This window comes from Mucilaginibacter psychrotolerans (assembly GCF_004519315.1).
GTDB classification, from domain to species: Bacteria; Bacteroidota; Bacteroidia; order Sphingobacteriales; family Sphingobacteriaceae; genus Mucilaginibacter; species Mucilaginibacter psychrotolerans.
The window spans coordinates 57,672-153,939 of record NZ_SOZE01000013.1 but is presented as its reverse complement, the minus strand read 5'-3'; the positions used below and the strand labels follow the sequence as shown (position 1 = coordinate 153,939).

The following is a 96,268-nucleotide window of genomic DNA, read 5'->3' as shown; positions in this document are numbered from 1 at the left end:
CCTTAATAGGCCCTCATTAAAAACCTCATTACTAATAGATTGTAGTAAATTTCCCAACTTTTGTGTCTCGATTCTTGCGCTAAAATCATTTTTTTACCCTTAAGTTGACGGCTATGCCTCTCAAGAGGGGGCGTGCGGGCCAGTGCGGTGGCGGGGGGGGGGGTGCCGTAAAGCAAATCGCACAAACACACCCCTGCACCCCTCTCAAGAGGGGAATCGCACATTCCCACCGCTTTTCTTTGCGCCCCATCGCTATAACATAAATTTAAAATACCCCCGCAGCTTTCAACCTTGCTGCGGCTTCTATCATCGTCAACCCGCTTATTTGGGTAGTAAGATCGATAGTGCCGGATGGTGCCGATTTCCAATCGGGGCTCACCGTCATGGCTGGTCTGCCAATGCCTTTGGTAAACAGCGTTTGCGCGTTGTATTTCAAAAACTTTACGTAAGCATCTTTATTAGCTGGCGTAATATCCGGACTTTGAATCAGCAGGGTTAAGTATCGTACCAATATGCCCTTGAACAAACCTCCATCGCCCTGCCCTTCAGAACGCAGCAGGCCGCCCGGTGAGATATCCGTATCCACGATGGTTGCACTGGCGTTGCGGGTTGCATCGGCCAGATAGCTTGCATCTTTGGTAACGTTATACAGCTCCAAAGCAGCGCCAATGTAAACACCCTGGTTATAAGTGAATTTATTCTTGCTAATCTGCCCATCATGATTGCCGTTTATGCCATCCCAAATGATGCCGGTGGCGGGGTCTACCAGGGTGGCTTTCATCCAGGTGTACAAGTCCTTGGCCAGGGTCAGGTCGGCCGCATTGTTTTTCAAGCGGTACAGGCGACAAGCAAATATAATGGCAGGCGCGTTTGCCGGGGTGTTCTTATAATCGAGCTGACTTTTGCGCCAGGCTATACCGCCACCCTGGTTGGTATTTACGCCTGTTTTTATATCCGTCCACAATATGTTGGCGGCATCCAGGTAATCGTTATCATTGGTTACCTCATAGGCGCGCAGGCTTGCCAGTGCCAGCCATTCCATATCATCGTAATACTCGTTCTGATACTTGTTACCGTTGGTAATACGTGTACCGTTCAACAACGATTTCATGCGTTGCTTATAGATATCGTTACCTGTGCGTTGAAAGGCATCGGTAAAGGCATCAAGCGTGTGGGCCTGCGGCCAGTAGTTATAATTGGTGTTGCCTCCGTTATCCTGCTTAAAATAGTTTCCGTTAGCCGAAATATAGTTGTTATATGTAGCCGTTTGCAGCGAATCGGCCGTTTCGGCCCAGGTGTAATTGATAACCACCGTTGCTTTGTTGCCATATAGCGGGAAAGGCTTATCCTTTAAGCAGGAAGTTAGCATCAGCGGGATAAGGCCCACTATTGTCACTTTGCCTATATATTGGGTAATGTTCTTCATTTGTGTGATGTTTAAGGCAACAACTATTAAATTACCCTCTGTAAACTCTGCGCCTCCTTTGTGTACTCTGTGTTAAAAATTAAACACAGAGATATCAGAGCAGACACAGAGCGCAGGGAGTTTTTTTTGTTACCGGGTTTAAATCCTATCTCTAATTAACCTTAACCGAGTGGGTGTAATTAGCCACGTTGCCGCTAAAATCCACCTTGATATCTGCCGTTTTATTGTCGGCAGCACCGGTAAACTTAAAGCAGTAATCGTACTGCGAATTATTTACAGGCACCATGTAGTAGAACGATGGTGCGGTACCCGTATCCGGGCGGCTGTTATCAGAATTGGTGCTACCATAGTACTGCGTGCTGGTGGCACCTGCGGCATCCTTAAAGGTAAACCTGAATTTGTAACGCTCATCCCTACCCCACGATTCCTGGTGGAATACGATAGACGCGCCATCTATTTCCCAAACGCCCGCAGCCTTGTAAGGCAAATCGAACCAGATCTTGTTGTCAGCAGCAAACCAAAGGCCTACCGAAACCACCTCTGTTGTTTTAAATGAGGCCACGTTAAAATCCACCTCTATGCGTTGCACTTTGGCATCGCCGGTTACTGTGGTGTTGCCTGCTTCGGTAAGTTTTGTACCATCGTATGAATAGGTAGATGGCGTACCGGTGTTACGATCTGCAAAGTGGTAAGTACCCGCTTTAAGCGATGTAAAGGCCTCGAATTTGCCTGGTGCTGTCAATTTAAATTTGATAGCTTTAGTCAGGTCGTCGCCACCTTCGGTTGCCGTACCGGTTAGATAAAGCTCGGTAGGGATATCGGTAAAGCCTGCGGGGCGTTGTATCTCTACTGTACGTATCTCTGTAGATTTTTGCACGTTGATGCCTTTTGACGACATTACCGTCCAAATTACTTTGCCCGATTCCTGCGGCTTTACGCCCGCTGCGGTGGCAATTTTGTTCAGGTCGCTAAAAGTAAGGCTCAATTTATTATAAAGGCCATTACCATCAGAAGGCACCGAGTAAAGGGGTTTTGAAAAATCGCCGCCCTCTTTATCGAATGCCACCTCATATAAAACCAAACCATTATCTTCTGCACGTGCCTGCGCCCACTCGAAGGAAACCGAGCCGGAAGCACCCGAGGCAATCTTTACGAATTTGTTGTTCTCGGGAGCAAAAAGCGTGCTCACTGCCGATACGTTGGTGTGGTTAAGCGTTTTGTCTTTTTTGCAGCCCGATACCACCAACACAATAACTATAAAAGCCAGGAGGCTATAAAATATCTTCTTCATGTTTTTAAGCTTAAAGTTTTATTAATAAATAAATTACCAACCCGGGTTTTGCGTAAGGTTGGGGTTAACATTACGCTCATCGCGCGGGATGGGCCATAAGTAGGCTTTGCTTTTATCAAAGCTGCGCAGGTTAGCGCGGATGTAGCCATTATCGATAGAAGCTGTACCGTATTTGGCACCATGCGCCCAACCATTCAGCACGGTCTCAGCGGTTTGCCATCTGCGTATATCGAATATCCTCAGGCCTTCCATCGCCAGCTCGGTGCGGCGTTCGTTGCGCACTATGTCGCGCAGCGTAGTTTGTGCACCGCCCGGGAAATTCAATGCGGCAGCATCGGTAAAGCCTGCGCGGCTGCGGATTGGTTTGATGGTTCTATCCCAAACACCTGCATCCATCTGACCCAGCTCGTTTTTGGCTTCGGCATACATCAGCAACACATCGGCATAACGTATCATAATCAAATTCAACCCCGATTGGAAATTGGTTGCCGATGTAGGATCGTAATACTTGCGGATGTAATAACCAGTTGGCGAGCTTACCGCGCCCGAGGCGTATTCATCAGTACCGCGGCCGGTGTTGGCATCAGGCGCCGGGTCTGAGCCTGGTTTGGTATAGATGGTTTTGGTGGTGCCGTCGGGCTTTTTCCATTGGTACAGGTTGTAAACAACGGTGTTAGTTAAGCGCGGGTCACGGTTTACATACGGGTTATTCTCATCGTAGCCACTGCCCGCATCGCTTATCTTTTTGCCATTAGCCATCAGGTAACTATCCACCAGTTCCTGCGTTGGGGCAAGTGCATTTAGCCTTGCGCCTACCGATAGCGGTGCAAAATCAAAAAAGCTGTTGTAGGTGCGGTTGGTTACGTTGGGTACGTACTCCAGATCCAGTATCACCTCGTTGTTATACTCGTTCTGCGGTAAAAATAAGCCTTCGTAAGAACTGAACAGCCCGTATGTCCCATTACTGTTATTACCAATGAGTTGTTCGCAGGTAGTAACCACATCAGCCCAGCGGCTATCGTAAAGTTGTACCCTTGCTTTTAATGCAAAGGCAGCGCCTTTGGTAATGCGGCCACGGTCGGCAGCGGGGTATGCGGTATTTACCGGCAACACAGCGGCTACCTCATCCAGTTCTTTCAGTATAAAATCAATCACCTGCGCTTTTGGGGTGCGGGCAATGGTTTTAGATTCATCAATGGTGATATCCTTATCTACCAAGGGCACATCGCCAAACCAGGTTTCTAACTGAAAAAAGTGGAACGCGCGGATAAACCTTGCCTCGCCTTTCATACGGGCCTTCAGATTAGCATCCAGGGTGGTTACCCTGTCCACGTTCTCTAAAAAGATATTGCAGGTTTTTATGCCCGAATAATGGTAGTTCCACTCATCTTTTACGCGGCCTAATGATGCATCATAGGTACCTGCCGCGAGCGATGCTACGCCGCTGTTATCACCCCTACCGTTGTAGGCATTATCAGAAGCGCCTTCGTTGTAAAAGAACCAGTCGTTACGGTACATTTGCGAGTAAGCAGTGTTGAGCACACTGTTGGCTTTCTCGGTAGTGGTCCAGTAATTTATATCGGTAAACTTGTTTGCCGGTGCAAGGTCGAGTTTCTTACAGGCCGACGTAAAAACAATCAGCATAATGAAGAACGCAGCCTTATTATAGTTTTTAATCTTTTTCATGATAGCAATATTTATAAGGTTACATCAATGCCAAACCCGTAATAAATTGGCGTAGGGTATGCCCTGCCGCTGTTAGCGCCACCCGCCTGTACATTACTGTTAAACTCGGTGCTTTCAGGGTCGAGGAATTTCATACCTGAGATAGTAAGGATGTTTTGGCCGGTAAGATATGCCCTAACCTTACGCATGCCTATTTTTTTGGCGATGCCACCAGGAAGCGTATAGCCAAACTGTACGTTCTTTACCCGCAGATACGAGCCATCGAAGAGGTACATATCCGAGCCGCGGCGGAAGTTATTCTCGTTACTTTGGCTGCCATTTGCGGCCAGCCGCGGGAAACGTGCATCAGGGTTTTGCGGGGTCCAGTAATCCAACTGATGCTGGTATATCACCTGCGAGTAACCAAAGTGGAAAGGCTCTACCTGTTCGCCGCGCACAAACATGCTACGCTTGCCTACGCCCTGCGCAAACACATTCAAATCGAAACCTTTGTAGGTAACGTTATAGGTAAAGCCAAACGTTAAGCGCGGGAAACCGTTGCCTAAAACGAATTTGTCGTTATCATCTATAATGCCGTCGCCGTTTACGTCTACATAGCGGTTATCGCCCGGCACTACGTTCACACCGGCAAATTTAGGCCCATTGTTTACATCGTCCAGGTTTTGGAAATAACCATCGCGTTTGTAGCCAACGTACGAGCCTATGGGCAGGCCAACTTTGTTGATGATTTGCATCTCGTCGTAGCTGCGCAACTGGTCGCCGCCTTCCAGGTAAAGCACCTTGTTTTTAGAGTCGGCAACGTTAAAGGAGAACGAGTGATTGAAACCACCTGTTTTCAGTCGGTAGCTGGCATTCACTTCCCAGCCGTGGTTTTGCACCTTGCCGGCGTTATAATCGGGCAGGCCCGCGCCGAAAGTGCCAGGCACTATTGGCGGCAATAAAATATCGCGGGTTATTTTGTTGAAATAATCTACCGACAGGCTAAGCGCGTTGTTCAAAAACGTTGCATCCACACCTACGTTAAAGGTAGCCGCCCGCTCCCAGCGGATATCCGGGTTGGCAAAGGTGATGGAGGTGCCGCTTACGCTGGAATTGTTGAAACCATATGCATCCTGGAAGGGCCCGTAGGTACGCTGATATTGGTAATCGCTTACGTTTTGGTTACCCAAAATACCGTAGGATGCGCGGAGTTTCAAGTCGCCCACCTTACTGCGGTAGTTTTCCATAAAATCCTCCTCGGTTAAACGGTAACCGCCCGAAATGGAGGGGAAAAACGCGTTGCGGTTTTTCTTGGCGAATTTAGAGGATGCATCCACCCTGAAATCAACCTCGCCGTAGTATTTGTTTTTGAATGAATACCCTGCGCGGCCAAATAAAGAGTTGAGGCTGGTTTCTACCGTGTTGTTGTTCGTCCCTGTAGATGATGGGTCGATAATAGTGCCTGTTACCGGTGTACCCAGCTCCGGGTCGGTATATTTTAGGTGCAGGAAATTGCTGGTGTTGTTGGTGCTTTCGTTGGCTACACCTACCAGCACATCTACATTATGGTTTTTAGCAATGGTTTTGGTGTACTGCGCCAAAAACTGCGTGTTGATGAACAGGTTTTTGTTGTTGTCATCATCGGTATTCCTGTCTGCTCCATAAGTGCCTTTAGGCAGGTAGTTCACCTGTATTACCCGGCCAAACATGTGGTTAGATAGCAGCGTACCGCCAAAAACGCCTTTCAGTTTCAGGTCTTTGGTAACGGTAAGCTCTGCGTTAAGGTTACCAAAGATGTTGTCGTTATCGCGCTTGCGGTAGCCGCCTTTCTCCAAAATACCCAGCGGGTTAAATTCCTGCAAAACATCGTTGGTAAGGAAGTTGCCATCCGCATCCTGTATCTTGTAATAGGTAGGCGTACGTCCTGCATCAACAATCAGGGTTGAGGTATTGTAGGAATGCTCCTTAATTTCGGTACGCGCGTAAGCCAGAATACTCGTCAGCTTTAACCTGCCGAACTCGGTAGTGAGGTTCATGCGGTAATTGTAGCGCCTGAGGCCGTAATCGGGGCCAACCAAATTGCTGCGCTGGTCGGTTACGCCGGCTGAAACCATGTAGGTTGTATTGGCTGCGCCGCCACTCAGGGCCAGGTTGTGGCTTTGCTGCTCACCGTTTTTCAGGATAGCATCTAAAAACCACTCGTTATCGCCATTTTGCTGTAAAGCCCGTATTTGCGCCGGACTATAAATGGGCTGCAAACCGGCGTTTACTACCGTTTCGTTGCGCAGGATAGCATTCTCGAAACCCTGCACCGGTTTATAGCCTACATGCGGCATCTGCACGCCTGCCTGCCCGTTGTAGGTTAGGGTTGCGCCGGCATTCTTTTTACCTTTTTTTGTGGTTACTAAAATTACGCCATTGGCCGAACGAGAACCATAGATGGCCGCGCTGCCCGCATCTTTCAGTATCGATACGCTTTCTATATCCTGCGGATTCAGCAGGTTGATATCGCCGCCGGTAATACCGTCTATCACTACCAAGGGACTGTTGTTACCCAGCGTACTTACGCCGCGGATATTGATATTGGCATACGCGCCCGGCTCAGCGCTGGTTTGCTGTATGGTTAAGTTGGGCAACGTACCCTGCAAAGCCTGGGTTAGGTTTACCGATGGCTTGCCCTCTATGGCTGCCGACGATACCTGGTCTACCGCGCCTATTACGTTCAAACGTTTTTGCGTACCGTAACCAATCACGATGACTTCGTTGAGCGAAGTACGCTCTGGCAGTAACCGGGTGTTTACCGTAGTTTGCCCGTTAAGCGGCACTTCTTTGGCGGTAAAGCCAATAAAGCTGAACACCAACGTACCGGTTGCATCGGGCGCATCTAAGATAAAGTTGCCGTTGATATCCGTTACCGTGGCAATGGTAGTTCCTTTAATCCTAACGCTTACGCCCGGCAAGGGCAGGTTGGCATCATCAGTTACCTTACCGGTAATCTTGGCGAATTGCTTTGCAGGCCTGGCCGCTACGGCATTTGCATCGCTGCGCTCGCTGATAACCACTACATCGTCGATGATCTTGTATAAGAGGTTAAACGGAGTTAAAACCTCATTCAGTACCTGTTTGATACTTTTGTTGCTTGCATTAACGCTTACTCTGTAGCCTGGCTTCAGCACATTATCGGCATAGGCAAACTTCAACTGCTTATCGGCAGAAATTTTGTCCAGCACATCGGTAAGCTTTTCGTCTTTCAACTTAAGCGTTACCGGCTGCTCCAGAAATTTCTGGCCGAAAGAGTCGTTTGCGATGGCCGAGAGGCACATGAGGCAAACCACAAAACAGGCGAGCGAGGTAAATTTCATTAATATAAAAACATAACGAACTACTCCATTTGAAAATAGAGATATATTCATAAATTTGAAAAAATTAAAGTGTTTGAAATTCAAGTGTTTCGTTCTGAATTGGACCTCTAAACGCTACACTTAATAATAACCCGGCATTTTAATCAACCCTGCTCAAATCCCTTTGGCCAGGGTTTTTTTATTTTTTATGTCATTGCTGTCTTCCTTGTTTTTGGGGTGAACTGATAATTGGTTGTATCTCTTGTTATTAATGATTTGATTTTAGCAGCCCTTGCCTTTAAAATGGTATACCTGCCCCTCCTGCACCACTTTACCCTTTACCAATTTGGATATGATCACCATAATGTTCTGCAAGGACACGTTGGTAAAATTGGCCGATATAGTACATTTCAGCAGGTTGGCATCTGCAATCATTTTTACATTATAGCGATGCTGCAAAGCGTTCAAAACTTCGCGCAAGGCCATGTTTTTAAACACAAGCCCGCCATCTTTCCAATTGCTTAAGGTGGCTGCATCAACGCCGGTTAATTTGAGAGCGGTATTGTTTTTTTTGTTGATATAAACTTCTTCTGTTGGCGTAAGGAACACGGTTTGCGCAGGCTTGTTACCCTCAGCTGCCGGAATAACGCCCACCTTGCCGCTGGTTACATCTACCTTCACAAAAGTATCTTCCGGGTAGGCCTTCACGTTGAAACTGGTACCCAACACCTGCGTGCGGATAGCCCCCGTATGCACAATAAACGATTTGGATGCATCGTGCACAACCTCCAAATAGGCCTCACCTTCGAGGGTAATCTCCCGTAAATTACCGCGAAATTCGCTGGGATAGCTTAGCTTGCTGCCACCGTTTAGCCAAACTTTGGTGCCGTCGGCCAGGGTGTAATTCAGTACCTGCCCGTTGGCGGCGATAAGCTGTTTGGTTTGTATAGGATAAAAATAATTGCGAAAACTATTGTGATACAGGGCCAGAACCGCCGATGACATTACTACAAGGGCAACAGACGCCGCAACAATCCACCTGCGCGATGCAACCCGCCGCTGCGGCAGTGGCTGATCTATAACCGAGATGATGCGGTTGTAAACCCCCTCGCCGTCGAACTCCGAATCGTAATCCGCAGCTTTTTGCCCGTTAAGCCGCAAATCGTCAAAGTACTTTTCTACAAGTTTTTCCTGCTGCGAGCTATCGCCAGCCTGGTTACGTTTTTTCAAGAAGGTATGCGTTATTGGTGGTTTATATAGGTAAGATGCAATTGCAGGGGCTACCCCCTAAACAATGTGAAAATATTTTGCAGGATGGATATCCAACACAAACGGGTGACTATATTTTGTAACTATATGACAGACTCCATGAGCGAAGTTGATCCACAATCTGGGGCTCAAAACGCCCTTTTTTTGCCGCGATTACCCTCACCATTGTGCATGCCGTTTTATATTTTTGATTTTAATCCTCGCGAACCAATCAAAAACTAATACCTAAGCAAATGAGAAAAGTAATCTACGCCACCAACATTACCATAGATGGCTGCTGCGACCACACCAAAGGCATTGCCGATGACGAACTGCACGAATACTTTACAGAATTATTGCGGGGTATGGGCCTGCTGGCTTACGGGCGTAAAACGTACGAATTGATGGTACCTTTTTGGCCCGAGGTTGCCAAAAACCAGTCGATGGGTAAAGCCACCAATGAGTTTGCCAGGGTATTCGATTCGCTGGAAAAGCTTGTTTTCTCTCAAACCCTAACCAGTGTCTACGACCACAACACCACCATTAGCCGGGCAGATCCGGCGGAAGAGATATTGAAATTAAAGCAAGGCGAAGGAAAGCCGATAAGCCTGGGCGGCGTATCGTTTTCATCGCACCTGATAGCATTGGGTTTGGTTGATGAATACCATTTTGTAGTACAACCTTTTATTGCCGGAGAAGGTACACGGCTATTAAAAGGCATCACACTGCCGGAAACATTAGGCTTAAAATTGGTAGAAACGAAGATCTTTAAATCGGGGTGCGTAGCACTTCACTATGTAAAACAGTGATGATAGGGCTGATGGCAAGAGCGGTCTGAACTGATCGTGATTAGGGTACTGTTGTGTATTGTGCTTGTTCCCTTTTTACGATACTCTTTCCTATTTTTGGATTAAAAGTTATACGACCTGGAAATTATGGCGGAGTTGGTAAATCAAAGTGAATATCAAAATCTTATTGGGAGCATCTCAACCATTTATGAGGAGGGACGATCTAAAGCGATACAAGCTGTAAATGCCGGATTATTGGATACCTATTGGCAAATAGGGCGTCATATCGTGGAATTTGAGCAAGAAGGTGTAGAGCGTGCAAGGTATGGTTCCGATTTATTACCCAAACTATCTAAAGATCTCTCCATGTTAAATGGCAAGGGATTTAGCTTAAGCAATATAAAGCGCATGAGACAGTTTTATATCGCTTACCCAAAAGGTGCGACGGTGTCGCACCTTTTGGGCTGGTCGCACTATGTTGAATTGCTAAAACTAGAAAACCATTTAGAGCGATCTTTCTATCAACAACAGGGCATCAACGAACGCTGGAGTGTAAGAGAATTGAAACGCCAAATAAATACCTCATTGTTTTTACGCCTTGCCTCATCTAAAAACAAAGAAGCTATAATAGCTCTCGCCGGGCAGGGGCAAAAGATTTTGCATCCAAATGATATTATTCGCGATCCGTATATCCTGGATTTTCTGAAAATACCCGAACCGTACCACTATACAGAATCTGAACTTGAAAAACGGATAATTGAAAATTTACAGCACTTTTTGTTGGAGTTAGGAAAAGGATTTGCATTTGTGGGCCGACAATATAGAATAACCCTGGGAAACCGGCATCATTATGTGGATTTGGTTTTTTATCACCGCATACTTAAATGTTTTGTGCTGATAGACCTTAAAAGAGAAGAAGCGGGCTACGAAGATGTAGGCCAAATGAATATGTACCTCGGTTATTTCGAAAATGAGGAGAATACAGAAGGCGACAATCCCCCGATAGGAATTGTGCTGGCAAAGCAAAAAGATGACCTGCTTATTCAGTATGCTATGCATAATGTTTCGTCGCAATTATTCGTTAGTAAATATCAATTGTATCTGCCAAACAAGGAAGAGTTAAGAGCATTGATTGAAGAGCAACTGAACGACAATTGAGTATTTTCATTGTTTGCAAACAACAATCTCATTCATGAAAATTTTAAGCACAACCCCGGTAAGCCATGTTTCTGATATCAAAAAAACTACAGCCTATTATACCAATATACTGGGCTTTAGTGTAGATTTTGAGCATGGCGATTATGTAGGCTTAACCTATGGTGATGCCTGGATCCATTTAAGCGAACCTAAACACAATGGCATTAAAAAACCTGCGGGTAAGGCCTTGTTCTGCTTCTATTGCGACGATTTGAATGCTTATTACCATGAAGTTACTGCCAAAGGTGCCATACTTGAGTTCGATATTGGCGACCGGAGTTACGGGCTGCGCGATTTTAGCGTAAACGATGAAGACGGCAACACCTTGATTTTCGGTATGCATTTGGTGTAGGTGCCAACCTCGGTAAGCGGCTTTACCGCAACATCTCCATCAACAGCATAACGGCTATAGTTGGCAAATAATCCGTTAGCCCGTTACGGAGGTAGCGCAAGGCAATGGTCATTTGGTTTTCTACAGTTTTTACAGATATACCCAGGCGGATGGCAATTTCTTTATTGCTTAAATATTCTTTGCGACTGAGGGTGAATATCTGGCGGCATTTCTCGGGTAGCCGGGCAACATTATCTTCCAGCACGCGGCTAATATCGTTCTGTAGCAAACGGCTATCGGCACTGTACTTTTCGGCGAGGGCCTCAATGGCCGATACATCTAACGTAGCCCTTTGCGTGCGGATGTAAACCAGCACCCTGTTTTTTATGGCCACCTTTAAGTACCACTCCAATGAAGTAATCTTCAATTCGCTGCGTTTAGCCCACAAATCAATAAACAGCTCCTGCACCAGGTCCTCGCATACATCCCTATCACGGAACAGATTGTAGGCAGCGTAGTAAAGCTTGGGCGAATATTTTTTATACAGTATCTCAAATGCCTTACGGTCATCCAGCCTCAGCAGTGCTAACAGGTCTGCATCGGGCCACATTTGAAATTCCTGTTCTGGAAGCATAAATGGGTAAAAAACGGTTGATGAATTGGTAAGGCATAATTACAAGTTTATTTTTAAAAAGGAAAATTTTTGTTCTTAACGAGAATAATGCATCTGTGGTAAGCAATAAAAATAGCCTGAGAACACAAAATGGCCTCCGAACAACCGAAGGCCATTTTGGAATTATAAAACCTTTCCGCTATCTAAACAATATCAACGCTATGCCAAGTGTGATAAATATATTGAAGGTTTGTGCTATCAAAAAAGCATATAATGGCTTCTTGCTGTTCTCATTAAAAAGATCCTTAAAGTTGGTTTCTAATCCGATGCTGGTAAAGGCTAAGGCAAACCAAAGGCCCTGCAGGTTTTTCAGGCTATCTTTCACCAAAAGGTTAGTTGCCGGAGGCACCAGGAAAGAAAACAGCAACGATGCACCAATAAAACCCAGTACGAATTTGGGGAAACGCTCCCAAATAACGCGTAGGGTTGGCTTGGTATCTTTATCTTTTGCCGAGGGATGTTTGGTGTAGGTCCAGTAAATAGAGATGGCGAAGGCGGCCAAGCCCAACAAAACATTTTGAGAGAATTTAACGATGGTGCTCACCTTTAAAGCCACCTCGCCAACCAAACTGCCTGATGCTACTACAGCTCCGGTGGTATCTATACTGCCACCCAGCCATGCCCCCGTAACGGGCTGCGAAAAGTTAAAATAATGCGCAATGATGGGCATAAATATCATCATGGGTATAGCAGTAATCAGCACCATAGAGATCACATAGCTTAGCTTTTTCGAGTCGCCTTTGATGGCACCTGCTGTTGCAATTGCTGCCGAAACACCGCAGATGGATACCGCGCTGGAGATCATCATGGCAATCTCGTCATCTACCTTCAGTTTTTTACAAACCCAAAAAGCAAAGTACCAAACTGAGGTAACTACCAGCAAAGCCTGGATCAATCCTAGTGAGCCTGCCTTCAAAATGTCGCCAAAAATTACGCTGGTACCTAGTATCACTAAACCAATTTTCACAAAAAGTTCGGTTGATAAGGAAGACTTGAGCCACTCCGGCAGTTTAATAAAGTTGCTGATGGCGAGGCCTATCACCAGGCTAAAAATAACCGCCTCCAAATTCAGTGCTTTGGCCTTACTGCTGCCGGCCAGTACTAAGGCGATAATAGTAAGCGCATAAACCAGCGGGAAACCGAGCGCATAATTGCGGATGGGCTTACCGGTGATCAGCGCGCCTATGCCGCCAATGATGAGCGTAAAAACAAACTGCTCCAGTATTTTTACGAGGTTACCGGTGCTTAGCACTTTACCAGATAGATCAGCGCCATCTTTCCAGGCGAAGGTGGGTACGGGCAGCAGGAAACCTGCTATGGCCAGTATAATAATTAATGAACCTAAAATAACCACGGCCCAATCTTCGTGCAGGGTTAGTTTAGCTGGGGATGTTGACATGTTGTTATGATAATTAATTGTTTGATAATTAAAAGGCTTTTATACTGGTTTGCCTGCCTTCTACAAGCGGGTACTTCTTCGGGTCCTTGTCTAAAACTACGTAAATAGAATCTTTAAACTCGTTTCTCCCACTTAAAATAATTCGGTTTGGCGTTGGCCTGCTATAGTGCAAAACCTGCTTTTCGTTTTTGTAGTGTATGTTTTTATTTTGCAGGTAAAGGATATGCTTAACCGTGTCGGCTTTGTAATAAAAATACCGCCTTTCGCCTGCCATTCCGCCCACTTCCCAGCGGGTTACACCCAAATCGCGTGGTTTGTTCTGCTTAGCCAATCTATCGGCGTTTTGCGAACTCGCTTCGTTCAATTTCCGATTTTTGCTTTGGGTTACCCTTAGTGGCGAGTAGCCTATCATCCTGTCGGCAATGGCTCCGCGATTGGTTTTATAACTTAATGACGACCAGCCCTCGAAGGTCGCATCCTGCCAGCGGATAGAATCTTTTGGCGAATAGGGGATCACTTTATTATTGAGCCTAAACTCACTTACCTGGTAATAGCTCTTCGCATCGGGCAGTCCCGGTGTGCTGGGGATATTATAGTTATTGCCATAAAAAAAGCCATAACCCCATAAAGCAACGGTTACCGGCACAAAGGCGATATTGAAAACGGCTTTTGTTGCTGCTTTGAGGCGGCGCTGCGAGGTTTGGTTTAATACGGGGTAGTAATGATAGGGCTGCAAATTGTCTCGCTCCTTTACAATGAGGTTCCATATTTTGGGCAGATCGTACCAGGTGATAAACAAACCGATAATAGCAAAGTAAGCCGCCGGTACTGCCACGCCTGCATCATAAGCGTGGTTGGCAATACAAATATTGAAGGTAACAACGGCTGCCAGCGCTGCGCCTAAAACCGCCGTTTTACGGTGCAGTAATAAAATGCCCGGAATAAATTCCGCGAAGCCTAAAAAAACCGTGTATCCAAAGGATACCCCCACGTGCGACCAATACAGCTTCTTCTCCGCCATATCAATAAAGGGCGTATTCAGCATACCCACTGTTGGGTAAACCATTTGCATAGGGAAGATCTTTTTGCAACCCCAGCCTATCATGCCGTAAGCAAGGCGGTAGCGGGCAAGCACACGTATCCAATAGTACAGCTTATCATAAGAAAGCGTTTTCCGGTCAATAGCTGTCCAGATACCTGCACCTGCTACCGAACCGGCAAAAACCAATATCAGGTTGATATAGTTGAGAATACCGAACACCCCTTCTTCCGATTCGATGGTGATGATCTGCGGCGGCCAAAAGGCTACAATGGTTTGAAAATCGTTGTAGGTGATCTTGCCCCATTTTAAGCTGAACAAATGCTGGTAAAATGCGGAGTACAGCGGGATGCACAAAAACAGCATATACAGGAAACCTATCCTAAAGGCTACTTTTTGGTTAGTTGTCCACGCTTTGGAACTGCCCGGCGCTGTGGGCTTTTCCGGCTGATAATCTACAGGTATTTCCTGTACATCATCGGGGTGCGTAATTAATTCTGACATATCTTTTAATTTTATTTGATGATTGAACAGCTTAAATTTTTACGGCCCGGCGGCGGCCTTCCAACATCATGTATTTTTTGTTGATTCTGCCCAGTACCACGTGGATAGAGTCGCGGTTCTCGTTGATACCGTTTAGCACAATGGTGGAGTCGTTGGGGCGGCTGTAGGTGAGGAACAGCTTTTCGCTGCGCTCGTTAATGTTCTTATTTTGCAGGGCAAGCGTGTGTTTAAAGGTATCTGCTTCATAATAAAAATAATGACGACCACCATGCCCGGCCAGTTCGTAATTGCGGTCGATGTCTTTTTCGTGATACCCCTCCCCGCTCGAAAAATCAATTTTCACCGGGCGATTAACTTTTATGGTAAGGGTTGACCATTTTTCGAAAACCACATCCTGCCAGCGGTTACGGTCGGTTTTAGAATAGGGGATAGTATCCTTATTCAACACAAACTGTTTCACATCATAATAACCGTATGCCTTACTTAAACCCGGTGTGCGGGGAATTTTATACGGATCGTTGTGGAAACTGTCAAAAGTTTTCCAGCCAAAAAGCAACACAAAAAGCAGGAAGGCGGTGCGCAACACCCTGCGTGTATCGCGTAGCTTTTTATCGGCATAAACCGGTACCAGTTTATTGGCATAAGCAGGGATTTGCAGCACCAGCAAATCGTAAAGCCTTGGAATATCATACACAAACAGGAAAGCCGCTATCAACACAATGTAAGTGCTCAACACCTGCTCACCCACATCATAAAAACCGTTAACCACGGCCACATTGCCTATAAAGCCGAATATCAGCCCAACGCCAAAGGTCACGGTTTTGCGGTTAAACAGCAGGAAGGCAGCCAGTATCTCGATAAAACCCAAGAACGATTCGTAATTAGGTGATATGCCCAGCGTTTGGAAATAGATCTTCCAGGCAAAGAAATCGCCGTAGTTGGTAAGCAGGTCGCTTAGCGATGGATAAGGCATTTGCAGCGGGAATAGCTTGATAAACCCGTAGGTGATAAGCACCGCCGCCAACCTGTACCGCACAATTACCCGCAGCCAGTAGTATAAAATACTGTACTCTCTGCGCTTGCTATCCAGCCTTGCCCAAACAATAGCGCCCACCAACGATATAACCAGGCTTATCCCCCAGTTACCAAATCCGCCCCAGCCAAATTTAGCGAGGCTTTCCTGCGAAATAAATTGCGGCTGGTACTTGGTCAGCTTTAGCAGATCGTAAAAATGCAGGTGCAGCCAGTTAATGCTGAATAGCTCGCGGTAAAATTTCCAGTCGAGGGGTACACTTAGCAGTACCAGGAAGATGAAAAAGAAACGGAACAAATTTAACTGCCAGCCTTTCCATTCCTTAAAAACCTGCGTGGGTTTGGCAATACTACTTAAATGCCCGCCAAGCCGGTGCAGCCAATCCCCTGCTGGGGATTGTGCTTTGTTGGTTAATGCTTCGCTCATAATTTGTGATTTATATTGTGATGATTAATAACCCGGGTTTTGTACCAATGCCGGGTTAGCCAAAATTTCGGCACCGGGAATTGGGAAGATATATTTATTGGCATCGCTAAGGCTTAGCACTGCTGGTGCGCGCCCTGTGCGCACCAAATCAAACCAGCGCTGCGGCTCCAGGGCAAACTCTACCCTGCGCTCGTTTTCAACCGCCAGCAAAATATCGTCGGCAGTGGCTGCAGTACTGGCTGCAATCCCCGAGCGAAGCCTTACGGCGTTGAGGTCAGCTAAAGCATCGGCAAGATTGGGTGTTGCTTTTTTGGCCCTTGCTTCTGCACGGATCAGGAACAATTCTGCTGTGCGGATCACATAACCGGCAGACACGTTTGTTGGCGAAATGCCCCCGAAAATTGCCGTGCCTGTTTTTGTGGCCAGTATTTTACGCCCGCCGCCAACGGCTGGGTCGTTTAGCAGGTTGTAAAGGGTTGCTTTAGGTTCCAGCGCGCGGTTATTACCATTCCATAAAGAAAATGCGGGGTTAAGATCTGTGGTGTTATAGGATAGTTCCAAAACCGATTCGGTTGTTCCGGCAGCTAAGGCAAACGGGGTATTAAGCTTGTAGCCGGCATTTGCCAGTACTAAACTCGCATCACTTTCGGCTTCCTGGTATTTCTGCAGGTAAAGGTTAAGGCGTGCCCTCAAGGCATAAACCGTAAATTTAGTGGCCCGGTTACGTACAACGGTAGCAGGCAACAACGCTTCGGCTTTGTTCAAATCATCAAGCACCTGGGCGTAAACCTGTGCTTGCGTGCTTTTTGGCGTACCAACCTTATCGGCCACTACATTGGTTGGCGTTAAAAAAATGGGCACGTTGCCAAACAAACGGGCAAGGTCAAAATACGATATCGCCCTGATGAAGTAACCTTCGCCCAAAAGCTGATCTTTAAGCGCCGCCGTTAGGTTAATATCCGTTACACCCGGTACTTTTTGAATAATGTGATTTGCCCGGTTAATGGTATTATAATCATTGGCCCATAGGGTTAGCAGCAACGGAATATCCGAGCGCAGGCTGTAGTTTATGACGTTAAGGTCGGTTTGCGCGTTATTAATTGAGCGCACATCGCCGCCCGATTGCAGCACGATGTTTTGAAAAGTTGAGCTATTGTTTAAGCTGGCAAGGCCACGATAAGCACCACGTACGGCAGTTTGTGCCGATGAGGCATCAAATATGGTGTTTTCATCAGATACCTGGTTGTATGATGGTACCTCCAGGTATTTTTTGCAGGATTGCAGCGATAACCCGGCTATTACAGTTATCAGTATTATTATCTTTTTCATGTGCTGTAGTGTTAAAAAGTGAGGTTTACGCCAAATTGAACACCTACCGGTTGTGGTGGCGTGGCGGTGTCTATACCCTGCAGGTTGGCTACACCGCTACCCGATGATTCGGGATCGGGACCGGTATAGTGGGTAAACAATAACAGGTTAGTGCCCTGTACATAAACCCGTAAGCGCTGTATATTGAATTTATTGGTTAAGGCCTTTGGCAGCGTATAACCTACCACCAGGTTTTTTAGGCGGATAAAAGACCCATCTTCCAGGTAGCGGCTATTTTGCTCTATATTGTAGTTGTTGCCTACACTGGTTACGCGCGGCGTATTGGTGATTTGCCCGGGCGTTGTCCACCGGTTAAGCTGGCTGGCCAAAATAGAGCGTGATGCATCGCGGGTACCGCCACCTTCTAAAATATATTTGTTAAAGTTGAACACGCTGTTGCCATACTGGAAGGAGAAGAACGCGCTCAGGTCAAAATCGCGATAGGTGAATGTGTTGGTAATACCGCCATAAAATTTAGGGTACAGGGTACCCAGCAACATCCTGTCGGCAGAGGTTACGGTGGTGCCCGTTGTACCATCAGCATGCTGGAAAACAGCGTTACCGGTTTGCGGGTCTACATACAATTGCTTGTACAGCCAAAAGCTTAGCAGCGGTGCGCCCTGCACATCGCGCAGGTATTCGCGGGCCTCAAACGTGATGGGGCTGGCCAGTTTTTCGGCCTTGTTAATATTGCGCGAGAAGTTAAAGTTGGTTGTCCATTCAAACTTGTCAACCTTAATGTTGGTTGTATTAATGCCTATCTCAATACCTTTATTACTAATCTCGCCTGCATTGGCCAGGGTGCTTGAATAGCCGGTTGATGTTGGTACCGGTAAATTAAGTAATGCATTTTTAGTGTATTTGTAATAGGCTGTAAGATCTATCGATACACGGTTGTTAAACAAGCCCAGATCGATACCGGCGTTGTAAGTAGTGGTGGTTTCCCATTTCAGATCGGGGTTGGCCAATTGCGCGGGTGCGGTACCCGCTTTAGAGCCGCTTGTCAGGTTATCCGGGTATTGCGCCGCACCAGACCATAAGCCCTGCGCCGCGTAATCGTTTAAACCATTTTGATTACCTGCCTGCCCAACGCTTGCACGGAACTTCAGATCGGAGATGGTTTTGTTATCTTTAAGAAAAGACTCTTCTTTTATCCGCCAGGCAGCACCTACGGCCGGAAAATAACCCCAGCGATTATTAGCACCAAACTTGGACGAGCCATCGGCCCTGATAGAACCTTCGAAGTAATACTTCTCGCTGATGTTATAGTTTATCCTGCCGAAAAATGACGCTATAGTTGATTTTGATTTGTTTTCTGATGAGGTGCGCACGGCTGCCGATGATATCTCCTTGTAGGAATTATTTGGAAAACCGTAACCGGTAGCGCCTGTGGCATCAAGCGTAGTGGTTTGGATGCTGTTACCAATTAATACATTCAGGCTCTGGTGCCCGCCAAGATCCTTGGTGTATGATAACGTTTGCTCATTTTGAAAAATGGTATAGTTGGTAATAACCGAGTTTTTATAGCCGCCGGGGTAAGTAACACCGCCGGTAATGGTTTGGTCATTGAAGTACTCTCCCTCTTTGTAGAGGTCATAATCAAGGCCTACCGATGTTTTAAATTTCAAGCCCGTCAACAATTTCACCTCTAAAAACTGGTTACCAACGTAACGGGTGCTGTTGGTAGAAATATCAGTAATATCGGTATTGATGAGGTTTTCTACGTTCTCGTAAAGTGAGCCGCGGGCAAGGGTGCCATCCGGGTTATAAATAGGCAGGTAAGTTGGCGAGTGTAATGCGGCCAATAAATGCCCGGCAGCCTGGCCCGCACCATCGCGCACCTGCTGGCGAATAGAGTGATACACGCCATTACTTGAGCCAAAAGTGAGGTACTTGCTAAGTTTTATATCGAAATTAAGCTTAACACTGGCCCGTTTAAAATCTGCCGGGATCAGGATAGATTGCTGATCGGTGTACCCGGTGCCTATGTAATACCTGATCTTGGCACTGCCACCTGTAACATTAAAATCATAGTTCTGCACTTTTGCCGTGCGAAACTCTTCGCTCAATTTATCATAGGTCTGCTGCTCTTCCGGTAAACCACGGCCGGCAACGCCGTTGATCACCTCGCTTGCCGGGCGGAAGGGCCTGTTGGCAAAATTTTGGTTTAGCGCAGGATTATCAATGCCCGAGTTTATCCACTGCTCGTTCACCAGCATGGCATGCTCGGGGCCGGTGGTGAGTTTCCATAAACGGCTTTTATCGGCCCACTGGAAACCATTGTAGGTATTTAAATTAAACCTGGGTTTATCTGAACCATACTCGCCGCGTTTAGTGGTAACCAAAACCACCCCGTTTGATGCACGCGAACCATATATGGCAATGGCGCTGGCATCCTTTAATACTTCTATGCTTTCAATATCGGCAGGGTTTATATCTGCAAGCGGCGAAGTTTTCTTGCCGCCCAAATCGATGGTGGCAAGTGAATTGTTATTGGCTATGATACCGTCTATAACAAATAGCGGGTCGTTACTGGCGTTAATAGATGCCGTACCACGTACCACTATGCGCACACCCTCGCCAGGCATGCCCGATAGGGTGTTCACCTGCACACCTGCGGCCTTACCCTGCAGCTGTGCATCAAAACTGGCAACCGGGGTATTTTTGGTTTCCTGCGCGCTTATTTTACTTACCGAACCAATAAGGCTTTTACGGGTTTGCGTGCCATAACCTACTACAACCACATCGTTTAACTGGTTAAGGCTGGCTTTCAATTTTATTTCTACCGGGCTGCCATCAACCACCAATTCCTGCTTGTCAAAACCGGTAAAGGTTACGATGAGTGTGTAAGGGAATTTTTGGCCGGTTACAAAACTGAAACGACCATCTGCGTCAGCAGCAACTGCATGGGTAGTACCTTTTATAGTTACCACAGCACCTGGCAGCGGCTCTGTGGTAACCGCATCTGTTACCCGCCCGGTTAGTTTTGAATTGATAATGGGTGTTGTTGGCGTTTGTGCCGATGCTATAAATGAACTAAGATTTAATAGCGCAAAAAGAGAAAAGAAGAGTGTTATCCGCGAAGATTTGGCATGGATAAATATTTCCATATATTTAACATGGTTAAGTGAATGATGAATTTTATTTGCTTGGCTGACAATGAAGGCTGGCGTGTGATTGCCGTTACGTGGCCGGCCTTTCATTTTGTTTAACCGGCAAGGCTTCCTTGCCGGTTTGTTTTTTTATGTTGTGATTAACACATTGCTTTTGGAGGTTGAACTTTGGGGGATTATTTGTTTGGTGATTTAGCAAGCGTTATCGGCCTGCTTTAGGGTAGCCACTTTTAATTTGGCTATTGATCAGCAACAACATATCAAACAAATACCTGCAAGAGCAGGCATCGCTTGATTTAAAGCAGCTACACCGGGAAGCGTAGCATTTGTATTTGTTATATTATTTTTCATGTTGCGGGGCAAACATAAATAATAATATTTATTCTACCAAATCCATAGACTAACTATTTTAAAACAGAAAGCGACAACTTATTAAAGAGCGTATCGGTAGAGGGCAACAATAGCGTAAACCCACGTTATTTGTCAAACCAATGACTATTAATCTGCCGCATTTTCTGAAAGGAAGAAACTTTTGCAACCTTTATTGCAGGTAAAACCGCGCTGTTAAATAGACATAAATGCCAAAGGCCTCCGAAATATCGAAGGCCTTTGGCGTTTACTATATATAGTGGTTTATTTATTTAGTGGTTTATTTATTGTTTCGCGGACGCCTTGGCCTTAAGCCTGTGCCTGATGCGGCAGCGGCAGGTTGGCGTTCAACCCTGCTGTAATTTGAAGTAGTTGCAGGTCTCCTGCCAAAAGACGACGGAGCGGGCTTCTTTTTAACGTCTTCTTCGCGGGTAATTTTTACGGTCAGGAAACGGTCGGCTATCGGGCTGCCATCCAACTCGTTTACGGCATTTTGGGCATCCTCTTCAGTTGCTACTTCTAAAAAAGCGTAGCCCTTACATACCCTTGTTTTTTTATCTCTAACAATTTTGATGGTCACCACGGGGCAATACGGGTCGAACATCTGAACAAGTTCCATTTCGGTTATATCCAAGGAAAAACCACTAACGAATATTTTAATCATGTCTGTTGCAATGTGTACTATATCAGGCAAATAAAAGATAATTTACCGGGGGCATTAGGCAATTATCAAATTCTGTAGATTTATTTGTCTGCAAAGTTAAACATTACAATTTATATTATATTGTGTAAGGAGTCACTAAATACGCCCACTATTTAAGGGAATTACCGTAGCCTACTATCAATACTGAGACGATGATGGTAGCAATGCCTGCGATAACCGTGTACCGGGCTTTTTTCCCCACGCCTTTCCACTCGTTAAGCAGCAGTCCCCAGGCATTGGCAATAAGGATGATGAAGGCCATGTGCAGTATCCATGAGCTGGCACCGTTGCCCATTTTACTTTCGCCCATGCCGTAGAAGAAGAATTGCAGAAACCAGGTAGTACCGGCCAGGGCCGAGAAAAGGTAGTTCTTCAGCAGCGGTTTCTGCTTATCGGTATAATTGCCGAAGGTTTTGTTGCGTGCGTTCAATATCATGCACCATACAAAATTGGTGCTCAGCCCACCCCAGAGTATAACCACATAGGTAACATTGTTTTGGTACAGGAAGTTGCCGCCACCGGGGTGCGCCGCTTTCCACACCTCGTTGGCAGTATCGGCCATGGATTTACCGGCCTCTATACCAAAGTTGAAGCAGGCGCTCAACACGCCCGATACGATAGCCACAAATATGCCCAGCCCGAAACGGTAATCTTTATTGTCGGCCACATCGGCACGGCCTTTTGCCAGGTCGGCTTCTTTCAAAGTACCTGCCCTGCCGCAAATGATGATGCCGATAACGCATACCACTATACCAGCAAGCACCCATTGCCCCCAGGGGTTGTGCAGCATCATGCTAAAAGTATCTTTACCCACTTTTGGGTAAAAATTATAATATACCGAGGGGATAATAGAACCGAACACCGCGCAAAGGCCCAATATAATGGTACTGCCCAACGACACGCCGAGGTACCGAACGCCCAACCCGTAGGTAAGTCCGCCAATCCCCCACAGCAAGCCGAAGAAATAGGTAAGTAGTAGTATTTGCCCGTCGGTAGCTTTAATGATATCGGCAAAATGCGGAATGGTAATCCAGGCTGCAATAGGCGGTACAATGAGCCATGAGAAAATACCGCCTACTATCCAGAAGCTTTCCCAGGCCCAGCCTTTCACCTTCTTATAAGGGATATAAAAACTGCCCGAAGCGAAGCCACCTATGAAGTGGAACACTACACCTAAAATTACCTGCATGATTTAAAACTTGGTTGGGTTTATAATATACCGGCAAAATAGGGTTAAGCATTCGCACAACCGTCCTCAACTATCCCCCTCGCGTCAGACTAAGATTCCACGGTAACTTTCACGGAAAAACACAGAAAAGCACAGAAATTTAAAGGGAGTTTCGGTTGATTACCCGGAACGGAATAACGATATGCCCTGTAGAATTATTGAGTACCAACTCGGCGGCTTTCTCGCCCATTAGCTTAAAATCGGTAGAGATGGTGGTGATGCCGTTGAGGATAACCCGTTTTATGGGCGTTTCGTTGTAGGATATCACGCCAACATCGGTACCCACAGTAAATTTGGAAAGTATGAGCTGTTCGATCAGTTCCACCAAATCGGCCTCGGTTAGGTTGATGTAGGCGGTACCTTTTTTGATTACCTCACCCTCCAGCGAGGGAATAACCTGATAATCAAAGGCATATTCCCGACAAAAACCGAGGAAGCCGGAGAGGATATCTTTGGAAAAGTACGAATGCTCGGGGAAGATGATTTTGAGGGTGTGGTATTTGGCCAGCTTATCCAGCAGTAAATGTAGTGCCTGGTATATATCGCGCGCAAAATCCTCATATACAGCACCAAACTCGCCCGTTACGCCCGGTTCCAGTTTATCCATCAGTATCAGTTTTTCCTTCGGAATGGTATTGATCACCTCGTTAGCGCGGCCCGCACTTTCAATAAAATGGGGGATGATGACAAACTTATCGTAGCTATTGATCTTATCTGCAATAAGCTTTTTGAAGAAGTTGAAATCGTTATTGTAAATGTAAAAATCGATAGCTGCGTGGCCACCCAGTGTATCGGCAAAGGCATCGTACATGATCTTCTTGTGGCTGCTCAGCTTATTAAAAAGCAGCATCACCTTCAGCGGCTGCTTAAACTGGTGCCCGGTGATGAAGTAGCCTTTGCCTGCCACAGATTCCACCACCTTCATTTTCTTGAGCTCTTTGTAGGCCCGCTCCACGGTATTGCGCGAGCATTCCAGCGCAGTGCTGAAATCGTTTATCGAAGGCAATATATCACCCAGCTCTATGCTGCCCAGCTCTATGCCCCGCAAAATAGAATTTACCAATTGCGCGTACTTGGGCGTAATAGAGTATTCATCAATAGCTACTATCTTCAGGAAGTTCTTCATACCAATGAGCCAAAGCTATAAACATTTATGGCATGCCGCCATAAAACGCGCAAAAAACGCCCCGGATATCATCCCGGGGCATTGCAAATTCAACTAACTACCAATCAAAAAATCAATACCCCCCGCCCCAACCGTTAAAAGATGTTAAATACAGGCACCATATATGCAAGGAGCGGAAACCTCGTTATATATTCGTCCGTTGGAGCAGTTCCACTGGCGTGCACTGTAGCAACACTAACAGAAATGGGAATGTAGAACTTAAAATGCAATCCCTGGACTACTAAATAAATAATTGACTGATTTATAATATTCAACTATCTTTGCAAAATGTTTAAAAAGCAACTTCACTTTGTTTCGGGCGTAATGCTGTTATTACTTATTGCCCTTGGCAGTTGTAAAAGCAAGTACGAGAAACTAAAAGCGAGTAACGATAACGCTAAGAAATACTCCGAAGCGGTAAAGTTTTATAACAAAAAGGATTACAGCAAGGCCCTCGGCTTATTTGAGGACCTGGTTACCATTTACCGCGGTCGCGCGGGAGCTGAAGATCTTTATTACTACTACGCTTATACTAACTACAAACTGAAGGACTATACCTCGGCACGTTACCATTTCAAAACGTTTGCCGACACCTACCCTACCAGCCCGCGTGCAGAGGAATGCCGCTTTATTGCCGCCTATTGCTTTTACCTCGATTCGCCTATATACTCGCTGGATCAGGAGAACACCACCAAAGCTATCGAAAGCCTGCAGTTGTTCATTAACCTTTACCCTAAGAGCGACCGCGTTACCGAGGCAAGCAAACTGATACAGAACCTGCGGGACAAATTAGAACGCAAGGCTTACGAAAACGCTAAGCTTTACCTAACCATTGGCGATTTCCAGGCAGCAACTATTGCTTTCAATAACACCCTGCGCGATTACCCGGACACCAAGTACGCGGAAGAGCTTGAGTTTTTAACCATAAGGGCGCAGTACAAATATGCAGAGGTGAGCAGCGAGCAACGTCAGGAAGAACGTTTCGGCCTGGTTATAACCTCCGCCGATCAGTTTACTGAAAAATACCCGGCCAGCAAATACTTAAAAGATGCTACCGATTATAAAAAAGACAGCGAGCAGGGCATCATAACTGCAAAAAGGATACTTGCCGAACTGGCTTTCAACCCAAAACTGGCGGCCAAAGTAGCTAATAAAGATACTACCGCCGGCGCACAGCCGCCATCTATAAAAGATAGGGATAAGCAGAAAATACCAAATTAATACATAAAGAATTTTAAATAACAAATATGAGCACTACCAACACCACTAAGCCAGCTGTAGCCAGCAGCACCGTAACACGTGACCTGCGTGAACTGGATGTGAAAACCGACAATATTTATGAGTCGCTCGTAATTATGTCAAAAAGGGCAAACCAGATATCCAACAACATAAAAGAAGAGTTACACCAGAAACTGTCTGAGTTTGCATCTGCAAACGATAACCTGGAAGAAGTTTTCGAAAACCGCGAGCAGATAGAGATATCTAAATACTACGAAAAATTGCCTAAACCTACTTTGGTAGCCGTTCAGGAATTTTTAGAGGATAAGGTTTACTACCGCAACCCGGCAAAAGAAGTATAAAAGGCGCAAGCCCCCCACCCCCCTGAAGGGGGAGCTTTTGACTTGCACGTTTTTTTTAAAACTCCCTATGGGAGTTTTTTTGTTACTTTTACTTTTGCTCCCCCTTTAGGGGGCTGGGGGGCTTGCCATTATGTTAGAAAACAAGAAAGTTATTTTAGGAGTTTGCGGCAGCATAGCAGCTTATAAAACGGCCACGCTGGTGCGTCTTTTGGTTAAGGCCGGTGCGCAGGTACAGGTGGTGATGACGCCCGATGCGACCAACTTCATTACCCCACTCACGCTCTCTACCCTATCTAAACGCCCTGTTTACAGCGAATACTTCAAGCCCGAAACCGGCGAGTGGAACAACCACGTTGACCTTGGCCTTTGGGGCGATTTGATGATCATAGCCCCCGCCAGTGCCAACACCATGGCCAAAATGGCAGGCGGATTGGTGGATAACCTGCTTACCGCCGTGTACCTATCGGCAAAATGCCCGGTGTACTTTGCCCCCGCTATGGACCTGGATATGTGGAAGCATAACGCCACGCAGGATAATATCGGCAGGATACAGACTTTCGGTAATATCCTGATACCGCCTGGTAGCGGCGAACTGGCCAGCGGTTTACATGGCGAAGGCCGCATGGCCGAGCCAGAAGAAATTGTGGCTTTTATAGAGGCTGACATCAAACAGAAGCTCCCCTTAATCAATAAAAAAGTGCTGGTTACAGCCGGGCCTACCTACGAGGCGATAGATCCCGTGCGTTTCATTGGCAACCACTCATCTGGTAAAATGGGTTTTGCCATAGCCGATGAATTGGCGGCGCTTGGTGCCGATGTTACCCTGGTAGCCGGCCCTACCGCCCAGCAAAGCCGGCAGCGGGGCATCAGGCGAATTGATGTTACCAGCGCGGCCGATATGCTGCGCGAATGCCTCGCCAATTTCGATAGTGCCGACGGCTGCATCATGAGCTCTGCCGTAGCAGACTATACGCCGGTTGAGGTGTCTACCCAAAAAATAAAAAAGCAGGACGGTGGCCTGAGCATCGAACTGAAAAAAACTACCGACATATTAAAAACTCTTGGCCAGCAAAAACGCGCCGGCCAGGTGTTGGTTGGCTTCGCGCTGGAAACCAATAATGAGGAAGAATATGCTATCGCTAAGCTGAAAAGCAAAAACCTGGATATGATTGTGCTGAACTCGCTTAACGATGCCGGTGCAGGTTTTAAAGGCGATACCAACAAAATTACCATGATCGACAGCGCCCTGGTGAAAACCACCTTCGGCCTGAAAAATAAAAATGAGGTTGCCAGGGATATTTGTGCTAAATTTATCCAACTGCTAAAACCATGAAACGCTGCCTGCTCAAAAACCCCACAAGGAAATCGCTTTTTTTACAGAATGCGAGCCATGGCCCGTGCGATTCCCCTCTTGAGAGGGGTGGAGGGGTGTGTTTGGCGTTAGGATTTGTGGCTAACACACCCCTGCTCGGCCTGTCGCTCGCATATTTGACTCACCCCGACTACGCTTTCGCTGATCGACCCTCTCTGCTGCGCAAAGAGGGTGAAGAAAATAAAGAAAAAAATCGCCCCAATTTCTCCCCCTCTTTCGGAACGAGAGAGGGGGCGGGGGGTGAGTCGACTGGCGACGCGGACATAACAACCGTATTTAGAACGCTCAAGAATAATCAATTGCGAGATCATGCGTCGAGCGGACAGCCCTTTAAATTCCTTAAGTTGGCGGCAATGACCTCGAGAGGGGAACAAAAAATCTTGAAAACGTTTTTTCTGCTCATCGCCCTTTTGCTTTGCTGCTGCCTTGCGCAGGCGCAGGATTTGAACGCGCGGGTAAAAATACTTACGCCCAAGATACAGGTTAGCAACAAACGTGTTTTCAGTACGCTGGAAACCGCCATGAAAGATTTTTTGAACGGCCGCAAATGGGCCGCAGACGCCATTGCGCCCAACGAACGCATCAGTTGCAACTTTGTACTGAACATTACCAGTTGGGATGGCGGCAGCAATTTCAGCGGTGAGCTGCAGGTGCAATCGTCGCGCCCGGTATACAACTCCAGCTATACCAGCACGCTGCTTAATGTTAACGACAGGGATGTAGATTTTAGCTATACCGAGGGCCAAACCATCGATTTCAGCGATCAGAATTTCCAGAACAATCTCAGCTCGGTAATGGCTTTTTATGCTTACGTCATCGTGGGCTTAGATTATGATTCCTTTTCGCGCTACGGCGGCAGCCAATATTTCGCGCAAGCGCAAACCGTGGTTACCAACGCCCAAACCGCATCATTTAAAGGCTGGAAGGCATTCGACAGCAACCTTAACCGCTACTGGCTATCAGAGAACCTGAACAACAAGCTATACAACGGCCTCCGCAGTTTTATTTACGATTACCACCGCAACGGGTTGGATATGATGGCCAATAACGCTGTGCTGGCCCGCAAATCTATCAGTGCGATATTACCGCAGCTCACCCAGGTAGATCGTAAACGTATCGGCTCCTATTTCCCACTGGCGTTTTTTACGGCTAAAGATGATGAGTTTGTCTCTATCTTCAGCAAAGCCTTCGGCCCCGAAAAGGCCCAAGCCATGAATATACTGTTGCAAGCCGACCCGAGCAACGGTAATAAATACGAGACGTTGAAGTAGAGACGAAGCTTGGCCCCCCAGCCCCCTGAAGGGGGAGCTTTTGATTTGCATGATATTATTAAAACTCCCTACGGGAGTTTTTTGTTTACTTTTACTTTTGCTCCCCCTTTAGGGGGCCGGGGCTAAAATTTATTCCCCCTTCAGGGGGGCAGGGGGCGTAACAAATCCGTCCTCCTCCAGTCCAATAATAAAAACGCGAAAACATTTAAAACCAAATACCTATAATATCATGGCATCAAAAGAATCATTCTCTATCAATGGAGAGAGCATCCTAAAAAAAGTAAAAGAACTTATTGCAGAAGGCAACGTAACCAAAATTACGATTACCGATAGTCACGGTAAAGAAGTGATGAGTTTCCCGGTTAACTACGGCCTGGTTGGGCTGTTGGTAGCACCTATTTTTGCAGCGGTAGGCGCAGCAGCGGCACTGTTAACTGAGTGTACCATCACCGTAGAGCGCAAAGGCGATACGCCGGAGGAGAAAGAAGACGTTACTAAGTTTGATTAATGCTGAAACCGAAACGAGCTTTTATTTTGCAATTGCCTATTAATGCTCGAGCGAAATCAAATAAAACTTCAGCAGCCGCATCAAAAAAAAAGGCCGCCATTAAAGATATTTCGTACTTTAAAAGCGGCCTTTTTGCTTTAGTATTTTTGGGAATTTTGGCAGGCCTTACTTTTTGGATAAATTTATCCGAGAAGGATTTAGTAGCGACAGGCGTAGATGTCGCGGGCACCATTAGCGATGCAGGCGGTAACAGCCTAACCGTATCCTATAATTTTAACGGCAGGCGTTACAAAGCAGTTGGGTCAGTCCCTCATCGGTCAATAGAAAACGGGGAAGTGTACAACGTAAAAATCAATCCACATAACCCGAAGGACTTCTCCATCCAGTTTTGGAAACCTATATTTAAAACCGGAGACTTTGCTAAAGGGAAATTAAATTCCATTGATAAACTCTGGTTTAGTAATCATGTTAAATTCAGTTACACGGTACATGGGGAAGCTTTTTACCGCATTCAGACCTTACCCCCGTCCCTTTCTATAGACTCATTAACTTCCGCTATTTTACTATATAACAGAGACACACCGTCGACAGCGTATTTGCTCTTCAAGTAAAAAAACGAGGCTATCATAATGGCCTCAGCGTCACAACACCATGCCTTCAATCAATATAATCTTCTCAACTGCCCTGTCCTTCATTTCCATAAAAGCCAGGCGTTTGGGGTCGGTTTTATAGCCCTCAAAATCGGCTTTGCTGCCGAAGGTTACTAAATGGATTTCGTAAGGCAATGGCTCGCTATTCTCTACGAATGCCTCGGCATCCGGCCTGATGCGGTACACCAGCACGCCGTTGTGCAGCTGCAATAGCGGTAATACCTTGTCCTCAAATGCGTGAAACTCCTCTTCGCAGCCGGGTTTTATAAAAATGAGTTGTGTGTAGTGAAGCATTGGGATAAATTGTTGCAATGTTTAAATTCCACTGTAAATTTTTAAAAAAAATTGCGGAAATTTCCTTAGGCAGTCGCAGGTTTTCGCTTGTGACACACTTGAATAGTAAACTATGCAGATTGAAATGCAAGGCCGCTCTGCTAAGCTGCCACAAGCCGGGAGGCTTGCGGCAGCTTAGCTCAACCGCTCTCAACCCCGTATTCTGAAAATTCTTTAATCCTGTAAATTCTGGTTCAGACTTATTTCAGCACCAACACCTTTTTCCCAAAATCAATCACCGCTTTATGCTTCACCAAAATATCGCTGCCTACAACACCCAGCACTTCGGGGTGGCCCAATTGGCTGTAGGCGATGTTGATGGTAGATAAATCCAGCACGGCTACTTCTATCTCGGGGATGAGCAAGCTACCAATCCAAAGATTCTGGATAAGGGCCGTGGCCGATTCCATACTGTTGGTGCCCAACCCCGTAGATAAATGCTCGCTGGCGGTTATGACCGCATTTTCGTTTGCTGCCAGAAGCAATTCCCTGTCGAAAGCCGTGCGTGATGCACCGGTATCTAAAACTACTTTAAATGGCTGATTGAAGAGCATGATATCCAGCAATGGATGAAATCCATCGCCGTGCAAATCAATCATTTGCAGCGGTACAGTAATCTTGGTCATTGGGTCATTGGATCATTGGGTCATTGGGTCATTGGGTCATTGGGTCATTGGGTCATTGGGTCATTAATTTGACTCGGCAACCTTCGGCAGTTACAAAATTAATCCCCCAATCAAAAATTCAATAATTCATTAATTCATTAAATCAATAATTAAAACGGATAACCTATCGCAATGTTGAGGATGGCGTTATTGAAATTTAAAGGTACACTACGGCTTCCGTTGCTGTTAGTATAGGGTGTAATCAACGGGAAACCAAGGTCGGTACGCAATACCAATACCGTGGCATCAAACCTTAGGCCGAAACCCGCGTCTACAGCCATCTGGCTCAGGAAATTGGGGCCGAAGGTACCGCCTGCCTGATGTGTTTTGGCGTTCCAAACGTTACCGGCATCGGCAAACAAGGCACCGTAAACAATGCTGAAAAGCCGCGTACGGTATTCCAGGTTGGCCTCCAGCTTAATATCACCCGATTGATCGGCAATGAAGCCGCCATTGAGCGAACTGGCATCAACCGTTCCCGGCCCTAAAGAGCGTGCCCTGAAACCTCTGAGGCTGTTAGGCCCGCCGATAAAGAACTGCTGGTTGTATGGCAAAATGGTAGAGTTGCCGTATGGCAGGCCCAGGCCCACCAATACCCTTGCTGCAATCTTACTACCCACGCCTAGTTTGTGGAAGAACCGTAACTCGGTCTCCAATTTGGCGTATTGGTTAAATGTGGTGCCCAGGAATTTTTTGTCCTTCCCAGCCAGAGTATCGGCACCTGTAAGCAATCCGTAGATGTTGTTAGATAAGCTTAGCTTACCACGGTAAAAAATGCTATTGGTGCGGTAATCCTCGGTAGTATTATCGTAGGTGTACGCATAGCTTGGGCCCCAGGTAAATTGCGGGTCTATCACGTGTTTAAGCGCCGGATTACGATTGTTTGGGTTGTTGATGCTATCCGTGTATAGCTGGCTTACATTACGCGGTTTAACATACGTTATCTCCAGCAAATTGAGCTCGTTGAGCTTGTGCGGACTAGTCTTGAACTGGTACCCGAACGATCCGCTGAACGAGTTGAGCGAGTACAATTTACTACGCACAACCGATGTATAATTGAGCGTAAGCGTAGTGCGCGGTATGTAAGCATTATCGCCCTTAAGATTGAACGGCCCGATGATGCGCGGCCAGGAAACCGAAGGCTGTATACCATACTGGAACACATTGAAGCCACCGTTTTGCCCGCCCACCTGCACATCTGTACTGGCAAAAAGGGTAACTGCAAACAGTTCACCGCCTTTAAAGGCGTTGCGGTTTTTCCAGTTGAGGTTTATTTGCGAACCGGTGTAGCTTGCAGATGTAGTACGGCCCAATAGCTCCAACTGCAAGGATTTGCGTTTGTACGGCGTAAGGAAGTAGTAAACATCCAGCTTCGGTGAATCGGGTGTTACATCCTCGAAACGGTTTTTTACGTATTGGTAAGGCCCCAGGTTGATGAACCTGTTGAGCGAATTATTATGCGTGGTGCGGCTGTAGGTATCGTTGGGATGCAGCAATACTGTATTGGCAAATATAAAAGGTCGCACGCTTTTGCGTGGATCTATCAGGTTATACCAACGGTATGGCACAGCCTGATCCAGCTTTAGCGTGGTATCGCGCAACGAGTAGTTAGGATACACATAAATATTGCGGATGGTGTAGATTTCCCGGGCCCTTTCTGAAGTAGTAGGCTTGATGCTTACGATAAGGTCTACCTGGTGGTTGATGATGGTGCTATCTACCTTGATAATCAGCTGCTCGGGTGCGAAGAAGAAGAATCCCTCCTCTTTTAAGCGAGCGTCGATGCGTATCCGTTCAGATTTAATCACATCCAGGTTGTACTTATCGCCAACTTTCAACAATGTTTGCTTCATGGTGCCCCTTACGGCGGTATCCAAACTGTTATCCGTAGCCATAGGGAACGCCACATTGCGGATGGTGTACGCCGGCCCTGCAGCTACCGTAAACTCGGCCCTTGCGGTTTTAGGCTTGCCGATGGTATCGCCCAGTACGGTGGATTGGAAATAGCTCTCGTTTTGCAGGCGGCTTTGCATAATGCTACTATTCTTCTCCAGATTTACCTGGCTCACGAATACCGGTGGCTCGCCATACTTGCTTAAGAATTTTTGGATGAAGCCTTTACGCGCTTTGGTTTTATAATATAGCCACAGTTTTATGCGCAAGCCCAATAGTTTCGCGTTTGGCTGCGGGCGTATCAATGTCTTCAATTCGGCGCTGATGGCTTTGGCATCGGCTTTTTTAATGTCCTTATCAGCCACTTTCACCGTGCCGCCCGTGTACAGTTTCTCGCCTTTGGGCAGGTATTTGGTGGTACTGCAAGCACTTAGCAGCGCTGTGACTAACAGTAGGTATGTTATGCGTTTTATCATTGTGTAGTTGTCGTCTGCGTCCTTGCCCTGTCTTCTTTATCTTTTTGCTGCGATGCTTTATCCTGCGCATCTTTCAGTTTCTGCTCCTGGTTATAGCGCTTACGCATCTCTTTCTCTGCATCGGTACGTTTACGGAAAATCTCGCGGAAGCGGTTATAATCAACCGTGAGCGAAAAACCCAGCCCGGTTTCGACGATTTGCCCTTGTATCACCACGTACTCGTCTTTTCGGTAAGCGCGTAACGAATAGCGGCCATCTTTGCTCAGCTTATAATTAACCGATACGTTGCCCGCTATGTTAGATGTTTTTTGCCCCTGTTGCGCCCCCTCCAGGTTGAAGTTATTGCCAACCGATACAGTAAGCCTGTCGTTAAGGAAGCGTTTGGATACCCCTATGTTCAGGTCCGTTCGGTTCTGGGCCGTGCCCGAGGAGTAGTCCTGCCCCGAGGTTAAACCGAAATCCAGGTCTACGCCTGAGATGAGGCCGCCAGCAAGATTATTCAATTGATCGGTAAGTAAGCTGCTCACGCTGTTGCGGATGGCCCCCTCTACCCCTGCACTCCCGCCCTGGCTTTGCAGCGGGTTATCGCCAATAAAGTGGCCCAGCACCAGTACGCCCAGCACTTGTTTGTTCAGTTCGTTAGGGTCTTGCCTTATCTGGTTAAGGCGGGTGTTCACGGTTGTTGTTACTTCGCCGGATACATTGTAGTTGCTATCGGGCAGGGTAATATCGAAACTGATTTCGGGTTTCATTAACTCGTTACGCAGGTTGAGGTCTACGTTGAAAGGCAGCTTTTGCTTGTACTGCGTATTGTTGGCATCGCCAAGCTGACTGGCCACCAGATCAATAGGCGGCACGTTGGCTACGTAAATGGCCGTAAGGTTGATGTTCGCGCTGGTGGGGTCACCCGTCCAGGTGATGGTACTACCCTGCTTAAAGTTAAATTTGCGGCTCACCGTTGCGTACTGCAAATTGTACGAACCCTGGTTCACTACGTAGGTACCCGTAAGGCTGGTTTTCCCGCTGGGGTCTATACTTCCACTAAGATGGGCCTCGCCTTTAAGGTTCACAACGTCGCCGTTGCGCTCATCTATTACTATAGTGAAATTGGCGTTCTTGTCAATGTTCACCACGGCGGTTACGTCGAGGCCGCGCAGCTCCGATTTTTTAAGCGAATCCAACTGTTTGGCCAGCAGGATAGAGTCCATCCTGGGCGCGCTTTGGTCTATGAATTCCACCACCCCTTCGCGGTCTTCTGCAGCCGGATCGGCAGTGGGCAGCACAAAAACCATATCTGTTTTCTCGTTTACAGTGAGGTTGGCATCAACGATTGGTTTGGCCATATCGCCGCGTATCTTCACGTTGGCATCCATGAATAATTTACCGTAAAACAGTTGGTTATCTGCCTTGGTAGAATTGATCATCCGGAAGTTGTCTGCCCGGATATCCATGCCGAATTTGAAATCGGTATAGGTTTTGGTATAGATCGATCCGGTGATGATGGCCTTATTATTGGTAGAATCTACAAGGGTAAAATCATTGAAGCGGATACCCTCGTCGTTGAACGTGATGCTCTCCTTGGGCATGGTAAAGTATGAGTTGAGCATAGATACGTTGAAGGCCACCTTATTGAAGTTGATATCGCCCCTTACTGCCGGTGCCGCCGTCGTTCCGGTTATTTTTAGTGCGCCGGTTATGTTTCCGCTGGAATTGCGGATGGCCCCGAAGCTGAATCCTTCTATGCTCTTCACGCCCAGATTAACAATGTTCAGGTTCATATCGAAACGGCCCTCGGGAGCGGTGTAATACATGCCGTTAAGGTCTACCTGGTTGCCTTTGCCCGTGATGCTCATCTGTGCGGCGTAGGCGTTTGCGGTTTGGTTATTTACCTTGAGCGCGATGTTGCCCACCGTATCGCCTTTAAAGTTGAAATCGCTAACGTTGATGGCCGCCTCGAACGCCGGCGATTTTTGGAAGTTGCTCACCACCGCATTGCCGTTGATGGTACCACCTACCAGCAAGGAATCCTGCTTAGCCATTTTGGTGATGGTCTCTATTTTGAAATTCTTAAAATCTACATTGATGGGTGCATTGTATTGGCCCGACGGTGTATTTATACTCAGCACCTGATTGCTATTGGTGAGGCTGAAATTGCGCGCCAGTATGCCTTTGTTGCCAAATTCCAGTGCGTTGTTGGGGTTAACGGCCCAGGCGGTATAATCCAACATTACACCATCCTGCAAAAAGCTGAACTGGTACTCGTTGGGTATTACGCTGAAAACGCCGGCAACTCGGTAACGCTCCTTTTTGGCGACATCGCGCACCTGCAGACTGATGCCCAATTTGTTGTTCTGTGCCGAGCCGGTTACGCTGGTGTATAATAAATCTAAAGAGGAGCCTACCTTTATCTCATCAACCGTAAGGCCGTAATTAAGCGCGTTATTGCCTGTGTTGATAGCCAGCTTCATGTTGTTTACGGTATTGGTACCATATATTACTTTTGGCATCGAGCCATTAACTACCAATTCGCCGGTAGTACTGTTGAAGCGGCCGTTTATCAATACCGGATCAAGCTGTTTCAGATCAGGCGCGAATTTATCTATCAACGGCGTTTTCACCAGCCGCGCATCAAACGTGAATTGCTGTGGAGAATATTTAACTTTTGCTGTTGGTGTGCCTGTGACCAGGTTGGTATTATAATATTTATTGATCACATCCAGCACGGCAGGGCCAACTTCTGTCAGTTTATACTTGCCGCCCATATGCGCATAAAACACAGGCGTTTTAAGGCGCAGGCTGCTACTATCGGCATTGGCGGTAGATATCAGGCTAACGGTATCTAAATTGACGCGCTTGCCTGCATTGTTTACCAGCAGTTCCGTCGCCATAATATTAGCGTTGAGGTAATCCGGGTCGGCGGTAGGCACATCGGCCACTATCTTCCCATGGAAACGCATCACATCCTTGGTAAAGCCCAGTTTCTGCAGATCGATGCTATCCACCATCAGCGTAGCGTTTACCGATGGATATTTCTTGTTCATGTTGGCCTTGGCATCCAGGCTAAAGTTGATGTTAGGGTCTATCATGCGGGCGTTGGCCACGTATGCACCGTTGCTGGCCGTGCCTTTCATCACCAGGTTTTTATAGGTATAGCCTTTAACATACGCGCTGGCCACATTGCCGTTGAACTTAAGGCTGGCGGTCTTCGGGTCGAGTCCGGCACCGCTAATGTTTGCGCTCATGGTCACCATACCCACCATCTGGGGTTGTTTAGTAAGCGCGCCCACGTTTAGGTTATTGGCCTTTATATTGGCCGAATAGGTTTCGCTGCCTTTGCGTTTTCCGCTTTTTAAGGCCGCTACCAAATCTACCGCACCATAGCTGCTGCGCAGTTGCATGTTGGTACCGAAGTTTTTCATGGTGCCTTTAAAGGTACCCTTCAGATTCATGTTGTCGGGAATACTCACCGTTGGCGGTATAGTGCCACTGGGCACCAGGCGAACAATATCGTTGCGACTGGTGCGAAAATCGTTAATAGTAAGGTCGAGATAAGCCTTATCCACATCGGGCAAGCCTTTGGCAATAGCAGATGCCTTGACATAAGTATTGCCAAAACCGCTTACCTCTACGTTGGGTATGCATAGATTATCCACCGTGCCGTTAACGCGGCCGTTTATTTTAAGCACCGTATTGGGCGATGATTTGAATGGTTCCATAGAAGCCATGGTAGGCATTAGCAACAATATATCGCGCAGGCCCAGTTTGCTGCCATCTAAATTGGCGTTGATGCTCAATTTACCCACGTTAGTGGCGAGTGCATCGATGGACGGATAGCCTACGATCAGTTCTTTTTGAATAACGGATGTGGGTGTCTCCGCAAGCAGATCTTTCAGGTACGCTCCTCTCGGGCCATAAAAAAAGCTGGTGTGGAACTTATTGAGCTTCAACCCACTTTTTTCGCTGAAGGTAACCGCATTTACCCTACCCGACAAGCTATCCGGATGGTAGGCCAGGTTTTCTATATCGGCATTCAGGTTTTTAATGCTCATGTGCGCAAAATCAAGCCCACGGGGTAAGGCTTTCTGTACATCGTTATCGAATTTGATGTTATCGTTCACCAAAGTTATCCTGCCCAGGTTGGCCGTCCACCCTTTAGCGGTTTGCCTGGCCGATACCAGGGTATCCAATTTTTTGATGGCCTTATCTACCGCCTTGGCAACGGTTTTCGGCTTGTCGAATATCAGCCCGGCATCGGTGTTGCTCAGCTCGATGGTTTTAACACCTACGTACTGGTTGCGCAGGTCTATCTTATCCATATTCACCAAAAACTTACCCAGGTTTACCGAGGCGGCCATCTCGCCGCTGCGGTAATCAACTTTCACTTTATCTACGTTTATCTCACCCAGGGTAAGATCCATATTAAGGGGGGTAACGGCGGTGTCGACCACAGCCGCTTGCGAAATAGATGACCCTGCCGGCGTCTGGATAATTTTGGCGTTCACCCCACTCAGGTTTATCTTAGGGATGGTAAACTTCATCTTATCCAGGTCGAAATCTTTGATGCGGGTATCGAAATGGCCCAGCAAGAATTTCACATCATTGCCCGTTGTCGCATCTTTATAGGTTACGTTTATCCGGTCTAAAATGATTTTGTCCAGCGAGAACTTCATGGTAGAAGCCGTATCGGCTGGCTTCACTTCTTTTTTCTGCTCGCCAACAAACGCCTTGATGATGTAATCGAAATTGAAGAGGCTATCTGGGCCACGACTTATCTTGGCAGTGATGCCTTCCAGGTTTATCTCGTTTACCTCTACCTTATTTTGCAGCAGCTTAAGCAGAGTAATATCTACTTTCAGCTTATCGCCTGCTATCAGGGTGTCTTTTTTCTGGTCCTCAAAATAAACATCCTCCAGCACCAGCAATTTGGGCAGGCCCAGGCTAATATGGCCTATCTCTACCCTGGTATGGATTTTATTTTGCAAAAAAGTAACCGCCTTATCTTTTGCATAGTTCTGCACGGCGGGTACCTGTATTAAAATAACTACAAGCAACACCAAAAAGATGACACTTGCAATTATCCAAAGTATTGTTTTGAGGGCTATACGTCCAAATCTTTCCAAATCCGTAGAGGTTAGGGTTGTTTCTTATACTTTTACAAATTATGTGCTAAAGTGTTTATTACACACTGCCAACATGCTAAAAAGGGAATTTGTTTTCCCTAATAAAGAGAATTCACCTATTGAATCATACATTTTGACCGTAAAATCCAGCGCTCAAATCAGTCGCTGCTTAGATAGCTAAAGTAAGTCCTAAAGTTGAACGCCCGGCAAACATTATTAATAATTTTAAAATCATAAACCTGATTGCGTTTCGTTTTTTGGTAAATTTGCAGTCTACACGATACGGAGAGAAAGATACCATGCCCCAATTTTCGCACTTACACGTTCATACCCAGTTTTCGCTACTTGATGGCGCCGCCGATATAACCAAGTTATATAAAAAGGCTGCTGCCGACGGCATGAAGGCCCTGGCCATTACCGACCACGGCAACATGTTCGGCGCATTCAAGTTTGTAGCCGAAGCTGGTAAGCATGGCGTAAAACCCATTGTAGGCTGCGAGTTTTACGTGGTAGACGATAGGCATAAAAAGCAATTCACCAAAGAGAAAAAAGATAAGCGCTACCACCAGTTGATGCTGGCCAAAAATGCCGAGGGATACCAAAACCTCATCAAGCTATGCTCTTTGGGCTATATGGAGGGCCTTTACAGCAAATGGCCGCGTATTGATAAAGAGCTCATTTTAAAATACCACAAAGGCATCATCGCCACTACCTGCTGCCTGGGCGCATCGGTACCACAGGCTATTTTGCGCGATGGTGAGGCGGCTGCCGAGATAGAATTTAAATGGTGGCTTGATTTGTTTGGCGAGGATTTCTATATAGAAATGCAGCGCCACGATATCCCCGAGCAAAATACGGTGAACCTGGTGCTGATGAAGTTCGCCAAAAAGTACAACGTAAAGGTAATTTGCTCAAACGATTCGCATTACGTGGATCAACAGGACTCGAACGCGCATGATATTTTGCTTTGCGTAAACACCGGCGATTTACAAAGCACCCCCATCGCAACCGATGAGGAAGGCGGCAAAGGCTACCGCTTCGGCTTTACCAACGATCAGTTTTATTTTAAAACGCAGGATGAAATGGGCAAGCTGTTCCATGATATCCCCGAAGCGTTGGACAATACGCAGGAGATTGTGGATAAAGTAGATGTGCTGAAGCTAAAGCGCGACATACTCCTCCCCAACTATGTTATCCCGCCCGAATTTAAGATACACAGCGACCTTACGCCCGATGCCGATACCCTTAACCAGTGGGAATATCTTAAACACCTTACTTTTTTAGGTGCTAAAGAGCGTTATAAAGACATCAGCCCCGAGGCCGAGGAGCGCATCAACTTCGAACTGTTCACCATCCGTACCATGGGTTTTGCGGGGTATTTCCTAATCGTTGCCGACTTCATCAAGGCGGGCCGCGATATGGGTGTATTCATCGGTCCGGGCCGTGGTTCGGCCGCAGGATCTGTGGTAGCCTATTGCACAGGTATCACCAATATCGACCCGCTGAAGTACAACCTCCTGTTCGAGCGTTTTTTGAACCCCGACAGGAAGAGCATGCCCGATATCGATACGGATTTTGACGATGCAGGCCGCCAAAGGGTTATCGATTACGTGGTTGATAAATACGGCAAAAACCAGGTGGCCCAAATTATCACCTATGGCTCTATGGCCGCCCGCACCAGCATACAAGATGTAGGCCGCGTGCTGGATATGCCACTTGCCGATGTGAATGCGCTGAAAAAGTTGGTACCCGATACACTGGGCATCAACCTGAAGACAGCCATAGAGCAAGTTCCCGAACTGCAGGCCATCTACAAATCAACCGAGCTTAAAGGTATTGTGCTACGCGAGGCCGAAAAACTGGAAGGTTCGGTACGTAATACAGGTGTACACGCGGCAGGTATCATCATCGCCCCTTACGATTTAACAGACATTGTACCCGTTGCCACCGCTAAGGACTCGGACCTGCTGGTTACCCAGTATGACGGGCGCGTGATTGAAGATGCAGGCGTTATCAAGATGGACTTTTTGGGCCTTAAAACGCTTACCATTATCAAGGATGCCCTGCGCATGATTAAGCAGAACCATGATATACACATCGATATCGACTACATCCCGCTTGATGATGTTCAAACCTATGAACTTTACCAGCGGGGTGATACCAACGGCACCTTCCAGTTTGAAAGTGATGGTATGCAGATGTACCTGCGCGATCTGAAGCCGGATAAATTTGAGGATTTGATTGCCATGAACGCCCTGTACCGCCCGGGGCCGATAGAGTACATCCCCAACTTTATCAAGCGTAAGCATGGGCAGGAACCCATCGTATTCGACCTACCCGACATGGAAGAGTACCTGGGCGAAACCTATGGTATTACCGTGTACCAGGAGCAGGTGATGCTCTTGTCGCAAAAGCTGGCGGGCTTCAGTAAAGGCGATGCCGACGTTTTGCGTAAGGCCATGGGTAAAAAGCAAATTGAGGTACTCAACAAAATGGAGGCGCAGTTTATGGATGGGGCAATTGCCAAAGGTCACCCTAAAGATAAGCTCACCAAAATATGGACGGACTGGAAAGCATTTGCACAATACGCGTTCAATAAATCGCACTCAACCTGCTACGCTTTCGTGGCGTACCAAACGGCATACTTAAAAGCGCATTACCCCGCCGAGTATATGGCGGCGGTATTGAACAACCAAAACAACATGGAGAAGATTACCTTCTTTATGGAAGAATGCCGCCGTATGGGTGTGCAGGTTTTGGGGCCGGATATCAACGAAAGCGACATGGCTTTTGCAGCCAATAAAAAAGGCGTTATCCGCTTCGGGATGGCGGGCGTAAAGGGCGTAGGCGAAAAGGCGGTAGAAAGCATCATAGAGGAACGTAACGAGGGAGGCCCGTACACCAGCGTGTACGACTTTGCGCAGCGAAGCAACACGCGATCTGTAAACCGAAAATCATACGAAAACCTGGTTTATGGGGGTGCCTTCGATGGCTTTGGCCTTTGCCGGGCGCAGTTTTTCGCCAAGACGGAGAATGGCCTGCTTACGGGCATAGAACGCCTCATTAAATACGGAAACGATTACCAGAACACCAAGAACAGTTCGCAGTCGTCGTTATTCGGCGGCGAGGTAGCATCGTACATCCCGGAGCCTGCTATGCCCGATGCAGAAGAATGGCCCTTGATAGAACGTTTGAAATATGAAAAGGATGTTATTGGCATCTACCTTACCGGTCATCCGCTTGATAACTATAAGCTGGAACTGGAGAAATACTGCAACACAACCCTGGCCGAGCTCAAGGTAGTACAAAAGGCCCGCTCGGGCGAGGGCGGCGAAGAAATTATGGCCAAATTTGCCGATTTGCGCAAGCGCGGCGAAATATGCATTGGCGGCCTGGTTGGCAACGTACAGCATAAAACGACCAAGATGGGCAAACCCTTTGGCACCTTTGTGCTGGAAGATTACGACGAGTCGTATGAGTTTGCATTTTTTGGAGAGGATTACGTCAAGTTCCGCAATTTGATGATGGATGGCTATTTCCTGCACATCAAAGGCAATATCGAAGAAAAATTCAGGCAAAAGGATAACTGGGATTTGCGCGTAACCGTGATGAGCCTGCTATCTGAAATGCGGGAGAAACTCACCAAATCGGTAACCGTAAGTTTGGACATAAACGCAGTAAACGACCAGGTGATCGCAAGCCTGCTGCAGATGGTAGATACCAATAACCAGAAGTACCCATCGCGAAGTTGCCTGCTTAAATTCAAGATCAACGACGGAGAGGAATCGATGTTCGTGAACCTGGCATCTAAAAGCCACAAAGTAAACCCCAGCGACGATTTGATGGCCGAGATATTGAGCCTGACGAATATGAATGCGGTACTGGCATAGGATTTGATAATGTGCAGGTTATCATTTAAATTCGGGCAACCAATTTAAATGATGATGATGAAAAAACCAACCGCCCTACTAATTTTAGCATTAGCTTTAGTTTTTAGTTTCCTGTCCGTTAAACAATCAGTTGCGCAATCCGTTAAAAAAGGCATGATAAAAGTAACTATACTTTACCCCAATGGCGAGGGCAAAACCTTTGATATGGATTATTACGCGACCAAGCACATCCCTATGGTAAAACGTCTGTTTGGCGATGACATGAAAGGCGCCACAATAGACAAGGGCGTTGCAGGAGGTGCGCCAGGCGCACCCGTACCATATCTGGCTATAGGCACACTATATTTCGAAAATATAGCCGCTTTTCAGAACGGCATGAAAACATATGCACAAGAAATCCGCGCGGATATCCCCAAGTTTACCAATATTACGCCGGTGGTGCAGATAAGCGAGGTGGTTGAGTAAGAAATCGCGAAGCCGGTGCTGACGAATTGAGTTGATGATTTAGGATTTATGTGTTAAATTTGATTGAGGAGGTAAGCACATGACAATTACAGCGATAAGAGAGAAGCTTCATGATTACATCGATTCAGCAGATGTAAAAAGAGTGCAAGCTTTGTATTCAAAAATGGAAGACGATATCTCTGAAAAAAAGCTGTCGACAGAAAAAAAAATAGCGCTCTTAGAACAAGCGGCTAACGACCCGTTATTTTTAGCCGATCAAAAAGAAATTATGGATGACTTTCATCTCATCGATGACGAAAATATATGATTAAAAAGTGGTCTGTTTACAGGGCAAATCTTGAACCTGTAATTGGCTCGGAACAGGGTAAATCCCGGTCGGTTTTAGTCATTAGTGAAGATGCTGTCAATGCGCTTCTTAACGTAGTCAATGTAATACCAATAACTTCAAGAAAACAAGGCCGAACAATCTATCCAAACGAAACACTAATTCCTGCCGGGACCGCCGGACTACCAAATGAATCAATCGCGCTTTGTTATCAAATAAGAACTTTAGATAAGCAACGACTATCTCATTTATACGGTGAAATCAATTCTGCTAAAATACAGGACGAAGTAATCGACGCTTTGTCATTTCAACTCGGGATATAATTTTATACCTCCTCCGCCACCGCCTCCCTAAACGTATAGCAACTTTCATCAGCCACTTTTATGGTATCGCTGTTCACAGTAAGGAAGTGCACGCCCCATTTTTCTAGGGCGTAAAAAATCGAGGCCAGTTCTCTGCCTAAATCGGTAAAGGCGTATTCCACGCGTGGGGGAACTTCGAGGAAAACTTTGCAGGTGAGTATCTCATCTTCTTCCAACTCGTACAACTGCTGGCTTAGCAGCAAATTTATAAGTGTTTGGGTTTGTTTGGGATAATGGCCGGGGCTTTTGCTTCGGCCGTTTTTTTGATGTAACGGTTGATGAAGTAGCAAATGATGCTAATAATGGGCGTAGTAACAAAGGTGATAAATAGCCCGGCAAACAGCACCCCCATAGCAGGCATGCCTCATATTCCCCTACCATGCGCCGCACGCGACATGGCATCTAAAACTATGTTCATGGCCATAAAAGAGCATATGAAACCAACAACCAATGCAAGCCCAAAAATGGCATAGAGGGGCAAACTTATTTTGCGGGCAAGCCTCAAAACGGATAGTATAATTTGCAAAACAGGTGCTGAAAAAAGCAGAAAGTGGTACATTACCGGCTTTTTAATTGATACCCCGACCTGCCGAAAGGTAACCTTAAACTCCCTGATTATTACACATCTGTCAATATTATCCACATTATCAATAGAATTGTCACATTGTCAGGCACCCACTTGTGGCAAGCTATTTGAATAGTATATATTTGTAAACTGAAAATTTAAAAATTAAAAATATCATGGCTTTAGAAATAACAGATGCAAACTTCGAAGAACTTGTTCTTAAATCAGACAAACCAGTACTTGTTGATTTTTGGGCAGAGTGGTGCGGTCCGTGTAGGATGGTTGGCCCGGTAGTAGAAGATATTGCTAAAGAATACGATGGCAAAGCCATTGTAGGTAAAGTAAACGTAGACAACAACCCAGGCATATCCATGAAATACGGCATCCGCAATATCCCGGCTTTATTATTCTTTAAAGGCGGCGAAATTGTAGACAAGCAAATTGGCGCTGTACCAAAATCAGTACTGGCCGAAAAACTAGCTAAGCAATTAGCATAAGTTTTTCTATCATATATAAAACAGAAAAGGCTTCGGGTAATCCGAAGCCTTTTCTGTTGAACTGTCTTTTCTCTTTCAGTCCTTTATCTTTGATCTGAAAATCACATCCGGCTTACGCTGCCGCTGCCTGCTTTCGACGTATTGACGCTTTTTGGCGAACCGGTGTAATGCACATCTCCGCTGCCGACTACCGAGGCATCTAACCTGTCAGAAACATTTACCCTGGCATCGCCACTACCTGCTACGCTTACTTTAGTGCTGCCGGTAACTACGCCCTGTGCAGTGTAATCGCCAGAGCCCACTACGCTAACGCTTGATGTATCGGCGCTACCACTGATGGTAATATCGCCACTGCCGGCAATGCTGCTCTCCAGGTTTTTAACGTTCAACTTGCCGGTGATGTCGCCGCTGCCCGATAATTTCAGTTTCAGCGAGTTAGCTTTGATGCCTTCTTTAAAGAAGATGTCGCCGCTGCCTGCAAGGGTAATAGCGTTAACGTCCTTAAGGGCAACATAGATAACTACCTTTTTATCGTGCCAGCTCCAGTTGTTATTTTCATCGCGCTTGGTATAAATTTTGAGTGTACCGCCTTCAACTTCTGTTACAATGCGGCCAATGATATCCGCAGGGGCATCAACCTTTACCGATTCTGACGAACCCTGGGTGACGTACACATCGAATGAGCCGGCAACGTTTACGGCGTTGAAGCCGGTTAGGTGGCGGTCTTCGGTATTATTTTTGGCAAATGCCGATGCGCTTGCAACTATCATTACGGCAGCCAGTATCAGTTTCTTTAGTGATTTCATATTTTTAGTTTATGGTTTACTCCTATCAGACGCGCACTGCCTTTAATAAGTTGCACCAACCGGAAAATATTTTTGAGAAGAGGTTGCTTCGTAAACCCAAAAAATACCCTTAAAAATCTTCACTTTTCGGAAGGATTTAAGGGTATTTCTGTAGTTTAGATCGTTACCTCAATATTAGTCAACCAAAACGCCAATGTAATAATTAAACGTATCTACTTCGATATTATCTTTCGCCGCCCCATCGATATTTACCGGTGTAAACCGCGTGGTTGGTTTGATGAATTTATACTCGCCACCTTTCACCCTCACTTTTACCGGCATGTTGAAGCCCGGTGTTTCGGTCACCCAGCGGGCCATCAGCTTGCCTTGTATGGTATCGAATTCGAGCACCGGCAGCTTTGCGTGTTTCAGGTATTGCTCAAACACGGGCGATAGGTTAATACCACTTTGGGTATTGACGTAGCCCACCACATCATCATAAGTAACGGTTTTATGGTAAAAGGTTTTATTGAGGCCGCGCAGGATGCTGCGCCATTTATCATCGTCGTTAATAATGGTGCGCACCATGTTAAGCAAGTTGCCACCTTTGTAGTACATATCACCGCTACCTTCTTTGTTTACGCCGTAAGCGCCTACTATGGGGCCATCGTTCTGGATGTTCATACGGGTGCCATGCACATATTCCTGCCCGGCCTGTTTGCCATAAAAGGTTTCTATGAACAACGATTCGCTGTAATTGGTGAAGCTTTCGTGTATCCACATATCGGCCAAATCTTTACTGGTGATATTATTGCCAAACCACTCGTGCCCGCTCTCGTGTACCACGATGAAATCCCATTTCAAACCCCAGCCGGTACCCGATAAATCGCGACCAAGGTAGCCGTTACGATAATGGTTGCCATAGGCCGTGCCGCTTTGATGCTCCATACCCAGGTGCGGGGTTTCTATCAATTTATAGCCATCCTCATAAAAAGGGTATGGACCAAACCAATGTTCGAACGCTTTGAGCATGCGCGGCGCATCCAGTCCCCATTGCTTTTTGGCTTTTTCAACATTGTAGCTCAACGGCCAGAAATCCATCTCCAGTTTGCCTTTTTCGCCCTGATAGATGCCGGTGTAGTGGGCATAATCGCCAATATTGGCTTCAAGGTTGTAGTTGTTTATTGGGTTGGCCACAAACCAATCGAAACGGGTGTAACCGTCTTTCAGCTTGGTAACGTTACGCAGGTGCCCGTTTGATACATCCTTTAAGCCGTTGGGTACGCTGATGCTCACCATGGCGCTATCTACCTCATCATCCTGTACATCTTTGGTTGGCCACCATACACTTGCTCCCATGCCCTGGCAGGCGGTTGCCACATGCGGTTTACCAAGCGAATCTACCGCGTATTGTACGCCGCCATCCCACGGGGCGCGCTTGGCTATGGTTGGGTTGCCGCTGTAGTAAACGGTAAACTCGTCCGTGCTGCCCTTACTGATGGTTTTAGGGAAGCTAAGGAACACCGCGTTAAACTCTCTGTTGTAGCTTAGCTCTTGGCCCTTGTAAACTACCTTTTCAATCTTCAGGTTGTTCCACAGGTCGAACTGTAGTTTGCTGAAATCAGCCGCTGCCGTGAACTTGAACAGCACATTGCCGCTGATGAATTTCTTATCGATATCGAACTTAATATCCAAATGGTAATAGTTGATATCATAGCAGGTGCGCAGCGGCGTGGTGAGCGAACCGCGCAGGGTATCGGCACGGGTGAAGGTTTCTTTTGGCGTGCCGAGCTGGGCGTGGGCGGTTGAAGAACTTAATCCTAAAAGGATAATTAGCAGATGCTGTACTTTAATTTTCATCGTATTGTTTTTCATCCAGCCAAAATTTAATCTCGGGCTGGTTTATTGGGTTGCTTTCAAAATCGTGTATATTAAAATTGGCATCGAAAATTTCATTAGCCAATAGTTTGCTTAAGCTGTCAGACCAATAGATAATATCGGCACCGTGCATGGATAAGATAGGATTATCTACGGAATTTGTCAGCATAAATCGATGTTGATACACTGGAAAAATGGCAGGCACTATGCCTTGCTTAACCATGCTGGCATTAACTTTATTCTCTTCATATATCCAATTTATCAGTTCCTCTATCACAGGTAAATCGTCCGGATAGGAATAATATAGAGATTTGAATGTTGGCTTTGTACCGTCGCTACCAAATACATTTATCCCCGGCTTTGTTAAGCCATTCATTGTTTTATAAAAGTTTTTAAGCGGTAAAGGAAATTCATAACCTATAGCCATTTCAAAATCTTTCAGTTCGTTATCAGTTAAACCTGGTTTCCATTGAGAATTACCTTGTTGCTGACAACCATAAATTGAAGGGTTTGGTGTTGTTTCAGCCCAGTAATATTCACTTTTTTGTTTTATTGCTTCAAAAAACAAGATACTATCATCAGGTGCAGGTAAATGCACCCAATCAAGTTTCTTCTTTTTGAATAAATTAAACATAATATCTGTTTGTACAATAGTCGCAATGCATTGGCGACGATTTCGCCACGTTGCCCCCTCCTTACAAGCCCGTGCCGCTCTTCGCAATGGCATAATTGGTTTGGCAGCTTTCCCCATTCCCTCCTTGGGGAGGGGCGCGTTAGGCTGTGTTGTGGGAGGGAGGGGTTCTCCGCTAGGCAATCGGTTTGCACAGTTCGCTAACCCCTCCCCGCCTTCGCGCGCTTTTCCAGCCGCACCCCTCCCCAAGGAGGGAATTAAAATTTTCACCACTCCCTACTCACCATTCACCAACCTTTCTACTTCAACACCTCCACATCAAAATAGCTATCGTTGAATATGGTTTCGGTAGCTTTTATGTAATCGCTATCGTTGGCTTTGTAGGGGTTATCTAAAAACGTTTGCGGGTTGCGGGCAAACAGCGGGAAGGCTGTGCTTTGTACCTGTATCATAATACGGTGGCCCTTTTTAAAGGTGTGCAGTACATCCTGAACCCTAAAGTTGACATCCGTTTTTTGACCCGCTATCAACGCTTCCGGTTTCTCGAAACTGTTGCGGAAACGGGCCGGCATCACCTCGCTGCGTACCATTTGCTGGTAGCCACCCAGCGTGATGCTTTTGTTGGGCATGTATGGGTTGTTCGGCTCATCGGCAGGGTAAACGTCTATCAGTTTTACGAAGAAATCGGCATCTGTGGCGGTGCTGGCCACTTTAAGGTGCGCCATTATCTCGCCACCCAGGGTAACGTCATCGGTCAACACATCCGTTTGGAAAACCAGCACATCGGTACGGCGGCCGGCAAAGCGCTGGTCTTCGCTCATATAATTATGCGGACTAAAGCCTACGGTGGTCGGCAAATCCTCGGTGTAAGGAACGGGTTTAAGCGGGTCGCTTACATAGCTTGTAGAACCAGTAGTTGCCGGTTGCGCAGCGGCCAGCTTACCGTCACTATTCAGGTAAAACTTCACATGCTCTGCAGCAGGCGAAGGCCATTTATCGAACGTACGCCACTCGTTTTTGCCGGTGTTGAACATATAGGCTTCGGGCAGGCCGCTGTTTTTGTCACCATTGCCTTTGAGGAAATGGTTGAAGAATTTCTGCTCTATGTTTTTTTGGTAGAAGGTAGCGATGCTGTCGCCAAAGTAGATATTGCTGTGCATAGTGTGCCCCGTTTCGCGCGACCAACGCCCGTGCCCGAAAGGACCCATCACGATGGTGTTGTAACCCTCCGGATTTTTCTGCTCGATGGCTTTGTAAATAGCCAGCGGACCGGTTAAATCCTCGGCATCGAACCAGCCGCCTACGGTCATTACCGCGGTTTTTGTTTTGCCATAATGTTTCGGCAAGCCGCGTTGCTGCCAAAAATCATCGTAGCTGGGGTGGTTAACGGTTTCCTGCCAGTAAAAATTGTCGCTATAGTATTTGTCGGCATTTTTTAGCGGGCCCATATCCAGCAAAAACTGATAGCCATCTTTAGTGTGCGGGTTTATCATCTGGCTGTTATACCATGGTACAGCAGTGGTGTCTTTCTTTTGCACGCCAAACACCGGGAAGGTGAAGAAATAGCTTTCTAAAAACGCGCCGTTATGATGGAAATCATCAAAAAAGAAATCGGAGATAGGTGCCTGCGGCGATGATGCCTTTAGGGCCGGGTGGTTACTGAGGATGCCCGCAGCCGTATAAAAGCCCGGATAGCTGATACCCCATTGCCCTACGCGGCCGTTGTTGCCGGGCAGGTTTTTAATGAGCCAGTCGATGGTGTCATAAGTGTCGGAGCCTTCGTCCACATCGGTTTTTTTCTTTTTGTTATCGATAACCGGGGTCATGTTGGTCCAGGTGCCTTCGCTTTTCCAGCGGCCGCGTACGTCCTGGTAAACGAAGATGTAGCCTTCCTGCATCATGTATTTAGAGGGGCCCAATTGGCCGGGGTATTTGCTTTCGCCGTATGGGGCAACACTGTAGCAGGTGCGCTGCATCATTATCGGGTATTTATTGGTGGCCGAGGCATCCTTTGGCGTGTAGATGGAGGTGAACAGCTTTACACCATCGCGCATGGTGATGTACACATCTTTTTTGGTGTAATGTTCTTTTACATCGTAGCTCTGCGCAATGGCAGTGCTACAGGCAGTAGCCAGCAGGTATAAAACGGCGAAGATTTTTCTCATGATTATCAGTATTAGCTGAGGCTAATTTAGCAGTTAAATTAACAATATGCTAACGGTGGCAGGGTTGTTACAAAAGGAGGTAATATTTAGTTATTTTGCATCAAAATACAAGCATATGGCCAGCAACAAAGTAGAAGAAATTATAGAGAAGTATTTGCAAAGAGAAGTTGAACGCGGCTTGAATCAACTTCCCGGGTCGATTGAGCCGGAAATGCTAGCACCCGGCCAGGAGGCAAATCAGGAGTGGAAAACCTGGTTGCCAATTGCCAGTACGGTAACCGATGAAGAAATTGCTGCTGTTGAAGAAAAAATAAAGTGCAAGCTTCCGGCATCATATGTGAAGTTTTTAAAATATAAACACTTTTATGAGCTACATATTGGCGAGGCAACATTTTGCAGGCACCCTTTACGCACCTGGCAAAACGCATTGGGGAACATGATACTTGAACGTCACCCTAATGAATATCTTTATGATATAGGCCTGATCCCCTTTGCCGATTGGAGTGATTGGGGATTGCTTTGTTTTGATACGAGGCGCAATTATTTTACCGCCGATTATCCTGTCGTTTTATGGGACCATGAGGTAGCGGACAATTATACTGATTACAGTATGAACTTTAATGTGGCTATAAAGAAATTGGATAAGGAGGATGAGAGAAGTTGGGAGCGGGATGCGGAGTAGGAAGGATAGTGTAATCGAATCATCGTAGTAAACAAAGGAGGAAATCAAGAAATCCTCTAATCCTACGAATCATGGTTCAGACAATCAACGAAATCATTTAATCAGATTAATCAGCGGTCAAACTTCCCCGCATAATTCATAAAGTTGCCCGTCAGCCCGTTATCTTCCGTGCCTTTGCGGCGGATGAAGTAGAAATCGCGGGTTATTTTGAGGCCCTCTATGGGTACTTCTACTAGGTCGCCTTCGGCTAATTGGCGGATGATGGAGGGGCGGGGCATAAAGCCCAGGCATTGGTCGGCCAGGAGGAAGTTCTTGAGTGCTTCGGTACCTCCGAGGCGTATTTTGATGGATAGGTCGGCGGGTTTGATGTGCAATGCCGAGAGGGCCTTTAACAGGGCCGTCAAGGTACCCGAACCTCGTTCCCTTACCGCCAGTGGTGTTTTTACGAATTGTTTCAGGCTTAGCGATTTCCCCGCCAGCGGACTTTTTGCCGAGCAAACCGGTATCACCTCATCGCTCATGAAATGGGTGTAAGTGACGGTGGTGAGCTTGGTTTCGGCTTCGATAATGCCGAGATCCACCTCGTGCCGCAGCAGGGCATCCAGTATATACTCCGAATTACGGTTAACCAATTGCACTCCTACGTTGGCATATTCGTGTTGGAAACCCGAGAGGATATACGGCAAAATATACAGGGCAATGGTGGTGCTTGCCCCAAGGCGCAGGTGCCCGGCGGCATTGGCAGCGTTGCTGAGGATGGAAAGTTCGTAGGCTATCTTGCGCTCTATTTCGGTGGCTTGCTTTAGGTAATCGTTCAGTTTTATGCCGGCTTCCGTAAGTGATATGCTATTGCCCTTGCGCTCGAAAAGCGGCATCTTGTATTGGTCTTCCAAGGCTTTGATGTGTTTGCTGACAGCCGGCTGGGTAATAAACAGCACCTGCGCCGCCTTAGAAAAACTAAGGTTGGCGGCAACTTCCATAAAAACGCGGTGACTGAAGGATATCATTTGGCTAATATAACCTTTTCGAAATATTGCCCGTTGAATTTGTAGGTGATGAATTTAGTGGTGAATTTACCATCACTGGCAATCAGCGGAAATTTAATGGTTTGTGTTACGTTATCGTAATGAATACTAACATCAACATCCCTATCGACGTCATCAGGAACGTCGTATTCATAACTAAGGAAGTTGTGCAACCCGGATTTTGTTTTTATCAGCTTTGTATTAGCATTTAGCTTTCCGTTTTCGATAGAAAACACTTGTAGTCCACGCAAATGGTCCCGCGAAGAACCAATGACCAAAAACACGGCGAGGTAATAGGTTTTATTTTCCGCCTTCAATGTGAATAATTTATGATAGAATGGGCCATTAACGCCCTCACCAAGTGGCTGATCTAACAATGCATAAGTCTTATCGCCAATTTTGTACTGAAAAACATTTGCAAAAAAATGCATAGTCCCGCCGGTTAGCCTATCCCAGGAATAAATCCTGAAAAGACCATCTGCTGCAGTAGAGACCGTGAGGCCTGCGGGTAGAGATTTGAAAGGCGCGGTAATCGTAGATGGATATTTGATGGCATAGGTTTTTATCAAATTCCCTAAATTATCGTTTGCTTTTTCTAACGAGTCGTAAGATTGCTCGCTTTCGGTATGGGCCCAATATTGTACCTTTATGTAGGAGTTAAATATATTTTTTTCGATTACCCCTGATTTTTGAGCAAAGGCAAACGTTACCGCGAACAGGCAGATGACGGACAAAAATAATTTAACAACTTTCATTGAAATAAAAATAGGGATAATCTCCCGACTATCCCTATTCATTTATTTCCGTAGAGACGCAATATTTCGCGTCTCCCGTATACAAATCTGAAATGCATGTTGAGACGCAAAATATTACGTCTCTAGAATTTGCCTACGCCTCTACAACCTGTCCGATCAAATGCTTGGCCACCAGATACTCGGCAATTTGCACGGCATTGGTTGCTGCACCCTTGCGCAGGTTATCAGATACTATCCAGCAGTTTAAAGTGTTCGGCTGGGTTTCATCGCGGCGGATGCGGCCTACAAAAACTTCGTCTTTATCGTGTGCGTCCAATGGCATCGGATATTTGAGGTTCGCGATATCATCAGTTACTACAATGCCCGGCGATTTGGCAAGCAGCTCTTTTACTTCCTCCACGTCAAAATCATTCAGGAACTCGATGTTAACCGACTCTGAGTGGCCGCCCATTACCGGGATACGCACCGTGGTAGCAGTAACCTTGATGCTGTCATCGCCCATTATCTTAACGGTTTCCTTCACCATCTTCATTTCTTCCTTGGTATAGCCGTTCTCGGTGAACACGTCAATCTGCGGGATAACATTCAGGTCGATGGTGTATGGGTATGCCATTGGGCCTTCGATACCTTTACGCTCGTTGAACAGTTGGTCAACCGCTTTTACGCCGGTACCGGTTACCGATTGGTAGGTAGATACCACCACGCGTTTGATTTTATATTTATCGTGCAGGGGCTTTAAGGCCACTACCATTTGTATGGTGGAGCAATTGGGGTTGGCGATGATTTTGTCATTGGCAGTTAATACATCGGCATTCACTTCCGGCACGATCAGCTTTTTGCTGGGGTCCATACGCCAGGCCGATGAGTTATCGATAACGGTAGTACCCACTTCGGCAAACATTGGGGCCTGCTCTAAAGAAGCACTGCCACCTGCACTAAACAGGGCAACATCGGGCCTTTGCTTTATCGCATCCTCAACAGAAACCACCTTATACTGCTTGCCCTTAAAAGTAATTTCTTTACCAATACTCTTAGCGGAAGCTACAGGGAATAATTCTGTAACGGGGAAGTTGCGCTCCTCAAGGATCTGCAACATTTTAGTGCCTACCAGCCCGGTGGCACCTACTACTGCGATTTTCATTGCGTTAATCTGTTTTTTAATTGAAAATGAAGCTTCCTTCGGAGGTTTCATTTGTTTGTTAAATTATGTAATAAACTAAACTCCAAATATGCGTTTTTTTTTGCGAATGTCTACTAAACTAGTATGCGAATTTGTCTGAACTCGAATTTTAAAGAATTAATGGAATACACAGAATTAAAATAGCTTGCTTTGAGCTAAATTCTGTCACTTCTAAAAATTCCCCCAAATTCGAGTTCAGACAACGAAAAATTCGAGTTCAGACAAAAAAATTTACCTTTGTGCCCAAACCTGCATCTGCATGAGCGAAAAGATTTTAGTGATAGGCGCCAACGGGCAAATTGGCACCGAACTGGTTACTGCCTTGAGGAATATACACGGAGCCGAAAACGTTATAGCATCGGACATTAACAACCCCAACTACGCTATCCGCAACAGCGGCCCTTTCGAGTTTGCCAACGTGCTGGATAAGGATAACCTGCACCATATATTCGAAAAGCACCGCCCTACACAGGTTTACCTGCTGGCGGCTATCCTATCGGCCGTGGGCGAGCAAAAACCACGCATGGCCTGGGATTTGAATATGAGCGGGCTTTTGCATATACTTGATTTTGCCGTAGAGTTTAAAACCGCAAAGGTTTTCTGGCCAAGCTCTATCGCCGTTTTCGGCCCGCACTCACCTCAATATAATACGCCGCAATACTGCGTAATGGACCCTAACACGGTTTACGGGTTCAGCAAACTGGCAGGAGAGCGCTGGTGCGAATATTACCATGCCAAATACGGGCTGGATGTGCGCAGCCTCCGTTACCCCGGCCTAATAGGCTGGCGCGCGAACCCGGGCGGCGGAACAACTGATTATGCAGTTCACATATTCCACGAGGCTTTGAAAAAAGGCAACTACCAAAGCTTTTTGGCCAAAGGTACCGCCCTGCCCATGATGTATATGGATGATGCTATCCGCGCTACCATTACCTTGATGGATGCACCCGCCGAACAAATAAAAATACGCAGCAGCTATAACCTGGCGGGCATAAGCTTTACGCCAGAACAATTGGGCGATGAAATTAAAAAGCATTTGCCTAATTTCGAATTGAGCTACGCCGACCATGACCCACGCCAGGCCATTGCCGATAGCTGGCCAAAATCGATAGACGATAGCCAGGCAACCGAAGACTGGGGCTGGCAAATAGAGTACGATCTGGCCAAAATGACCAGCGATATGCTTGAGAATTTGAAGAGGATAATTTAAAACTTAAATAAGAATAAAGTCACAGTATTATTTAGAGAGCATCGTTGAAATCGGTGAAATCAAAATAAATCGGTGTAATCACAAAAAAATGGGAAGAGCATTCGAATTCCGTAAGGAAAGGAAATTTAAGCGCTGGGCCAAAATGGCGGTGCAGTTTACGCGTTTGGGTAAGGAAATTGTAATGGCGGTTAAAGCCGGCGGGGGCGACCCGCACACCAATTCGCGCCTGCGCACAGCTATCCAAAACTCTAAGGCGGTTAACATGCCTAAGGACCGTGTGGAGGCCGCCATTAAACGCGCTACCAGTCGCGACGAAAAAGATTACGAAGAATTGGTGTACGAGGGCTATGCACAGCATGGCGTAGCCATATTGGTAGAAACCGCTACCGATAACATCAACCGTACCGTAGCCAACGTACGCAGCTATTTCACCAAATACGGCGGCACGCTGGGCAAAACCGGATCGCTCGATTTTATCTTCAGCCGCAAATCGGTATTTACTTTCGACCCGGGCGACCGCGATTTGGAAGAATTGGAATTTGAACTGATTGATGCGGGTTTAGAAGACCTGTTTGTTGATGCAGACGAGGAAGGAAACGAAATTGCTGTATTGCACGCGGCTTACGAGGATTTCGGCAAAATGCAGAAAGCTTTAGAAGGATTAGGTATCGAAACCAAATCGGCCAAGCTGGAGCGAGTTGCACAATCAAACATCGCCGTAACCGAAGAGCAATCCGTAGACGTGTTCAAAATCATCGACCGCCTGGAGGAAGACGACGACGTGCAGGCGGTGTACCATAACATGGCGGAATAAGCCACAACGCCCCGCGCGTCATTGCGAGGAACGAAGCAATCTCCCGGTTAGCATATCCACAATACAAAGCTTAGCGATTGCTTCGTTCCTCGCAATGACGAGTTTATTAAATTGACGAACCATGCCACTACTATCAAACCGCAAGCAGGACCAAAAAGTTAAGGTAACTTTTGCCAATGGTTTGCTTTTTGTAGAAAAGGCCGATGGTAAGCAGCAGGCTTTCCCGTTGGAATGGTTTCCCAAGTTGTTGAACGCTACCGATGAGGAGCGCGAAGACTGGGAGCAAACGGATAAAGGAATCAACTTTACTAAGTTGGATTTAAAAGTAGATTTTTAGAAACAGAATCAAGAGCTAAGAACCAAGAGACAAGACAAAGGAGCTCGTCTTATTTCTTGATTCCTGGCTCTTATATCTAATTTTGGGGTTTGTAGAATCAAGAGGTCAAGAATCAAGAGACAAGAAGAAAAAAAGAAGTTTGTCTTGCATCTTGATTCTTGCTATCTTATATCTAAATAAATATGACTTTCGAAGAGTTTTTTCAGAAAAAGAGGATAGACCTTACCCGCCTGCAAGCTGGTGAGCCCGCCTTGTTTTTTGAATTTAAAACCCATTTCGAGCAAATGGGCGAGAAGAGTTTCGACCATACCAAAAAATACTGGTTCAACAAATTACGCCTGCAATACCATTTGGCAGCCGAACTGAAGCCTGCGAAAGTACATATAGAGAACCGCCTGGCCGAGCAAACTATCGTAGAAACGCTTACAGAAAGCATTCCCTCTCCGAGTTTGAAAGTCGAAAGTCCGGAGTCGGAAGTAGAAAGCCCTGCCGAGTCTGCTGCACCGAAACCTGCATTTAAACCCCGTTTCAATCCTAAAATGGCTGCTCCAAAGGCTACCGCAGAAGCAGCAACGATAGAGCCAAAAGCCGAAAATCCGGAAGAAAGCACTACAAGCCCTGCGGAAACAACAGCTCCAAAACCCGGTTTTAAACCACGCTTCAATATGAAGATGGCACCGAAACCAACTGAACCTGTAGAGGATAAACCTAAAACACTTGCGCAGGCAGAAGCCAGACCTGTTGAAGAAACACCTGCCCCTGCTACGGAAACTACCGCACCAAAACCTGGTTTCAAGCCACGCTTCAATATGAAGATGGCACCGAAACCGGCAGAGCCCGTTGAGGAAAAAGCAGATGAACCTGTGCAGGTTGCTGTACAGCCGCCTGTTGAAGAAACACCCACGCCACCTATAGAAGGAGTCGCGCCAAAACCCGGCTTCAAGCCTCGTTTCAACATGAAGATGGTGCCAAAACCAGCGGAGACAGCGCAACCGAAAACGGAAGGCGAGATACCGCTTGCCGAAAACAGTGTTGAACCGGCACCTGCCGCAATTGAAACTAAGGCAGAAATACCTGCAACGCCGGAAGCGCCCGCAGCGGATGCCGCACCAAAACCTGCTGGCTTTAAGCCAAGGTTCAACGCGGCAAAGATGAAACCCAAACCGCCGCAGGAATAATTAATCTATTTTAGAACCCATAGTACCCAACATATATGGATCCCAAAGAACTGCTGAACGAAAACGGCTCAGAACCCAATAAACCAAAAAAGGAAAGCCCGCTGGTAAGCCTGGAACGCGACCTGAAACTTTTCAACGAATCTATCCGCGAGGTGGCCGTAGAAATCATGCTCGAGGGCTTATCTTTGCACCCCATATTCGTTGCCCACCAGCACGAAATCAAACTGGGCGAAGTTATCCTCGACCGCAACGAACTCAACACCGAGTGGAGCATCCACGCCTCCACCATCGAAGAATTTACCGAGCGCGGCATCATCAAAACTGAATTGAAAGAACGTTTCCTCACTACCTATAAAAACCCGCACGATTTTATGTGCCTGTTCGTGGTAGTGCCAGAGGGGGCGAACTTTGTGTATTATCCGTATGTAAAAGGGTAACACAATGTCTATTGAAAAGGTAACTTTTAAAGATTGGGTATTTGAGGTTGACAGGAGCTTGAACGAGGCACATTATGCTATGTTTGTAAGCGATGGAGCTGCCACATGTGGCTGTGGAAATTGCGAAAATTACTTAGCGTATCGCGATCAAATATTTCCGGATGAGGTAAAGAAACTATTCGACAATCTTGGTATTGATTATAAAAAGGATGCTGAAATCATGACCAATTATAAAACCTCCGATGGTTTGTATAATATCATGGGTTGGTTTCACTTTAAGGGACTTATATTAAGAGGGAAAAATTGCGCTATCCCTCTGCCTGGTGGCAATGGGTATTCCATAGAATTAAGCAGATTCTCTGATAATTTCTCTATCGGTTTTAGCAATCGAGATAACTTATCATATTTTGAAAATAACGACGACTTAATCGAGTTAACATTCGAAACTAATATCCCCTGGGTTTTGGACCCCACGCTCGAAACTTAATAGTGCTGTTGCAAAGTTGTCGGCTTATTTCTACCTTTAAATTGTAAACCAAGCACTCAAAAAGGGAACATTTCAACCTTCCAAATTACAACCTTCCAACAACAAAAACATGCCCGATAAAAAAATCCTGATATTAAACAGTACGCAAATACAGCAAAAGATAGACCGTATTGCCTACCAGATACTGGAAGATAATTTCGACGAAACCGAGATACTCATCGCCGGCATCCTGCCCCGGGGCAACCATTTGGCTGAGCGGTTGAAGGCTGTGCTGGATGAGATTGCCCCATTCAGTAGCCGCCTGCTCACTATCGAACTGGAGAAAGAAAGCACCAGCCTGAGCGCCCGTATCAACTTCGAGATTGAAGAATGCAGCAATAAAGTAATTGTACTGGTTGACGATGTGCTCAACAGCGGCAAAACCCTGGCCTATGGTTTCGGTGTTTTCCTGGATGTGCCCCTCAAAAAACTCCGCACCGTGGTATTGGTAGACCGTAACCACAAAAGCTTCCCCGTTACTACCGATTATGCAGGTGTGGCCCTCTCTACCGTTATCAAAGAACACGTCAACGTGGTTTTGGATGTGGATGGTGAGGAAGATGCAGTTTATTTGGTGTAGAATAATTCAGGCGATGGAAGAGCAAGAAGACAAAACGCCCGAATCGGAAAAAGACTGGTGGGATGACCTTACCGATGCCCAAAAAGAAAATATAAACGTAGGCTTAGAGGAAGCAGAAATCGGAAACCTGATTTCTTCGGAAGAATTTTGGAGGAGATTGAAGGGCACTCTATAATTTCACATTTTGTAAAACATAGCCCCAATGTCATTATAAGCGGTAGCGCGGCAACCATCGGCACGAAGGTCAGCTCTGTATTGCGGATGATTACCGCGTCGCCCCACCTCTTTTACCCACGCGCCGCTCCTCGCAAAGACGTTAGGGATAAGCTAACGTTATGCACCATTGCCTTTTATTCCCCCCGTCATAATCTCCACCACCTCCCTTCTTACATTCTCTTTCCCTATCTTTACACCCTCAAAAATCTAATAAAAATTATGTCTAAACGGTGGGTGATAAAAGATGCAGCTGATACGGATGTAGTGCAGGCGCTTGCTGCTGAACTTAACATCAGCACCGTATTAAGCAATATGCTGGCTCAACGTGGCATCAGCAACTTCAACGAAGCCAAATACTTCTTCCGCCCCAGCGTGCTCCACCTGCACGATCCTTTCCTGATGCAGGATATGGAAAAAGCTATCGACCGGATAGATGCCGCTATAGCCCAAAATGAAAAAGTGATGATCTATGGCGATTACGATGTAGATGGCACTACAGCCGTGGCCTTAACGTATAGTTTTTTTAAAAACCATCACGCCAATATCGAATACTACATCCCCGACAGGTATAAAGAAGGTTACGGCATCTCCACAGCGGGAATAGATTATGCGGCGGCCAATGGCATCACGCTTATCATCGCGCTGGATTGCGGCATTAAATCGGTTGATAAAATTGCATACGCTAACACACTCGGGGTAGATTTCATCATCTGCGACCACCACTTGCCCGGCGATGAATTGCCTGCGGCTGTGGCCATCCTCGATCCAAAACGCGCCGATTGCCAATATCCATACAAAGAACTTTCAGGTTGCGGTATCGGACTCAAGCTGGCCCAGGCCTACGTGGAAAAACACGACTTACCATTCGAAGAAGTAAGCGCTTATTTCGATTTGGCCTGCATCAGCATAGCTTGCGACATTGTGCACATAACCGGCGAGAACCGCGTGCTGGCCCACCTTGGCCTGCAAAAGATAAACGAAAATCCCTGCATCGGCGTAAAGATGCTAATGGAAGTAGCCGGCCGCAAAGGCCCTTACACCATTAGCGATGTGGTGTTTTTATTGGGCCCGCGCATAAACGCCGCCGGGCGCATTAACGATGCCAAAGATGCCGTGCAGCTATTGATTGCCTGCCACGAAGACGATGCCAAAGAAAAAGGCCTCCTCATTAACGAGCGTAACCAGGAACGCAAGGAATACGATGTGCAAATTACCGAAGAGGCCCTTAGCCTGATAGATAACGACGAAATACTCATCGGCCGTAAATCTACAGTGGTATTCAACGAGCGCTGGCACAAGGGCGTTATAGGTATTGTAGCCTCTCGCCTTACCGAAAAATATTACCGCCCAACAATAGTGCTCACCCGCAGCAACGGGCATGTGGCCGGTTCGGCACGGTCGGTTTTGGGGTACGATTTATACGAGGCCCTTTGCGGCTGCAGCGATTTGTTGTTGCAGTTTGGTGGGCATAAGTATGCGGCGGGCCTCACTATGCAGCCAGAGCAGGTGCCTGCATTTATCCAACGGTTTGAAGAAGTGGTGAGCAGCACCATAACCGATGAGCAACTGATACAACAGGTGCTGATAGATGCAGAACTGCAACTGAGCGATATCGAACCCAAATTCTTTAGGATACTGAACCAGTTCGCGCCCTTCGGCCCGGAGAATATGGCACCGGTATTCCTGAGCAAAAATGTGTATGTTAGCGGCAATGCGGGCCTGGTTGGTGGCAACCACGTAAAAATGAGCGTAATGCAGCCCGGTTCGGCGGCATTCAGTTGCATAGCCTTTAACCATGCAGAATACCTGCCGCAATTAAAACCCGGCGTACCATTTGATATTTGCTACGCTATAGAAGAAAACGTTTGGCGCGAACAAAGGACGATACAGTTGAATATAAAAGGGATAAGGATAAGCCCCACCCAACCCTCCCCGGAAGGGAGGGCTTAAAATTAAAAGTCTCCCCTACCGGGGAGATTCAGAGGGGGCTTTTACGACGTTGTTGGTGTTGTCAGCAACAACCTTACGATAAACGAATAGCATAGTAAACTATAAACCAATATAAAGCGTTAAGGAAAGCAATCGAAGGCCGACCAAAGCAACAATCAAGGAAATCCATGAATCTGGTGAATCATGGTTCAGAAGCATATGATCCTCAGAGCAGAAAACTTAGTAAAGAAATATAAGCAACGCAGCGTTGTAAACGATGTAACCTTTAACGTGGCGCAGGGCGAAATAGTAGGCTTGCTTGGGCCAAACGGTGCCGGCAAAACCACCTCTTTCTATATGATCGTGGGCCTGGTGAAACCCAATGAGGGGCATATTTATTTAGACGATCAGGAAATAACCGGCGACCCCATGTACCGCCGCGCGCAAAAAGGTATAGGCTATCTGGCACAGGAGGCATCTGTTTTCCGCAAGCTTTCGGTTGAGGATAATATCAAAGCCGTGCTGGAGATGGGCAAGATGCCCAAGGACAAGCAGCGCGATAAACTGGAAGAACTGATTGACGAGTTTAGCCTGCACAAAGTACGTAGAAACCGTGGCGACCTGCTTAGCGGTGGTGAACGCCGCCGTACCGAGATTGCCCGCGCCCTGGCTGCCGAACCCAACTTCATCCTGCTGGATGAACCTTTTGCCGGCGTAGACCCCATTGCAGTGGAGGAGATACAAGCTATGGTAGCCAAGTTAAGGCATCGCAATATAGGCATACTCATTACTGACCACAACGTACAGGAAACCCTCTCCATAACCGACCGCGCTTACCTGCTTTTCGAGGGCAAGATACTGGAATCGGGTGTACCCGAAGTATTGGCTGCCAACGAGATGGTGCGTAAAGTTTACCTGGGTGCTAATTTTGTGTTGAAAAGGAAAACCTTTGCGCAGTAAAACTATATATTTGGTTTATAGTTGATGGTCATAGTAGCTGCATAAAAGCCAACAAGCGATTTGCAATAAGCCTTCGTCCATGAACTAATAACCACCAATTGTCAGCCCCGTATGGCCATCATCAACTCTGTATTTACCTGGTTTATGAAAAAGCGTATCCACCAGATAGAGCTTTTTATGAAATACCCCAACGAGGTACAGGAAGAATGGTTTGAGCAACTAGTGGCCGGTGCCGAAAACACCGAATGGGGCAAAAAGCATCACTATAAAAGCATCGAAAGCCTTGCCGATTTTAAGCGGCAGGTACCTATTCAAAATTACGATACGCTGAAACCCTATATCGAGCGGATGCTGAAAGGCGAGCAAAATGTGCTGTGGCCGTCAGAAATCCGTTGGTTTGCCAAATCATCGGGCACCACCAGCGACCGCAGCAAATTTATCCCCGTAAGCGAAGAATCGCTGGAAGAATGCCATTTTAAAGGTGGCAAGGATATGCTTACTATATACTTCAACAACCGCCCCAATGCCCGTATTTTCACGGGGAAAAGTTTAACACTTGGCGGTAGCCACCAGATAGGTCAGCTAAATGCCGACACTTCTTTCGGTGATCTATCAGCGGTAATCATGAAAAACCTGCCACTTTGGGCCGAGTTTTACCGCACCCCGCACCTGGATATTGCCCTGCTGGAAAACTTTGAAGAGAAGATTGAAAAGATGGCGCACGCTACCAAGGATGTAAATGTAACCAGCATCAGCGGCGTGCCCACCTGGAACATATTGCTCTTTAAACGCATTCTGGAGATTACGGGCAAAAACAACCTATTGGAGGTATGGCCCAACCTGGAGCTTTATTTCCATGGCGCGGTGAACTTTACCCCCTACCGGGAGCAGTTTAGGAAATTGATACCCTGCCCGGATATGTACTACCTGGAAACCTATAATGCATCGGAAGGTTTCTTTGGTATACAAGATTTAGAGGAACCCGGCGATATGCTGCTGATGCTCGATTATGGCATCTTCTACGAATTTATGCCGCTGGAATACCTGCACGATGAGGACCCCAAAACCCTTACACTGGATGAGGTAGAGCTGGATAAGAACTACGCCCTTATCATCAGCACCAATGCGGGCCTATGGCGGTATATGATAGGCGATACCGTAAAATTCACCTCACTTGCGCCCTATCGAATTGCCATCACCGGCCGTACCAAGCATTTCATCAATGCTTTTGGCGAAGAACTCATTATAGACAATGCCGAACGTGCCTTGGCCGAAGCTTGTTCATTAACGGGTGCCATCATCCGTGATTATACCGCCGCGCCTGTTTACTTCAATGGCGACCAGTGCGGCGCGCATGAGTGGCTGATAGAATTCGAGCAAAAACCCGCCGAATTTGAGCGTTTTGTAGATGTGTTAGATTTAACCCTGCGCCGCGTAAACTCTGATTACGATGCCAAGCGTTTTAAAGATATGGCCCTGCGCCGCCCCCAGGTGCGCAAGGTTGCCGAGGGTACATTCTTCAATTGGATGAAGCTGAAAGGCAAAATTGGCGGGCAGCACAAAGTACCCCGCTTAGCCAACAACCGCGAGTACATCGATTCGATATTAAAGATGCTGGATGGTGTTGTGGTACCTTCTAAAAATTAAATACCTGTTGTAGCGTTTACACACCGCCCATCGTAATAGTTATAAAACCAATTCTTTATGAAGAAGACTTTACTATTGATAGCTATATTTTCTACGCTGGCATCATGCAAAAAGGAAAAAAACCCGCAAATTACGCCCGGCCTGTTCGGCAAATGGGAACTGGCTTACGTGCACGGCGGCTGGCACCCGGCAACGGCAGTTACCAACAGTGGTAACGTGTACCAATTCAACAGCGATAGTACTTACGTAAAGTACCTCGATAATAAAGTAACTGCAAGCGGCAAATTCAGCATCAAAATAAATCAGGTGCAGGATACGATAAAATTTGGCCTTATTACCTTTACTAACCCAACTTATAGCGATGCCTGGGCGCAAACCCCGCATACTATCATTATTGGCTCTTCGGCGGCGGATGGGCCATCTTATGAATATCATAAAGTAAGCTACAAATAATAACTGATCAGTATGAAGACTTCCATATACACCCTAACAGCTATCATTGTATTTGCATCCTGTAAAAAAGCCGATATGCCGGTTACTTCTACCGGTTATACCGGCACGTTTGAGTTACGGGCCAGGCATGGCGGCATTGCCGGTATTAACGAAAAATATGAAGCGGGTAACAAAAACATCCTGCAGTTGAATGCCGATAGCACTTATAGAATGTTTGTGAAAGGTGCGCAGACTTCAGCGGGGAGATTCAGGTTAAAAAAGAATGCCTATACTTATGGCAATATTGTTTACGACTGGATTTATTACGATGCCGATACTTACGGCACCGAGGTAAGGCTACACGGCGATACGCTTACCTTGGGTACCGATATTACTGATAATATCGCTACGGATTACAAAAGGATAAAATAAAATCACCCGCAGTTACAAGCTTCCCATATTTTTATTGCATCCACTGCTTCCTTTACATCGTGTACACGCAGGATGTTGGCACCTTTGGTAAGAGCTATAGCATTTAAGGCAGTGGTGCCATTAAGTGCTTCCTTGGCGGTGCTACCCAGTAGCCCGTATATCATCCGCTTGCGCGAGATACCTGCCAGTACCGGCAGTTGAAGCCTTTCGAATTCCTGCATGCGACTCATTAGCTCATAACCCTGCTCTGCTGTTTTGGCAAAGCCGAAGCCGGGGTCGAGGATGATATCGTGTAGGCCCAACTGCTTTAGCGCATAAACCTTTTTAACGAAATAGTCGTACACCTCGGCAAACACGTCATCATATTTGGCCTGTTGCACCATATTTTGGGGCGTACCTTTCATGTGCATCAATATATAAGGCACCTGTAGGCGGGCCATTGTGGCAAACATATCCGCATCCAGGCTGCCGCCCGATATGTCGTTGACGATATGCGCACCCGCCTTTATGGCAGCCTCGGCTACGCTTGCGCGGAAGGTATCAACAGAAATAATCGCCTCCGGCAATTCTTTTGCAATGGCTTCAACCGCTGGCAACAGCCGCTCCATTTCTTCGATGACAGAAATATCCGTGGCGCCAGGTCGGGACGAATAAGCCCCAAGATCCAGAAAAGTCACACCCTCATTCAGCATTTTTTCGGCCTGTTGCAGTACCGATGCGATATCACTCACCCGGCTTTCGGCAAAAAAAGAATCGGGCGTGATGTTGATAATGCCCATCACTTTGGGAGTAGATAAGTCAATCAATTTGCCACCGGCGTTCAGGCTTAGTTTTTTCTGAAAAAATGTATCTTTGTCCACTGAATTTGTTGGAAGGTTGTAAGGTTGCAAAGTTGTAAAGTTAAAGCGACTTTGCTGCTACGTTCGGGCCAAAATTCGAACATTTCAACCTTACAACATTCAAACCTTACAACGAGCTGGCAACATTCCAACTTTAAAACATTCCAACTTTAAAACAAAGCTTTGAGCAACACCGCAACCGAATATAAAGCCGTTATTACCCTATGCAAGGGCCTTTTCATGAAAAAGACCCGCGATTATGGTACCGCCTGGCGCATTTTGCGACCATCTTCCATTACCGACCAGATATTCATCAAGGCGCAGCGCATCCGCACGCTCGAAGAAAAAAAGATATCTAAGGTTGGCGACGATATCACCGGCGAATACATCGGCATCGTGAATTATTGCATAATTGCGATGATGCAGCTGGATAGTAATGACGAAACGCCATACGAACTATCGCCCGGGCACGTAGAGAAGATGTTTGACGAGAAGGCCGCCGAAACCGAGGAACTGATGTTTGCCAAAAACCACGATTACGGCGAGGCCTGGCGCGATATGCGTATTAGCAGCCTTACCGATTTGATATTAATGAAGATACTCCGCGTAAAGCAGATCGAAGATAACCAGGGCCAAACGCTTGCATCTGAAGGCGTTAAAGCCAACTACCAGGATATGCTCAACTACTCGGTTTTTGCGCTCATAAAATTGGGGGCAGCATGAAAAACGGACTGATATGGTTTTGCAGGATAGCCGTTGGGCTGCTGTTCATCTTCTCGGGCTTAATAAAGGCCAACGACCCGCTGGGCTTCTCGTACAAGCTGGAAGAGTATTTCGAGGTATTCCACCTTACATCATTAAACGGTTTTGCGCTTAGCGCAGCCGTCATCCTCTGTGCGTTGGAAATGCTATTGGGTTTTGCGCTACTGGTGGGTACGCGCGCCGTTACTGTTGTTTGGGGATTGCTATTGCTTATCGTATTCTTCGGTTTCCTTACCTTTTACTCGGCATACTTTAAGGTGGTACAAACCTGCGGCTGCTTTGGCGATGCTATCCCGCTTACACCTTGGCAGTCGTTCAGCAAGGATATGGTATTGCTGGTTTTGGTGCTGGTACTTTTCGTCAACCGCAAAGCCATTCGCCCCCTGGTAAACGGCAAAACCGGCGATAAGCTTTTGGTTGCAGCCACGGTACTCTCCCTCGGGTTCGGCTTGTACACCTATAATTTTTTACCGGTAGTAGATTTTCTGCCCTATAAAATAGGTGCCAATATTTTGGAAGAGATGCAAACGCCGCCAAATGCGCCAGCCGATGTTTACGAAATTACCTATCACCTAAAAAACAAAAAGACCGGCGAAACAAAGGTAATGACCGACAAAGAATACCTTAAAAATGAAGCCATCTGGAAAGATACCAACTGGGAAATAGGACCCAACCCCGAAAGCAGACTGATTAGCAAAGGCTTCGAACCTAAGATACGCGATTTGAACATACAGGATGCGCAGGGGACCAATTACAATAATGAACTTCTGTCCAACCCGTTTTATAGTCTCCTGATAGTAGCCGATAAGCTTGATGAAACAAACATGGAAGCCATTGGCCGCATCAGTGCATTAGCGGTTAACCTTCACCAAAACTACAATACCCGCACCATACTGCTTACCTCCACCCCGCCACAAAGCGCAGAGGCATTTGCCAAAAAAAACAGCTTGGTAAGCGAATTATTTTATGCCGATGGTGTACCGCTGAAGAGCATGGTACGCGCTAATCCAGGCGTTATCCTCCTGAAAAACGGCACAGTGATCAACAAGTGGCATTACCACAACCTGCCCACCTACGAAACCCTAAACAAGGAATATTTTAGCAAGCAATGAACCGCGTATTTTTAATTGGATTTATGGGCTGCGGCAAAACCAGCTGGGGCAAAAAACTGGCAGCGGGTTTAGGTTATGATTTCATAGATCTTGACCATGTGCTGGAAGGTCGCGTAGGTTGCAGTATTGCCGAATACTTTGCCAGCCACGGCGAGGAAGCGTTCCGCACGCTGGAATCGGAAGTGCTCAAAACTACTGAGTACCCTGATAACGTCATCGTATCTACAGGCGGCGGCTTACCATGTTTTTTCGACCATATGGAGTGGATGAACAGCCACGGCCAAACATTGTATATCCAACTGTCACCACGCGGGTTGGCGTCCCGTTTAGAGAATGCCAAAACACCCCGCCCCGTACTGCAAGGCAAAAAAGGCGAAGAGCTGGTGGCCTTTATAGAACACAAATTAGCCAAGCGCGAAGGCTTTTACCTACAAGCCACGTACCATGTTGATGGCATTGATATGAGCGTGGAAAACCTAATCAAAATAGTTGGCCTGGATGCCAAGGTTGTCTGAACTCGAATTTTAAAGAATTTATTGAATGATACAGGATTGATTGCTCATTCTGCGTATTCTGAAAATTCCCTAAAATTCAGACATAAAAAAGCCCCGCTCTTCTCAAGCGGGGCCGAATATCTAAACAACCTATGCACATTTACAATCTGCATATCTGCACATTTATAATCTGCACATCTACTAAGTGTCTATACGTGCGTATTTGGCGTTGCGTTCTATAAATTCGCGGCGCGGGGCTACCTCATCGCCCATTAGCATGCTGAAGGTATGGTCGCACTCGGCGGCGTTTTCTATGCTTACTTTCTTGAGGGTGCGGTTAGCAGGGTTCATGGTGGTATCCCATAGCTGCTCGGCGTTCATCTCACCCAAACCTTTGTAACGCTGCACGTGTACACTATCTTCTTTACCGGCACCTTTAAGGCGCTGTATGGCGGTATCGCGTTGCTCGTCAGTCCAGCAGTATTCAAACTCCTTGCCCTTTTTCACCTGATAAAGCGGCGGCGATGCAATGTATATGTAACCGTATTCGATCAACTCCTTCATATAACGGAAAAAGAAGGTTAATATCAACGTGGTGATGTGCGATCCATCCACGTCCGCATCCGTCATCACCACTATTTTGTGGTAACGCAGCTTGGCAATGTTAAGGGCCTTAGCATCCTCGGGAGTACCAATGCTTACGCCAAGGCCTGTAAACATATTTTTTATTTCTTCGTTCTCGTAAATCTTATGCTCCATGGCTTTCTCCACGTTCAGGATTTTACCACGTAGTGGTAATATCGCCTGGAACTCGCGGTTACGGCCCTGCTTGGCGGTACCACCCGCCGAGTCGCCCTCTACCAGGTACAACTCACATAAAGCCGGATCGTTGTTAGCGCAATCCGAAAGCTTGCCAGGTAACCCCGAACCACTCATCACACTCTTACGCTGCACCATTTCGCGCGCCTTACGGGCTGCGGCACGGGCAGTAGCAGCAAGGATAACTTTCTGAACGATCATCTTGGCTTCCCTTGGGTTTTCCTCAAGGTAATTACCTAAAATTTCGCCTACGGCTACGTTTACAGCACCACTCACTTCACTGTTACCCAGCTTGGTTTTGGTTTGGCCTTCAAACTGCGGCTCCTGTACTTTTACCGAAATAACGGCGGTCAACCCCTCGCGGAAGTCATCACCGGTAATCTCGATCTTCATGTTTTTCAACAATCCCGATTTATCAGCGTATGATTTCAAAGTTCGTGTAAGCCCCATCCTGAATCCGGCGACGTGCGTACCACCCTCAATGGTATTGATGTTGTTTACATAAGAGTGCACGTTTTCGGTATAGGTATCGTTATACTGAAAAGCCAGTTCAACAGGGATGCCCTGCCTGATACCTTCCAGGTAAATAGGCTCAGGAATGATGGCTACGCGGGTACCATCCAGGTATTTAACAAATTCCTTTAAGCCACCTTCAGAGAAAAACTCCTCTTTTACAAAAGACCCATCGTCGTTGGTTTCACGTTCGTCTGTAAGGCTTAAGCGGATGCCCTTATTTAAGAAAGCCAACTCGCGTAAGCGGGTAGCCAAAGTGTCGAATTTATACTCAGTGGTCAGCGTGAATATCTCTGCATCTGGTTGGAACGTCTGGGTGGTACCCGTTCTATCAGATACGCCGATTTCCTTAACCGGGAACAGCGGCTTACCACGTTCGTACTCTTGTGTAAATATCTTTCCTTCGCGATATACAACCGTTTTCACGTGTACCGATAATGCGTTAACGCAACTTACGCCCACACCGTGCAAGCCGCCCGAAACCTTGTAGGTATCCTTATCGAATTTACCGCCGGCATGCAGCACGGTCATTACAATTTCCAGTGCCGATTTTTGCTCCTTGGTGTTAATACCCGTTGGGATACCACGACCATTATCAACAACTGTAATAGAATTGCCTTTGTGTATAGTAACGTCGATAGTATCGCAATAACCGGCGAGCGCCTCATCTATGGAGTTATCAACCACCTCGTAAACCAGGTGGTGAAGCCCCTTAACGCCTGTATCGCCTATGTACATCGAAGGCCTTTTACGTACGGCCTCTAAACCCTCTAAAACCTGTATATTATCTGCTGAATAATTCGATTTATCCTCTTTTTCTTCGCTCATAATTTATCTAAAACAATAACCGCTCCGGGTGGAGTTTTAACAAGCAAAAATACGTTTTTTGCAGCACATATACACTATTACTGGTCTCCAAAAACGCGTCGGCAATGTGTTTTTTTCAACATATCACCCTCTTTACCTGCACATCACTACCGTTTACCTGAGCTGTTCATAGGCATCACTCAACGAAATCGCCACATCTGTATTATGCACTTTTAAAAGCTGCAAATCTGCACATTTACCCTTATACACATTTGCATATCAGGCATTAGGAAACTTGTTGCGAAAGTTTATCTTTGTCAAAATTTTTTTTAGATAAACAGAATGAAAATCAAGGCTTCTATTGTTACGAAATCAGTTTTAGTTATTGCCATTGCCGCAGGTTTAGCTGCTTGCAACCAAAACAAAACCGCTGATAAACCCGCCGCTGCCCCCGCTTCTACAGTGACCGGAACCCCCGAAATTGTTTACATCAACCAGGATTCGCTCGTTAGTCAGTACGACTACATCAAAGACATGAACAAGCGTCTTGAAGAAAAAGGCAAAGCGGCCAATAACGAAGTTGAATTGCGTAAACAAGCTATACAGCGTCAATATGCCGATTATCAAAAAAATGGAGCAACCATACCTGCTGATAAGCGTGCTGCCATTGAGCAACGTTTACAGCAAAAAGGACAGGAATTTCAGCAATTCCAGCAAAATGCAGGTGCTCAGGTACAACAGGAACAACTGACCGAAACCAATAAACTTTACGAAAATCTTGTTGAATTTACCAAGAAATACGCAAAAGAAAAGGGTTATAAAATGGTACTCACCTTCCAGAAGGGCAACACAACCATGCTATACGGCGATGCAAGCCTTGATGTAACCAAAGACGTTATCAAAAGGCTGAACGACGCTTACGCTAAAGACAAAAAATAAGATGTGCAAATTTCAGATGTGCTAATGTGCAGATGAAAATGAAACAAATCATATCAAAACAGAACCCCGGCCATTGGTTGGGGTTTTGTGGTTTATAGAAAACGTAACATGATGAAACACGAGGAGTTTATGCAGATGGCTATCGACCTGTCTGAACACAACGTAAAGCAGGGACTGGGCGGCCCTTTTGGTGCTGTTGTGGTAAAGGATGGCATGGTGATAGCACGCAGTGCCAATAAGGTAGTGCCCACTAACGACCCTACCGCCCACGCCGAAGTATCGGCCATAAGATTAGCCTGCCAGGAATTGGGCACGTTTAATTTAGAAGGTTGCGAAATATATACCAGTTGCGAGCCCTGCCCCATGTGCCTGGGGGCCATCTACTGGGCGCGCATCAGCAAAATATATTACGCCAATACCAAGGCAGATGCCGCAGGCATAGGCTTCGACGACCATTTTATTTACGATGAACTGGAACTGCCGATGGATAAGCGCAAGCTGCCCTTTGTGCAGTTGATGCGCAATGAAGCACAGGGCGCCTTTAAGCTTTGGGATGGTTTGGAAGGAAAGATGGAGTATTAGGACATTTCTTCTTCAAAGTCATCAAGGAACGACCAGTGCTGGGATTAGGCCGACGCGGCAATCGTCGGCAAGCCGAGCCGACCTGCAATGTGGTTCTCCTAACCGATGGTTGCCACGCGATCGCTCGCAACGACGATGAGGTGAGTTCAGTGCAGTTCATCTGCACATTTGAAATATGCACATCTGCACATCTATCAGCTTATCAGCGACTTCACCAACTCTTCCAAATCCGTTAAATACAGCATGTTCGGGCCATCGCTAAGGGCGTGATCCGGATCGGGGTGAGTTTCTATGAAGTAACCACTTGCGCCGAAAGCACGGGCCGCACGAGCCATGTTGGGCACAAATTTGCGGTCTCCACCTGTTTTGCCGCCCGCGCCGCCGGGGCGTTGTACCGAGTGGGTGCAGTCCATACATACGGGGTATCCAAAGGCCATCATATCGGCAATATTGCGGAAATCTACCACCAGATTATTATAGCCGAACGAGTTGCCACGTTCGGTGAGGATGATCTGCTCATTGCCCGCCTCTTTCACTTTCTGCGCCGGGTAAAACATATCCTGACCCGATAAAAACTGGGCTTTCTTTACGTTTACCACCTTGCCTGTTTGCGCGGCGGCTACCAGCAAATCGGTTTGGCGGCAAAGGAATGCCGGTATCTGCAATATATCCACCACCTGGGCCGCTATGGCTGCCTGGTAAGGTTCGTGGATATCGGTAGTAACTTCAAGCCCGAATTTTTCTTTCACATTGTTCAACATCTCCAGGCCTTTTTCGATACCCGGGCCGCGATAAGCGCTGATGCTGGTGCGGTTTGCTTTATCGAATGAGGATTTAAATACCACGGTAATTGGGTATTTCGATTTTAAATCTGCAACCTTATCGGCAACGGTGTAAAGCAACTCCTGGTTTTCCATAACGCAGGGACCAACAATAAAAAAGGGCTTCTCGGTAATGTCTTTATATAATGCCATTGTTTTCTATTTTTTTACGTGCAAGCTCCAGGTCCTCGGGGGTATCTATCCCTTTTTCAAAACCTGCAACTTCTATCATTTTAATTTTAAAACCATTTTCCAGCGCGCGCAGTTGCTCCAGCTTTTCCGAGCCTTCTAAAAAGGAAACCGGCAATTGGATAAACTTGGCCAGGAATCCCGCCCGGTAAGCATACACACCCATATGTTTTTTATATAGCGTAGCGTCGGCTTCTTCTAAAACCTTATCGCGCGAGTAGGGTATTCTGAATCTTGAAAAATACAGCGCGTAGCCGTTCACATCGGTCACTACTTTTACCAGGTTGGGGTTATGCAGTTCGTCCAACGTTTCCACCGGGGCGCAAACGCTGGCCATTTGGGCATCGCTTTGCTGCAAGGCGGTTATCAACCGGTCGATAATGTCTGCATCGAAGAAAGGCTCATCTCCCTGTACATTCACCACGATATCGCAGGGGATGCGTTGCACCACCTCGGCAATACGGTCGGTGCCGCTGGGGTGCTCCTCTTTGGTCATGATTACGTTTGGGGTAAACTGTTTGCACAGGTTAAACACTACTTCGCTATCGGCGGCTATCCAAACTTCCTGGTGTAATTTTGCCTTTATGCAGGCCTCGTACACGCGTTGTATCACGGGTTTGCCGCCTAAATCCAGCAATACTTTATTAGGCAGGCGGGTCGATTTCAGGCGGGCGGGGATTACAATTATTGCTTTCATATCGCCTTAGGCCTGGTTGAATATCTGGTAAACGCCTGTTACTTTTCCTTCGTCCTGCACCAGCAGTGTAGTGATCTTCCGCTCCAGCATAATGGCCTCAGCATCGTAAACCAGCGTATCCGCCACCACAGTAATAGGGTTTGGGTTCATGATATCCGACACAGGCAATTGATTTATATCCGAATACTTCAGCAAGCTGCGGCGCAGGTCGCCATCGGTAATCACGCCCTGCACTTTATCTGCATTGCCTACGATTACCATACCCAGTTTCCCTTCAGACATGCGAATGATAAGTTGCGTAAACGTAGCATCAGGCTCCAAAAACGGCAATGCATCGGTACGCATCAGGTCCTTCACTCTTACCAAAAGCTTGCGACCAAGCCTTCCGCCCGGATGGAACCTTGCAAAATCATCGGGACTGAAATCCCTTGCGGTCATCAATGCAACGGCCAATGCATCACCCATTACGAGTGTCGCTGTGGTTGATGATGTGGGTGCCAGTTCCAGCGGACATGCCTCTTGCTTAATGCCCACATTTAAGTGGTAAGTAGCGTTTTTTGCCAGAGTTGAATTGGGGTTGCCGGTAATGGCTATGGATTGATTCTTATGCCATTTTAAGAAGGGCACTAACTTCAGTACTTCTTCGGTTTCGCCGGAGTAGGACAGGACGAGGATAATATCATGTTCGCCTACCATGCCTAAATCGCCATGGAAAGCTTCGGCCGGATGCATAAAAAAGCTTGGCGTGCCGGTACTGGTAAGCGTAGCGGATATCTTTTTGCCGATATGCCCGCTTTTGCCCATGCCGCAAACTACCAGTTTGCCTTTACTTTGCAGAATGGCTTGTACCGCCTGCGAAAACTGCTCGTCTATCATAGCTGCTACATGCTGCAACGATTCGATTTCGATATCAAATACTTTTTGGGCTATACTCTTCATTAGCAAAAAGCGCGGGTATATTTTGGCAGGCAAAGGTACTTAAAAAAACAAACAACAACATTTGCATGCATCGGCAACCAAAGCGCGAAAGTTGTTGTATGTCAAACGAAATTTTTCTGTAGGTGTTTCGCATCGCGAGAGTGAGACACCCGAAACACATTGCTCTTGATTAAACCTGATAATCAGATAGTTAAAAACCATGGTGAAACAACACAATCTATTTAGATAAAATACATAAAAAACTCATATTTAAACACTTAAGGAAATATCGCAAAAATAAGTAAAACACTTTTTGGCGCAAAAGTGAAACACCTTTACAACCGCGCATCCACTATACCGCGCGGCAAAACAGCTTTGGTATCGTAGATAACGCTGGCATTGCTAACAGTAATGTTCTTATAATCCAACAACAAAAATTCCTGGTGGGCCACCGCCAAAATTACGGCATCGTATTTTTGATCAATGCTTTCTTTCAACCCTATCTGATAGACCTGCTGTACTTTCTCCGCATCGGCCCATGGGTCGTACACGTCTACGTTCAAGCCGAAGGCTTTCAGTTCGGTATAAATATCAACCACCTTGCTATTACGCACATCAGCGCAGTTTTCTTTAAAAGTGATACCCAGCACCAGCGCGTTGGCGCTGCCTATATCGTGCCCTTTAGCCACTAATAGCTTGATTACCTTACCGGCTACGAAGCTGCCCATCTCATCGTTAACCCTGCGACCGGAGAGTATAACCTGCGGCTGGTAGCCCAGCGCTTCGGCCTTGTGAGCCAGATAGTATGGGTCTACCCCTATACAGTGCCCGCCAACCAGACCTGGCTTATACTTCAAAAAATTCCATTTGGTGCCTGCGGCATCCAGCACATCGTTGGTATCGATGCCCATACGGTCGAATATCAGTGCCAGTTCATTCACAAAGGAGATATTTACATCGCGCTGGGCGTTCTCAATGGCTTTTGAGGCTTCGGCTACTTTGATGCTGGGTGCTTTGTGCGTGCCGGCGGTAATGATAGAGGCGTAAAGGGCATCTACCCTATCGGCAACTTCCGGCGTGGAGCCGCTGGTTACTTTCCTGATTTTGGCCAGCGTATTTACCCTGTCGCCGGGGTTGATGCGTTCGGGAGAGTAGCCCACGAAGAAACCTTCATTGAACTTCAGACCCGATGCTTGTTCCAATACCGGTACGCAGTCCTCCTCGGTACAGCCGGGGTAAACGGTAGATTCGTATATGACTAAATCGCCGTTCTTCAGAATTTTCCCGAGCATTTCGGAAGCATTTAATAGCGGACCCAAATCGGGTGCTTTAAACTGATCGATAGGTGTTGGCACAGTTACGATATACGTATTACAACTGCGCAGCTCTTCAATATCCGAGGAGAATTTTAAGCCGGAACCGGCAGAATGCTTTAATACCTGTTGCAGGTCGTCGATGTTGGCTTCGTGGGTGCGGTCGGTGCCGAGGCTGAGCTCGAGGATGCGCTGTTGGTCGATATCGAAACCCAGTACGTTGTATTTCTTGGCGAATTCTATGGCCAACGGTAAGCCCACGTAACCTAGGCCTATTACGGCAATTTGATGTTCCTCGCCCGGGTAGCTTTCTTTCATGTAGGTGATTTAACGCATCCAGGCGCATTTAGTACGCGGGACGGTTATAAAAAGCGAAAATAAGGATAAAATGGTGAATGGTAAGTAGTGAGTAGTTGAGTGGTGAGTAGTTGAGTGGTGAGTAGTGAGTAGTTTAAGCTTTGAGTGGTTGAATAGATTGAAATTTGGCGAATGATAAATAGTTCAGCTTATCGTTGCCTTTATTTTCCGCTTCCTGTAACATGCCAATGCAACCTTAAGTCATAGCAGCATTCATTTTTAAAATATGGCATTAGAAATTAAGGGGCTTACCAAGCAATATAACGCTACTAAAACGGGGTTATCAGATTATTCCATCACTATTGATAAAGGTATATTAGGCTTACTTGGCCCTAATGGCGCCGGCAAATCAACCTTGATGAAGATCATTGCCACCATTAGTCAGCCTACCCGCGGCACTATATTTTTAGATGGGGTAGATATTGTAAGCAACCCCAACTTCATCCGGAAAGTATTGGGCTACCTGCCTCAGGATTTTGGCGTTTACCCCAATTTAAATGCCTATGAATTTTTGGAATACATTGCAGCTATGAAAGGCGTGGGCGGCAAGGATTTGCGCCGGCGCATTGATATGCTGCTGGAAGGTGTTAACCTGACAGCCGATGCCAAAAAGCCTATCGGCACTTACTCCGGCGGCATGAAACAGCGCGTTGGCATTGCGCAGGCCCTCCTTAACGACCCTAAGGTGCTCATATTTGACGAGCCCACCGTAGGCCTCGACCCGGAGGAGCGGGTTAGATTCAGGCAACTCATTAGCGAGATGGCTGATGACTGTATCATTATTCTTTCATCGCACATCGTATCAGACATTGAAACCATTGCCGATGAAGTAGCCATTATGCAAAGCGGCAAACTCATTACCAAAGGTTACCAGCACGATATTATTGAACAGGCCAGGGGACGGATATTTGAAGTGCTTTTAGAGAGTAGCGATGTAGCCGCATTTAAAACCTGTTACAAGGTAATTGATACCAGCCGCCAAAAGGACCGTACCCGTGTACGATACATCAGCACCGACACGGCTAACGTTGCTGCATCCAGACCTGTGGATGCAGGCTTAGAAGATGCCTATTTATTATTAACGCAACATAACGCTTAAGCCGATGCAATACATTTACAGCATTGTAAAAGCCGATTACCTGCAGCGTACCCGCAGCTATGCCTTTTTAATTACACTGGCTATTACCATTTATGTGGCCTACCTGTTTGTGCCACCTGTAAGCGCTTCGTACACCACGTTAAGCGCTACCGGCTTCAAAAGTGTTTATAACTCCGCATGGGTTGGTTATATTTCAGCCACCATGACTGCGGTAATGCTATCTTTTTCCGGCTTCCTGCTGGTAAATAACAGCATAAAAAGAGACATAGATACCGAGGTGGGTTTAATTATTGCAGCCACGCCTATTGCTAATTTTAGCTACCTGCTGGCCAAACAACTGAGCAACTTCGCTGTGCTTTGTACCATTGCCGTTTGTACGTTTGCGGTAAGTGTGCTCATGTTCTTCTTGCGCGGGGCCGGGTATCCGCTTGTTCTGGCTCACTTTATATTACCTTATTTGCTTTTTGTATTACCTGCCATGTTCCTGGTAGCTGCATTAGCGGTAGTGGCCGAAGTATTTTTAGGGAAGCGTAGCATGCTGCAATTTATCATCTACTTCTTCCTTTGCGGGATTGTGCTTTCTTCCCTTAATACCAAAAGCACCGCACCGCCCAGCGGCTTTTTCGATCCTTTTGGTGTAAGCCTGGTTACCGGCAGTATTAAAAACGAGATAAACACCCGGTTCCATCAACATATAGACCAGGTATCATTCGGGTTTATATTTAGCAAGCGCAAGCCCTTTCAGTTAATCACCTGGAACGGCATCAGCTGGACAGCTCTGTTTATTTTTAGCCGCTTGCTGTGGATGAGTTTTGCCGTTGCATTAGTTTACCTTTCCTCCTTCTTTTTTCACCGGTTCGATTTTAAGAAAGCAGCTGGTAAAAAGAAAAAGCAGCCAGTGGTAATGCCACATGATGAAGGATTCGCCGTTATTCCGGCTGGCATAAGCAGTGCTGAGTTGCCACCGGTTGCTTTTAATTATAGCATAATTCCCTTTATCAAAACCGAGTTGTTATTGATCGTAAGGCAGGGGAATAAATGGTGGTGGTTGCCTAGTATCGGCCTAAGCATAAGCATGCTTTTTGCGCCTTTACCTATAGCATCCTTGTATTTGCTCCCGGCTTTGTGGTTTTTACAGGTAACGCGCTTATCGGAATTGGTGACGAAGGAAAAGACTAATCGGCTTCATTATTTCACTTACGCTTCTTACAAGCCCTTACAAAGGATGTTACCTGCCCAAATTATAGCAGGTTTCTTGTTAGCTATGGCACTGGCGCTGCCCCTGGTGCTGCGATACGCCATCGTGATAGATGGCTTATCCATCATCAACCTCATCATCGGGGCCTTATTTATGGTTTCGTTGGCGGTATGTATGGGCATTTTAAGTGGCGGCAAAAAAATGTTCGAGGTTATCTTTTTCCTGCTCACCTATACCCTTTTGAATCGCATGCCCTTTGCCGACTATCCGGGCAGCCTGCCACAACACCATAACCTGGTTTTCACCGGTGTTCTTTCAGCCATTATTTTGGCCTTGTTGCTCATCAGCTTTGCGGCGAGGCGATACCAGGCGAGGCATTTGTAGGATTTGATTTATTTGAGCCAAGGCAAACCTCAAATATAACAAATAATGATTGCTGCAATTAAATTTAGTATAGAATGGGACAGGGAAATCGCTTTTAAAAACAGGGGGCTCCGCTGGAGCCATTAAAACGTACTCTTTTATGCTATAAACAGGAAGTTCCGCTGGAACTTTTGCGACGATGAACCTATGACTCCGGCGGAGCCGCCTGTTTATAGCACAAAAATCAGAACGGATGGCTCCGTAGGTGCCTCCTGGCAAGCACTCCTTGTAGCGTGCGATTGCATTTACGCACTTCCCTCCCACATCCATGACAACGTGGTAGTACTTATCCTTCTTTCTCTTCCTCCGGCTTCTCGAAGAAATTATCCTTCAGGTCGTCGGTTTCGCGGCGGTCGCGTTTGGTGGGGCGGCCGGTACCACGGTCGCGTTTAAGTACCGGGGCATGGAACATCGATTTAAAGGTAGTGGTTTGTTCTATAGGGGTAATATCCTGGTAGTAATCCACGGCTTTTTTGGCATCCACGCGGTTCTCCAACAAGCCCGCTACTAAAATCACTTTACGGTCGGGTCCTTTGGATATCTGGTAGGTTTCGCCCGTCTTTACCTCGTGCGATGGTTTGATGTTTGTACCGTTCAGCTTTACGCGGCCCGCCTTGCAGGCATCTGAGGCCAGCGTGCGTGTTTTAAACATGCGGATGGCCCACAGGTATTTATCTATTCTTAGTTTTTCTTTTTCGGGCATAATGATTTGCTAAGTACTAGTATTCGTCTTTCTCTGGAATAAACTCCGAAATGAGGAAGTTGTTGAACAGCTTGTTTTTATTGGTATGATGATTTAAAAATAAACAATACAGGGTTACCTCTTCCCCAATCAAAACCTCTTCGCGCAATTGCGGCAGCAATTGTCGCTGTATAGGCATCCATATTTCTTCTGCACCAACTTTCATTAATACTACCGAATCAATAAGGCCTATGATTACGCTTGGGTCGCGCCCTGTAAACTTCAAAACCCACTGCATCGACTCAATTGTTTCGGCATCAACCGGCTTTGCTTTACCCAAAAAAGATGCTTTAAAACGGTAGCTCGCCCTCCGCAGGTAGTCAGGCGCTTCGTTGGGGTTCTTTTCTACGCTTATAGCGTATTCCCGCTCCTTTTTTAGCATGGTCGGGATATCTTCTTTGGGATAATTCTTATTCCAGGTTTTCCAAATGTCGTCATCCTTTTGCGCCTGGGCAAAGTATGTTAGGCAGGTAAATATGATTAAAAAGTATAATTTCATGTTTGATGATGATAAACGGGTTGTGTCAATGCTAACAGCTCTAAGCGACCAGCGTAAGTGTTTTAAACATGCGGATGGCCCACAGGTATTTATCTATTCTTAGTTTTTCAGGCATTTATTTTACAATTTTCATTTTAACAACAAACCACGGCACCGGTTCAAAGCCATTTTCCTCATCATTCATGTAATTCAACAACGGTTCCCAGTTATCCAACGGCTCAAGCAGCCCAAATTTATTTACTTTAACATTAAATTGCTCATCTAATACTTTTAAAAGATCGTGGCAATGGAACGTATGGTAGTCACCACTCCATTCTATGCCAATGAGATCGTAGCCGATCAGTTCTTCGTCTTGTTCACTGTTTTCGGGTATTCTATTTAAAAGATTTGTGTAAAGCCCAATTCCGCTTATCCCGTTTTGAGGAGTAAAATTATCTATAAGTTCAACTGTTTCTATCTCGTTAAAATAAACAGGCACGATTTTTAAATCATCGTGCCCGAAGAAGAATTTGTTTTGGTACGTTTCTAATGTTTCCCTATCGGAAAACAAATTTGGCCACCCAATCTTTCCTGCTTCTAAATTCTTATCTACCCATACCTGAAGTTCGCTTATCGTTTCTGCAGAGATATTATAGGTCGACATAATTTTTGTTATATCCGCCTTATTATTACCTCCCGCCCAAGAATAAGACCAACCATCTAGCATGCTATCATTAATGCATGTGCTTGCCGTATGGATATACTGTCCGTTGAAAGAACCAAAATTAGCGGCCTTCAGATCTAATAAATAATATCCTCCTAAATAATAGTTCATAAAAAGGATTTAAGAGTTTACTTTCATTCTAAACAAATCTCCCCAAAAATCCTTTAATTTGGCAAAATTTATTTCGTACTTAAATGATCGATCTTAAAAAACTGATTGAGGATGCCTGGGAAGACAGGAACCTGCTGAATTACAGCGAATATACCAATGCCATTGAAACCGTTATCGAGCGCCTGGATAAAGGCGAGATTAGGGTTGCCGAACTCATTGGCTCCCGCTGGCATACTAACGACTGGATAAAGAAAGCCGTTATCCTATACTTCCCTACCCGCGAAATGAAGGAAATCAAGACAGGCCCTTTCGTTTTCTACGACAAAATGGCCCTGAAAACCAACTATAAAGAACTTGGCGTGCGCGTAGTACCGCATGGTATTGCCCGTTATGGCGCTTACCTGGCCAAAGGCGTTATCATGATGCCATCGTACGTAAACATTGGCGCGTATGTTGATGAAGGCACTATGGTTGATACCTGGGCAACCGTAGGTTCATGCGCGCAAATTGGCAAGCATGTACATCTTAGCGGTGGCGTAGGCATTGGCGGCGTGCTGGAGCCGGTACAGGCCTCTCCTGTTATCATCGAGGACAACTGTTTCCTGGGTTCGCGCGCTATTGTTGTAGAAGGTGTACACGTAGAACATGAAGCTGTTTTAGGCGCCAATGTAGTTTTAACCGCATCTACAAAAATTATCGACGTTACCGGCCGCGAGCCGATTGAATATAAAGGCCGTGTGCCTGCCCGCTCGGTGGTTATACCAGGCTCTTATGCAAAAAAATTCCCTGCCGGTGAGTACCAGGTGCCTTGCGCGCTGATCATCGGCACCCGCAAAGAATCTACCGACAAGAAAACATCGTTAAATGATGCTTTGCGGGAGAATAATGTAGCGGTATAAGTGAATGGTTGATTGGGTTGATTAAGTGAATGGTTGCTGTTAAACTCAAGCATTCACTTTTTCAACTACTCACCTAGTCAACTGATAAGTTGATTGAGTTGGATTAAGTGAATGGTTCTAATCAAATTTTAAACCACTCACTTAATCAACCACTCACCAAATCAACCAAAACCATGAAGATAGGATACGATGCCAAACGTGCTTTTTTAAATAATACCGGCTTGGGCAATTTTAGCCGCTGGCTCATCAAAACCACTGCAAAGCATTATCCGGATAACACCTATCTGCTTTACACGCCAAAACTTAAACCCAATAAGTGGCGTAACTTTTTCGATAGCTTCTCCAATATCCAAATCATTACCCCTGCGGGCAAATACCTTACCGCGTTATGGCGCAGCAAAGGCGTAGTGAGCGATGTGCAAAAGGATGGGGTGGAGATTTACCATGGCCTTAGCTATGAGCTGCCGATGGGCATCCGCAATACGGGCATCAAAACTGTTGTTACTATCCACGACTTAATTTTCCTGCGTTTCCCGCAATATTATGGGTGGATAGATCGCTTCATTTATACCGCCAAAACCAAACACGCCTGCAAAACCGCTGATAGGGTTATCGCCATCAGTGAGCGCACAAAACAGGATTTGGTAGAACTGCTGCATATCGACTCTAAAAAAATAGAAGTGATTTACCAGGGCTGTGCGCCGGAGTTCAGCATAAAGCAATCTGAAGCACAAATGAACCTTGTGAAGCAGAAATACAACCTGCCTGATGAATTCATCCTGAACGTTGGTACGATTGAAGAGCGCAAAAACCTAATGTTGCTGGCAAAATCCCTTTGCCACGTAAAAACCCATATCCCGGTAGTAGTGGTAGGTAAGGCAACCCCGTACCTGGATGAGGTAAAGGCATTTTTATCTACCAATAATCTAAACGACAGTTTGCTTTTTAAGCATGATGTAAGCTTTGACGATTTGCCTGCTGTTTATCAATCTGCGTCTCTGTTTGTTTATCCTTCCAGGTATGAGGGCTTCGGCATACCGGTTTTAGAGGCACTGGTTTCAGGCACACCCGTAATTGCGGCAACAGGTTCCTGTTTAGAGGAGGCGGGGGGTGAGCATAGCCGCTACATCAGTCCTGATGATGAAAGAGGGCTGGCGAAGCAGATCGACGAGATATTATTGCACGAAGAATTGCGCCGGTTGATGATAAGCGAAGGCCTCCATTATGCACAACGCTTTCAAGACCGTACCTTAGCTGCGCAAATGATGAATATATACCAAACATTACAAGCCGATGCTTAAGGACGAAGTAAACAAGGCATTACAAGTGCTGCAGGAAGGCGGCATCATCCTTTATCCTACCGATACCATCTGGGGCATAGGCTGCGACGCTACCAACACCGAGGCTGTAAAAAAAATCTTCGCCCTAAAACAGCGTGAAGAAAGCAAAAGCATGATTATTTTAGTGGATACCGATAACAAGCTGCAAAGCTATATTAGCGAAGTACCCGAGATTGCCTACCAATTGATAGAATTTGCCGAGAACCCGCTTACCCTGGTAATGCCCGGTGCCAAAAACCTTTCGCCAGCGCTCATTGCCGAAGATGGCAGCGTGGGCATACGCGTAACCAATCACCCTTTTTGCCAGCAACTGATACAGCGGCTACGTAAACCCATCGTATCTACATCGGCCAATATCAGCGGGCAACCATCGCCGGAGTACTTCGGCAAGATTAGTCCGAACATCATCGATGGGGTTGATTACGTGGTAGATATAGACCAGCATAGCATGGAGAAAAAAGCCCCATCAACCATCATGCGGCTGGCTCCAAACGGCAGTTTTGAATTTATTCGCCGTTAATTTTAATATCGTTAAATTTGTGGCGTTTGCCTAAAAGGCTGTATCAAAACAAAAAGCCCCATCGAGCAACAAATTAAAATTTCACCCCGCACATCTTTGTGAACTTTGTGCAAAATCTTTGTGCCCTTTGTGGTTAATTTTTACCACAAAGAACACGAAGAGAGGAACACAAAGAACACGGAGGGGATTTAATTTGATTATTTTGAACCGGGCTTATTATACAGCCTTTGTATTTTTATGAAACAACACCTGCAACATCCGGTATTTAGTGTTATCTCCAGCATTGCTGCGGCGCATGATGTGCAGGCCTACGCCATTGGCGGGTACGTACGCGATATTTTCCTTAACCGCCCTTCAAAAGATATCGATGTGGTAGTGATAGGTAACGGCATTGCCTTTGCCGAAGCAGTCGCTGCAAAACTAAATGTTAAAGTATCGGTATTTAAAAACTTTGGTACAGCTATGCTTCGCTACCAGGATGTAGAGGTGGAGTTTGTGGGAGCACGTAAGGAAAGCTATCGGTCTGAATCGCGCAAGCCCATTGTAGAGAACGGCACCTTAGAAGACGACCAGAAACGCCGCGATTTCACCATAAACGCGCTGGCCATAACTTTAAACAAAGAAAACTACGGCCTACTGGTAGACCCCTTTGGCGGCATAGCCGATATAGAACGGAAGCTTATCCGCACGCCGCTAAATCCCGTAGAAACTTTTTCAGACGACCCGTTGCGCATGATGCGCGCCATCCGTTTTGCATCACAACTCAACTTCCGGATAGACGATGAGGCTATTGCCGCTATCAAAAGCAACCTGCACCGCATCAAAATAGTATCGCAGGAGCGCATAACCGACGAACTGAATAAAATCATCCTATCGGCAAAGCCATCCATCGGTTTCAACTATTTGTTCGATACGGGTTTGCTGCATATCATCTTCCCGCAGATGGTGGCGCTTTATGGCGTAGAGATCATCAACGGCAAGGGGCATAAAGATAACTTTTACCACACCCTGCAGGTACTGGATAATATTTGCGAAACTACCGACGACCTTTGGCTGCGCTGGGCTGCCATATTGCATGATATTGCCAAGCCGCCTACCAAACGCTTTGAGCCTGCCCACGGCTGGACCTTTCACGGCCATGAGGACAAAGGCGCGCGCATGGTGCCCAAGATATTTGCGCAACTGAAACTCCCGCTGAACGAAAAAATGAAATTCGTGCAGAAACTGGTGCAGTTGCATTTGAGGCCTATCGTACTATCCCAATCCATTGTTACTGATTCTGCCGTCCGTAGATTGTTATTCGAAGCCGGGGAAGACATTGAGGCACTGATGCTGTTATGTAAAGCAGACGTAACTACCAAAAACGAGTACAAGGTTAAAAAGTATCGTAACAATTTTGAGCTGGTTTTGCAGAAACTGAAAGATGTTGAGGAGCGCGATAACATCCGAAACTGGCAGCCACCGGTAACCGGGCTGGATATTATGCAGCTTTTTGGCATTGGAGAGGGGCGCGAAGTGGGCATTATCAAGAATAAGATACGCGAAGCCATACTGGAGGGAGAAATACCCAACAATAGAGAGGCGGCATTGAATTTTACCATCCAAAAAGGTGCAGAAATTGGCTTGAAAGTTGTAGAAAGCACAAATTGATTTAAAACATTATTATTTTTGACTAAAATTACTAGAAATGGCATTATACAGGTTCAGGGTTACTTTTGAGGATTACGATGATATAAGCAGGGACATCGACGTAAAATCGAACCAAACGTTTGAGGATTTACACCGCGCTATACACCAATCAACCGGGTACAACGCTGAATATCCTTCGTCTTTCTATATCAGTAACGATCAGTGGATGAAGGGCGAAGAGATCACCTACCTCCCCAACCAAAAAAGGATTGACCGTAAGATACCGTTGATGGATAAGATAAAGCTAAGCAGCTATATCGACGATCCGCACCAAAAATTTTACTACACCTTCAATTTCGACCGCCCCTTCGATTTCCATGTGGAATTGAAGCAGATTATACTAAACGACACGCCAGGCGCAACCTATCCATTGGTTGTGCGCAGTGTTGGCGAAGCGCCAAAACAGTTTGGCAATGTATTCAACTCTACCGCAGACGCCGCGGCAGCAGCTACGCCTAATGAAGACCTGGATTTTCTGAACGAGATGCTGTACAACCCGGAAGATGCCGAAGATTTTTCTGAAGTGACCGATACCGGTATAGACGACCCCGAAGAAGAGAAAAAAGACGACGAGGAAGAAGATGAATTCGGCTTCGGCGATGACGAAGGCTTCGACGACGACGACAAGCCGGGACGCGGCGACGATTACTAACACTTATTGAATATCGAATGATGAATTTTGAACCCCGAATTTCGAAGTACAATATTCATCATTCTTCTCCTTCTAAATTCATTATTCAGCGTTCGGTGTTCGATATTTTCTCAACTAAATCATGAGCACCATCTCCCCCACCCTCATCGTAATTGCAGGCCCCACAGCATCTGGTAAAACGGCGGCGGCTATCCAATTGGCGCAGCATTTCAATACTGCGGTAGTATCTGCCGATTCGAGACAGTTTTTTAGGGAGATGAGCATCGGTACGGCTAAACCAACAGCCGAAGAACTGGCGGCGGCGCCTCACTATTTTATCAATTCACATTCCATTACAGAGCGTTTTTCCGTTGGCGATTTCGAGCGTGAGGGGCTTGCACTGCTGGAGCAACTATTCCAGGACCACCCGGTGGTGATACTGGCGGGAGGCTCGGGCTTGTACATTAAAGCTATTTGCGAGGGTTTCGACGATTTGCCTGTAGCCGATGCGACCATCCGCGACAGCCTAAACTACGAGCTGGCCGAAAAAGGCATCGAAGTACTACAGGAGCGGTTAAAACTGGTGGACCCGGTGTATTACAACGAAGTCGACATCAGTAACCCACAGCGCGTAATACGGGCTTTGGAGGTTTACGAAAGCTCGGGGCAGCCTTTCTCCTCCTATCGCACAGCAAAAACCAATAAGCGCACTTTTAATATTATTAAGTTGGGGTTGGATATGCCACGAGAAGTGTTGTACGACAGAATTAACAGGCGGGTTGATATGATGGTGGCAGATGGTTTGGTTGAGGAAGTGGAAGCCTTATTGCCCTACCGGCATTTAAACGCGCTGAACACCGTTGGCTACAGCGAAATATTCGATTACCTCGATGGGGATACCGATTGGTCAGATTCGATTGCGCAAATCAAACAAAACACCCGCCGGTTTGCCAAACGGCAAATGACCTGGTTCAGGAAAGATAAAGATATTGTTTGGGTAGATGCCAAAGAAGAAAATCTAACAGAGACAATGCTAAAGGTTATTGCCGAGAAGCTTCAATCATAAAAAAAACACGTCATGCTGAATTTATTTCAGCACCCCATTGGACAAGTAGCCAACTTGCAAAACAGCTAAGCATCGTGGCAACTTTTATGATGGGGTATTGAAACAAGTTCAACATGACGATTGGTTAGCTATTAGTCTAACAAACTCTGCAAATACGCACCGTAGCCGCTTTTGATGTATTTCTGCACTAACACTTTTAGTTGCTCTTCACCTATAAAGCCCATTGCGTATGCAACTTCTTCGATGCATCCTATCTTGCGCGACTGGCGTTTTTCTATCACACGTACAAATTCGGTAGCATCGCTTAACGAATCGAAAGTCCCTGTATCCAACCAGGCGGTGCCGCGGTCCATTACACCAACTTTCAGGTTACCCTGCTCCAGGTACACACGGTTTACATCGGTAATCTCGTATTCGCCGCGTGGGGATGGGGCAATATTTTTGGCTATCTCAACAACACTGTTGTCATAAAAATACAAGCCCGGAACCGCATACTTAGATTTCGGTTTTACCGGCTTTTCTTCGATAGATAGCGCACGGAACTCCGAATCGAATTCTACTACGCCGTAACGTTCCGGGTCGGCAACAGGATAGGCAAATATGGCTGCGCCATCAACATCGTTAAAGCTCTGTATTAACTTGCTGAAACCAGACCCATAGAAGATATTGTCCCCCAATACCAGAGCAACTTTATCTGTGCCTATAAAATCCGCACCAATTACGAAGGCTTGCGCGAGGCCGTTTGGCGTTTCCTGTATAGCATACTGGAATTTGCAACCCAACTCTTCGCCTGTACCCAATAAACGCACAAAGCCGGGATTATCTTCGGCGGTTGTAATGATGAGTATTTCGCTAATGCCGGCCAGCATCAACACTGATAACGGATAGTAGATCATTGGCTTATCATAAATAGGCATGAGTTGCTTACTTATGGCCTTGGTTATGGGATAAAGCCTGGTGCCAGATCCGCCTGCTAAAATGATACCTTTCATGTGATGAAGTGTTTAGTTTTATTATTTTATTTTGCTGATACAAACTTTCAGGCTATCTCTCCAATACGGAATTTCGATGCCGAATGTTCGCTTTATTTTGGTTTTATCCATTACCGAATACGGGGGCCTGGTTGCCTTTGTAGGGTAATCTGAGGTTGGGATAGGTATAACCTTTACGTCCGTTCCCGAAATATCGAATATCGCTTTAGAGAAATCATACCACGATGCGATGCCCTCGTTGCTGTAATGGTAAATACCATAAGCAGTGCTACCCGATTGAATGATGGTGATAATACACGCTGCCAAATCTATGGCGTATGTTGGCGTACCGGCCTGATCGGCTATGATCTTCAGCTCGGGGCGCTCGGCACCAAGCCTTAGCATGGTTTTAACGTAGTTGTTTGCAAATTCCGAATAAAGCCAGGCCGTGCGTACGATGAAAAATTCTTTTAAAAGTGGCGGGATAACCTTTTCACCATCCAGCTTGGTTTGCCCGTACACGCTTATAGGCAATGTTTCATCCTCCTCATTAAGCGGCGAAGATAAATCACCCTTGAATACAAAATCGGTAGAAACCTGTATCAGGGTGGTACCGTGCTCTCCGCAGAGTTTGGCTATGTTCTCTACGCCGGTCATGTTTATCTTTTCGGCAAGGTCGGTTTCGTCTTCTGCCTTATCAACAGCCGTGTAAGCAGCACAATTAACTGCATAGGCTGGCTTATATTTAGCAAACAGTTTCCCTAAGCCTTCAATATCCAAAATATTGGCTTCGGTTTCATCCGGAAAAATAAAAAAATCAAGATTTCTGTCTGTTGCCAGCTTTTTAAAGCATTGCCCTAACTGGCCCGAAGCGCCGAAGATGATAGTCTTACTCATTTGTATTTGTTTATGTTAATGCTTTGCTTATGTATTCTTAAAAAATATTGTTCTAACGCTCTACGTGTTTAACCAAAAAGTCCTCGTAAGCCAGGCGTATACCGTCTTCAAGTTTGGTAGAATACGTCCAGCCTTTTTCGGCCAGTTTGGTCACATCCATTAGCTTACGTGGTGTGCCGTCGGGTTTGCTTGTATCAAAATCGATATTGCCTTCAAAACCGACAACCTTTTTTATCAGCAGCGCCAATTCTTTAATACTGATTTCTGTGCCACTGCCGATGTTAACTAAGCCCGGTTCGTCGTAATTCTGCATCAGGTAGTAGCATGCTTCGGCCAAATCATCAGCGAATAAAAACTCACGTAGTGGCGAGCCGGTACCCCAAATAGTAACCGTAGGCAACCCTTGTTCCTTAGCCTCATGGAACCGGCGTATCATAGCAGGCAGCACGTGGGAATTTTGGGGATGATAGTTATCGTTATAGCCGTACATGTTGGTAGGCATTACCGATATAAAGTTGCAGCCGTATTGGGCACGGTAAGCATCGCACATTTTTATGCCGGCTATTTTGGCAATAGCGTATGGCTCGTTGGTAGGCTCTAAGGTACCGGTTAACAGGTAATCTTCCTTCAACGGCTGTGGGGCCATTTTCGGATAAATGCAACTCGACCCGAGAAACATCAGCTTCTTCACGCCGCTTAAGTAAGCGTTATGGATAACGTTGTTTTGTATCTGCAGGTTCTCGTACAAAAAATCAGCCCGGTAGGTGTTATTGGCCACAATACCGCCAACTTTTGCGGCTGCCAAAAACACGTAATCGGGTTTGGTTTCGGCAAAAAAAGCGGTCACCTTTTGCTGGTCGCGCAGGTCCAACTCGCCGGAGCTACGTAATATAAAGTTTGTATAACCCTCTTTCTCAAGCTTCCGATGTATGGCAGATCCCACCATACCGCGGTGGCCGGCTATATATATCCTTGAATCTTTATTCATTTTTAGTTAATAGTCTATGGTCCATAGACCATAGTAAAGAAATTAAATCCGCAATACCATGGACTATCGACCATGTACCATGGACTTGTAAACCTACGCCTGCCCTATCGGCCCGCCAAAGGTCATAGGGAAGCCGCCGCCATTTGTGGTGTCGTTGCCTATTTTGATGCGACCATTTACAGCTTCAAACTTTTCTACGTTATCTTCCAGCGCCGTTAAAAGCCTTTTGGCATGCTCCGGGGTCAGAATGATCCTTGATTTCACTTTTGCTTTTGGTACGCCCGGCATTACACGGATGAAGTCGAGCACGAACTCCGAACTGGAATGGGTAATGATGGCGAGGTTAGCATATATGCCCTCTGCAACCTCCTCAGAAAGCTCAATGTTTATCTGGGTTTCGTTTTGTTCTTCCATTGTGCTAATCTAATAAAGCTAGTCTATTTACAGAAGCTTTTATTATATTTACGAGTAAATTTAATAAATATTTCGCTGTAAACAACCAGTAGTATTATTTACAGTAGTGTGCACAACCTATTCCCTTATATTTTAACCGGTTAATCCAAAACGTTAATTCATGGATAAAGCTTGTACTAAAGCCCATTTGCATTATATCCCCAGTTTTAATGGGTTGAGGGCATTCGCCACCCTTATCGTTATGATACTCCATGGCGGGTATGGTTACTTCAGGGGCGGGTGGGTTGGGGTCGACCTATTTTTTGTGATCAGCGGGTACCTAATTACTTCTATCTTACAGGCAGAGTTTCTCCAAACCAACAAAATATCTTTTCCAAAATTTTACTGGCGGAGATCATTAAGACTTATTCCACCCTTGCTTATTTGCGTTGTTTTAGCAAACATTTTGTGGCCATACACTTTGTTTGACTTTGCAGGCAGCAACCGTGAACAGGCCACCCTGGCTGCACTTTTTTATTATACCAATATGGTGGCAAGCAATGTGAACGGCAACATGCTCCATTTGTGGTCCTTGTCTGTAGAAGAACATTTCTATTTTATCTGGCCGCTGCTACTGTCTTTTTTTCTTTTGAAAGCGTCCGCGCGCAACCGTATCATTATTTTATTAACAGCTATCGCATTGATCACGATCCTGCGGATTTGTGTTTTTCAGTACAGGGAGCAACTGGTTTTTGGTATCTTCAATATCGATCCCTATACGTTCACTATTTGCCGGATGGATGCCATACTGATCGGCGCATTAATAGCCATTGTAACCTCCCGACCCGGTGCTGAACTTCCGGATACCCTGTCAAACAAAAGCGCGCTTATTTTATTTGTCTGCTTTAGCCTGTTTATGGTAATCCTGTTTACGCTATCATCTCAAAATGAAACCTGGAATAACGGTGGATTTGTTTTCACCAACCTGCTATGCGCCACCACAGTATTGACGGCTATAGCCTCACCAGATCACCCTTTATTATCAAACAAGGTATTCAGCTGGTTGGGCAAACGATCATACGGCACTTATATTTACCATTTCCCCATTTTTTTAGTGCTCGAGCGGTTCAGGTTACCGCACGATATTCCCAACCTGCTGCTCATCACCTTTTTGCGTTTTGGGACGAGTATTGCAATTGCAGCCTTGTCCTATGCCTACATCGAGCGCCCTCTGTCATTGTTTAAAGACCGTATCCCTTTCCTTCGACGAAGAAACAAAGTAGCGCTACCCAAAACAAACTGACCATTAGTTCACCTGCTGCATACCGCATAAAATACAAAGGCCCCGATAACCTAAAGTTGCCGGGGCCTTATTTATCGGATCGTTCCGATGTTGTATGATTAAGCTTCTACTTCTTCTGTTTTTGAAGCCATCAGGCGATCAAATTCCTCCTGAGAACCTACACGGATATTTTCGTATTCGCGCAAGCCTGTACCCGATGGAATTAAGTGACCAACGATAACGTTTTCTTTCAGGCCTAGCATGTTGTCTTTTTTACCTGCTATGGCTGCCTCGTTCAGTACCTTGGTGGTTTCCTGGAACGATGCTGCTGAGATGAACGATTTGGTACCTAACGATGCCCTGGTGATACCTTGCAGCATCGGGCTCGAAGTTGCCGCTATGGCATCCCTTACCTCAACTAATCGCGCATCCTTACGTTTCAGGATAGAGTTTTCGTCGCGTAGTTTCCTTAAAGATACGATTTGACCCACTTTTAAGTTAGTTGAATCACCTGCATCGGTAACCACTTTCTTATCAAACATCTCGTCGTTCTCTACCATGAAATCCCAGCTGTCAACTGCTTCCCTTTCAAGGAAACGGGTATCACCTGCATCTTCAATAGCAACTTTCTGCATCATCTGGTGAACAATAACTTCGAAGTGCTTATCATTGATTTTCACACCCTGTAAGCGGTAAACCTCTTGTATACCGTTAACCAGGTACTCCTGCACAGCCGCTGGGCCTTTTATGGCAAGGATATCTGCAGGAGAGATAGAACCATCAGACAATGGCATACCAGCTTTAACAAAGTCATTATCCTGTACCAGGATGTGTTTAGACAATGGTACCAGGTATTTCTTAACCTGTCCGTCTTTACTTTCGATGGTGATTTCGCGGTTACCACGTTTCACGCCACCTAAAGTTACCACACCATCAATCTCAGTTACTACCGCAGGATTAGATGGGTTACGTGCTTCGAACAGCTCGGTTACACGTGGTAAACCACCTGTAATATCTCGCGTTTTACCGGTTGAACGAGGAATCTTAGCGATAACTTGTCCGGTTTGCAGTTTCTCACCTTCTTCAACAGAAATGTGGGCACCTACCGGGATGTTGTATCCTTTAATGATGTTGCCTTTGCTATCAGCTATCTGGATAACAGGGTTTTTGGTTTTATCCCTGGTATCGATAATAACTTTCTCGCGGTGACCGGTTTGCTCATCGCTTTCTTCGCGGAAGGTGATACCTTCTAATACCGCCTCGAAAGTGGTGATACCTGCAAACTCTGATATGATAACCGCATTGTACGGATCCCATGAACAGATACGGTCGCCTTTGGCAATTTTTGCACCATCTTTCACATACAGGTATGAACCGTATGGAATGTTATTGGTAACAATGATCTTGTTGGTACCTGGCTCAATGATGCGGAACTCGCCAGAACGGCCCAATACTACATCAACGTTCTCTTCGTCGGTTTTGTAAGTAACGGTACGTACGTTTTCGAATTCGATTACACCTTCGAACTTCGCGTTGATTTGTGATTCTGCCGCGATGTTTGATGCGGTACCACCCACGTGGAATGTACGCAGGGTTAACTGTGTACCCGGCTCACCAATCGACTGCGCTGCAATTACACCCACTGCCTCACCTTTTTGCACACGTTTACCGCTTGCAAGGTTACGGCCGTAGCATAAGGTACAAACACCTCTGCGGCTTTCGCAAGTCAGTACCGAACGTATTTCGATACCTTCCAACGGAGAGTTCTCTATTTTCTTGGCTATTTCTTCAGTAATGTCATGCCCTGCAGAAACGATCAATTCGTTGGTGATTGGGTCATGCACATCGTGAAGCGTTGTACGGCCCAAAATACGATCGTATAATGGCTCAACAATATCCTCGTTATCTTTCAAGGCTGTTGTATAGATACCCCTTAAGGTACCGCAATCAACCATACCCACAATCATGTCTTGCGCAACATCATGCAACCTACGGGTTAAGTAACCAGCATCCGCTGTTTTCAACGCCGTATCCGCCAAACCTTTACGCGCACCGTGGGTAGAGATAAAGTACTCTAATACCGACAAGCCTTCTTTAAAGTTCGACAAGATCGGGTTTTCGATAATCTCACCCCCCGAACCTGATTTTTGAGGTTTCGCCATCAAACCACGCATACCTGCAAGCTGACGAATCTGCTCTTTAGAACCACGTGCACCAGAGTCAAGCATCATGTAAACAGAGTTGAAACCCTGGTTATCTGATGACAAGATGTTCATCACATTCGCAGTTAAGCGGTTGTTGATACGTGTCCAGATATCGATGATTTGGTTGTAACGCTCGTTGTTGGTAATGAAACCCATGTTATAGTTACCCATAACATCTTCCACTTCTTTAGAAGCCTGGGCAATCAAAGTAACCTTTTCTTCAGGGATGTTGATATCTTTCAGGTTAAATGATAAACCACCCTGGAATGCCATCTTAAAGCCTAATTCTTTGATATCATCCAAGAACTGTGCAGCGCGGGCCATACCAGTGTTTTTAACAACCTCGCCAATAATATCACGAAGTGATTTCTTGGTCAATAGTTCGTTTATATAACCAACTTCCTCAGGCACATGCTGGTTAAACAACACGCGGCCTACAGTGGTATCAATTATTTTAGAAACGATGCTACCATCGCGTTCTTTAATTTTTCCTTTAACCTTGATAAAGGCGTGCAGGTCAATCTTTCTTTCGTTGTAAGCGATAATTACCTCTTCGGCAGAATAGAAAGTTAAACCTTGTCCTTTTACAACGCGTCCTTCATCTGTTTTACGGCCTTTGGTTATGTAGTACAAACCAAGCACCATGTCCTGAGAAGGTACTGTAATTGGGGTACCGTTGGCAGGGTTTAAGATGTTGTGCGATGCAAGCATCAATACCTGGGCTTCCAAAATTGCTGCGTTACCTAGTGGTACGTGCACAGCCATCTGGTCACCGTCAAAATCCGCGTTGAAAGCGGTACAGGTAAGTGGGTGCAATTGTATAGCCTTGCCCTCAACCAATTTTGGCTGGAAGGCCTGGATACCCAACCTGTGCAGCGTAGGCGCACGGTTTAGTAATACAGGGTGGCCTTTTAATACGTTTTCCAAAATATCCCAAACTAATGGGTCTTTACGGTCAACTATTTTCTTTGCAGATTTTACTGTTTTAACCACACCACGCTCAATCATCTTGCGGATGATAAACGGTTTGAATAACTCAGCAGCCATATCTTTTGGCAAACCGCACTCGTGCAGTTTCAAGTTAGGACCTACAACAATTACCGAACGAGCCGAGTAATCCACACGTTTACCCAATAAGTTCTGGCGGAAACGGCCTTGTTTACCTTTCAGGATATCTGAAAGAGATTTCAATGCACGGTTACCTTCCGTTTTTACTGCGTTAACCTTACGTGAGTTATCAAACAACGAATCCACAGCTTCCTGCAGCATACGTTTCTCGTTACGTAAAATTACTTCCGGTGCTTTTATCTCAATCAAACGTTTTAAACGGTTGTTACGGATAATTACGCGGCGGTAAAGATCATTCAAATCCGAAGTTGCAAAACGGCCACCTTCCAGTGGTACCAATGGGCGCAATTCTGGCGGAATAACCGGAACGATCTTCACGATCATCCACTCAGGGTTGTTTTCAATCCTGGTTTTTGCATCGCGGAAAGCTTCAACTACCTGCAAACGTTTCAAAGCTTCGTTTTTACGTTGCTGAGAAGTTTCGTTTGCGGCCTGGTGGCGCAGATTGTATGATAACTGGTCAAGATCAAGGCGTTTCAGCAGGTCTTCTAATGCTTCGGCACCCATCTTGGCTACAAATTTCTGCGGATCTTTGTCGTCCAGGTATTGGTTTTCCTTTGGTAAGGTATCCAATATATCCAGGTATTCTTCTTCTGTCAGGAAATCCATGCGGGATATACCGTCAGATTCTTTAATACCCGGCTGTATTACTACATAACGTTCGTAGTAAATGATTAAATCAAGGCGTTTGGTTGGTAAGCCCAACAGGTAGCCAATTTTGTTTGGCAACGAGCGGAAGTACCAGATATGTGCAACAGGCACCACTAAATTGATGTGGCCCATACGCTCGCGACGTACCTTCTTTTCGGTTACTTCAACACCGCAACGGTCGCAAACGATACCTTTGTAACGGATACGTTTGTATTTACCGCAATGGCATTCGTAATCTTTTACCGGACCGAATATACGCTCGCAGAACAAACCATCGCGCTCAGGCTTGTAAGTCCTGTAGTTGATGGTTTCCGGTTTTAAAACTTCACCGCTAGAACGCTCCAGTATAGATTCCGGAGAAGCTAAGCTGATTGTAATTGTGGTGAAATTACTTTTGATTTTATTATCCTTTTTGTAAGACATAGTCTCCTTTGTTTTTAATGTTGTTGAAGAGTTGTTATAAAAGTTGGAAAGGTTAGAAAGGGTTGTAAAAGTTAGAAGCTTTAACTTCTTTAACCTTTACAACCTCTTTAACTCTTTTAACTTTATTCCAACGTGATATCCAAACCTAAACCTCTTAATTCATGAACCAATACGTTGAATGATTCCGGAACTGAAGGTGTTGGCAGGTTTTCACCTTTAACAATAGCTTCGTAGGTTTTAGCACGGCCGATAACATCATCCGATTTAACGGTTAATATTTCCTGCAGGATGTTAGATGCACCGAATGCCTCGAGTGCCCAAACCTCCATCTCACCAAAACGTTGACCACCAAACTGTGCTTTACCACCCAATGGCTGTTGTGTGATAAGCGAGTACGGCCCGATAGAACGTGCGTGCATCTTATCATCAACCATGTGACCCAGTTTAAGCATGTAGATAATACCTACAGTAGTCTGCTGATCGAAACGGTCGCCGGTTAAGCCATTGTACAGGTAAGTACGGCCAGATTCAGGCAAGCCTGCTTTTGCAACCCATTCTTCCACTTCGGTATGGCTTGCACCATCGAAAATTGGCGTAGCAAATTTAACGCCCAGTTCTTTACCGGCCCAGCCTAATACGGTTTCGTAAATCTGGCCCAAGTTCATACGTGATGGTACACCCAGTGGGTTCAACACAATATCAACCGGTGTGCCGTCTTCTAAGAAAGGCATATCCTCGTCACGTACAATACGTGCCACGATACCCTTGTTACCGTGGCGGCCCGCCATTTTATCGCCCACTTTAAGCTTACGTTTCTTGGCAATGTAAACCTTAGCCATCTGTACGATGCCCGATGGTAACTCGTCGCCCACGCTGATCGCGAATTTATCGCGACGGTAAGCACCAAGCTCTTCGTTTACCTTGATGTTATAATTGTGCAGCAAAGTTTTAATCTGCTCGTTCTTATCATCATCAGTGGTCCACTTGGTAGGGTTGATGTTCTCGTAGTGCAACTCGGTAAGTATCTTTTGGGTGAATTTAACGCCCTTAGCTACATACAGCTCTTTGTAAACGTTATAAACACCTTGCGAAGTTTTACCGTTAACAATCTCGAACAACTTGTCTATCAACGTATTCTTCAGCTCTTTTACAGCTCTATCGTGTTTAACGT

The 96,268-nt window shown here is 46.2% G+C and carries 84 protein-coding genes (1 of these 84 running past the window's edge); 42 read left to right on the top strand and 42 right to left on the bottom strand.

All coding sequences use genetic code 11. From position 1 onward, the window contains the following. Window positions 1–265: 265 nt before the first annotated feature. The 5 genes from E2R66_RS14420 to E2R66_RS14400 all read right to left on the bottom strand — a co-directional run bounded on the left by E2R66_RS14420 (window position 266) and on the right by E2R66_RS14400 (window position 8,953). Window positions 266–1,426 (bottom strand): glycoside hydrolase family 76 protein, encoded by a 1,161-nt coding sequence (locus E2R66_RS14420; RefSeq protein WP_133231905.1) that lies wholly within the window; start codon window positions 1,424–1,426, stop codon window positions 266–268. A gap of 151 nt (window positions 1,427–1,577) precedes the next feature. Further along, window positions 1,578–2,717 carry a SusE domain-containing protein gene (locus tag E2R66_RS14415; protein ID WP_133231903.1) on the bottom strand — a complete coding sequence of 380 codons (1,140 nt, stop codon included), beginning with the start codon at window positions 2,715–2,717 and terminating at the stop codon, window positions 1,578–1,580. Window positions 2,718–2,750: 33 nt separating this feature from the next. Next, complete coding sequence (locus E2R66_RS14410; RefSeq protein ID WP_133231901.1) at window positions 2,751–4,403, bottom strand: RagB/SusD family nutrient uptake outer membrane protein; 1,653 nt, start codon at window positions 4,401–4,403, stop codon at window positions 2,751–2,753. A gap of 11 nt (window positions 4,404–4,414) precedes the next feature. After that, complete coding sequence (locus tag E2R66_RS14405) at window positions 4,415–7,744, bottom strand: TonB-dependent receptor (RefSeq protein WP_133231899.1); 3,330 nt, start codon at window positions 7,742–7,744, stop codon at window positions 4,415–4,417. Window positions 7,745–8,005: 261 nt separating this feature from the next. Beyond that, window positions 8,006–8,953, bottom strand: coding sequence for a FecR family protein (locus E2R66_RS14400; RefSeq protein ID WP_133231897.1), 948 nt, complete (start codon window positions 8,951–8,953; stop codon window positions 8,006–8,008). 272 nt (window positions 8,954–9,225) lie between these two features. On the opposite strand from E2R66_RS14400, the gene E2R66_RS14395 reads away from it, so the two are divergent. The 3 genes from E2R66_RS14395 to E2R66_RS14385 all read left to right on the top strand — a co-directional run bounded on the left by E2R66_RS14395 (window position 9,226) and on the right by E2R66_RS14385 (window position 11,308). Beyond that, window positions 9,226–9,780 carry a dihydrofolate reductase family protein gene (locus E2R66_RS14395; protein WP_133231895.1) on the top strand — a complete coding sequence of 185 codons (555 nt, stop codon included), beginning with the start codon at window positions 9,226–9,228 and terminating at the stop codon, window positions 9,778–9,780. 126 nt (window positions 9,781–9,906) lie between these two features. Further along, a complete protein-coding gene (locus E2R66_RS14390; RefSeq protein ID WP_133231893.1) occupies window positions 9,907–10,917 on the top strand; it encodes a PDDEXK nuclease domain-containing protein in 1,011 nt (336 codons plus the stop codon). 34 nt (window positions 10,918–10,951) lie between these two features. Further along, window positions 10,952–11,308 carry a glyoxalase superfamily protein gene (locus tag E2R66_RS14385; protein WP_133231891.1) on the top strand — a complete coding sequence of 119 codons (357 nt, stop codon included), beginning with the start codon at window positions 10,952–10,954 and terminating at the stop codon, window positions 11,306–11,308. A gap of 22 nt (window positions 11,309–11,330) precedes the next feature. On the opposite strand, the gene E2R66_RS14380 is transcribed toward E2R66_RS14385, so the two are convergent. From E2R66_RS14380 to E2R66_RS14340, 9 genes are all read right to left on the bottom strand, one after another. Then, window positions 11,331–11,921 carry an RNA polymerase sigma-70 factor gene (locus E2R66_RS14380; protein ID WP_133231889.1) on the bottom strand — a complete coding sequence of 197 codons (591 nt, stop codon included), beginning with the start codon at window positions 11,919–11,921 and terminating at the stop codon, window positions 11,331–11,333. 178 nt (window positions 11,922–12,099) lie between these two features. Further along, complete coding sequence (locus tag E2R66_RS14375; RefSeq protein WP_133231887.1) at window positions 12,100–13,359, bottom strand: YeiH family protein; 1,260 nt, start codon at window positions 13,357–13,359, stop codon at window positions 12,100–12,102. Between the two features lie 28 nt (window positions 13,360–13,387). Continuing rightward, window positions 13,388–14,902, bottom strand: coding sequence for a hypothetical protein (locus E2R66_RS14370; RefSeq protein WP_133231885.1), 1,515 nt, complete (start codon window positions 14,900–14,902; stop codon window positions 13,388–13,390). 31 nt (window positions 14,903–14,933) lie between these two features. After that, entirely contained in the window at window positions 14,934–16,361 is a 1,428-nt protein-coding gene (locus E2R66_RS14365) for a DoxX family protein (protein WP_240049322.1), read from the bottom strand. A gap of 24 nt (window positions 16,362–16,385) precedes the next feature. Continuing rightward, window positions 16,386–17,690, bottom strand: a complete 1,305-nt coding sequence (locus E2R66_RS14360) for a RagB/SusD family nutrient uptake outer membrane protein (protein ID WP_133231883.1) — start codon at window positions 17,688–17,690, stop codon at window positions 16,386–16,388. Between the two features lie 11 nt (window positions 17,691–17,701). Further along, entirely contained in the window at window positions 17,702–20,839 is a 3,138-nt protein-coding gene (locus E2R66_RS14355) for a SusC/RagA family TonB-linked outer membrane protein (protein WP_133231881.1), read from the bottom strand. A 652-nt stretch (window positions 20,840–21,491) separates the two neighbouring features. After that, window positions 21,492–21,875, bottom strand: a complete 384-nt coding sequence (locus E2R66_RS14350; protein WP_133231879.1) for an RNA recognition motif domain-containing protein — start codon at window positions 21,873–21,875, stop codon at window positions 21,492–21,494. 148 nt (window positions 21,876–22,023) lie between these two features. Beyond that, the gene (gene rhaT / locus E2R66_RS14345) at window positions 22,024–23,103 is read right to left on the bottom strand and encodes an L-rhamnose/proton symporter RhaT (protein WP_133231877.1); all 1,080 of its coding nucleotides are present in this window, start codon (window positions 23,101–23,103) and stop codon (window positions 22,024–22,026) included. A gap of 139 nt (window positions 23,104–23,242) precedes the next feature. Continuing rightward, window positions 23,243–24,268 (bottom strand): GntR family transcriptional regulator, encoded by a 1,026-nt coding sequence (locus tag E2R66_RS14340; protein ID WP_133231875.1) that lies wholly within the window; start codon window positions 24,266–24,268, stop codon window positions 23,243–23,245. A gap of 327 nt (window positions 24,269–24,595) precedes the next feature. Between E2R66_RS14340 and E2R66_RS14335 the strand changes: the two genes are divergently transcribed. The 6 genes from E2R66_RS14335 to E2R66_RS14310 all read left to right on the top strand — a co-directional run bounded on the left by E2R66_RS14335 (window position 24,596) and on the right by E2R66_RS14310 (window position 29,649). Further along, window positions 24,596–25,528, top strand: coding sequence for an outer membrane protein assembly factor BamD (locus E2R66_RS14335; RefSeq protein WP_133231873.1), 933 nt, complete (start codon window positions 24,596–24,598; stop codon window positions 25,526–25,528). 26 nt (window positions 25,529–25,554) lie between these two features. Then, window positions 25,555–25,887 carry a DNA-directed RNA polymerase subunit omega gene (locus E2R66_RS14330; protein ID WP_133231871.1) on the top strand — a complete coding sequence of 111 codons (333 nt, stop codon included), beginning with the start codon at window positions 25,555–25,557 and terminating at the stop codon, window positions 25,885–25,887. Window positions 25,888–26,017: 130 nt separating this feature from the next. Continuing rightward, the gene (gene coaBC / locus E2R66_RS14325; RefSeq protein ID WP_192901975.1) at window positions 26,018–27,220 is read left to right on the top strand and encodes a bifunctional phosphopantothenoylcysteine decarboxylase/phosphopantothenate--cysteine ligase CoaBC; all 1,203 of its coding nucleotides are present in this window, start codon (window positions 26,018–26,020) and stop codon (window positions 27,218–27,220) included. Window positions 27,221–27,639: 419 nt separating this feature from the next. Next, complete coding sequence (gene porD / locus E2R66_RS14320; protein ID WP_240049320.1) at window positions 27,640–28,530, top strand: type IX secretion system protein PorD; 891 nt, start codon at window positions 27,640–27,642, stop codon at window positions 28,528–28,530. 229 nt (window positions 28,531–28,759) lie between these two features. Then, the gene (locus tag E2R66_RS14315) at window positions 28,760–29,038 is read left to right on the top strand and encodes a DUF4342 domain-containing protein (RefSeq protein ID WP_133231865.1); all 279 of its coding nucleotides are present in this window, start codon (window positions 28,760–28,762) and stop codon (window positions 29,036–29,038) included. Next, complete coding sequence (locus tag E2R66_RS14310) at window positions 29,038–29,649, top strand: hypothetical protein (protein ID WP_133231863.1); 612 nt, start codon at window positions 29,038–29,040, stop codon at window positions 29,647–29,649. Before E2R66_RS14315 ends, E2R66_RS14310 begins: the two co-directional genes overlap by 1 nt. Before the next feature lie 30 nt (window positions 29,650–29,679). On the opposite strand, the gene E2R66_RS14305 is transcribed toward E2R66_RS14310, so the two are convergent. The 4 genes from E2R66_RS14305 to E2R66_RS14290 form a co-directional block, all read right to left on the bottom strand. Then, a complete protein-coding gene (locus E2R66_RS14305; protein ID WP_133231861.1) occupies window positions 29,680–29,982 on the bottom strand; it encodes a DUF1330 domain-containing protein in 303 nt (100 codons plus the stop codon). 239 nt (window positions 29,983–30,221) lie between these two features. Continuing rightward, complete coding sequence (locus tag E2R66_RS14300; RefSeq protein ID WP_133231859.1) at window positions 30,222–30,647, bottom strand: aspartyl protease family protein; 426 nt, start codon at window positions 30,645–30,647, stop codon at window positions 30,222–30,224. Window positions 30,648–30,796: 149 nt separating this feature from the next. Then, window positions 30,797–33,055, bottom strand: coding sequence for a translocation and assembly module lipoprotein TamL (tamL, locus tag E2R66_RS14295; protein WP_133231857.1), 2,259 nt, complete (start codon window positions 33,053–33,055; stop codon window positions 30,797–30,799). Then, entirely contained in the window at window positions 33,052–38,175 is a 5,124-nt protein-coding gene (locus tag E2R66_RS14290) for a translocation/assembly module TamB domain-containing protein (protein WP_133231855.1), read from the bottom strand. The genes tamL and E2R66_RS14290 overlap by 4 nt, the downstream gene beginning before the upstream one ends. A gap of 299 nt (window positions 38,176–38,474) precedes the next feature. Between E2R66_RS14290 and dnaE the strand changes: the two genes are divergently transcribed. The 4 genes from dnaE to E2R66_RS29290 all read left to right on the top strand — a co-directional run bounded on the left by dnaE (window position 38,475) and on the right by E2R66_RS29290 (window position 43,178). Next, window positions 38,475–42,065, top strand: coding sequence for a DNA polymerase III subunit alpha (gene dnaE / locus E2R66_RS14285; RefSeq protein ID WP_133231853.1), 3,591 nt, complete (start codon window positions 38,475–38,477; stop codon window positions 42,063–42,065). A gap of 153 nt (window positions 42,066–42,218) precedes the next feature. Further along, entirely contained in the window at window positions 42,219–42,530 is a 312-nt protein-coding gene (locus E2R66_RS14280) for an EthD family reductase (RefSeq protein WP_133231851.1), read from the top strand. Window positions 42,531–42,609: 79 nt separating this feature from the next. After that, on the top strand, window positions 42,610–42,837 hold the full coding sequence (locus E2R66_RS14275; protein ID WP_133231849.1) for a hypothetical protein: 228 nt from the start codon (window positions 42,610–42,612) through the stop codon (window positions 42,835–42,837). Continuing rightward, window positions 42,834–43,178, top strand: coding sequence for a type II toxin-antitoxin system PemK/MazF family toxin (locus E2R66_RS29290; RefSeq protein WP_133231847.1), 345 nt, complete (start codon window positions 42,834–42,836; stop codon window positions 43,176–43,178). Before E2R66_RS14275 ends, E2R66_RS29290 begins: the two co-directional genes overlap by 4 nt. 2 nt (window positions 43,179–43,180) lie before the next feature. Here E2R66_RS29290 and E2R66_RS14265 read toward each other — a convergent pair whose 3' ends face one another. Together E2R66_RS14265 and E2R66_RS28810 are read right to left on the bottom strand one after the other, a co-directional pair. Further along, window positions 43,181–43,420, bottom strand: coding sequence for a winged helix-turn-helix transcriptional regulator (locus tag E2R66_RS14265; protein WP_204985930.1), 240 nt, complete (start codon window positions 43,418–43,420; stop codon window positions 43,181–43,183). Between the two features lie 2 nt (window positions 43,421–43,422). Beyond that, window positions 43,423–43,578: a hypothetical protein gene (locus E2R66_RS28810; RefSeq protein WP_204985929.1), complete on the bottom strand. Its 156-nt coding sequence runs from the start codon at window positions 43,576–43,578 to the stop codon at window positions 43,423–43,425. A gap of 380 nt (window positions 43,579–43,958) precedes the next feature. On the opposite strand from E2R66_RS28810, the gene trxA reads away from it, so the two are divergent. Continuing rightward, window positions 43,959–44,279 (top strand): thioredoxin, encoded by a 321-nt coding sequence (gene trxA, locus E2R66_RS14260; protein WP_133231843.1) that lies wholly within the window; start codon window positions 43,959–43,961, stop codon window positions 44,277–44,279. A 101-nt stretch (window positions 44,280–44,380) separates the two neighbouring features. On the opposite strand, the gene E2R66_RS14255 is transcribed toward trxA, so the two are convergent. The 4 genes from E2R66_RS14255 to E2R66_RS14240 all read right to left on the bottom strand — a co-directional run bounded on the left by E2R66_RS14255 (window position 44,381) and on the right by E2R66_RS14240 (window position 49,738). Then, the gene (locus E2R66_RS14255; protein WP_133231841.1) at window positions 44,381–45,085 is read right to left on the bottom strand and encodes a head GIN domain-containing protein; all 705 of its coding nucleotides are present in this window, start codon (window positions 45,083–45,085) and stop codon (window positions 44,381–44,383) included. 174 nt (window positions 45,086–45,259) lie between these two features. Further along, the gene (locus E2R66_RS14250; protein WP_133231917.1) at window positions 45,260–46,924 is read right to left on the bottom strand and encodes a M1 family metallopeptidase; all 1,665 of its coding nucleotides are present in this window, start codon (window positions 46,922–46,924) and stop codon (window positions 45,260–45,262) included. Beyond that, window positions 46,914–47,756, bottom strand: a complete 843-nt coding sequence (locus E2R66_RS14245; protein WP_133231839.1) for an SMI1/KNR4 family protein — start codon at window positions 47,754–47,756, stop codon at window positions 46,914–46,916. Before E2R66_RS14245 ends, E2R66_RS14250 begins: the two co-directional genes overlap by 11 nt. A gap of 116 nt (window positions 47,757–47,872) precedes the next feature. Continuing rightward, window positions 47,873–49,738 carry a CocE/NonD family hydrolase gene (locus E2R66_RS14240; RefSeq protein ID WP_133231837.1) on the bottom strand — a complete coding sequence of 622 codons (1,866 nt, stop codon included), beginning with the start codon at window positions 49,736–49,738 and terminating at the stop codon, window positions 47,873–47,875. A gap of 115 nt (window positions 49,739–49,853) precedes the next feature. On the opposite strand from E2R66_RS14240, the gene E2R66_RS14235 reads away from it, so the two are divergent. Further along, window positions 49,854–50,420, top strand: coding sequence for an SMI1/KNR4 family protein (locus E2R66_RS14235; protein WP_158288416.1), 567 nt, complete (start codon window positions 49,854–49,856; stop codon window positions 50,418–50,420). 110 nt (window positions 50,421–50,530) lie between these two features. Here the strand turns inward: E2R66_RS14235 and E2R66_RS14230 are convergent, their stop codons facing one another. The 3 genes from E2R66_RS14230 to E2R66_RS14220 form a co-directional block, all read right to left on the bottom strand. Further along, complete coding sequence (locus E2R66_RS14230; RefSeq protein WP_133231833.1) at window positions 50,531–51,427, bottom strand: LysR family transcriptional regulator; 897 nt, start codon at window positions 51,425–51,427, stop codon at window positions 50,531–50,533. After that, window positions 51,424–52,200 (bottom strand): hypothetical protein, encoded by a 777-nt coding sequence (locus tag E2R66_RS14225; RefSeq protein ID WP_133231831.1) that lies wholly within the window; start codon window positions 52,198–52,200, stop codon window positions 51,424–51,426. The genes E2R66_RS14230 and E2R66_RS14225 overlap by 4 nt, the downstream gene beginning before the upstream one ends. Window positions 52,201–52,333: 133 nt before the next feature. Then, a complete protein-coding gene (locus E2R66_RS14220) occupies window positions 52,334–53,341 on the bottom strand; it encodes an aspartate-semialdehyde dehydrogenase (RefSeq protein WP_133231829.1) in 1,008 nt (335 codons plus the stop codon). 298 nt (window positions 53,342–53,639) lie between these two features. Between E2R66_RS14220 and E2R66_RS14215 the strand changes: the two genes are divergently transcribed. The 13 genes from E2R66_RS14215 (at window position 53,640) to E2R66_RS14160 (ending at window position 64,078) form a co-directional block, all read left to right on the top strand. Beyond that, on the top strand, window positions 53,640–54,590 hold the full coding sequence (locus tag E2R66_RS14215) for an NAD-dependent epimerase/dehydratase family protein (RefSeq protein ID WP_133231827.1): 951 nt from the start codon (window positions 53,640–53,642) through the stop codon (window positions 54,588–54,590). 88 nt (window positions 54,591–54,678) lie between these two features. Beyond that, window positions 54,679–55,404 carry a YebC/PmpR family DNA-binding transcriptional regulator gene (locus E2R66_RS14210; protein ID WP_133231825.1) on the top strand — a complete coding sequence of 242 codons (726 nt, stop codon included), beginning with the start codon at window positions 54,679–54,681 and terminating at the stop codon, window positions 55,402–55,404. Window positions 55,405–55,525: 121 nt separating this feature from the next. Beyond that, on the top strand, window positions 55,526–55,741 hold the full coding sequence (locus E2R66_RS14205) for a DUF2442 domain-containing protein (protein WP_133231823.1): 216 nt from the start codon (window positions 55,526–55,528) through the stop codon (window positions 55,739–55,741). A 182-nt stretch (window positions 55,742–55,923) separates the two neighbouring features. Then, on the top strand, window positions 55,924–56,919 hold the full coding sequence (locus E2R66_RS14200) for a hypothetical protein (protein WP_133231821.1): 996 nt from the start codon (window positions 55,924–55,926) through the stop codon (window positions 56,917–56,919). Between the two features lie 35 nt (window positions 56,920–56,954). Next, the gene (locus E2R66_RS14195; protein ID WP_133231819.1) at window positions 56,955–57,356 is read left to right on the top strand and encodes a hypothetical protein; all 402 of its coding nucleotides are present in this window, start codon (window positions 56,955–56,957) and stop codon (window positions 57,354–57,356) included. A gap of 4 nt (window positions 57,357–57,360) precedes the next feature. Continuing rightward, window positions 57,361–57,843 (top strand): hypothetical protein, encoded by a 483-nt coding sequence (locus E2R66_RS14190; protein ID WP_133231817.1) that lies wholly within the window; start codon window positions 57,361–57,363, stop codon window positions 57,841–57,843. Window positions 57,844–57,952: 109 nt separating this feature from the next. Further along, a complete protein-coding gene (locus tag E2R66_RS14185) occupies window positions 57,953–58,462 on the top strand; it encodes a phosphoribosyltransferase family protein (protein ID WP_133231815.1) in 510 nt (169 codons plus the stop codon). Between the two features lie 13 nt (window positions 58,463–58,475). After that, the gene (locus E2R66_RS28360) at window positions 58,476–58,637 is read left to right on the top strand and encodes a hypothetical protein (RefSeq protein WP_158288415.1); all 162 of its coding nucleotides are present in this window, start codon (window positions 58,476–58,478) and stop codon (window positions 58,635–58,637) included. A 260-nt stretch (window positions 58,638–58,897) separates the two neighbouring features. Continuing rightward, on the top strand, window positions 58,898–60,628 hold the full coding sequence (recJ, locus tag E2R66_RS14180; protein ID WP_133231813.1) for a single-stranded-DNA-specific exonuclease RecJ: 1,731 nt from the start codon (window positions 58,898–58,900) through the stop codon (window positions 60,626–60,628). A gap of 198 nt (window positions 60,629–60,826) precedes the next feature. After that, window positions 60,827–61,567: an LPS export ABC transporter ATP-binding protein gene (gene lptB, locus E2R66_RS14175; protein WP_133231811.1), complete on the top strand. Its 741-nt coding sequence runs from the start codon at window positions 60,827–60,829 to the stop codon at window positions 61,565–61,567. Window positions 61,568–61,678: 111 nt separating this feature from the next. Then, complete coding sequence (locus E2R66_RS14170) at window positions 61,679–63,214, top strand: GH3 auxin-responsive promoter family protein (protein WP_133231809.1); 1,536 nt, start codon at window positions 61,679–61,681, stop codon at window positions 63,212–63,214. A 57-nt stretch (window positions 63,215–63,271) separates the two neighbouring features. After that, entirely contained in the window at window positions 63,272–63,667 is a 396-nt protein-coding gene (locus tag E2R66_RS14165) for a hypothetical protein (RefSeq protein ID WP_133231807.1), read from the top strand. Between the two features lie 12 nt (window positions 63,668–63,679). Continuing rightward, window positions 63,680–64,078, top strand: a complete 399-nt coding sequence (locus tag E2R66_RS14160) for a hypothetical protein (RefSeq protein ID WP_133231805.1) — start codon at window positions 63,680–63,682, stop codon at window positions 64,076–64,078. A 2-nt stretch (window positions 64,079–64,080) separates the two neighbouring features. Here E2R66_RS14160 and folP read toward each other — a convergent pair whose 3' ends face one another. Continuing rightward, window positions 64,081–64,938, bottom strand: a complete 858-nt coding sequence (gene folP, locus E2R66_RS14155) for a dihydropteroate synthase (protein ID WP_240049319.1) — start codon at window positions 64,936–64,938, stop codon at window positions 64,081–64,083. 219 nt (window positions 64,939–65,157) lie between these two features. Between folP and E2R66_RS14150 the strand changes: the two genes are divergently transcribed. The 3 genes from E2R66_RS14150 to E2R66_RS14140 are packed head-to-tail and all read left to right on the top strand — an operon-like array spanning window position 65,158 to window position 67,306. Further along, window positions 65,158–65,640 carry a DUF1599 domain-containing protein gene (locus E2R66_RS14150; protein ID WP_133231913.1) on the top strand — a complete coding sequence of 161 codons (483 nt, stop codon included), beginning with the start codon at window positions 65,158–65,160 and terminating at the stop codon, window positions 65,638–65,640. Next, complete coding sequence (locus E2R66_RS14145) at window positions 65,637–66,791, top strand: BT_3928 family protein (RefSeq protein WP_133231803.1); 1,155 nt, start codon at window positions 65,637–65,639, stop codon at window positions 66,789–66,791. The genes E2R66_RS14150 and E2R66_RS14145 overlap by 4 nt, the downstream gene beginning before the upstream one ends. Beyond that, on the top strand, window positions 66,788–67,306 hold the full coding sequence (locus E2R66_RS14140; RefSeq protein WP_133231801.1) for a shikimate kinase: 519 nt from the start codon (window positions 66,788–66,790) through the stop codon (window positions 67,304–67,306). The genes E2R66_RS14145 and E2R66_RS14140 overlap by 4 nt, the downstream gene beginning before the upstream one ends. Before the next feature lie 180 nt (window positions 67,307–67,486). Here the strand turns inward: E2R66_RS14140 and gyrB are convergent, their stop codons facing one another. After that, a complete protein-coding gene (gyrB, locus tag E2R66_RS14135; protein ID WP_133231799.1) occupies window positions 67,487–69,445 on the bottom strand; it encodes a DNA topoisomerase (ATP-hydrolyzing) subunit B in 1,959 nt (652 codons plus the stop codon). Between the two features lie 321 nt (window positions 69,446–69,766). On the opposite strand from gyrB, the gene E2R66_RS14130 reads away from it, so the two are divergent. Then, entirely contained in the window at window positions 69,767–70,363 is a 597-nt protein-coding gene (locus E2R66_RS14130; protein ID WP_133231797.1) for an OmpH family outer membrane protein, read from the top strand. 108 nt (window positions 70,364–70,471) lie between these two features. After that, entirely contained in the window at window positions 70,472–70,945 is a 474-nt protein-coding gene (locus E2R66_RS14125; RefSeq protein WP_204985927.1) for a nucleoside deaminase, read from the top strand. A gap of 194 nt (window positions 70,946–71,139) precedes the next feature. Here the strand turns inward: E2R66_RS14125 and kdsA are convergent, their stop codons facing one another. From kdsA to E2R66_RS14105, 4 genes are all read right to left on the bottom strand, one after another. Further along, window positions 71,140–71,919, bottom strand: a complete 780-nt coding sequence (gene kdsA, locus E2R66_RS14120) for a 3-deoxy-8-phosphooctulonate synthase (protein WP_133231795.1) — start codon at window positions 71,917–71,919, stop codon at window positions 71,140–71,142. Further along, window positions 71,906–72,652, bottom strand: a complete 747-nt coding sequence (gene kdsB, locus E2R66_RS14115; protein ID WP_133231793.1) for a 3-deoxy-manno-octulosonate cytidylyltransferase — start codon at window positions 72,650–72,652, stop codon at window positions 71,906–71,908. The genes kdsA and kdsB overlap by 14 nt, the downstream gene beginning before the upstream one ends. 6 nt (window positions 72,653–72,658) lie before the next feature. After that, window positions 72,659–73,591, bottom strand: a complete 933-nt coding sequence (locus E2R66_RS14110; RefSeq protein ID WP_133231791.1) for a KpsF/GutQ family sugar-phosphate isomerase — start codon at window positions 73,589–73,591, stop codon at window positions 72,659–72,661. Window positions 73,592–73,905: 314 nt separating this feature from the next. Next, window positions 73,906–75,201 carry a nucleotide sugar dehydrogenase gene (locus E2R66_RS14105; RefSeq protein ID WP_133231789.1) on the bottom strand — a complete coding sequence of 432 codons (1,296 nt, stop codon included), beginning with the start codon at window positions 75,199–75,201 and terminating at the stop codon, window positions 73,906–73,908. A gap of 265 nt (window positions 75,202–75,466) precedes the next feature. Here E2R66_RS14105 and E2R66_RS14100 point away from each other — a divergent pair, with 265 nt between their 5' ends. Together E2R66_RS14100 and E2R66_RS14095 are read left to right on the top strand one after the other, a co-directional pair. Continuing rightward, the gene (locus E2R66_RS14100) at window positions 75,467–76,339 is read left to right on the top strand and encodes an ABC transporter ATP-binding protein (protein ID WP_133231787.1); all 873 of its coding nucleotides are present in this window, start codon (window positions 75,467–75,469) and stop codon (window positions 76,337–76,339) included. Window positions 76,340–76,343: 4 nt separating this feature from the next. Next, entirely contained in the window at window positions 76,344–77,921 is a 1,578-nt protein-coding gene (locus tag E2R66_RS14095) for a hypothetical protein (protein WP_133231785.1), read from the top strand. A 325-nt stretch (window positions 77,922–78,246) separates the two neighbouring features. Here the strand turns inward: E2R66_RS14095 and E2R66_RS14090 are convergent, their stop codons facing one another. From E2R66_RS14090 to E2R66_RS14075, 3 genes are all read right to left on the bottom strand, one after another. Beyond that, window positions 78,247–78,663, bottom strand: coding sequence for an RNA-binding S4 domain-containing protein (locus tag E2R66_RS14090; protein WP_133231783.1), 417 nt, complete (start codon window positions 78,661–78,663; stop codon window positions 78,247–78,249). Between the two features lie 16 nt (window positions 78,664–78,679). Further along, a complete protein-coding gene (locus tag E2R66_RS14085; protein ID WP_133231781.1) occupies window positions 78,680–79,201 on the bottom strand; it encodes a hypothetical protein in 522 nt (173 codons plus the stop codon). A 115-nt stretch (window positions 79,202–79,316) separates the two neighbouring features. Further along, complete coding sequence (locus E2R66_RS14075) at window positions 79,317–80,015, bottom strand: hypothetical protein (RefSeq protein WP_133231779.1); 699 nt, start codon at window positions 80,013–80,015, stop codon at window positions 79,317–79,319. Between the two features lie 83 nt (window positions 80,016–80,098). Here E2R66_RS14075 and E2R66_RS14070 point away from each other — a divergent pair, with 83 nt between their 5' ends. The 6 genes from E2R66_RS14070 (at window position 80,099) to miaA (ending at window position 86,160) form a co-directional block, all read left to right on the top strand. After that, entirely contained in the window at window positions 80,099–80,914 is an 816-nt protein-coding gene (locus E2R66_RS14070) for a 2,3,4,5-tetrahydropyridine-2,6-dicarboxylate N-succinyltransferase (protein WP_133231777.1), read from the top strand. Window positions 80,915–81,087: 173 nt separating this feature from the next. Continuing rightward, entirely contained in the window at window positions 81,088–82,215 is a 1,128-nt protein-coding gene (locus tag E2R66_RS14065) for a glycosyltransferase family 4 protein (protein ID WP_133231775.1), read from the top strand. Then, entirely contained in the window at window positions 82,208–82,774 is a 567-nt protein-coding gene (locus tag E2R66_RS14060; RefSeq protein ID WP_133231773.1) for an L-threonylcarbamoyladenylate synthase, read from the top strand. The genes E2R66_RS14065 and E2R66_RS14060 overlap by 8 nt, the downstream gene beginning before the upstream one ends. Before the next feature lie 237 nt (window positions 82,775–83,011). After that, window positions 83,012–84,424, top strand: coding sequence for a CCA tRNA nucleotidyltransferase (locus E2R66_RS14055; protein WP_133231771.1), 1,413 nt, complete (start codon window positions 83,012–83,014; stop codon window positions 84,422–84,424). A 37-nt stretch (window positions 84,425–84,461) separates the two neighbouring features. Further along, the gene (locus E2R66_RS14050) at window positions 84,462–85,115 is read left to right on the top strand and encodes an IS1096 element passenger TnpR family protein (protein ID WP_133231769.1); all 654 of its coding nucleotides are present in this window, start codon (window positions 84,462–84,464) and stop codon (window positions 85,113–85,115) included. Window positions 85,116–85,236: 121 nt separating this feature from the next. Further along, the gene (gene miaA / locus E2R66_RS14045) at window positions 85,237–86,160 is read left to right on the top strand and encodes a tRNA (adenosine(37)-N6)-dimethylallyltransferase MiaA (RefSeq protein WP_133231767.1); all 924 of its coding nucleotides are present in this window, start codon (window positions 85,237–85,239) and stop codon (window positions 86,158–86,160) included. Window positions 86,161–86,291: 131 nt separating this feature from the next. Here the strand turns inward: miaA and rfbA are convergent, their stop codons facing one another. The 4 genes from rfbA to E2R66_RS14025 form a co-directional block, all read right to left on the bottom strand. Beyond that, on the bottom strand, window positions 86,292–87,152 hold the full coding sequence (gene rfbA / locus E2R66_RS14040; protein WP_133231765.1) for a glucose-1-phosphate thymidylyltransferase RfbA: 861 nt from the start codon (window positions 87,150–87,152) through the stop codon (window positions 86,292–86,294). 21 nt (window positions 87,153–87,173) lie between these two features. Next, window positions 87,174–88,028, bottom strand: coding sequence for a dTDP-4-dehydrorhamnose reductase (gene rfbD / locus E2R66_RS14035; RefSeq protein ID WP_133231763.1), 855 nt, complete (start codon window positions 88,026–88,028; stop codon window positions 87,174–87,176). A gap of 52 nt (window positions 88,029–88,080) precedes the next feature. Beyond that, window positions 88,081–89,016: a GDP-L-fucose synthase family protein gene (locus E2R66_RS14030; protein ID WP_133231761.1), complete on the bottom strand. Its 936-nt coding sequence runs from the start codon at window positions 89,014–89,016 to the stop codon at window positions 88,081–88,083. Between the two features lie 93 nt (window positions 89,017–89,109). Next, window positions 89,110–89,430 carry a DUF3467 domain-containing protein gene (locus E2R66_RS14025; RefSeq protein WP_133231759.1) on the bottom strand — a complete coding sequence of 107 codons (321 nt, stop codon included), beginning with the start codon at window positions 89,428–89,430 and terminating at the stop codon, window positions 89,110–89,112. A gap of 160 nt (window positions 89,431–89,590) precedes the next feature. Here E2R66_RS14025 and E2R66_RS14020 point away from each other — a divergent pair, with 160 nt between their 5' ends. Continuing rightward, window positions 89,591–90,712 carry an acyltransferase family protein gene (locus E2R66_RS14020; RefSeq protein WP_133231757.1) on the top strand — a complete coding sequence of 374 codons (1,122 nt, stop codon included), beginning with the start codon at window positions 89,591–89,593 and terminating at the stop codon, window positions 90,710–90,712. Between the two features lie 98 nt (window positions 90,713–90,810). On the opposite strand, the gene rpoC is transcribed toward E2R66_RS14020, so the two are convergent. Further along, window positions 90,811–95,097: a DNA-directed RNA polymerase subunit beta' gene (rpoC, locus tag E2R66_RS14015; protein ID WP_133231755.1), complete on the bottom strand. Its 4,287-nt coding sequence runs from the start codon at window positions 95,095–95,097 to the stop codon at window positions 90,811–90,813. A gap of 122 nt (window positions 95,098–95,219) precedes the next feature. Beyond that, window positions 95,220–96,268, bottom strand: the final stretch of a protein-coding gene (rpoB, locus tag E2R66_RS14010) for a DNA-directed RNA polymerase subunit beta (protein WP_133231753.1). 2,755 nt of this gene lie beyond the right edge of the window; 1,049 of the gene's 3,804 nt are visible here — the last part of the coding sequence; its start codon lies beyond the right edge, outside the window — the gene reads right to left on this strand; its stop codon occupies window positions 95,220–95,222.

What these genes read in the sequence shown, in the direction of transcription:
- kdsA (WP_133231795.1), bottom strand. Translation starts at nt 71,919, where the DNA reads ATGGCATTATATAAAGACATTACCGAGAAGCCCTTTTTTATTGTTGGT.
- E2R66_RS14390 (WP_133231893.1), top strand. Translation starts at nt 9,907, where the DNA reads ATGGCGGAGTTGGTAAATCAAAGTGAATATCAAAATCTTATTGGGAGC.
- E2R66_RS14280 (WP_133231851.1), top strand. Translation starts at nt 42,219, where the DNA reads ATGATAAAAGTAACTATACTTTACCCCAATGGCGAGGGCAAAACCTTT.
- gyrB (WP_133231799.1), bottom strand. Translation starts at nt 69,445, where the DNA reads ATGAGCGAAGAAAAAGAGGATAAATCGAATTATTCAGCAGATAATATA.
- rhaT (WP_133231877.1), bottom strand. Translation starts at nt 23,103, where the DNA reads ATGCAGGTAATTTTAGGTGTAGTGTTCCACTTCATAGGTGGCTTCGCT.
- E2R66_RS14165 (WP_133231807.1), top strand. Translation starts at nt 63,272, where the DNA reads ATGAAGAAGACTTTACTATTGATAGCTATATTTTCTACGCTGGCATCA.
- E2R66_RS14385 (WP_133231891.1), top strand. Translation starts at nt 10,952, where the DNA reads ATGAAAATTTTAAGCACAACCCCGGTAAGCCATGTTTCTGATATCAAA.
- recJ (WP_133231813.1), top strand. Translation starts at nt 58,898, where the DNA reads ATGTCTAAACGGTGGGTGATAAAAGATGCAGCTGATACGGATGTAGTG.
- E2R66_RS14330 (WP_133231871.1), top strand. Translation starts at nt 25,555, where the DNA reads ATGAGCACTACCAACACCACTAAGCCAGCTGTAGCCAGCAGCACCGTA.
- E2R66_RS14150 (WP_133231913.1), top strand. Translation starts at nt 65,158, where the DNA reads ATGAAAAAGACCCGCGATTATGGTACCGCCTGGCGCATTTTGCGACCA.
- E2R66_RS14340 (WP_133231875.1), bottom strand. Translation starts at nt 24,268, where the DNA reads ATGAAGAACTTCCTGAAGATAGTAGCTATTGATGAATACTCTATTACG.
- E2R66_RS14355 (WP_133231881.1), bottom strand. Translation starts at nt 20,839, where the DNA reads ATGGAAATATTTATCCATGCCAAATCTTCGCGGATAACACTCTTCTTT.
- E2R66_RS14240 (WP_133231837.1), bottom strand. Translation starts at nt 49,738, where the DNA reads ATGAGAAAAATCTTCGCCGTTTTATACCTGCTGGCTACTGCCTGTAGC.
- E2R66_RS14190 (WP_133231817.1), top strand. Translation starts at nt 57,361, where the DNA reads ATGTCTATTGAAAAGGTAACTTTTAAAGATTGGGTATTTGAGGTTGAC.
- E2R66_RS14420 (WP_133231905.1), bottom strand. Translation starts at nt 1,426, where the DNA reads ATGAAGAACATTACCCAATATATAGGCAAAGTGACAATAGTGGGCCTT.
- E2R66_RS14070 (WP_133231777.1), top strand. Translation starts at nt 80,099, where the DNA reads ATGATCGATCTTAAAAAACTGATTGAGGATGCCTGGGAAGACAGGAAC.
- E2R66_RS14160 (WP_133231805.1), top strand. Translation starts at nt 63,680, where the DNA reads ATGAAGACTTCCATATACACCCTAACAGCTATCATTGTATTTGCATCC.
- E2R66_RS14195 (WP_133231819.1), top strand. Translation starts at nt 56,955, where the DNA reads ATGGATCCCAAAGAACTGCTGAACGAAAACGGCTCAGAACCCAATAAA.
- E2R66_RS14130 (WP_133231797.1), top strand. Translation starts at nt 69,767, where the DNA reads ATGAAAATCAAGGCTTCTATTGTTACGAAATCAGTTTTAGTTATTGCC.
- E2R66_RS14200 (WP_133231821.1), top strand. Translation starts at nt 55,924, where the DNA reads ATGACTTTCGAAGAGTTTTTTCAGAAAAAGAGGATAGACCTTACCCGC.
- E2R66_RS14250 (WP_133231917.1), bottom strand. Translation starts at nt 46,924, where the DNA reads ATGAAAATTAAAGTACAGCATCTGCTAATTATCCTTTTAGGATTAAGT.
- E2R66_RS14100 (WP_133231787.1), top strand. Translation starts at nt 75,467, where the DNA reads ATGGCATTAGAAATTAAGGGGCTTACCAAGCAATATAACGCTACTAAA.
- E2R66_RS14360 (WP_133231883.1), bottom strand. Translation starts at nt 17,690, where the DNA reads ATGAAAAAGATAATAATACTGATAACTGTAATAGCCGGGTTATCGCTG.
- E2R66_RS14300 (WP_133231859.1), bottom strand. Translation starts at nt 30,647, where the DNA reads ATGACCAAGATTACTGTACCGCTGCAAATGATTGATTTGCACGGCGAT.
- E2R66_RS14380 (WP_133231889.1), bottom strand. Translation starts at nt 11,921, where the DNA reads ATGCTTCCAGAACAGGAATTTCAAATGTGGCCCGATGCAGACCTGTTA.
- lptB (WP_133231811.1), top strand. Translation starts at nt 60,827, where the DNA reads ATGATCCTCAGAGCAGAAAACTTAGTAAAGAAATATAAGCAACGCAGC.
- E2R66_RS14315 (WP_133231865.1), top strand. Translation starts at nt 28,760, where the DNA reads ATGGCATCAAAAGAATCATTCTCTATCAATGGAGAGAGCATCCTAAAA.
- E2R66_RS14050 (WP_133231769.1), top strand. Translation starts at nt 84,462, where the DNA reads ATGGCATTATACAGGTTCAGGGTTACTTTTGAGGATTACGATGATATA.
- E2R66_RS14375 (WP_133231887.1), bottom strand. Translation starts at nt 13,359, where the DNA reads ATGTCAACATCCCCAGCTAAACTAACCCTGCACGAAGATTGGGCCGTG.
- E2R66_RS14310 (WP_133231863.1), top strand. Translation starts at nt 29,038, where the DNA reads ATGCTGAAACCGAAACGAGCTTTTATTTTGCAATTGCCTATTAATGCT.
- E2R66_RS14065 (WP_133231775.1), top strand. Translation starts at nt 81,088, where the DNA reads ATGAAGATAGGATACGATGCCAAACGTGCTTTTTTAAATAATACCGGC.
- E2R66_RS14085 (WP_133231781.1), bottom strand. Translation starts at nt 79,201, where the DNA reads ATGAAATTATACTTTTTAATCATATTTACCTGCCTAACATACTTTGCC.
- rfbD (WP_133231763.1), bottom strand. Translation starts at nt 88,028, where the DNA reads ATGAGTAAGACTATCATCTTCGGCGCTTCGGGCCAGTTAGGGCAATGC.
- E2R66_RS28810 (WP_204985929.1), bottom strand. Translation starts at nt 43,578, where the DNA reads ATGCCTGCTATGGGGGTGCTGTTTGCCGGGCTATTTATCACCTTTGTT.
- E2R66_RS14365 (WP_240049322.1), bottom strand. Translation starts at nt 16,361, where the DNA reads ATGAGCGAAGCATTAACCAACAAAGCACAATCCCCAGCAGGGGATTGG.
- E2R66_RS14220 (WP_133231829.1), bottom strand. Translation starts at nt 53,341, where the DNA reads ATGAAAATCGCAGTAGTAGGTGCCACCGGGCTGGTAGGCACTAAAATG.
- miaA (WP_133231767.1), top strand. Translation starts at nt 85,237, where the DNA reads ATGAGCACCATCTCCCCCACCCTCATCGTAATTGCAGGCCCCACAGCA.
- E2R66_RS14125 (WP_204985927.1), top strand. Translation starts at nt 70,472, where the DNA reads ATGATGAAACACGAGGAGTTTATGCAGATGGCTATCGACCTGTCTGAA.
- E2R66_RS14075 (WP_133231779.1), bottom strand. Translation starts at nt 80,015, where the DNA reads ATGAACTATTATTTAGGAGGATATTATTTATTAGATCTGAAGGCCGCT.
- E2R66_RS14370 (WP_133231885.1), bottom strand. Translation starts at nt 14,902, where the DNA reads ATGTCAGAATTAATTACGCACCCCGATGATGTACAGGAAATACCTGTA.
- E2R66_RS14255 (WP_133231841.1), bottom strand. Translation starts at nt 45,085, where the DNA reads ATGAAATCACTAAAGAAACTGATACTGGCTGCCGTAATGATAGTTGCA.
- E2R66_RS14415 (WP_133231903.1), bottom strand. Translation starts at nt 2,717, where the DNA reads ATGAAGAAGATATTTTATAGCCTCCTGGCTTTTATAGTTATTGTGTTG.
- E2R66_RS14335 (WP_133231873.1), top strand. Translation starts at nt 24,596, where the DNA reads ATGTTTAAAAAGCAACTTCACTTTGTTTCGGGCGTAATGCTGTTATTA.
- E2R66_RS14275 (WP_133231849.1), top strand. Translation starts at nt 42,610, where the DNA reads ATGACAATTACAGCGATAAGAGAGAAGCTTCATGATTACATCGATTCA.
- rfbA (WP_133231765.1), bottom strand. Translation starts at nt 87,152, where the DNA reads ATGAAAGGTATCATTTTAGCAGGCGGATCTGGCACCAGGCTTTATCCC.
- E2R66_RS14170 (WP_133231809.1), top strand. Translation starts at nt 61,679, where the DNA reads ATGGCCATCATCAACTCTGTATTTACCTGGTTTATGAAAAAGCGTATC.
- kdsB (WP_133231793.1), bottom strand. Translation starts at nt 72,652, where the DNA reads ATGAAAGCAATAATTGTAATCCCCGCCCGCCTGAAATCGACCCGCCTG.
- coaBC (WP_192901975.1), top strand. Translation starts at nt 26,018, where the DNA reads ATGTTAGAAAACAAGAAAGTTATTTTAGGAGTTTGCGGCAGCATAGCA.
- E2R66_RS29290 (WP_133231847.1), top strand. Translation starts at nt 42,834, where the DNA reads ATGATTAAAAAGTGGTCTGTTTACAGGGCAAATCTTGAACCTGTAATT.
- E2R66_RS14105 (WP_133231789.1), bottom strand. Translation starts at nt 75,201, where the DNA reads ATGAAAGAAAGCTACCCGGGCGAGGAACATCAAATTGCCGTAATAGGC.
- E2R66_RS14205 (WP_133231823.1), top strand. Translation starts at nt 55,526, where the DNA reads ATGCCACTACTATCAAACCGCAAGCAGGACCAAAAAGTTAAGGTAACT.
- E2R66_RS14305 (WP_133231861.1), bottom strand. Translation starts at nt 29,982, where the DNA reads ATGCTTCACTACACACAACTCATTTTTATAAAACCCGGCTGCGAAGAG.
- rpoC (WP_133231755.1), bottom strand. Translation starts at nt 95,097, where the DNA reads ATGTCTTACAAAAAGGATAATAAAATCAAAAGTAATTTCACCACAATT.
- E2R66_RS14215 (WP_133231827.1), top strand. Translation starts at nt 53,640, where the DNA reads ATGAGCGAAAAGATTTTAGTGATAGGCGCCAACGGGCAAATTGGCACC.
- E2R66_RS14055 (WP_133231771.1), top strand. Translation starts at nt 83,012, where the DNA reads ATGAAACAACACCTGCAACATCCGGTATTTAGTGTTATCTCCAGCATT.
- E2R66_RS14140 (WP_133231801.1), top strand. Translation starts at nt 66,788, where the DNA reads ATGAACCGCGTATTTTTAATTGGATTTATGGGCTGCGGCAAAACCAGC.
- E2R66_RS14405 (WP_133231899.1), bottom strand. Translation starts at nt 7,744, where the DNA reads ATGAAATTTACCTCGCTCGCCTGTTTTGTGGTTTGCCTCATGTGCCTC.
- E2R66_RS14110 (WP_133231791.1), bottom strand. Translation starts at nt 73,591, where the DNA reads ATGAAGAGTATAGCCCAAAAAGTATTTGATATCGAAATCGAATCGTTG.
- E2R66_RS14095 (WP_133231785.1), top strand. Translation starts at nt 76,344, where the DNA reads ATGCAATACATTTACAGCATTGTAAAAGCCGATTACCTGCAGCGTACC.
- E2R66_RS14225 (WP_133231831.1), bottom strand. Translation starts at nt 52,200, where the DNA reads ATGAAAGTTGTTAAATTATTTTTGTCCGTCATCTGCCTGTTCGCGGTA.
- E2R66_RS14060 (WP_133231773.1), top strand. Translation starts at nt 82,208, where the DNA reads ATGCTTAAGGACGAAGTAAACAAGGCATTACAAGTGCTGCAGGAAGGC.
- E2R66_RS14090 (WP_133231783.1), bottom strand. Translation starts at nt 78,663, where the DNA reads ATGCCCGAAAAAGAAAAACTAAGAATAGATAAATACCTGTGGGCCATC.
- E2R66_RS14145 (WP_133231803.1), top strand. Translation starts at nt 65,637, where the DNA reads ATGAAAAACGGACTGATATGGTTTTGCAGGATAGCCGTTGGGCTGCTG.
- E2R66_RS14020 (WP_133231757.1), top strand. Translation starts at nt 89,591, where the DNA reads ATGGATAAAGCTTGTACTAAAGCCCATTTGCATTATATCCCCAGTTTT.
- E2R66_RS14395 (WP_133231895.1), top strand. Translation starts at nt 9,226, where the DNA reads ATGAGAAAAGTAATCTACGCCACCAACATTACCATAGATGGCTGCTGC.
- E2R66_RS14350 (WP_133231879.1), bottom strand. Translation starts at nt 21,875, where the DNA reads ATGATTAAAATATTCGTTAGTGGTTTTTCCTTGGATATAACCGAAATG.
- E2R66_RS14025 (WP_133231759.1), bottom strand. Translation starts at nt 89,430, where the DNA reads ATGGAAGAACAAAACGAAACCCAGATAAACATTGAGCTTTCTGAGGAG.
- E2R66_RS14230 (WP_133231833.1), bottom strand. Translation starts at nt 51,427, where the DNA reads ATGATATCCTTCAGTCACCGCGTTTTTATGGAAGTTGCCGCCAACCTT.
- E2R66_RS28360 (WP_158288415.1), top strand. Translation starts at nt 58,476, where the DNA reads ATGGAAGAGCAAGAAGACAAAACGCCCGAATCGGAAAAAGACTGGTGG.
- dnaE (WP_133231853.1), top strand. Translation starts at nt 38,475, where the DNA reads ATGCCCCAATTTTCGCACTTACACGTTCATACCCAGTTTTCGCTACTT.
- E2R66_RS14185 (WP_133231815.1), top strand. Translation starts at nt 57,953, where the DNA reads ATGCCCGATAAAAAAATCCTGATATTAAACAGTACGCAAATACAGCAA.
- E2R66_RS14235 (WP_158288416.1), top strand. Translation starts at nt 49,854, where the DNA reads ATGGCCAGCAACAAAGTAGAAGAAATTATAGAGAAGTATTTGCAAAGA.
- tamL (WP_133231857.1), bottom strand. Translation starts at nt 33,055, where the DNA reads ATGATAAAACGCATAACATACCTACTGTTAGTCACAGCGCTGCTAAGT.
- E2R66_RS14210 (WP_133231825.1), top strand. Translation starts at nt 54,679, where the DNA reads ATGGGAAGAGCATTCGAATTCCGTAAGGAAAGGAAATTTAAGCGCTGG.
- E2R66_RS14030 (WP_133231761.1), bottom strand. Translation starts at nt 89,016, where the DNA reads ATGAATAAAGATTCAAGGATATATATAGCCGGCCACCGCGGTATGGTG.
- E2R66_RS14410 (WP_133231901.1), bottom strand. Translation starts at nt 4,403, where the DNA reads ATGAAAAAGATTAAAAACTATAATAAGGCTGCGTTCTTCATTATGCTG.
- trxA (WP_133231843.1), top strand. Translation starts at nt 43,959, where the DNA reads ATGGCTTTAGAAATAACAGATGCAAACTTCGAAGAACTTGTTCTTAAA.